Here is a 111,794-nt window from a genome sequence, read left to right on the forward strand (position 1 = left end):
GGCATGAGAGCCTCAGGAGCGGGCGTTCCGAAGGTCTGAGATGGGTCGAAAGCGGACGCCCCTCACCGCCGCGGAAACACCCGGATCATGATGCGCTCCCGCTCGCCTTCATGGCGTTCGACCAGCAGGCGCGCGACCTGGCTGTCATCGTGGAACAGGTAGCCCTTGATGGCGTCCAGCAGGGCTTTCGCCAGGTTGTCGAGGTCCATCCAGGGCGCGTCGCCGACGTGCTCCATGGTGATCTCGACGACGTAGTCGCCCCAGGCCGGGCGCGCGCTCCACTCCTTGCGGAAGAACTCATAGGCCAGCGGCTTGTAGTATTTGGCCTGGGTGGTCAGGCCGTCGATGGTGATTTCCACCGTGTCGCCGACCTCGCGTCCGCGCACCTTGCCTGTGCCGATCCAGCCTTCCACGCGCGCCTCGTTCTCTTAGCCAATGGTCGGGCCGCCTTGCCCCGTCGTGTCCGCGTGCTACACCGCCCGGCATCTTCCCGCCACGTCTGAGAACGAGCCCGCGATGAGCAACGTCCGCATTGAAACCGACACCTTCGGCCCCATCGAGGTCGCCGCTGATCGCTATTGGGGCGCACAGGCCCAGCGCTCGCTCGGCAACTTCAAGATCGGCTGGGAAAAGCAGCCCCTGCCCGTCGTGCGCGCCCTGGGCATCGTCAAGCGCGCCGCGGCCGAGACCAACCGCGACCTGGGCAAGCTGGACGCCAAGCTGGCCGACGCCATCATCGCCGCCGCCAATGAGGTGATCGAAGGCAAGCTGAACGACCACTTCCCGCTGGTCGTCTGGCAGACGGGTTCGGGCACCCAGTCGAACATGAACGCCAACGAGGTGATCTCGAACCGCGCCATCGAGATCCTGGGCGGCGAGATGGGCTCCAAGAAGCCGGTCCACCCCAACGACCACGTCAACATGAGCCAGTCGTCGAACGACACCTATCCGACGGCCATGCACGTCGCCTGCGCCGAGCAGGTGGTCAACGACCTGCTGCCCGCGCTCAAGCACCTGCACGCCGCCCTGGACGCCAAGTCCAAGGCCTGGGCCCACATCATCAAGATCGGCCGCACCCACACCCAGGACGCCACGCCCCTGACCCTGGGTCAGGAGTTCGGCGGCTATGCGCAACAGGTCGCCAACGGCATCGAGCGCATCGAGCAGACCCTGCCCAAGCTGATGGAACTGGCCCAGGGCGGCACCGCCGTCGGCACCGGCCTGAACGCCCCCATCGGCTTTGCTGAAAAGGTCGCCGAGAACATCGCCGGCATCACCGGCCTGGCCTTCACCACCGCCCCGAACAAGTTCGAGGCCCTGGCCGCTCACGACGCCATGGTCTTCAGCCACGGCGCGATCAACACGGTCGCCGCCTCGCTGTTCAAGATCGCCAACGACATCCGCTTCCTGGGCTCCGGCCCGCGTTCGGGTCTGGGCGAACTGGCCCTGCCGGAAAACGAGCCGGGCTCCTCGATCATGCCGGGCAAGGTCAACCCGACCCAGTGCGAAGCCCTGACCCAGGTCTGCGTCCAGGTGTTCGGCAACAACGCCGCGCTCACGTTCGCCGGCTCGCAAGGCCACTTCGAGCTGAACGTCTACAACCCGGTCATGGCCTACAACTTCCTGCAGTCGGTTCGCCTGGTCGCCGACGCGGCCATCAGCTTCACCGACAACTGCGTCGTCGGCATCGAGGCCCGCGAGGACAACATCGAGCGCGGCCTGAACAACTCGCTGATGCTGGTCACGGCCCTGAACGGCAAGCTGGGCTACGACACCTGCGCCAAGATCGCCAAGACCGCGCACAAGAACGGCACCACCCTGCGTCAGGAAACCGTCGGCGGCGGCTACCTGACCGACGCCGAGTTCGACGAAGCCGTCCGCCCCGAGAAGATGATCTCGCCGGGCTGATCGGCCGCTAGAGACTGAACAAAGACGGCGGCGAGAGCGATCTCGCCGCCGTTTCTGTTTGGCCTATCGGGTGCGGATCGTCCGCCCCACCGGCGCCAGCGACAGCTTGGCCAGTTCGACGTTCTTAAGCGCGAAGGGGATGCCGATCAGGCTGACGAACTGCGGCACGGCGATCAGCATATGGGCCAGGGCGATGTACCATCCAGCCAGCACCAGCCAGATCACGTTCAGCCCCACGCCCAGGCAGCCGACGCCCGGATCGACGGGGTTCGGCTCGCGCCAGACGATCTCTCGCCCGAACGGCCAGAAGGAATAGCTGGCGATCCGCCAGGCCGAGAACGCCCACGGCAGGCCTACCACCGTCAGGGCCAGCAACAGCCCGCCGAACAGCCAGGCCAGGCCCGAGGCGAAGCCGCCGAGGAAGAACCACAGCAGATTCAGGATCAGTCGGATCAAGGTCGTCTCCCCATGCGCGAAACAGCGCAACGTCCCTGATATGGCGAAAGGCCCCGCCTGTTACAGCGGGGCCTGGGTGAATTCGCGGTAAGGCGAGGCTAGTGCTTTTCCATCCAGCGCGCCTTGGCTTCGTCCCTGGTCATGGTCAGATGGACATGCTCGTCGACATGATCGACCCAACTGACCGGGATCATGTGGTGCTTCAGGCCTGACCCCATGTCGAACTTCGCCAATTCGATCTGATCGCCCATCACTTGGTCCACCCGACCGACGTGTCCGCCGTCCGAACCGACGACTTCAAGATGTTCCTTGATCATCGAGGCGTTTATCATGACCCTCTCCATGGCTGTTTGGGTGATGGTGAAACGGCCCGCGCCGCGAACGGGTCCATCACGATTGCCGCTCGAAGGAGTTCACGATGTCGCCAACCCTCCCGTTCGCGCCCCCGTCTGGTCGCGCCTGATGGGCGAGATCGTCAATCTGAACAAGGCGAGAAAGGCCCGCGACAAGGCTGAGGCCAAGCGCGCCACCGACGCCAACCGCCTGACCTTCGGCCGCACCAAGGCCGAGCGCCTGACGACGCAGAAAGACCGCGATCGCGACGCCGCCCGTCTGGACGGCCACAAGCTGGACGAGCCGGAGTAGCCGCCTCTTCCGTCATCCCGGCCGCAGCTAGCGGAGAGCCGGGACCGCCACAGACGCTGCCGTTTGATGCGGTCCCGGATAGCCCTACGGGCTTCCAGGATGACATGGGTGTTTATGCCGCCGACCGCTTCGGCGCGCGGATCAGGAACAACTGCCCCGCCAACACCATGCCCAGTCCGACGAAGGCGATCCAGCCGAACTTCGCGCCCTCGAACCGCACCGACACCAGCATGGCGATCGGCGGGGTCAGGGCTGAGATATAGCTGGCCAGTGCATAGCCTCGCGCCCGAGCGATGGTGAAGTAGAGGCCAAAGGCGATGACCGACCCGAACAGCGACAGATACAGCAGCGAAACGACATAGGCCGGGCTCCACGCCACAGACCAAGACACGCCGGTGATCAGGCCATAGAGCGCCAGCGCCCCCGTGCCATAGGCCATGGCCCAGGCCGTGCCAGGAAGGACCTGCGCCCCGGCCTGCTGCCCCTTCCAGGCGAACCAGTTGCCAAAGGCCGAGGCTGAGACCGCGATCACGGCGAAGGTCACGCCCTCGACCGCGTGCAGACCCAGCCCTGCCCCCATGACCTCGCCGCCTGACAGGACCGCCACCCCGATCACGCCCATGCCCGCGCCCAGCCACGCCGCCGGCGCCGCCTTTTGCTTCGAAGCCACGCGGAAAAGGATCAGGTTGAGGAAGGCCAGGGCCGCAAAGATCACCGCCACCACGGCCGAGGCGATCTTCTCTTCCGAGGCATAGACAAAGGCGTAGCTGATCGCGAAGGAGAAGAGCCCCTGCCCCATGGCCATCAGGTGCTGCGGCCGCGTCATGGTCAGTTTCCCGCCGGTCGCCTTGACCACCAGGGCCAGCACCGCCGCCGCGATGGCGAAACGCATCACCACCGACACCACCGGATCGACCGCGCCCAACTGGAAGGTGATGGCGTACCAGGTCGTGCCCCAGATCAGGGCGCAGACGCCGATGCCGCCGATCGCCAGCGAGGCCGGAGAAAGAGAGAGCTTTGCAGACTGGGTCACAGGCAGGGCCTCAAGGCGACTCAACGGAAACGAAACCGGAACCTCCGTTATCACCGGTTTTCCGACAGCGCCGCCATGATCTTGCAGCCTTATGCCTTCCTGGAGCGTTCTGCTAAGCTAACCCCCTCACAGGATACCCTGTCATGCGCTTCCTCCCGCTGATCGCCCCGCTCGCCCTCGTGGTCGCCGCCTGCTCCAGCATGCCGGGCGCCGAGAGCGCCACGACCCAGGTCGACGTCACCGCCGCCTACCGCGAGCGCATCATGCTAACGCCCGGCCATGTCCTGACGGTCAGGGTCGAGGACGTCAGCCTGATGGACGCCCCTGCCCGCGTCATGGCCGAAACCACGCAACCGCTGGATGGCCGTGGCCCGCCCTACACCGTCACCCTGTCGGTGCCGAACGCGCAGATCGACGCGCGCCACACCTATGCCGTTCGCGCCGAGATCCGCGATCCGGCCGGCGCCCTGCGCTTCACCACCGACACCCGCCATTCGGTCCTGACCAACGGCGCGCCGAACAAGGCCGACATCATGATGGTCGGCGTTCGCTAGACCGTGAGCAGCCTCGCCAAGCGTTCCGTTCTGCTGTCCGGCCACGCCACTTCGGTGGCGCTGGAGCCGGAGTTCTGGGCGGTTCTGGACGCCATCGGGGCTGAGTTGAACCTGGGCCGCGCCGCCCTGTTGATCCGCATCGACGCCTGGCGCGGCCGTCGCCCTCTCGCCTCGGCCTGCCGTGTTCTGGCCCTGCAATGGGCCGGCGGCGACCGCAGCTTCGCCGGAGAAGACGCATGACCACGGACAACCGCCTGATTCCCGCCGCCGTCATCGGCGGTCTGCTGGCCGTCGGCCTGATCGGCGGCGGCGCCCTGATCGGTCAGGGCGTGGTCAACGCCCGCGCCGGCGACCGCTCCGTCACCGTGCGCGGCCTCGCGGAAAAGGACGTGAAGGCTGATCTGGCCGTCCTGCCGATCCGCTTCACCGCCTCGGGCGAGGTCCTGTCCGAGGTGCAGGCCCGCATCGACGGCGACCTTGCCACCGTGCGCCAGTTCCTGAAGGCTCAGGGCTATCCCGACGCCTCGGTCGATCTGGGCCAACTCGGCGTCGCCGACACCCGTTCGCGCGAATACGCCAGTCAGACCGGCGCCCCCCGCTTCATCCTGACCCAGACGGTCGTCGTGCGGACCAATGACGTTGATCGGGTCCAGACTACGACCCGCAACCTGAACGACCTGGTGCGTCAGGGCGTGGTGCTGCAGGACTTTCAGGGGCCGTCCTACATCTTCACCAGGCTGAACGACGTGCGCCCCGCCATGATCGCCGAGGCCACCGCCGCCGCTCGCACCGGCGCCGTCCAGTTCGCCAAGGACTCAGGTACGCCCTTGGGTCCGATCAAGTCGGCGGGTCAGGGCTCGTTCGAAATCCTGCCCCGCGACGGCTTCGGCGACGAGGCGACCTCGCTGAACAAGAAGGTCCGCGTCGTCACCACCATCAGCTACCGGCTGAAATAGCCTCGACCATATAGTCGGCCAGCACCACCGCGTCGTTGTGCGCCTCATCCTTCGCGCCATAGACTAGAGTGGTCCTGCCCTTGCGGATCACATCCCTCAGTTGCTCGACCGCTTCGCCGTTGGCGTCCAGTTCGACGCGATAGCGTTGCCGAAACTCGTCCCACCGCTTGGGATCATGGCCGAACCATTGGCGCAGGGCCGTGCTGGGCGCGATCTCCTTCAGCCACAGGTCGATCGCCGCCTTCTCGTTGCTGACGCCGCGCGGCCACAGGCGATCGACCAGCACACGTCGCCCATCGTCTGGCGAGGCGGCTTCGTAGGCGCGCTTCAGGATGACCGGGCCGGCGGGCATGTCACCCCTGCGGTTCCGGGCTGCTCGGCGCGGTCACGGTCGGCGGCTCGGCTGGACGCGGCACATCCGGCAGACGCGGCGCTTCCGGCAGCTTTGGCGCCGGGACATTGATGTCCAGATTGACTTCAGGCGCTTCCGGCGCGGCGGGCGGTTTTCCGCCCGAGTAGAGGAACCAGCCGATCACGGCGACAGCCACAACCAGCCCCCCGAGAATGAAGGCCAGAAGCCCGCCGCCGCCCTTGCGCTCGGCGTCTGTGTTGATCGTCGTCTGGTGCACGACGCGTTCCGGCGGCGGGATATTGGGGTCCGTCATTCGCAGGCTCCTCATCGCTTCGCTAAGGCCGAAAGAACGGAGGTCAGGCTTGGCGGTTCCCATCCGCCAATTTCCAACGGGGCCTGACTTTGGCCGCTGTGCTGCTTATGTTCTCCTCCGAATCCGCCTTGCGTGAGCCGCTTATCCCGTGACCGACCTGCCTTCTCCCCGCATCTCCGACCTCGCGCGCGGCCACTCGCTGCCAGGCGCGGCCGACTACCTGTCCGGTCTGAACCCCGAACAGAGGCTGGCGGTCGAAACGACCGAGGGGCCGGTTCTGGTCCTGGCCGGCGCCGGCACCGGCAAGACGCGCGTCCTGACCACCCGTCTGGCGCACATCCTGGCCACCGGCCGGGCCAAGCCCTGGGAACTGCTGGTCGTCACCTTCACCAACAAGGCCGCGCGCGAGATGCGCGAGCGTATCGGCCATCTGATCGGCCCCTCCGCCGAGGGTCTGCGCTGGCTCGGCACCTTCCACTCGGTCGCGGCCCAGATCCTGCGCCGCCATTCGGAACTGGTCGGGCTGAAGTCCAGCTTCACCATCCTCGACACCGACGATCAGGAACGGCTGCTGAAACAGCTGCTCGAAGCGGCCAATATCGACACCAAGAAGCACACGCCCAAGTCGCTGGCCCACCAAATCGACCACTGGAAGAACCGCGGCTGGACGCCCGAGAAACTGCCGCCGGGCGAGGACTTCGCCAACGGCAAGGGTCACGCCCTCTACGCCGCCTATCAGAAGCGCCTGGCCACGCTGAACGCCTGCGACTTCGGCGACCTCTTGCTGCACAACCTCACCATCCTGTCGCAGCATGCTGATCTGGCTGAGGAATATCGCCGCCGCTTCCGCTACATCCTGGTGGACGAGTATCAGGACACCAACGTCGCCCAGTACCTGTGGCTGCGGCTGCTGACCTCCTCGACAGGCAATGTCTGCTGCGTCGGCGATGACGATCAGTCGATCTACGGCTGGCGCGGGGCCGAGGTGGACAACATCCTGCGCTTCGAGCGTGACTTCCCCGGCGCGAAGATCGTCAAGCTGGAGCGCAACTACCGCTCGACCAAGCATATTCTCGGCGCCGCCTCGGCCCTGATCGCGGCCAATCAGGACCGACTGGGCAAGACCCTGTGGACCGAGGACGACAGCGGCGACAAGGTGCGCGTGCGCGGCGTCTGGGACGGCGAGGCCGAGGCCCGCCTGATCGCCGACGAGATCGAAACCGCCCGCAAGCAGGGCATGAAGTACAAGGACATGGCCGTCCTGGTCCGCGCCTCCTTCCAGATGCGGGCGTTCGAAGAGCGCTTCCTGATGCTGGCCGTCCCGTATCAGGTCATCGGCGGCCCCCGCTTCTTCGAGCGCGCCGAGATCCGCGACGCCCACGCCTATCTGCGCCTGATCCAGTCCGAGGACGACGACCTGGCCTTCGAGCGCATCGTCAACACGCCCAAGCGCGGCATCGGCGACACCAGCGTCCAGAAAATCCTGCACATCGCCCGCGAGAACGGCGTCTCGGCCATGCAGGCGGTGCGCCACCTGCTGACCACGGACGAGCTTCAGGCCCGCACCCGCACGCCGCTGGCCAACTTCGTGCGCGACCTCGACCGCTGGCGCCTGCTGGCCGCCGACATGCCGCATTGGGAAGTGACCGAAACCCTGCTGGACGAGAGCGGCTACACCGCCATGCAGAAGGCCGACCGCACCAGCGGCCAGACGCGTCTGGACAACCTCAAGGAACTGACCCAGGCCATGCAGGCCTTCGACACCCTGCAGGCCTATCTGGAGCACGTCTCCCTGGTCATGGATCTGGAACGCAACGCCGGTCAGGATTCCGAGACAGGCTCGGTGCAGATCATGACCCTGCACGGGGCCAAGGGGCTGGAGTTCCCGCTGGTCTTCCTGCCCGGCTGGGAGGAAGGCGTCTTCCCCAGCCAGCGCAGCATCGACGAAAAGGGCATGAAGGGCCTCGAGGAGGAACGCCGCCTGGCCTACGTCGGCGTCACGCGCGCCAAGCGGGACGCGCGCATCAGCTTCGCCGCCAACCGCATGGTCTATGGCCGCTGGACCTCGCAACTGCCCAGCCGCTTCGTCGACGAACTGCCCCTCGCCCACGTCGATCCGCAATCGGACACCGGCTACTACAACGGCGGCGGCGCGCCCGGCATGCAGCAGCCCAAGAGCCGCTGGGACGATACGCCGTCGTTCGGCGCCGGCTATTCCAGCCCCGGCTGGAAGCGCGCCCAGAGCTTCACCTCGACCCCGCCTTCGCGCTCGAACTTGAGCTCGACGCCCGCTCGCAAGGCCGTCATCCAGGGCCAGGCTCGACCGATCGCCCCGCCGAAGCCCAGCGGCGACTGGTCGCGCGGCGATCGCGTCTTCCACCAGAAGTTCGGCTACGGCGCCGTCCGCGCCGTCGAGGGCAACAAGCTGGTCGTGGACTTCGACAAGGCGGGCGAGAAGAAGGTCATCGACACCTTCGTCGAAAAGGCCTCCTAGGCCTTCTTTCTCCTGCCCGCGACGGACTCCCAGATCGCCGTCAGCACCAGGATGGCTGACGAGATCATGGTCAGGGCCAGCGGCGACAGGCCTTGACCGAACAGCAGGGTCGCGCCCATCGCGGCCACCCCGACCACACGCGGCCAGGCCACCTTGCCCCAGATGCTGTAGATCGACAGGGCCGTCCCCAGCAGGAATAGCAGCGGCCCGCCAATCAGGACCGCCGCCTTCGCCACGCCCGCCATGCCCAGCGGGTGCGCTAGGGCCAGTTCATCGCCCACCGCCGTCACCACGATCCCCGCCACCACGATGATCGGGCAATAGGTATAGGTGCGCCGGGCTATGGCGCCGGGGTCTGCCGCGTGGCTGATGGTCTCCGATCCCGCCTCATGAGCCTCGCTGAAGAACAGCCACCACATGGTGATGGTGGTGATCAAGGCCGACGCGAAGACCGTCACGACCGTCGGCGTCCATGCCAGTTCGGCGAAGGTCGCCCCGGTGATGATGATCGACTCGCCCAGGCAGATGATGACGAACAGGCCGACCCGCTCGGCCAGGTGCGCGCCCTCGACGTCCCAGTCCATAGTGCTGGATCGCCCTAGCCCTGGCACGAAGAAGGCCAGCAGAGGCCCCGTGAACTCCAGTCCCAGGGCGATCAGCCAGATCAGCAGCCGCGTCTGACCCTCGGCCAGCCCACCGCTGATCCAGAAGACCGCACCCAACAGGGCCCAGCACGAAATCCTCTGGAAATTCGCCTTCTGCACCGGCGAGCCGCGCACGGCCCACAGGGTGAACAGGCTGCGGCCCACCTGAATGGCCGCAAAGGCGCAGGCGAAGACCAGCCCCTTGTCGCCGAACGCCTGCGGCAGCGACGTCGACATGACCAGCCCGGCGGCCATCAGCCCGAACAGCATCAGCCGCACCGGGCCGCGCTCGGGGTCCAGCCAGTTGGTGATCCAGCTCGTGTCGATCCACACCCACCACACCGCCGCCAGCAGGATCGCCGCCTCCAGCGCCCCAAGCGGCGTCAGGTGCGCCAGAAGCAGATGGCTGACCTGGGTTATGGCGAAGACGAAGACCAGGTCGAAAAACAGTTCGACAAAACCGACCCGGGCGTGTTCTCCCGGTTTCCGAACGCGCATCAGACTGGTCATGGCCTCCCCTTCTATCACCCTGTACAGCGACCGTGCTGGCGCACGCGCCGTCCGTCCAGAGCCCGCAGCAATCCTGCCGGGGCCGCCGGTGTGGGAGCAGATCGCCGCCGGCGTCGTGATCTCCATGCTGACCGGCGCCCTGATCGGCCCTGTCCTGGCGCCGGACCAGGCAGAGACGCCCATTCTTCGCCTTTTCTGGCTGCCCGCCTACGCCGCGACGGCAGGCCTGATTCTGCTGCGCATCAAGACGGTCGCAAAGGTCTGGCCCGCCTGGCTGGCCCTGATCGCGGTGGTCGTCCTAGCCTTCGCCTCGCAATACTGGTCGATCGACCCGGCCACAACCCAGCGTCGCGTGATCGCAATGACCATAAACGGCGCGTTCGCCATCTATCTGGGGGCTCGTTTTCAGGACGCACACCTGCCGCGCCTTCTGACCCGATGCGGTCTTGTCCTTGGTCTTCTAAGCCTGTTCATGGTCTTCGCCGTGCCGTCGATCGGCGTACATCATGACGTCAACGCCGGCCTGTGGCGGGGCGTCTGGTACGAAAAGAACCAGATGGGCATCGCCATGACCGCGGCGGCGATCGCCGCCGCATCCTGGCTCGCCGCCGAGGACCGGTTCAACTTCATTCCCTTCGCCACCTTGCTGCTATGCGTGGGCCTGGTTCTGGCGACCCAATCCAAGACATCCCTGCTTTGCGTCATGATCGGCACAGGCATCGTCGGAACCATGTGGGTGCTGAAACGGTCGCCGCCCGCCCTCATCATCTTCGCCATCTGGATCAGCGTGATCGGCTTCGCCGTCGCCTGGTGGCTCTGGAGCTTCGAATCCGGCGAGATTCTCAAGGCCCTCGGCAAGGACCCGACCCTGACCGGCCGCACTGACATCTGGGAGGCCCTGTTCCGAAAGGTCGATGAACGCCCCTGGACCGGCTATGGCTACAACGCCTTCTGGGGCCGTGACTCGGAGCCCGCCGCCTGGATCCGCCATCAGACCGGCTGGTCCGTGCCTTCGGCTCATAACGGCTGGATCGATCTGCTGATCCAGTTGGGGTGGCCCGGCGCCGTCCTGGTCGGAACCATCATCGCCTCGTCCTTGCTTTTGACCCTTTTCCGCCTGCCGTCCGCGGGACGCCGCGAGGGCTTCTGGGGCATCGCCTATCTCAGCGTCTATCTGCTGCTCACCCTGTCGGAGAGCGTCCTGGTCAGCGCACAGGGGATGCCCTGGGTTCTGTGTCTCGCCATCCTGGCGCGGGCCGTCTACCCAGAGCCCGTTCCAGAACGGGTCACGCTTGCACCCAATCTGCGCCCGGCCTACCAGACCGGTCCCCGAATCGCCTCAGACTGAACCGATGGCCGACCTGTTTTCTACCCTCGACGACGCTGAACCGACCCTGCCGGCGCCCAAGGCCGAAGCGCCCGCGCCTGCCCCTGCCCCTGCGGCGATCGCCGCGCCCGCTCCCGTGGCGCACGAGCCCAAGGTCGAGTTGGCTACGCACGCCAGCACGGCGACGGCGGCCGCCACCGGCTATTCCGCCTCCTCGATCGAGGTGCTGGAAGGGCTGGAGCCCGTTCGCAAGCGCCCCGGCATGTATATCGGCGGCACCGACGAGCGCGCCCTGCACCACCTGTTCGCCGAAGTCCTCGACAACGCGATGGACGAGGCCGTCGCCAAGCACGCCAAGCTGATCACCGTCGATCTGGACGCCGACGGCTTCCTGTCGGTCCGCGACGACGGCCGCGGCATCCCGGTCGACCCCCACCCCAAGCACCCCGGCAAGTCGGCGCTGGAAGTCGTCATGACCGTGCTGCACTCGGGCGGCAAGTTCTCGGGCAAGGCCTATGAAACCTCGGGCGGCCTGCACGGCGTCGGCGTCTCGGTGGTCAACGCCCTGGCCGAACAGCTAGACGTCACCGTCTGGCGCGACGGCTTCGAATGGCGTCAGTCCTTCAGCCGCGGCCACGTCCTCGGCCCCATCCAGCAGGTCGGTCCGTCGAAGAAGAAGGGCACCCTGATCCGCTTCAAGCCGGACGAGCAGATCTTCGGCGTCGGCGCGGCCTTCAAGCCCGCCCGCCTGTTCCGCATGGCCCGCGCCAAGGCCTATCTGTTCCGTGGCGTCGAGATCAAATGGACCTGCGCGGCGGACCGCATCACCGACGCCACGCCCGAACAGGCGCTGCTCCACTTCCCCGGCGGTCTGGCCGACGCCCTGGCCGAGCGCGTAGGCGAGCTGGAGACCGTCACCCCCGTCTTCGCCGGCCGCGCCGAGCGCAAGGGCGAGGCGGGCGCGCTGGAATGGGCCGTCACCTGGTCGCCCATCGGCTTCGGCGACGCCGACAGCTTCATCGGCTCCTACTGCAACACCGTCTCGACCCCCGACGGCGGCACGCACGAGGCGGGCTTCCGCGCCGCCCTGGTCAAGGGCCTCAAGGCCTACGGCGAGCTGATCAACGAGAAGCGCGCCGCCCAGATCACGGCCGAGGACGTCATCGCCAACGCCGGCGCCCTGATCTCCATCTTCATCCGCAACCCGGAATTCCAGGGCCAGACCAAGGACCGCCTGTCTTCGCCCGAAGGCCAGAAGCTGGCCGAACAACTGCTGCGCGACCCCTTCGACCACTGGCTGACCGAAAGCCCCAAGCAGGCGAACGCCCTGCTCGGCTTCGTCATCGACCGCGCCGAGGACCGCCTGCGCCGCCGCAAGGACAAGGAAGTCCAGCGGGCCGCCGCCACCCGCAAGCTGCGCCTGCCCGGCAAGCTGTCGGACTGCAGCCGCCAGGCCGCAGAGGGCACCGAACTCTTCATCGTCGAGGGCGACTCGGCTGGCGGCTCGGCCAAGCAGGCGCGCGACCGCACGACCCAGGCCATCCTGCCCCTGCGCGGCAAGATCCTGAACGTCGCCTCGGCCACCGCCGACAAGCTGCGCGCCAACGTCGAACTGTCGGACCTGGCCCTGGCTCTCGGCGTCCAGCCCGGCAGCCGCTTCAACATCGAAGACCTGCGCTATGAGCGCATCGTCATCATGACCGACGCTGACGTCGACGGCGCTCACATCGCGGCCCTGCTGATCACCTTCTTCTACCGCTCCATGCCCGAGACCATCCGTCAGGGTCGCCTCTTCATGGCCCTTCCGCCGCTCTATCGGATTTCGGCCGGCCCCCTGTCGGAATACGCCCGCGACGACGCCCACCGCGACGAGCTGCTGGCCACCGTCTTCAAGGGCAAGAAGGTCGAGATCGGCCGCTTCAAGGGCCTGGGCGAGATGATGGCCTCCCAGCTGAAAGAGACCACGATGGATCCGAAGAAGCGGACCCTGGCGCGCGTCTCCCTGCCCGACAGCGAGGAAGAAATCGAGGATCTGGTGGAACGCCTGATGGGCCGCAAGGCCGAGGCCCGCTACCAGTTCATCCAGGAAAACGCCCGCTTCGCCATGGCGGATCTGGACGTTTAAGACCGCACCTAGCCCGCTCATCCCCGCGGAGGCGGGGACCCAGTGCTTTGGCTGCAAGCGTTTCGCGGAAATCAGAGGGCGCTTGTCCAAACGCAGCGCGCGAGGCTCTTACTGGGTCCCCGCCTCCGCGGGGATGAGCGGTGTTGGTTAGATCTTCTTCAGCAGCCGATCCCGCGCGGCGTTGACGCGCGCGGCCAGCCCCTCGGTCCCGCCCTGATCAGGATGGGCCCGCGTCATCAGGCGACGCCAAGCCGCCTGCACGGCTTCGGGCGTCGCATCGGCTGACACGCCCAGAATAGCCCGCGCCTCTGCCTCAGACAGTCGTTCAGTCGCCGGCGCGCGCGACGGCACAGTCCGAACTCGCGACTGCACCGCCAGCCACAGCCCGACCCCCACCATGCCGGCGGCCGCCAGCCAGACCCCGCGTGAAGCGGCCAGAACCGCGCCCCCGAACAGAGCCGTGGCGAGGATGGTCGCCGAGATGCGCCAGTGGCCGCGGCGGGCGCGCTCGGTCTGGCGGCCCAGCCGGACCAGCGCCCAGACCGCCACGGCGGCCAGCGCCAGCCAGATCAGGCCCATGCGGAAATCAGGCCGCCGCCGCGTCCAGCGGAGCCATTGATCCGCCCGCCGCGTCATCCAGACCCATGGCCTGCATCAGATTGCGCATTTCCTGGCGCGCGGCGACATGAGCCAGCGACACCGACACCGGACGGATGTCGTTCGACAGGTCGGCCACCGTCAGGCCGAAGGGGAAGAGCTCGCGATAGATGACCCGGTCGCGCAGACCCGGCCCGACACGGAAGCCGACCCGCTTGGCCAGCTTCATCATCCGCTCTTCCAGACGACGGCGGTTACGGGCCTCGGCCACAGCCAGACGGTTGGTGACGACGATCCAGTCGATCGTCACCTGACGCCCCTCGGTGATGGCGCGGTGCTTGCGCGCCTCCCAGACGCTCTCGGAATAGATGGAGGGCTTCTTCAGCTCCAGAGTCACCGGATCGACCTCGCCCAGCAGGTCGAAGTCGACGAAGCTGTCGTTCATCGGGGTGACGATCTGGTCGGCGCGGCCGTGCGCGGCGCGCGACAGGGCGGTGTCGCCGCCGGGCGTGTCGATCAGGATGACGTCCGCGGCGGCCTGCGCCTCAGCATAGGCGGCGTCGAACTTGGCCAGTTGCTCGGCCTCATCGGCCTTGGCCAAAGCCTTGCCGTCGCCCATGTCCGGCACGATCGGCAGCGGCAGGTCGTGACCATTGGCCGCCGTCCAGGCGGCGCGGTTCGAGAAGAAGCGCTCCATCGACCGCTGGCGCAGGTCCAGATCAATAATGGCCACCTTCTTGCCCGCGTGCAGCAAGCCGGTGACGATATGAATGGCCAGGGTGGACTTGCCGGCCCCGCCCTTTTCATTGCCGATGACGATGACCTGAGGCTGCGCCATGTTGGACCCCGATGTTTCGACGGGCGCGACTCATGCGGTCGCGCGCCGTCCCAGACGCCCTAGATCGGGCCAAGGGCGTCAGTCGTCAACGAAACCTTAAGCCGCGCCTGTGGACGACGCCGCCTCTGCGGCCCGGACGCACCACGGATCGGACGCCGCCGCGCGCTCGCACAGCGCCTTGGCCTGGGCAGATCCGGCGCGAACCTTCAACCGAACCAGACGCCGACCATTGACCTCGACCGGCTCGAAGACCGGGTTCAGGCCATGGCTCCCCTGCCCCAACCGCTCCCACGCCGCCTGGGCCGAAGCCTGACTGGCGTAGGCGCCCAACTGGATCAAGACAGCCGGTGCAGCCGACGCGGCGACCGCCACGGGCTGCAACGGCTGCGCCTCTGCCCGTTGTGCAGCCTGCACCTCCGGCGGCGCCTCGGGATCATGGAATACAGCCGGCATGGCCGGCAGGACAGCCGCCGCCTTGGCGGTCAGCCCGTCGCGGGCGTCCCAAAGCTGATGCGGTGTCAGAAGCTCGACCTTCAGCGGCCTCAGCCCCGCCTCTTCGGCGTTGCGCGGTCCCGCGGGCTCTCGCGCGGGCGCCGGCTTGGCCGACAGAGGAATGGCGGCGATACGATCGGCCACGCCCTCGAAACGGTGAGGGTCCGCCTCCGCCATGCCGCAACCGGACAGCAGCGCCGCGAGGGCGCCGACCGATCCGAGCCGCAGGATGACGGAAGCGTTCATGCCGTCATGCTGAACGCAGTGTTTTGAGACAGGGTTGAGGAACAGACTTAACGCCCGTTCACGCTTTCAGTCAGCCGATGGCGCCGACGCAGCCTTCCACGTCGCCCGGCGCCACGTCGGCGTCGGTCAGGGCCAAGGTCCAGCCGTGGTTGGTGTTCAGGCCCCAGCGGCGCGCGCCCGAGCCGTCGCCGGCGTCGCCGCCGACCGTCACCACCACGCGGCGGCCCGTCGGCAGGGCCGGCGGATCGATCTTGCCCACGGCCAGCGAGGTCGGCGTCTCGCCGCCGTAACCGTCGAAGACGCTCAGCATCGACCATTCGCGACGCAGGCCCATCCACCAGGCGTCGTCGGTATTGATCGACAGCACCGCAACGCCATGACCTTCGGCGGCGTGGGCCAGGGCGGCCTGCGGGTCGCGGACCAGCTTGATGTCGGCGGCCGCGCCGAAACGCAGACGGGCGCCGTCCACGGCCTTGGCCGGGTCGATCGGGGCCCAGACGTGGACCTGAAGCCGGCCCTGACGGGCCAGACCCCAGCCGACGATCTCGCGCCACAGGTGCTCGACCGCCTCGCGGTTCTCGGGTTCGCACTGCTTCAGGACGCGGGCCTGAACGGCCTGTTCGCGGTCGGGACGCAGCTTGGTGTGCGGGCCGGTCGGCGCGTCCTTGGCCTTGCCCACCTGGGCGGCGACGGCGAGGCGGCGCTCGAACAGGTTCAGGATCTGGTCGTCCAGGCTGTCGATCTCGGCGCGCAGGGCGGCCAGCGCCTTCTGCTCGGGGCTCAGTTCGGCGGTTTCAGCGGGCCAGACTTGCTGGATGTTGGATTGCGGCATGGCATTGGGCTTTCGGCATAGAATTTCGATAGGGAGATCGCGCCCGCCGAAACATCAGGCAGGGACGCGTGCAGAGGCCGCTTGGGAGAAGCGGTCGCCAGCGAGACTGTCAGGGTTGGTTAGAAGCCCGACGCCTCAGCCGGCGTATCGAAAGCCGTAATAGCCGTAGCCAAAATAAAAGCCGGCCACCGCGCGCGTGGTGGTTTCAAGGGTCATTTGTGCGCGCAGCGAGGACATGAATCCGGTCCGGTTTCTGGATCAGGGTTGATCCGACCCGATCTTAAAGACGCAAACTTCGTGCGCGGTCAACCTTCAGAGCGAAATCGGTTCGAATGTTTTCCCATTCGAACCCAGATCTTCGCGCCAGAATTATCCGAAAGCCTGTTTCGCCAATCAGGCTTGAGGGGCCGTGAACAGGACAAATCGCGTCCGGTTGTCGCTGAAATCCTGCAGATCGTTGCGCAGGACCGACAAGCCGTAGACCTCGGCCGCGCGGGCCGGCGCCACGGCGGCGCGGGTCGGATCCTCGGCCTCGGCCACCGCAGCGGCGGCGCCGCCGGTGTCGAAGACCTCGACCGGCGCGATCTTCATCTCTCCCAGGGCCTTGGAGCACTGCTGCAAGGCGACCGGATGGCTCTCGGCCGTCCTGATGTCCGACAACCGGGCGTCGGGCAGTCCCAGCAGGGCCAGCCGGATCGGCCGCCAGGCCTCGCTGACCACTGTCAGCCCCGCCTCGCGGACCAGGGTGGCGGCGGGCTCGACCACGCCGATGGTCGAGTTCTCGACCGGGATCAGCGCCGACTGGCAGTCGCCGGACAGCAGGGCCTCGATGGCCCCCTGAAAGGTCTCATAGCCGACCGCCTCGTCCCACGGACGCAGGTCGAGGCAGGCTTCATGGCTGAAGGCGCCGGGCGCGCCCTGATAGGCGACGCGGCCCGGTCCCTCGTCTCCGGTCGGCGTGGTCACGCGGCCTCGGCGCGGGCCTGACGCCCGGCCTTGAGACGCTCGGCGACCAGGAAGGCCAGCTCCAGCGCCTGATCCGCGTTGAGGCGCGGGTCGCAGTGGGTGTGATAACGGCTCGACAGGTCGTCCTCCGTCACCGCCTGAGCGCCGCCCAGGCATTCGGTGACGTTCTGACCGGTCATCTCCAGGTGGACGCCGCCGGGGTGGACGCCCTCGGCCTCGGCCACATCGATGAAGGTGCGGACCTCGCCCATGACGCGGTCGAACGGCCGGGTCTTGTAACCGTTGGCGGCCTTCAGCGTATTGCCGTGCATCGGGTCGATCGACCAGATGACGCGCTTGCCCTCGGCCTTCACCGCCCGCATCAGGGCCGGCAGACGGTCGCCGACCTTGTCGTGGCCAAAGCGGCCGATCAGGGTCAGACGGCCCGGGATGTTGTTCGGGTTCAGGGCGTCGATCAGCGGCAGGATGTCTTCCGCCGTCATGGTCGGCCCGCACTTGACGCCGATGGGGTTGGAGATGCCGCGCATGAACTCGACGTGGGCGCCGTTCAGCTGACGGGTGCGCTCACCGATCCACAGCATATGGGCCGAGGTGTCGAACCATTCGCCCGACGAACCTTCCAGGCGCGTCAGGGCGCTTTCCACGTTCAGCAGCAGGGCTTCGTGGCTGGTGAAGACCTCGACGCGCGACAGGTCGGGATGGGTCTCAGGCGTGACGCCGACCGCCTCCATGAAGGCCAGGGCCTCGGTGATCTTGTCGGCCAGCTCGCGGTAGGCCGCGCCCGCTCCGTTGTCGGCGAAGCCCAGGGTCCAGCGATGGATATTGTAGAGGTCGGCATAGCCGCCGCCAGCGAAGGCGCGCAGCAGGTTCAGCGTCGAGGCCGACTGATTGTAGGCGCGGATCAGGCGCTGCGGATCAGGCAGACGCTCTTCGGGCGTGAAGCCCATGCCGTTGATGATGTCGCCGCGATAGGACGGCAGTTCGACGCCGCCGATCTCCTCCAGCGGCGACGAGCGCGGCTTGGCGAACTGACCGGCGATGCGGCCGACCTTCACCACCGGCTTGCGCCCGGCAAAGGTCAGGACCACCGCCATCTGCAGGATCAGGCGGAAGGTGTCGCGGATGTTGTCGGTCGAAAACTCCTTGAAGCTCTCGGCGCAGTCGCCGCCCTGAAGCAGGAAGGCGTTGCCCGCCTCCACCTGTGCGAGATGCTGGGTCAGTTTGCGGGCCTCGCCGGCAAACACCAGGGGCGGCATGGCCCGCAGCTCGTCTTCGACACGGGCCAGTTCGGCCATGTCAGGATAGTCCGTCGGCATATGCACGACGGGCTTGTTTCTCCAGGATTCAGGGGTCCAGCGCTTACTCATGCCGCCTAGATAGCCCTACAGGCGTCTCCAAACAACAAATGTTGCGCCGCAGCGACCGTTTCAGATCGGCGACCAGGCCTCGTCAGCAGGCAAAGGCGCGAACAGGGCGTCCAGCGTCGTCTCGCTGACGCCCGACAGGTCGGCGGGCGACCATTTGGGGGCATTGTCCTTGTCGACGATGACGGCGCGCACGCCTTCCTGGAAGTCGTGGGTCTGCACCACCCGACCGCCCAGCGCATATTCCATCGCCATGTTGTCGGCGAAGGTGGCCAGCGTCGCCCCAGTGCGGATCTGGCGCAGCGAAACCTTCAGCGACTGCGGCGACTTGGTCTTCAAGATGCCGAGCTGCTTCAGCGCCCAGTCCGAACCGTCGGCTTCCAACGCGGCGAAGATCTCTTCGACCGTGTCATAGGCGAACAGCCGGTCGACGGCCTCGCGGTGCGCGTCCAGCGGCGCGGGGCCCGCGTCGCTCGCCACGCGATCGGCCACGGCCTTGGGATCAGCGGCGAGCGCGGCCAGCAGTTCGGCCTTCAACGCCTCGACGCCCTCGCTCGCCACAAAATGCGTATGGATGCCCAAGGCCACCGTATCCGCCGCCTTCAGCCGCGCCCCCGTCAGCGCCAGCCAGACGCCCGTCTGGCCCGGCAGGCGCGGCAGGAACCAGCCGCCGCCCACATCAGGAAACAGGCCGATGCCCGTCTCGGGCATGGCGTAGGTGGTGCGCTCGGTGGCGATGCGCACGTCCGCCGGTTCGCTGATGCCCACGCCGCCGCCCATGACGATGCCGTCGACGATGGCCGTGATCGGCTTGGGATATTCGAACATCAGATGGTTCAGCTGATACTCGGTCCTGAAAAAGGCCTTGGCCTCCGACGCATCCCCTGCCCCGCTCTCGGCGATCATGCGGATGTCGCCCCCGGCGCAGAAACCGCGCTCGCCCGCATGGTCGATCAGCACCGACTTCACAGCCTCGTCGCCGCGCCAGGCCAGCAGCGCCTCGATCATCGCCTCGCACATGCCCCGGTTCAGGGCATGGATCGCCTTGGGCCGGTTCAGGGTGATGCGGCCGACGCCGTTCTCGACGCGGGTGAGGACTTCGGAATCGATGATCATGGGCGCTCTTTGGCGAAAGCCAGATAGATGGATGCAGCAAGGGCCATCGCCACGGCGACAGACGCTGGCTCAAGGTAGTTGGGCAGATAGGTCAGGCTTGACGCCTCAAAGGGGACGACACCCACCGTGGGCTGAACCAGCTCGTCGATCATAAAGTAGAGGTTTATCGCCAGAACCGGCAGCGACAAGATCGCCGCCACCAGGATGACGAACCAGCGACGTCGCAACTTTCCGAGGCGAACAACCCAGTAGGCGAGAATCAAGACCGGCAGGACAACCAAGCCGATTCCAAGCACGCCGTATAAAAGCGAGAGGACCGACATCTCCGCCCAAAGATGCACCATGTCGGCATCCAGACCGTATCTGAATTGATCGGTCACCCACATCAGCGGCACGAAAACTGCTCCTGCCGCAAGCGCGCCCAGACCCAGTCCTCGCCACGACCATGGGACAGCGCGCGGGCTCATCCCCGCGCCAACTCCCGCGCGATGATCACCCGCATGATCTCGTTGGTGCCTTCCAGGATGCGGTGCACCCGCAGGTCGCGCACGATCCGCTCCAGCGGATAGTCCTTCAGATAGCCGTAGCCGCCGTGCAGCTGCAGCGCCTCGTCAGCCAGCTGGAAGCAGGCGTCGGTGGCCAGCCGCTTGGCCATGGCGCACCACTTGGTCTTTTCCGGGTGGTCGTTGTCGATGGCCCAAGCCCCACGCTGCACCATCAGGCGCGCCGCCTCCAGGTCCGTCGCCATGTCGGCCAGACGGAACTGCAGGGCCTGAAACTGGCCGATGGCCTGCCCGAACTGCTTGCGCGTGGTCACGTATTCCTGCGCCGTCTCCAGCGCCAGCCGCGCCCCGCCCAGCGAGCAGGCGGCGATGTTCAGTCGTCCGCCGTCCAGACCGGCCATGGCGTATTTGAAGCCCGCGCCCTCCTCGCCCACCAGATTGGCGACCGGCACTCGGCAGTCGTCGAAGCTGACCACGGCGGTCGGCTGGGCGTTCCAGCCCATCTTCTTCTCATTGGCGCCGAACGACAGGCCCGGCGTGTCCTTCTCGACCACGATGGTCGAGACGCCCTTGGCGCCCTCGCCGCCCGTGCGGACCATGACGACATAGACGTCCGACACGCCGGCGCCGGAGATAAAGGCCTTGGAGCCGTTCAGCACATAGTGGTCGCCGTCGCGCACCGCCGTCGTCCGCAGCGCCGCCGCGTCCGACCCCGAGCCCGGCTCGGTCAGGCAATAGCTGGCCATCTTGTCCATGGTCACCAGCGACGGCACGAAGCGCGAGCGCAGTTCAGCGGAGCCGAACTTGTCGATCATCCACGTCGCCATGTTGTGGATCGAGATGAAGGCCGCCGTCGCCACGTCGCCGCGCGACAGCTCCTCGAAGATCACCGCCGCCTCGACCCGGCCCAAGGCCATGCCGCCGTGCTCTTCGCCGGTATAGATGCCGCAGAAGCCCATCTCGGCCGCCGACTTCATCACGTCGACCGGGAAGTGCTTGTCCTCGTCCCACTGGGCCGAGTGCGGCGCCAGCTCGGCGTTGGCGAAGGCCCGCGCTGCGTCCTGAATGGCGCGCTGGTCGTCGTTGAGGGCGAAGTCCATGATCTATACTCCCGACTCTGCCCTCTGACGGGGCGTTCATGCGGCTTTTATCCAAGCGCTTGGGATACGTCACCCCGCCAGCGCCCTGCGCCGCATCCTGTGTCCGCCAATGACGCAGTCACGCGCTAGTCTCTGCCTTTCGACGCCGCGATTTCAGACGATTCAGACGAATTGGACTCTGTTTTTTCTTCGCCGGGGTCCGATATGCGACCCCCAAGGCCGTTTCCCTGCCCCGCCTACCGGACTATGAGCCCTGCATGACCATGCCGTTTCAGCCCGCCGCCTTCCCCTACGCCCGCCCGCGTCGCCTGCGCTCGCAGCCCTGGGTGCGCCGTCTGGTCGCCGAGACGACCCTGACGCCCGCCGACCTGATCTGGCCGATCATCGTCCACGACGGCGCCGAGGATCGGCAGGCCGTGGCCTCCATGCCCGGCGTCTTCCGCCTGTCGCCGAAAGAAGCCGCCAAGGCCGCCGTCGAGGCGCGCGACCTGGGCATCCCCATGATCGCCCTCTTCCCCAATGTGGACGGCGCCATCAAGGACAGCGTCGGCACAGCCGCCAGCGACCCGGACGGCCTGATCCCCGACTGCATCAAGGCCATCAAGGACGCCGCGCCCGAGATCGGCGTCATGACCGACGTCGCACTGGACTGCTACACCGACCACGGTCACGACGGGGTTCTGGAGAACGGCCGCATCGTCAACGACCCCACGCTGGAACGCCTGGCCGAACAGGCCTTCATCCACGCCCACGCCGGCGCTGACGCCGTGGCTCCATCCGACATGATGGACGGCCGCGTCCAGGCCATCCGCGAAGCGCTGGAAGCCAACGGCCTGTCGGACACCCTGATCATCAGCTACGCCGCCAAGTACGCCTCGGCCTTCTACGGCCCCTATCGCGACGCCGTGGGCTCGTCCAAGTCGCTGACCGGCGACAAGAAGACCTATCAGATGGACTACGCCAACGCCGACGAGGCGCTGCGCGAGGTGGCGATGGACATTTCCGAAGGCGCCGACGCCCTGATCGTCAAGCCGGGCCTGCCCTATCTCGACATCGTCCGGCTGGTTTCCGAGACCTTCAAGATCCCGACCTTCGCCTATCAGGTGTCCGGCGAGTACGCGATGATGCAGGCCTCCATCGCCAACGGCTGGCTGGAGGAAGACCGCGCGATCCTGGAAACCCTGCACGCCTTCAAGCGCGCCGGCGCCTCGGGCGTCCTCAGCTACTTCGCGCCCAAGGCGGCCCGTCTGCTGGGGGCTTAACTTCTCCTCCCCATTCGTGGGGAGGTGGATCGGCGGCGCAGCCGACGAGACGGAGGGGCTCGGTGAAGCTTGGCGCAACGCCCCTCCACCACTTCGTGGTCCCCCTCCCCACGATGTGGGGAGGAAAACTCAGGCCTCACGCCGTCGGATCGACGGCCTGCCCATACTTGCCGCGAAAATAGGTCAGGGCGTCGCCGGGATGGGTCTCGAAGGCGGCGACCCGCCCGACGATGACCAGGTGATCCCCCATGACGATGCGGTCGTGGGTCGTGCAGTCCAGCCGCGTCACAGCGTTGCGCAGGCGCGGCGGGGCCGGGTCGCCGACCTCGAACTCATCGTCTGACAGGGTGCAGATGCCCCAGGCGAAGCGGTCCGACATGGCCTGATCCTCGACCGGCAGCATGTGCACGGCGAAGCGCTCGGCGCCGGCGAAGGCGTCATGCCGGTCCGACTTCACGTCCAGGCACCACAGCACCAACGGCGGGTCCAGCGAGACGGAGGTGAAGCTGTTGACGGTGATGCCCAGCGGCCCTTCGGCCGTATGGGCCGTCACCACGCAGACGCCGGTGGCGAAACCGCCCAGCGCCTTGCGATAGGCCTTGGCGTCGAAATCGGTGGAGAAGGAGGATGAGATCGCGGACACGAACCTGACCTAGGCCGTAGGGTCCCCTGCGGCAAGACCGCACGCCGGAAACGGCCGGACCGCAACCGCTTCTTAACGGCCGCATGGGATTCACAGCTAACGAACGACGTTAAGATTGGCCTGCCCATGTCCGTGAGCGATCGCCCGATCCTCATCAAAAAGGTGAAGAAGGTGGTCGCCGGCGGCCACCACGGCGGCGCGTGGAAGGTCGCCTACGCCGACTTCGTGACGGCCATGATGGCCTTCTTCCTGCTGATGTGGCTGATAAACACGACCGACCCGGAGCAGAAGCGCGGCATCGCCGAGTATTTCGCCCCAGCCAACGTCTCGGCCTCGACCTCCGGTTCCGGCGGCATCCTGGGCGGCACGGCCCTGGGCGACGACGGGGCCAAGAGCTCCGGCTCCATGGCCATGATCGAACAGCTGGCGCCCGAAGCGCCCGAGACGCCCGAAGAAGCCGGCCAGAGCACCAACCTGGCCGGGGCCAGCGAATCCGCCCTGCGCGCCGAGATCGCCCGGCGCGAGGCCGCCGACTTCGCCAGCGCCGCCGAGAGCCTGCGCCAGGCCATGCAGGCCATGCCGGAGCTGGCCGAACTGTCGAAACAGCTGATCATCGACCAGACACCCGAGGGCCTGCGCATCCAACTGGTCGATCAGGAAGGCCGCTCGATGTTCGAGAATGGCTCCTCGCGCCCCAACCCGCGCGCCCAGATGCTGCTGCGGGCCATCGCCAAGGTCATCAACCAACTGCCCAACCGCATCTCCATCACCGGCCACACCAGCGCCGTGGCCGGCTCCAGCCGCGCCAGCGGCGCGGGCGACTGGTCGCTGTCGTCCGCGCGCGCCGACGCCTCGCGCCTGACGCTGCAGGCTGCGGGCGTGAACGCCGACCGGGTCTATTCGGTGGCGGGTAAGGCCGGCTCCGACCCCCTCTATCCCGACGACCCTTCGCTGGCCGGAAACCGCCGCATCGCCATCGTCCTGCTGCGCGAGGCGCCGGTCCTGCCCACGGACACCAGCCTGTGACCGCGAGCGCCGCCCTCACGGCGCTTGCGAAATCCTCCGGTTGCGCGCCAAATCGAGACATGACGATCCGCGCGCAAAACCGCCGAAACGACCGGGACCGGACGTAAGGCCGTGACCCAGCATTTCCCGACCCGGCAGTTGCGGTTCTTCATGACCGCCAATGCGCCCTGCCCCTATCTGCCGGGCCAGTTCGAGCGCAAGGTCTTCGCCAACCTGCCTTTCAGCGACGGCGCAGACGTCAACGACGCCCTGACCCAGGCCGGCTTCCGCCGCAGCCAGAACATCGCCTATCGCCCCGCCTGCGAGGCCTGCGCCGCCTGCGTCTCGGTGCGCATCCCGGTGGCCGAGTTCGTCTTCTCCCGCTCCCAGCGCAAGATCCTGAACCGCAACGCCGACCTGTCGCGCGATCTGGTCGAGGCCGAGGCGACGATGGAGCAGTTCGACCTGCTGCGCCGCTACCTGTCCTCCCGTCACCCCGGCGGCGGCATGAGCGACATGGGCTGGTCCGACTATGTCTCCATGGTCGAGGACACCGCCGTCCGCACCCACCTGATCGAATATCGCCTGCCCGCAACCGACGGCGGCCCCGGCGACCTGGTTGGAGTCTGCCTGACCGACCTGCTGCATGACGGCCTGTCTATGGTCTACAGCTTCTTCGACCCCGATCTGGAGCGTCGCAGCCTGGGCCAGTTCGCCATCATGGACCACCTGCGCCAGGCGGCCATGGTCGGCCTGCCCTACGTCTATCTGGGCTACTGGGTCCAGGGCTCGCCCAAGATGGACTACAAGGCGAAGTTCAGGCCCATGGAAGCCCTGCGCCCGCTGGGCTGGGAACGGCTGGAATACTAGAGCCGCCCTTCTCCCTCCCCTTCATGGGGAGGGTGGCTGAAGCCAGAGACGGAAGTCAGGTGGGGGCGGCCAGGCTATTCAAGCGCGACACCCAGGATCACCTCGCCCTCCCTCCCCATGAAGGGGAGGGAAAAGCTGCGTTAGGTCGTCGGCACCGCTGTACTGGAACTCACGGGCGTCGGCCCCCACGGCCCTTCGTCCCGGCCGCCGGCGAACTTCACCAGGGCGGCGATCCGCTTCTCGATCGGCGGATGGGTGGCGAACAGGCCGGCGAAGCCCGCCTTGTCCGCCGTATTGTCCAGGAACATGCCGCGCACCTCGTCCGGCGCATTCAATTTCGACTGGCCCGACACCTTCCTAAGCGCCGAGATCATGGCGTCCGGGTTCTTGGTCAGCTCCACCGCCCCGGCGTCGGCCACATACTCCCGCGTCCGCGACAGGGTCATGCGGATGACCGTCGCCAGACCGAAGCCGATCACGCCGATGGCCAGACCGATCAAGATCAGCGGCATGGCGTTCTTGTTGTTCCCGCCGCGTCCCCCGCGCACATAGAAGAGGCTGCGGAACACCAGTTCGGCGATCACGCTGATGATGCCCGCGAAGATCGAAGCGATCACCATGGTCCGCACGTCCTTGTTGATGACGTGGGTCAGCTCGTGCGCCAGGACGCACTCCATCTCGTCGCGGCTCAGGGTCTGCATCAGGCCCCGTGTGACAGTGACGCTGTAGTTCCCCTCATGCAGGCCGGACGCATAGGCGTTCAGCGACGGACTCTCGATGATCCGCAGGGTCGGCGTCCGCAGACCGCGCGAGATCGCCAGGTTTTCCAGCAGATTGTAGAGCTCAGGCTCGACCCGACGTTCGACCTTGCGCGCGCCCGTCATGGCGTCGATCATGGCCTGATTGCCGAAATAGGCGATGACGAACCACAGAGCGGCCACGATCAGGGCGGTCGGCACGGTCCAGCCCAGCATGGAGACAGCCAGCGCCAGATCCTGCGACAGGTTGCCGCCCGAGTTCGGCAGCAGACCGAACCCCATCATCAGCACCTGTATGCCGAACAGGATCAGCACCAGCAGGACCGGGAACCCGGCCAGCAGGATCGCCGACCGGGTGTTGTTCTGCCAGATATGGGTCTTGAGGCCGACGGCCTGACCGAAAAGCGCCATCGAGGCTTAGAACTTCACCGTCGGCGGGGCGGCGTTCAGGGCGGCGCGTTCGCCCTCGCCCACGTCGAAGAAGGGCTTGTCCGCGCCAAAGCCGAACAGACCGGCGAACAGGACGGTCGGGAACTGACGGCGCACGGCGTTGAACTCACTGACCGCGTTGTTGAAGAAGCGGCGCGCGGCGGCCAACTTGTTCTCAATGTCCGACAGGTCCATCTGCAACTGCTGGAAGTTGGCGTTGGCCTTCAGGTCCGGGTAGGCCTCGGACACAGCGAACAGGCGCCCCAGGGCCCCGGTCAGCATGTTCTCGGCCTGCACCTTCTCATCGACCGTACGGGCCCCGGCGGCGGCGGCGCGGGCCTGGGTCACAGCGTCCAGGGTGCCGCGCTCGTGCGTGGCGTAGCCCTTCACCGTCTCGACCAGATTGGGGATCAGATCCTGACGCTGCTTCAACTGCACGTCGATATCGGCGAACGACTGATTGGCCGCCTGATCCAGCGCCACCAGCCTGTTGTAGGCCCCGACGACGACGAACAGCAGAACGACGACGATGACGCCGATGATGATCCAGGTGATCATTGAGCCTCCTCCAGCATTTCAGGAGGAATATGGGGGGCCGAAGGCTCAGCAACCAGTGAATTCGGCGTCACCTGCTCGCAAGGCAAAGCAGAGCCCCTTCCGTCATCCTCCGGGCCGCGCGCAGGAGCGACCGGGGGATGACGGCGCCATATCCACCTACCGGAACTTCCTCATCCCGCGCGGACCCTGACGTCCGGCCCCGGCGCGTTTGCCCAGCCAGTCCTTCCAGTCGGGCCAGTTGCGGCGACGACCGCCGCCGTCGGCCCACTCCGGCCCGGCCTCGGCGTTGAACACCGACACATCGACCAGACCGCCCTGCTTGTAGTTCTGCAGCTTCACGCCCTTGCCGCGACCCATTTCGGGCAGTTCGGCCAGGGGGAAGATCAGCGCCTTGATGTTCTCGCCGATGACCGCGACGTGGTCGCCCTGCGGGTTCGACGGGATACGCAGCATGGCCAGCATCTCGCCGTTCAGCACCTGCTTGCCGCCGCGCTTCTGGGCCAGCAGGTCGTTCTCGGGTGCGATGAAGCCGTAGCCGGCTTTCGACGCCACCAGAAGCTTCGCATTCGGTTCGTGCGCCACGACGTTGATAATCTCAGCCTTTTCGTCGAGATCGATCATCAGACGCAGCGGCTCGCCGTGGCCGCGCCCCGAGGCCAGCTTGTCGGCGCCGATGGTGAAGATGCGCCCGTCCGACGCCCCGACCAGCAGCTTGTCCGTCGTGAAGGCCGGCACCAGGAAGCCGAGGCTGTCGCCCTCCTTGAACTTCAGCTCCGACGGGTCCTCCACCTTGCCCTTGGCGGCGCGGATCCAGCCGCGCTCCGACAGGATGACGGTGATGGCTTCGCGCGGGATGAAGGCCTCGGGCGCCACGAAGGCCGAGCTGTCCACCGCCTCGCCGATGGTCGTGCGACGCGGCGAGATCAGGGCCTTGCGGACCGCCTCCAGCTCCTTTCCGATCGCCTTCCACTGCTTGGCTTCGGACGAGGTCAGCGCCTTCAACGCCGCCAGTTCCTCGGCCAGGGCGTTGTATTCCTTGTCGATCGCCATTTCCTCGATCCGCGCCAGTTGGCGCAGACGAGTGTCGAGGATGTAGTCGGCTTGCGGCTCGCTCAGGCCGAAGCGCGCGATCAGGACGGCCTTGGGCTGCTCTTCCTCGCGGACGATGCGGATCACCTCGTCGAGGTTCAGGAAGACGATGCGCAGGCCTTCCAGCAGATGCAGTCGCTTCTCGACCCGCTCGATCCGCCACTGGCTGCGACGGTTCAGCACCTCGCGGCGGTGATCCAGGAAGGCCTGCAGGCAGTCCTTCAGACCCATGACGCGCGGCGTGCCGCTGGCGTCCAGCACGTTCATGTTGATCGGGAAGCGAACCTCCAGATCGGACAGCTTGAACAGGCTCTCCATCAGCATCTCGGGCTCGATGGTGCGGTTCTTGGGCTCGAGGATCAGGCGGATGTCTTCCGCCGACTCGTCGCGCACGTCGCCCAGCAGCGGCGCCTTCTTGTTCTCGATCAGGTCGGCCAGCCCCTCGATCAGGCGGCTCTTCTGCACCTGATAGGGCATCTCGGTGACGATGATGCGCCAGACGCCGCGGCCCAGGTCTTCGGTCTCCCAGCGGGCGCGCAGACGCACGCCGCCACGACCCGTCTCATAGGCGTCCAGAATGGAGGCATGGCCTTCGACCGAGACGCCGCCGGTGGGGAAGTCCGGCCCCGGCACGATCTCGACCAGTTCCGCCGTCGTCGCCTCGGGGCGCTCCAGCAGCAGCTGACAGGCGTCGATCAGCTCGCCGACGTTGTGCGGCGGGATCGAGGTCGCCATGCCCACGGCGATGCCCGACGAGCCGTTGGCCAGCAGGTTGGGGAAGCCCGCCGGCAGGACCAGCGGCTCTTCGTCCTGATCGTCATAGGTGGGGCGAAAGTCGACCGCGTCCTGATCGATCCCGTCCAGCAGCAGGACCGCGGCGGGCGTCAACTTGCACTCGGTGTAGCGCATGGCCGCGGCGCTATCGCCGTCGATGTTGCCGAAGTTGCCCTGCCCGTCGACCAGCGGATAACGCTGGGCGAAGTCCTGGGCCAGACGCACCAGGGCCTCGTAAATCGAGGCGTCGCCGTGCGGGTGATAGCCGCCCATGACCTCGCCGACGACCTTGGCGCACTTGCGCGCCGCCGCCTGCGGGTTCAGCCGCATCTGGTGCATGGCGTACATGATGCGCCGGTGCACCGGCTTGAAGCCGTCGCGCACGTCGGGCAGGGCCCGGTTGGTGATCGTGGACAGGGCGTAGGCCAGATAGCGCTTCGACAGCGCATCGCCCATCGGCTCTTCAACGATGCGGCCGCCTTCAGGCGTCGGGGTGTGGATGGTCATGCGACTTCGAATCGGTGATCTGAACGACAAAGTCTAGCGTAGCGCGCGGCTGACGCGGGGACGATCCGCGCCTATCTGTGGAGCGCCGTCGTCGAAAAGGCAGGAACCGCGCATGAAGACCGCCCTCACCGACCGCCTCGGACTGGACCTGCCCATTATTCAGGCCCCCATGGCCGGGACCTCGACGCCCGAACTGGCGGCGGCCGTGTCGAACGCCGGGGCGCTGGGTTCCATCTCCATCGCCTCGGTCGATGCGGCCGAAGGGCGACGCCAGATTCAGGCGCTGAAAGCCCTGACCACCCGGCCGTTCAACATCAACGTCTTCTGCCATGCCCCGACGCCGCCTGATCCGGCGCGCGACCGCGTCTGGATCGACAGCCTGCGCCCGATCTTCGCCGAGTTCGGCGCCGCGCCGCCAGAGACCCTGAACGAAATCTACGAAAGCTTCCTGACCGACGACGCCAAACTTTCCCTCCTGCTGGAGGAAAGGCCCGCCGTGGTCAGCTTCCACTTCGGCCTGCCTCAGGCGGACAGGATCGCCGCCCTGAAGGCCGTCGGCTGCATCCTGATCGCCAGCGCCACCACGCCGGATGAAGGTCGACAAGCCCAGGCTGCGGGCATCGACATGGTGGTCGCGCAAGGGGTCGAGGCCGGCGGCCATCGCGGCGTCTTCGATCCAGCCGACGACCCGCGCTTCGCCACCCTGCCGCTGACGCGGCTGCTGGCGCACGAGTTGGACCTCCCCGTCATCGCGGCGGGCGGGATCATGGACGGCGCCGGGATCGCAGCGACCCTGGCGCTGGGCGCAGCGGGCGCGCAGCTGGGCACCGCCTTCGTCTCCTGCCCCGAGTCCGCCGCCAATCCCGCCTATCGCGCCGCTCTGGCCGGACCGCGCGCCGAGCGCACCCGCATCAGCCCCGTCATCTCGGGCCGTCCCGCGCGCGGGATCGAAAACGCCTTCATGCAGCGGGCCGACGAGGCCCTGACGGCCGGCTACCCCTATGCCTACGACCTCGGCAAGGCGTTGAACGCCGCCGCCAGCGCGCAGGGCGACGACGGCTACGCCCCGCAGTGGGCCGGTCAGGCAGCGCCCCTGTCGCGCGCCCTGCCCGCCGCAGAGCTGGTTGAAGCTCTCGGGCAGGAAGCCCGCGCCGCCATCCGCGACCTGCAACAGCGCCTGTAACCCGACGCCATCCGAAGCGTTCAACAAGGTCTGAGGCCAGAGGACGACGCGATGCTCCTGATCCTGCTGTCCTATCTGGCCGGGGCGCTGACCATCCTCAGCCCCTGCATCCTGCCGGTCCTGCCCTTTGTCTTCGTCCGCGCGGGTCAGCCCTTCATGAAGAGCGGCCTGCCCCTGCTGGTCGGCATGGCCCTGACCTTCACAGCGGTGGCGACGCTGGCGGCGGTTGGCGGCGGCTGGGCGGTGCAGGCCAATGAGGTCGGGCGCTGGATCGCCCTGGCGGTCATGGCGGTGCTGGGGCTGACGCTGGTGTTTCCGTCGCTGGCGGATCGGCTGACCCGGCCCTTGGTGGCGCTGGGCTCGCGCCTGACCGAAAAGGCCAGTGCGGAGCAGCAGTCCGGCGGCGGCGTCTGGCCCTCCTTCTTGCTGGGCGTGGCGACGGGCCTGTTGTGGGCGCCCTGCGCCGGGCCGATCCTCGGACTGATCCTCACCGGGGCAGCGCTGCAAGGGGCCAGCGTCGGCACGACCCTGCTGCTGGTCGCCTACGCCGCCGGGGCCGCGACATCCCTGGCTCTGGCCCTGCTGATCGGCGGCAAGGTGTTTCAGGCGATGAAGAAGTCGCTGGGCGTCGGCGAATGGGTGCGCCGGGGTCTGGGCGTTCTGGTCCTGATCGGGGTCGCCGCCATTGCTCTCGGTCTCGACACCGGCCTGCTGACGCGGCTGTCGACGGGCGGCACCAACCGCATCGAACAGAGCCTGCTCAACCGCTTCGGCGCCGCCCAGCCCATGGACACCGCCCGCGCCCCGCTGACCGCCCTGCCCGTCGAAGGCGCCATGCCGCCGCTGACCGGCGCGACCGAGTGGATCAACAGCCCGCCCCTGACCACCGAACAACTGCGCGGCAAGGTGGTGCTGGTCGATTTCTGGACCTATTCCTGCATCAACTGCGTGCGGACCATCCCCTATGTCCGCGCCTGGGCCGAGAAGTATCGCGATCAGGGTCTGGTGGTGATCGGGGTCCACACACCCGAGTTCGCCTTCGAGAAGTCGCCAGCCAATGTCCGCGACGCCGTGCGCCGGTTCGGCATCGCCTACCCCGTCGCCATGGACAACGACTTCGCCATCTGGCGGGCGTTCGACAACAAATACTGGCCGGCCCACTACTTCATCGATGCGAGGGGGAACATCCGCTACCACCATTTCGGCGAGGGCGACTACGAGCACTCCGAACGGGTCATCCAGCAACTGCTGAAGGATGCCGGAGCCGCCAACGACGATCAGGCCATGGTTCAGGTGCGCGGTCAGGGCGCCGAGGCCGCCGCCGACATGGCCGAGGTCGCCTCGCCTGAAACCTATGTCGGCTATGCCCGCGCCGAGCATTTCGTCTCGCCGGGCGGCTTCGGCTTCGACGTGCGCAAGACCTATGCGGCGGCTCCGCTGAAGCTGAACGACTGGAGCCTGAGCGGCGACTGGATCGTGCGCGCCGAACACGCCGACCTGCAGGCAGCGGGCGGACGTCTGGCCTTCCGCTTCAAGGCCCGCGACCTGCATCTGGTGATGGGACCGAGCAGTATGGGCCAGCCGGTCCGCTTCCGTATCCACATCGACGGTCAGGCGCCGGGCCTCGACGCGGGCGTGGACATCGACGCGCAGGGGACGGGCCGGATCGACAGCCAGCGCCTGTATCAACTGGTGCGCCAGTCCGGCGGCGCGCGTGAACGGACGTTCGAGATCGAGTTCCTCGACCCCGGCGTTCAGGTCTTCGCCTTCACCTTTGGCTAGAGCCGTCCGGCCTCGCCCAGCCGCTCGATCATCCAGACGCGCGCGGGCGGTAGCGGCTTGTTCAGGGCGTGAAAGACGAACTGCTCGAGGAAGTGCCCGGTCAGGTCCAGCCCCGCCCTCACGTCGCCTTCGCTCAAGCCCGCCTGCGCCCCCAGCATGAAGGGCGGCAGGTTCAGCAGTTTGTCCGCATAGGGTGCGCCCGCCTCGCGGCTGACGGCGCGGCCCGTGCGCGGGCTGACATAGACCAGATCGTCCATCGAACCCGTGGCGGCGCAGCGCGACAGGTCCAGACCAAAGCCCAGATCCTCCAGCAGCCCCGCCTCGAACCGCACGAAGATGGCGGGCCAGACCTCGGGCATGACGAAGGCCCCCATCAGGGCCTCGAAGGCGTAGAAGGCCCCCGGATGCGCCTCACGCTCGGGCAAGGCCCCTTGCGCCACCGCAGCGGCGGCATTCAGCCCCACCAGAGCCAGCGGATCGTCGAACAGCGCCGCCGGCCCCTCGCCCACCGGCTCCAGTCGCGCCGATCCCAGTTGATCCGAGGTCCTCGACCTCAGATCGGCCACCACCCGCGCGCCCGCCTGCAGGAAGGGTCGCATCTTGCGCGACGCCCCGCCCGCGACATAGGCGGCGCGGCGTCCATGCCGTTCGGTCAGCAGTTCGACCACCGCCCCCGTATCCCCATGCGCCCGCGCCGACAGGACGAAGGCGTCGTCCTGAACCTCCATCAGTCGGCCTTGATCACATCAACGACGGCGCGCGCCTTGTCGTTCGGCACGGCGAAGCTGAGCACATACTGCTCGATCTTCCAGCCCTCGTCGGTCAGCCGCAAAACGCCCGAACCCCGCGTGGTCCCATAGGCGTCGTTGTCCAGCACCTCGTCGAACCAGGCCACGCAGCGGCAGTCGATCGGCGCGATCGTCACAACCCGGGCCGACGGACGATAGGTCCAGCCCTTGCCCTGCGAGAAGTAGGGCATGGCGTAGGCGCGGAACTCCGGCAGGCTCCACCGCTCGGTCGCATCCGTGCCGATGAAGCGACCGTCCGGCGTGAAGGTCGCAAAATAGGCCTCGCCGTCGGCGCGCGACGCTGCCGCGTGCATGGCGTCCAGCACGCGATGCACGGGTGCGATCTCAGCGTCGGGCGCAGGCGCGGCCTGAACCGGGGCGACGGACAGTTGGAGCATCAAAGCGGCGGCGATCATGGCTTTGTTCTATTCCTGTTCCGGCGCCGACGAAAGCTTCTGCTTTGACGGAAAGATACGCGACGCCGCGCGTTCACACCTCCAACCCGACAACCTGGAGAGATCTCATGAAGATCGTCACCAGCCTCAGCTTTCAGGGCCAGTGCCGCGAGGCTTTGGAATTCTATGCCCGCGTGCTGGGCGGCAAGGTCACCGCCGCCTTTCCCTTCGGCGACGGCCCGCCCGACATGCCGGTCGATCCCAAGTACAGGGACTGGCTGATGCACGGCTGGCTGGAGGTCGGGGATCAGGCGATCATGGGGGCCGACATGCCGCCCGAGTTCGCGCCAAACATCGACAAGCCCAAGAACGGCTTCGACGTGTCCTACCACACCGACGATGTCGCCGAGGGACGCAGGGTGTTCGACGCCCTGTCCGACGGCGGCAAGGTGTCCATGCCCTTCGCCGAAACCTTCTGGTCGCCCGGTTTCGGCAGCTTCACCGACAGGTTCGGCATCCCGTGGATGGTCAACACCAACCCGACCGAGGAATGGAAACCGGGCGGCTAACGACCTTGTGATCACGGACTGTTACGACCAAAGCCGTATTGGAATCAGGGTGATGCGGCGCCTATGTCCGCCTCGTTCCCCGAGCCCTCCCCGGCTCCAGTCGTCAGGTTTGCGATGTCCCGCGTCCGTAACGCCGCCCTCAAGTCGAAGATCATGTCCGCCCAGGACGCCGCCGCCCTGATCCCGGCCAACTCGACCGTGGGCATGAGCGGCTTCACCGGCTCGGGCTACCCCAAGGTCGTGCCGATGGCCCTGGCCGAGCGGATCGAGGCCGAGCACGCGGCGGGCAATCCCTTCAAGCTGAAGGTCTGGACCGGCGCCTCGACCGGGCCGGAACTGGACGGCGCCCTGGCCAAGGCCGACGGCATCGAGTTCCGCCTGCCCTACAACTCCGACCCCATCGCCCGCGAGAAGATCAACAAGGGCGAGATGGAATACCTCGACATGCACCTGTCGCAGGTTGCGCCGGTGGCCTGGCAGGGCTTCCTCGGCCCGCTGGAGACGGCGGTGGTCGAAGTCTCGGGCATCCGTGAGGACGGAGCGCTGATCCCTTCGTCGTCCATCGGCAACAACAAGACCTGGCTGGACCGCGCCGACCAGATCATCCTCGAGGTCAACAGTTGGCAGAATGCGGCGCTGGAGGGGATGCACGACATCTATTATGGCACCGCCCTGCCGCCCGCGCGCGTGCCGATCCCGCTGACCAAGCCGACCGACCTGATCGGTGAGACAGTCTTCCGCGTCGATCCGTCGAAGATCGCCGCCATCGTCGAGACGGACAGCCCCGACCGCAACCTGCCCTTCGCCGCGCCCGACGCCAGCGCCACGGCCATCGCCGGTCACCTGATCGAGTTTCTGCAGCATGAGGTGAAGCTGGGCCGCCTGCCCGCCCATCTGCTGCCGCTGCAATCGGGCGTGGGCAATGTCGCCAACGCCGTGCTGGCCGGCCTTCAGGACAGCCCGTTCGAAAACCTGACCGCCTATACGGAGGTGCTTCAGGACGGGATGCTGGACCTGCTGGACAGTGGCAAGCTGACCGTCGCCTCGGCCACCGCCTTCTCGCTCAGCCCCGAAGCCGCCGCCGATCTGAACAGCCGGATGGAGCAGTTCCGCGGCAAGATCATCCTGCGCCCGCAGGAGATTTCGAACCACCCGGAGATCATCCGCCGCCTGGGCTGCATCGCCATGAACGGCCTGATCGAGGCCGACATCTACGGCAACGTCAACTCGACCCACGTCATGGGCTCGCGCATCCAGAACGGCATCGGCGGCTCGGGCGACTTTGCGCGTAACGCCTACATCTCCTGCTTCGTCACGCCGTCGACGGCCAAGGGCGGCAAGATCTCGGCCATCGTCCCCATGGCCAGCCACGTCGATCACATCACCCAGGACGTGCAGGTCATCGTCACCGAACAGGGCCTGGCCGACCTGCGCGGCCTGTCGCCCAAGCAACGCGCCCAGGTCATCATCGCCAACTGCGCCCACCCCGACTATCGCGACGCGCTGAAGGACTATTACGACCGCGCGCTGGAAGGGTCATACGGCCTGCAATCGCCGCACCTGCTGACCGAGGCCCTGTCCTGGCACCAGCGGTTCATCGAAACGGGATCGATGAAGCCGTAACTGGCGATCCTCCCCCGCTTGCGGGGGAGGGGGACCATGCACAGCATGGTGGAGGGGGCGGAAACGGGCGGGCGCTCGGACAATCAGAGGGCAGCGCTCTGTAGCTCGCCCCCTCCACCGCCTGACGGCGGTCCCCCTCCCCCGTCGCTGCGCGACAAGGGAGGATTAGCTGTCTTAGCGGTTCAGCCCAGTCGGGAAATCGCGCCCAAGCGCTTCGGCCATCGCCTGCTGACTCAGCATGAAGACCAGGTCGCGCTGGTGGTAGTTGTTGGACAGCACCACCACGGTCACGTCGGCGTCCGGCTGATAGAGGACCAGGTTGCGGAACCCGGCCCAGCTGCCCGTGTGATAGATCTGCTTGTCGTCAAAGGCCGGCGTCACCTGCTCGCCCAGGCTGTTGACGTAGATGCCGTAACCATAGGCTCGGTGCGCGCGGCCCCGCTCCTTCGGCGTGCCCTCGGGCGCATGGTCGGCGATCATCTGGGCGTAGGCCGCGTCGCTGAGGACATGGCCCTTATGCAGGGCCTGGTTCCACACCAGCATGTCGTCCAGCGTCGAATACAGGGCGCCGGCGCCATAGACGACGCTGACATTGGCGATCGGCTGGGCCGCCAGTCCGCCGGGGAAGTTGGCGTAGCCCATGGCCAGGCCTTGCGCGTCGGCATGGGCGTCGGAGCCCGTATCCTTCAGGCCCAGAGGCTTCAGGATGGCGTCGTTCAAATAGGTCTCGAACGGCTTGCCGCTGGCCTTGGCGACGATCTCGGCGGCCAGGTTATAGGCGGCGTTGTCGTAGCGGATCTTGGTGCCCGGCTCGAACTGCAGGCCGTAGCGGGCCGAGGTCTCGGTCAGTTCCTGCGGCGTGCGCGGGGTGACGCGAATGCGGCCCCACTCGGACTGGGCCATCAGGTCCGGGATGCCCGAGGTGTGCGACAGCAGGTGGTGAATGCGCAGCGGCTTCCACGCGTCCGGGCAGGCCTCAATCCACTGGCAAACGGGATCGTTGACCGTCAGCTTCCCCTCGTCCTGAAGTTTCAGGATCGCAGCCGCGGTGAACTGCTTGGACACCGAGGCCAAGCGGAAGCGGGTGTCCAGCTGCAGCGGCTGATCGTTCTCGTAGTTCGCCTTGCCATAGACCTGACGGAACAGGACCTGATCGCCCTTGGCCACCAGGATGGCGCCCATGAACTGCTTGCGCTCGCCCAGATAGTCCAACCGCGCCTTCAACTGCGGCAGGGCCTCGACCACCTCGACCGGCGGCCGCTTCGGCAGCCTCGGCTTCGCGACCGCCGCCTGGGTTTCAGGCGCAATGGCGTGGACGATCCAGGCGCCAGCGCCGGCGGAGGCAAGGGCGACCGCGGCCAGGGATCCGAGGAACCAGGGCCGCCCGCCTGCAGACTTGGGAACTACAAACACGATACTGAACTACGATCCTAGACGTCGAACTCCAGCCCGAACTGGGCGTAAAGGGCGCGGCTGTCCTGCCACTTCGGGTCGACCTTGACGGTCAGGAACAGGTGAACGGGACGGTCGAGCAACTCGATCAGTTCCTCGCGCGACTTCTGGCCGATCCACTTCAGGGTCTGGCCGCCCTTGCCCAGAACGATGGGGCGCTGGCTCTCGCGCTCGACATAGATGGTCTGTTCGATGCGCACCGAACCGTCGGGCTTCTCGTCAAACGCCGTGGTCTCGACCGCCGCCGAATAGGGCAGTTCCTCATGGACGCGCAGATAGACCTTCTCGCGGGTGATCTCGGCCGCCAGCACGCGCACCGGCACGTCCGCCGACTGGTCTTCCGGATAGAGCCACGGACCGGCGGGCATGGAGCGCGCCAGACGCTGCTTCAGGTCGTCCACGCCGTCGCCGCTGAGGGCCGAGATCATATAGACCTCTTCATAGACGCCGGTTTCGAACAGGCGGTGCGACAGGGCCAGCAGGGTGTCGCGACGCATCCCGTCGATCTTGTTCAGCACCAGGATGACCTTGGTGCCCGTCGCCTGCAGATTGGCGATGATGGTTTCCGTGTCCTCGGCGGACTTGCGGTCGGCGGCGGTGCCGTCGCGGCCTTCCGAGGCGATATGCGACGGCGCGTCGATCAGGTGGACCACCACGTCGGCGTCCTCGGCGCCGCCCCAGGCCGAGGCGACCATGGCGCGGTCCAGACGACGGCGCGGGGTGAAGATGCCGGGCGTGTCCACCAGGACGATCTGGGCATCGCCCTCGATGGCGATGCCGCGCACGGGAAAGCGCGTGGTCTGGACCTTCTGGGTCACGATCGAGACCTTGGATCCCGTCAGCCGGTTCACCAGCGTCGACTTGCCGGCGTTGGGCGCGCCGATGATGGCGGCGAAGCCCGCGCGCTGGTTCGGGTTGAGGGTCTCGGTCAAATTACGCCTTCTCGTTTCAACAGCGCCGTGGCGGCGGCTTTTTCCGCCTCCTGACGCGAGCGTCCTGTTTGTTGCACGGGGTCGAAGCCGACCACCGTCGCTTCGACCACGAAGGTCGGAGCATGATCTGATCCGGTGCGTTCCACCACCCGATAGGTCGGCAGCGGACGCCCTTGAGCTTGCGCCCACTCCTGCAGAGCGGACTTGGGATTGGTCACGGCGGGCGCCGGGGGCGACGCGAACTCCTCGGCCCAGGCGATGTCGAACATAGCCTTGGCCGCCGTCAGGCCGCCGTCGCGATAGACGGCCGCCAGAATAGCCTCGACAGCATCGGCGATGACTCCGGCCTTTCTGCGGCCGCCCGTCTTGGTCTCACCCGGCGACAGGCGCAGCGCCGCGCCGACACCCAGCCGCTCGCCCACGCGGGCGCAGGCGGCCTTGTCCACCAGGGCGTGCAGACGGCCAGACAACTGGCCTTCGTCGGCAGAGGGAAAGTCGCGGATCAGCCGGTCGGCGACCAGCAGGCCCAGCACCCGGTCACCCAGGAACTCCAGCCGTTCGTTGTCGGCGATGGGGCGCCCCTCAAGCTGACCCGCGCCCTCGCCCACGCTGGCGTGGGTCAGGGCGCGTTCCAGCAAGGTCGGATCAGCAAAGTCATGGCCCAGCCGGCGCCGGAGCGCGGCGACGGCCTCGGCCCGAACGTTCGCCATCAGTCCAGGATCTTGAAGAACCGGCTGGGACGCAGGTTGGCGAACCAGCTGACCGGGTTGAACAGCGAGGCGCCAGGCGACCACGAGAACATGATGATCTCGGCCTTGCCGACCAGGTTCTCGGCCGGAACCATGCCCACGCCGGCCGACATCTCGACGCGGCTGTCGATCGAGTTGTCGCGGTTGTCGCCCATCATGAAGAAGTGGCCGGCCGGCACCTCATAGACCGGAGTGTCGTCCAGATCGCCGCCAGGGCCATAGTCCTGGGTCATGAAGCTCTTGCCGTTAGGCAGGGTCTCGCGGACCTGGGTCACCGGACGCGGACCGAACATGTCAGCCAGTTCGGCGCGGCTGACGACGACGTCCTTCACCGGAGCGCCGTTGATGTAGAGCTTGTTGGCGATCATCTGCACCTGGTCGCCCGGCAGGCCGATCACGCGCTTGATGTAGTCGGTCTTGTTGTCACGCGGCAGCTTGAACACGACGATGTCGCCACGCGTCGGGTCCTTGCCCAGGATGCGGCCGTCGAACAGCGGCGGGCTCCACGGGATCGAGTGCTTGGAATAGCCATAGGACCACTTCGACACGACGATGTAGTCGCCCTCATAGAGGTTGGGCTCCATCGAGGCCGAGGGGATGGTGAAGGGCTGGAACAACAGCACCCGCAGCACGAAGGCGATCAGCAGGGCGAAGACGACGGTCTTGATGATCTCGACCGTCTCGTTGCTCGCGGACTTCTCTTTTTTCACACGTTTGGCTTTCTTGGGACGCGGCGTGGCGTAGATCGGCTTGTCGCTGTCGAGGGCTTCGGGATCGTCGCCCATGTCGAAGGGGGCGTCGCCGTCGTCGCTCCAGATCGGTCGTTGCTCGGTGGGGTCGATGGCAGGATTGCCGGCGCCGCCGTTCGCCTTGTGGTCGTCGCTCATGGTCTGCTCGAATCCCCCGCAGAACGCGGGGTTGGAAGCCTGAGGCGTAAAGGCTGATTACGCCACGGGCAAGGCTTCGATGACCACGAAAGCGAGAGCATAAGGGTGTTCGTCGCTAAGGGTCAGGTGGATGCGCGGCTCATGCCCCGGCGGGGTCAGGCGCGCCAGATGCTCCGCGGCGTGCCCGGTCAGGGCCAGGGTCGGCTGGCCCGACTTCAGGTTCACCACCCCCATGTCACGCCAATAGACGTCGGACCGCATCCCGGTGCCCAGGGCCTTGGCGCAGGCCTCCTTGGCCGCGAACCGCTTGGCGTAGCTCCAGGCCGGGTCCGGCTTGCGGTCCGAACGGGTGCGTTCCAACTGGGTGAAGCAGCGCTCCTTGAAGCGGTCACCGAAGCGATCCAGCGACTTCTGGATACGGCGAATGTCCGACAGGTCAGCGCCGATCCCGATAATCACCGCCCCGCTCCGCTTACGGCTTCGTCCATCGCCGTCCGCATCCGGCGGATGGCGGCGTCCAGGCCGACGAAGACCGCCTCTCCAATCAGGAAGTGGCCGATGTTCAGTTCCTTGATCTCGGGAATGGCCAGAACCACGCTGGCGGTGGCGTAGTCCAGACCGTGGCCCGCATGGACCTCCAGCCCCAGAATGTCGGCCTGGGCGGCGGCTGCGGCCAGACGGTCCAGCTCGAAGGCGCGTTCAGCCGGATCGGTCAGGTGGCAGTAGCGGCCGGTGTGGAACTCAACCACCTGTGCCCCCACGGCGGCGGCGGCCTCGACCTGGGCCTCGGACGGCTCGATGAACAGGCTGACGCGGATGCCGGCGTCCGACAGGGCCTTCACCACGGGGGCGATGCGCGCCTCATGATCGGCGACGGCCAGCCCGCCCTCGGTCGTGACCTCCTCGCGTCGTTCCGGCACCAGACAGGCGGCGTGCGGACGGTGACGCAGGGCGATGGCCAGCATCTCGTCGGTCACGGCCATCTCGAAGTTCAGCGGCTTGCCCGCGCGACGACACAAGGCCGTTAGCACATCGATGTCGGCGTCGGTGATGTGACGGCGATCCTCGCGCAGGTGGGCGGTGATCCCGTCCGCCCCCGCCGCCAGCGCCGCCTCGGCCGCACGGGCCGGATCGGGATGAGCGCCGCCGCGCGCGTTACGAACCGTGGCGACGTGGTCGATGTTGACGCCCAGACGTACCCGCTCGCGCTTCATCCCGCTCTCTCTTCTACTACTTGGACAGCCGGCGGCTGCCCGGGTCCTCGACCGGCAGGGCGGCCAGTTCAGGCGGCAGGGCGTCGGCCGGATAGGCCGGGACGTCCAGCGTCGCCAGGGCGATCAGCGGCACGCCCACGTCGGCGCGACCGCCCGACCGGTCTACGATGCAAGCGGCGGCGACGACTTCGCCCCCGGCCTTCTGGATGGCGGCGATGCATTCGCGCGACGACAGACCCGTCGTGACGATGTCCTCGACCATGACGACCTTCTCGCCCGGCTCGACGGTGAAGCCGCGGCGCAGCTTGAACTCGCCGCCCTCGCGCTCGACGTAGAGCGAGCGCACGTTCAGATGCTTGGCCGTCTCATAGCCGGGGATGATGCCGCCGACGGCGGGCGAGATCGCCACGTCGACCGGGCCGACTGTGGCGACGATCTTGTCCGCCAGGGCCTTGCAAAGGCGCTCGCAGCGGCGACCGTCCATGAAGACCAGGTTCTTCTGCAGGAAGACCGGGCTGTGCAGGCCGGACGACAGGACGAAATGGCCTTCGCGCAGGGCGCCGGCGTCGCGGAATTCGTTGAGGACGTCTTCAGTGTTCATGAGAGCGTCCCTTAGACCCTGCGCCTCTCGCCCTCAAGCGACCGATCTAGGTCAGATCGCAGTTAGGCTTGACGCCGCCTTCCAGCAGCCGGGTCCAGACGGTCTCGGCGTCGTCCGCGAACGAGAACAGCGCCATGTCCGAGGCCTTGACCATGCCGTGCTCGATCAGGGTGTCGAAATTGATGACCGAGCGCCAATAGGCCTCGTCGAACAGGACGATGGGGATCGGCGGCGCCTTGTCGGTCTGACGCAAAGTCAGGATCTCGAACAGTTCGTCCAGGGTGCCGAAGCCGCCAGGGAAGACCACCAGGCCATTGGCCCGCATGGCCAGATGCATCTTGCGCATGGCGAAGTAATGGAACTGGAAGGTCAGTTCCGGCGTCGACCAGGGGTTGGGCACCTGCTCATGCGGCAGGGTGACGTTGAAGCCGATCGACGGTGCGCCGGCTTCATGCGCGCCCTGGTTGGCGGCCTGCATGATGCCCGGGCCGCCGCCAGTGGCGATGACGTTGTCGCGCACCTCGCCCGGCGAGCCGCGGAAGGCCCCGCCCCGCTCCGAGGCGATGCGGCCGAACAAACGCGCCTGCTCGTACCAATAGCTGTGACGGCCCCCGCCATTGGCGCCGACGCGGGCGCTGCCGAACACCACCAGGGTCGAACGCACGCCCCAGGCCTTCAGCGCCTCCTCGGCCTTTTCGTACTCCATCAGGAAGCGCACGCCGCGCATCGACTCGCCCAGCAGGAAGTCCTGATCCAGAGCCGCCAGACGATAGGAGGGGGACGCCAGTTGAGCGGCGTTGGCGAGTGCTTGTTGTTCGGGAGACATTTCGGCCTTCAGTCAGACGCGCAGGCGATCAGCCGCGCGCGCGGTCCACGGTGTCGACGGACGGATTGGCGCGCAGCGCCGCGATGATCATGGTGGCGTGACGGGCGTCCTCGACCTCCACGTCGATGTCGACGTCGAAGAAATCCTGCTGACGATGCGCCATCGACAGGTTCAGGATGTTGCCGCCAGCCTCGCCAATGATGGTCGCCACCTGCCCAAGCACGCCCGGCGCATTGCGGATGGTGGCGCGCAGACGAGCCGAGGCCACCGCGTCCTGCTCCGCCTGCGGCGTCCACTGCAGATCCTGCCAGACGCTGTCGTCGTCGGCGAAGTCGGCCAGGGTCTGGCAGTCGATGGTGTGGACCGCCAGCCCCTTGTCGGGCTCCAGGATGCCGACGATGCGGTCGCCCGGCACCGGCGAGCAACAGGCGCCGAAGTGGATGCTGACGCCGGGCGTCAGGCCGCTGCCGCGCACGAACAGGCGCGCCTGGTCATTGCCGATCCGCTTGCGCTCGGGTCCAGCCTTCAGTTGCCCCTTCAGCGCCGGGAACATGGTCTCGGCGATCTTGGTCGCGGCCAGACGCCCCCGTCCGATGGCGTCGAACATGTCCTCTTCGGAGGCTATGGCGTGGGTTTCCAGAACCGGCTTCAGCGAGACGTCAGCCAGCGACTTGCCCGCCCGTTCCAGCGTCTGCTCCAGCGTCGCCTTGCCCAGACGCACGAACTCGTCGCGTTCCGAGGTGCGGATGTGGCGGCGGATGGCGGAGCGCGCCCTACCGGTGACCGTCAGGCTGCGCCAGTCGGTAGGCACCTCGCGCTTGGTCCCACGAATGATCTCGACCACGTCGCCGTTCTGCAGCGCCGTGCGCATGGGTTTCAGTTCGCCGTTGATCTTGACGCCGACTGCCGTGTCGCCGACCTCAGTATGGACGGCATAGGCGAAGTCCAGCGCCATGCCGCCGCGCGGCAGGGTGATCAGCGCCCCCTTGGGCGTGAAGACGAAGACCTGATCCAGGTACATTTCGAGCTTGGCGTGCTCGACCCAGTCCTCGCCGCCCTCGCCGTGCTCGATGACCTGGACCAGATGGCGCAGGTTCAGCAGCGGGTCACGGCCCCCGTCGGCCTCCATCGCCTCGCGGTCAAAGCCGTAGGAGTGGTTCTTGTAGGCCCAGTGCGCGGCCACGCCGTCCTCGGCCACACGGTCCATGATCTCGGTGCGGATCTGCATCTCGATCCGCAGGCCGCCGGGGCCGACGACCGTGGTGTGCAGCGAGCGGTAGTTGTTCGACTTGGGCGTCGAGATGAAGTCCTTGAACCGCTCCGGCACCATGGGCCAGGCCCGGTGGATGACGCCAAGCGCGCGATAGCAGTCGTCTTCGGCCTCAACGATCACCCGGAAGCCGTAGATGTCCGACAGAGACGAGAAGCCGACCGACTTCCTCTGCAACTTGCGCCAGATCGAATAGGGCGTCTTCTCGCGGCCCTTCACATGGGCGGTGATGCCGGCCTCGCTCAGGACCGTTTCGATCTCACGCGACACGCCCTCGATGGCGCGGCCATGCTCCAGCTTCAGCGCCTCCAGACGGCGCTGGATGGCGACGCGGGCCGTGGCGTTCAGATGCTCGAACGCCAGCTCCTCCAGTTCGGAGGCGATGGAGTGGATGCCGATGGAGCGGCCCAGCGGCGCATAGACTTCCAGCGTCTCGCGGCTGATGCGCTCACGCTTCTCCGGCTTGACGAAGTGGAGGGTCCGCATGTTGTGGAGGCGGTCGGCCAGTTTGACCAACAGGACCCGCACGTCCTTGGAGATGGCCAGGATGAACTTGCGCAGGTTCTCGGCCTGACGCGTGTGTTCGGCCTGAAGCTCCAGCCGCGACAGCTTGGTCACACCCTCGACAAGGACGGCGATCTCTTCGCCGAACATGGCGGCGATGTCGTCACGGGTGGCCGAGGTGTCCTCGACCACGTCGTGCAGCAGGGCCGTGACGATGGTGGCGGTGTCCAGCTTGTAATCGGTCAGGATGCCCGCGACCTGGATCGGATGGGCGAAATAGGGATCGCCCGAGGCCCGCAGCTGCGAGCCATGCATCTTCATCGCATAGACGTAGGCGCGGTTCAGCAGGGCTTCGTCGGCGGTGGGGTCATAGGCCTTGACCGCCTCGATCAGTTCGAACTGGCGCATGATCGGGGCGCGCTTGGTTTCAGGCACTTGGGACACGGACGGGGGGGACTCGGAGACTTCAGACGACAACGGCGTCGCCCCGGGAAGGAGCGACGCCGTCTGGTCTATCTGATTCGCGACTTTGTCCGGCGACGGGTCCGCGGGGGACCGCGCCGGGAGGATGGTTACGCCGTTGACAGGCTCAGCCGTCAGTAGCGTTCCTCCTGGCCGCCGTCCCGGTCGCTTTGCAGCGCGCGGATCAGTTCGGCCTCGGCCATGTTCATGTGTTGCGGCTCGGCCAGCAGGGCCACGACTTCAGCCTCATCCTCGGCCTCGGTGCGTTCATCGACGCGCTGCAGCGTGGTGATGATGTTTTCGCGCAGTTCGTCCGGCACAACCGTGTCGTCGGCGATTTCGCGCAAGGCCACGACAGGGTTCTTGTCGTTGTCGCGGTCCAGCGTCAGAGGCGCGCCGTTGGCGATGTTGCGGGCGCGGTGACCGGCCAGCAGAACCAGACCAAAGCGGTTCGGAACCTTCTCGATGCAGTCTTCGACAGTGACGCGGGCCATGAAATTCCTCTGGCGGCAGGGAGAACCGCACAAAATATAGGGTTAGGCGTGATTGTGCAACGCCGCGAAGGCCGGAATGCGGCGCAAAACGCCTCAGTTCTTCCTTTGGGCCAGCGGATAGCTGATGATCAGCACCAGGTCCACCTCCCCGGTCTGACGGATACCGACAACATTGCCGTCGAACAGATAGGCGGCGTCGCCCGCGCGCATCCGCGTCGTCACCCCGTCCGACGTCACCTCGCCTTCACCGCTGACGACATAATAGACCTCATCGTGGGCGATCGGGTGCAGGCCGATGGCGGCGCCGGGATGCATGACACGCTTGCGGAACTCCATCGCCCGGTTCGGCACGCCGTCGGAAATGCGATAGGCCGTGCTCATGCCCTCCCCGTTATGCGGCGGGACCTGGCGGACCATGGTGTCGGCTTCGCGGATCACCACGCCGATCCCCGCCGGCGGCGAGGCAGGTGCGGCCTGGATGGCGGCGATCAGGCCGAGCGCTGATAGAAGCATAGAATGTCTCCCGGTGTCATTTTTGGCGAAACTATCCAGCTTGGGGATCGGGTCAACGGCTCAAAGGTCGTGCATCAACGCCGACGCTCGCCTGCTCGGCCAGAGTCGCGGCATCGCCCTCGACCGTCGGGTGTCGCCACTGAGGCGCGATCTCGGCCAGAGGCCCCATGACGAACAAACGCTCAGCCGCGCGCGGATGCGGCAGGATCAGCCCATCCAGATCACCACTCAGACGACCGTAGGCGATCAGGTCCAGGTCCAGGGTCCGCGGCGCATTGCGAACACTGCGCCGACGGTCGAACACGTCCTCCATCCGTGACAGCTTGCTCATCAAAACGCCGGGATCATGCTCCGTCCGCACGATCACCACCCCGTTCAGGAAGGGCGGATCGCTCGGGTCAGGCCAAGCCTTCGACGACCACCAGGACGAACGGGCCAGAATGTCTATGCCCTCGGCCCGGAAGCGCGCCAGCGCCGCCTCCAGCGACTCCTCGCATGACGCCCAGACGCCCTTGTCATTGCAGCCCAGGGCGACGATGACTGCACCGTCCAGATCGAGGTCGCCCTCGGGGATTTCGGTCGGGGCGCTCATATTCTCGACCATTTCCACGGACTCATATTCATGACCGGCCATAGGGGCGACCGCATCGCCTTGTTCATCGACGGCGCCAACCTCTATTCCTCGGCCCGCGCGCTCAACGTCGATCTCGACTTCAGAAAGCTGTCCGACTGGTTCGGCCAGAAGGGCCAGCTGGTGCGCGCCTATTATTACACGGCGGTGGTCGAGGGCGAAGAGTTCTCGCCGGTCCGCCCGCTGGTCGACTGGCTCGACTACAACGGCTTCACCGTTGTGACGAAGCCGGTGAAACGCTTCACCGACGCCCAGGGCCAAAGCCGCATCAAGGGCAACATGGACATCGAGATCGCGGTGGACATGCTGGAGCTGGCCCCGCGGCTGGATCACATGATCCTGTTCTCGGGCGACGGCGATTTCCGCCGACTGGTCGAGGCGATCCAGACCAAGGGGGTTCGGGTCACCGTGGTCTCGACCACACGCTGCCAGCCGCCCCAGATCGCAGACGAATTGCGGCGTCAGGCCGACGCCTTCATCGACCTGGCCGACGTCATGATCCATTTCAGCAAGCCCAAGACCGCCATGAATCAAGGCGTCGCCCGCACCCTGGACCGGAGCGACCGGACGTGAACAGCGCCCTGAACCCGGAACCGGCGCGCGATTGCCCCCTGTGCCCGCGTCTCGTCGCCTATCGTCAGGAGAACATCCGCCAGAACCCGGACTGGTGGAATGGTCCCGCCCCCTCCTTCGGGGATCCGAACGCACGACTGCTAGTGGCAGGCCTTGCGCCGGGCCGCATGGGCGCGAACCGCACCGGCCGCCCCTTCACCGGCGACCATGCGGGTTGGCTGCTGTTCGACACCCTGAGGAAAGCCGGGTTCGCACAGGGAACCTACGACCCCGACGGAAACGACGACCTGACGCTGGTCGACTGCATGATCACCAACGCCGTGCGCTGCGCCCCGCCGCAGAACAAGCCGACGGGCGATGAGGAAAACACCTGCCGCCCCTTCCTGATCGATCGGCTGGCCGCCCTGCCCCGGCTCAAGGTCATCGTGACACTGGGCGACGTGTCGCGGCGCAGCATCCTGCGGACGCTCGGCTACCCCGGCACGGCCATCCCCGCCGGGCACGGCGTCGAGGGCAAGGTCGGCGGCTACACCATCATCAACAGCTATCACTGCTCGCGCCTGAACACGAACACGGGTCGCCTGACGCCGGAAATGTTCGAAGAAATCTTCCACCGCGCCAGGCTGGCGCTGGACGACTAGGTCAGCCGCCGCCGGCGACCTCGCCGGCCACCATCACCGGCGCCGAGGGTTCGCGGAAGTAGCGGTCGATGCCCTCGGCGACCGAACGCATCAGGCGGCGACGCGCACGCTCGTCGGTCAAAACGCGCTCGTCCTCCGGGTTGGTGATGAAGCCCATCTCCAGCAGGATGGCCGGAACGTCCGGGGCCAGCAGGACCGCCAGACCGGCGTCGCGATGGCTGCGGCGCAGCAGCGGATGGCTGTCGCCCTCCAGATGGGTCAGCAGGACCCGCGCGAACTGGGCCGAGCGGTTCTGGGTGGCGCGCTGGGTCATGTCCAGCAGGATGCGGTCGACCGAGGGGTCGCGCCCCGGCAGACGCAGATCACGCTGCCAGTCGTCGCCACGCGTATACTCGCGCACCGCGCGTCCCGCGCCCTGTTCCGACAGGGTATAGACGCTGGCCCCGCGCAGGGCCGGATCGGTCCCGGCGTCGGCGTGCAGGGATATGAACAGGTCGGCCCCCGCGTCGCGGGCGATCTGCACCCGACGACCGTGAATGACATAGACGTCGCTGTCGCGGGTCAGGCGCACGCGATAGCGGCCGGTGCGCTCGATCGCAGCCTTCAGTTCACGCGCGGCGGCCAGGGTGACGGCCTTCTCCTGGGCGTGGACGCCCTGAGCGCCCGGATCGCGGCCTCCGTGACCGGCGTCGATGACGATCAGCGGCTTTTCCTTGCGCGCCTGTTCGCGGCGCGGCGGCGGTGCGCCGGCGACGGCGGCCGCCGCGCCCGTAGCTTTCAGGTCGATGACATAACGATAGTGCGAAACGCCATCGCCCGGCGGCAGCAGGAATCGGCGCTCGATCTCGGCGCCACGCGCCAGGTCCAGGCGAATGCGCGAAGATGTGCCCGCCGAGCTGACGTCATAGCCGCGCACCAGGCCCGAACCATTGCCGTCCAGACCCCTGCCCGGCGCCACATCCGACAGGGCGACGACGACGCGGCCGGTCGTGCCGTCCTCGATCACCTGGCCACGCGTGGTCTTGCCCAGATCCAGCACGACGCGCGTGCGCTGGCCGTCGCCGCCGAAGCGAATGCCGGAAATCTGCCCGTCCGGCCCAAAGGCCAGGCCGCGGCCGGCCGCCAGCACGACGGCGCAAATCACGACGAAGGCCAGGCCCGTCATCGCCCATTCACGCACGCCCCAACGGGCCAGATTGTCACGCCACCGGCCATACATAGACGGACTTCACCCTTCTGGTTCAGACGACAGGATGGGCCGCGCGACTAAGGATTTCGTTAATACCTGTAACGGTCGTGGTTCTTTTATTTTCCGCTACATATGCCTATGATCTGGTCCGCAAGCGAATGATCGCGCCCCCTGTGGTTTCGTCAGGGTTCGGGCGCGCCCTCCTCGCGGCGCTGACTTTCACCTCATTCCGAGGATCGCCCGGCCTGGCCGACGATCCGAAGAACGGGTCCGGGACGCGGCCTTGAACGGCGCGTTCGGATCCAGGACCGACAGAACCTCATGGGCCGACCCGCCTGCGCTCCCGACCGGCAATTTGATGCCGCTCTCGCCATCCGCGAGGGGATGACGCGCGCCCTGGCCCCCATTTCCATTCGGCGAGCCGCCCCCTTGTCCGCGGATGTATCCGCAGGGCCCGGCCTGGCGCGCCAGAGAGAGACTTTTAATGTCAAAGACAATGCTGATCGATGCGGCGCACGCGGAAGAAACCCGCGTCGCCATCGTGGACGGACGCCAGGTTGAGGAATTCGATTTCGAATCCACGGCCCGCCGCCAGCTTCGCGGCAACATTTATCTCGCCAAGGTCACCCGCGTAGAGCCCAGCCTCCAGGCGGCCTTTATCGAGTACGGCGGCAATCGTCATGGCTTCCTGGCCTTCAACGAAATCCACCCCGACTACTATCAGATCCCGGTCGCCGATCGCGAAGCCATCATGGCCGAAGCGAACTCGGACGACGACGATCACGATGATCTGGGCCGTGAAGGCGATGACGAGTCCGAAGGCGGCCTGGCCGACGAGGAACGCCTGAAGCGCCGTCTGATGCGCCGCTACAAGATCCAGGACGTCATCAAGCGCCGCCAGATCCTGCTGGTGCAGGTCGTCAAGGACGAGCGCGGTGCCAAGGGCGCGGCCCTGACCACCTGGCTGTCGCTGGCCGGCCGCTACTGCGTCCTGATGCCGAACACCGGCAAGGGCGGCGGCATTTCGCGCAAGATCACCAACACCTCGGACCGTCGCCGCCTGAAAGCCGCCGCCTCGGCGCTGAAGGTGCCGAAAGGCATGGGCCTGATCATCCGCACGGCCGGCGCCAAGCGCACCCGCGCCGAGATCAAGCGGGACTACGAGTACCTGCTGCGCCTGTGGGAGACGATCCGCGAGACGACTCTGAAGTCGAACGCTCCGGCCGTCATCTACGAAGAAGAAAACCTGGTCCGTCGCGCCGTACGCGACATGTACGACAAGGACTTCGACGGCATTCAGGTCGAAGGCCTGGAAGGCTTCAAGGAAGCCCGTGACTTCATGCGCGTGCTGATGCCGTCGCAGGCCAAGAAGATCCACCTCTATCAGGGCTCCAAGCCCCTGTTCGCCGCCAACGGCATCGAAGAGGTGTTGACCCAGATTCACCAGCCGGTCGTGCCGCTGAAGTCAGGCGGCTATCTGGTCATCAACCAGACCGAGGCCCTGGTCGCCATCGACGTGAACTCGGGCCGCTCCACCAAGGAGCGCAATGTCGAGGCCACCGCCACCAAGACCAACCTGGAAGCCGCCGTCGAGGCCGCTCGCCAGCTGCGTCTGCGCGACCTGGCCGGCCTGATCGTCATCGACTTCATCGACATGGATGAAGGCAAGAACAACCGCGCCGTCGAGAAGGCGCTGAAGGACGCTCTGGCCAAGGATCGCGCCCGCATCCAGATGGGCCGCATCTCGGGCTTTGGCCTGATGGAGATCAGCCGCCAGCGCCGCCGCCTGGGCGTGATCGAAGGCGCCACCGAGGTCTGCGCCTGCTGCCAGGGCGCCGGCCGCATCCGCTCGGCGGAAAGCGCCGCCCTGACCACCTTGCGCGCCGTGGACATCGAGGCCGGCCGCAACGGCGCAGGCGCGATCAACCTGCGCGTCTCGACCGCCGTCGCCCTCTACATCCTGAACCACAAGCGCAGCTACCTGCAGCGCCTGCTGGAGCAACGCGGCCTGAACGTCGTCATCCAGATCGACGACAGCCTGGCCCAGGGCGAGCACGCCATCGAGCGCACCTCGACCAACGAGGACTTCGTGCCGGTCGTGACCCACATCTCGGCCGCCGAGTTGGACGACGGCTATGACGACCACGCCTTCGACCACGAGGACGAAGACGAGGACGACGAGGTCGTCGAAGGCGATGACGAGGACGACGCCGACCTGGATCGCGAAGACGAGGACGACGACGAAGCGCGCGAACGCGCCGAGCAGCACGACGGTGAAGGCCGCGGCCGTGGCCGCCGTCGCCGCCGTCGCGGCGGCCGTCGTGACGAGGAAGGCTCGGACGAGGGTTCGGTCGACACGGTTTCCGCCGACAGCGAGGACGAAGACGGAGACGCGGGTCGTCGCCGCCGTCGCGGTCGTCGTGGCGGTCGTCGCATGCGTGAAGACGGCGAACGCGACGCCTTCACCTGGGTGCGCGGCCGCACGCCGTCGCTGGACGATCCCTACGTCTGGTTCGACCCTATCAACCCCGCCCCGCGCGCCGAGCGCGCACCGGTCGAAGCCTCGGAAGCTCGTGACGTCGAAGCCGTCGCCAGCGAACGTCCGGAAGGCGAACGCGCCGAACGTGAAGGCGGCCGCTCGCGTCGTCGCCGTGGTCGCGGTCGCGGCCGGGACCGTGGCGGCCTGCCGCACGAAGCCAAGGTCGAGGACCGCGCGGTCAACGAAGGCCTGCCCCCGGTTGGCTCGCCGGACACGCCGATCGCTACGGTCATCCCGACCGAAGAGATCGTCTCCGATGCGCCTGAGGCCGTGGCCGAAGCCGCCGAGGCGCCCAAGCGTCGCCGCGTCCGTCGCAAGGTCAGCGCCGATGTCGCCGCCGAAGCCGTGATCGAAGCCCCTGCCGAGGCAGAGGCTGAAGTCGCAGCCGAAGCCGCGCCGGTCGTCGTGCCCGCTCAACTGGACGTGGAACCGGTCGTCGCCGCCAAGGTCGAGGCCGCCATCGAGCAGGCCCTGAGTCCTGAACCCGCGCCCCAGCCGGCCGCTGAACCGACGCCTGCGCCGGTCACGGTCGTTGAGCCGACGGCCGCGCCGACGCCGGAAGTCGACGTGGCGGCCATGATCGCCGAAGACCCCAATCAGATCGTTGCTCCGCCCGAGAAGCCGAAGCGCGGCTGGTGGCGCCGTTGATCGGACACGATTAGGCTTGAAGACACGGGGGAGACTGTCGCTCTGGAGTACGTCATGACCAGGCTTCCCCGTGTCGCATCCCGCATCCTTGCTACCGCCACAGCCATCGTGGCGGTGCTGGGTGCGGCTGGATCAGCCTCGGCCCAGAGTCTGATCCGCGACACCGAGATCGAAGGGATCATCCATGACTGGTCCGAACCGGTCTTCGTCGCCATGGGGTTGGACCCGACCGAGGTCGAGATCCTGCTGGTCAACGACAACGAACTGAACGCCTTCGCCACGCGCGGGCGGATCATGGGCCTGAACACCGGGTTGATCCTCCAGACCAAGACCCCCAATCAGCTTCTGGGCGTGATCGCCCACGAGGCTGGCCACATCAAGAACCGTCACACCCTGCGCGACGGCGCCCAGAACGCCGGCATGCAGCCGATGATCATGACCATGGCCCTGGGCGCCCTGGCCGCGATCGCCGGCGCGCCTGACGCGGGCGCGGCCCTGCTGGCCTCCAGCCAGTATTTCGGCACCCTTGGCGCCCTGCGCTACATGCAGAGCCAGGAAGGCGAGGCCGACATCACCGGCGCCCGCGCTCTGGAACGCGCCGGCGAGTCCGGCAAGGGCATGGTCGAGTTCTTCGAGAACTTCCGCTCGCAGGAAGTCTTCTCGGACCAGCGTCGCTACCCCTATTTCCGCAGCCACCCCCTGTCGTCGCAGCGCATCGAATCCCTGCGTCGCCCGGTCGAAGCGGCCGCCCATTACAATCACCAGGACAGCCCCGAGCGGATGGCCCAGCACGCCCTGGTCGTCGCCAAGATCCGCTCCTTCATGGACACGCCGAACGCGACCCTGCGCGACTATCCGTCGTCCAACACCTCCCTGCCCGCTCGCTATGCTCGCGCCATCGCCTGGTATCGCGACGGCCAGACAGACAAGGCCCTCGGCGCCGTTGACGACCTGCTGACCGAGCAGCCCGCCAATCCCTACTTCTGGGAACTGAAGGGCCAGATCCTGTTCGAGGAAGGCCGCCCGGCCGAGGCCATCGGCGCCCATCAGAAGGCGGTCGAGTTGAAACCCGACGCCCCCCTGCTGAAGATCAACCTGGCCCACGCCCTGATCGAGACCAATGACGCCGCCAATCTGGACGCCGCCGTCGATCAGCTGAAGCGCGCCGTCGCGCTGGAGAGGGACAATACCCTGGCCTGGCGCCTTCTGGGCCAAGCCTACGCCAGCCAGGGCAAGGAGGGCGAAGCGCGCCTCGCCTCGGCCGAATACTGGTTCGCCCTGGGCCGCACCGAACAGGCCAACCAGTTCGCCATGCGTGCCCGCGACATGCTGGATCGCAACTCCATTGAATGGCGCCGCGCCACCGACATCGTGCTTTCTTCCGGCGCCTCGGAGAGAGACATCACCGACGCAGAGCGCCGCAATGAGCAGCGCAACAGTCGCGGCGTCATCCTGCCAAACGGCTGACGCCCTTACCTTCCCGATACCGAGACCTGCATGACCGACGACGCACGCCCCGACGCCCAAGCCCCGACGCCCGACCCGAAAGGCAGCGCCCTGTCGCACCTGTCCGGCAAGACCCTAGCCGGCGCGGCTCTGGCTGTCTCGGTCGTGGCTCTGGGGCTATCTGTTGCGCCCTATCTGACCGGCGGCGATTTCGGCGGACGGGTGCGCGCCTATCTGATCGAAAACCCGCAGGTGCTGGACGAGGTCCTGGCCGCGCGTCAGGCGCATGAAGAGCAGTCCCGCGTCCAGACCATCAACGCCGCCGTCAAGGCCAATCCCGCCCTGCTGGCCCCGGACGCCCGCGACCCCAGCTTCGGCCCCGCCGACGCCAAGGTGACGGTGATCGAGTTCTTCGACTTCCGCTGCCCCGGCTGCAAGGCCGTGGCCCACGACTATCGCGCCCTGATGGCCGCCCATCCGGAAGTTCGTTTCGTCTTCAAGGACTGGCCGATCCTGGACCGGGGCGACGACGTAACCTCACAGTACGCCGCCCGCGCCGCCCTCGCCGCGCATCAGCAGGGCAAGTATCTGGAGGTCTATGACGCCCTGATGACCGAGCGCGCCCTGGACCGCGCCGCCATCGACGGCATCCTGGCCGCGCACGGCGTCGACATGGCCAAGGCCCAGGCGGCCATCGCCTCGCCCGAGATGACCCGCCACGTCACCGACATCCACACGACCGCCGCGACCCTGGGCCTGCAAGGCACGCCGACCTTCTTCATCAACGGCAAGGCCAGCGCCAGCATCGAGCCCGCCGCCGTCGCCAAGCTGATCGAAGACGCCAAGCGCTAGGCTGCGGCCAGGCTCCGATCGCCGCCGATCCACTCGACGTTCGACCGTCGGGTCGCTTCGGCGGCGGCGTCGGCGTTCCCCAGCTTCCGCTCGGCCTCAGCCAGGACGAAATAGCTGTAGGGATCGCTGGGCCAGTCCTTCAGCAGTTCCTCGATCTTGGCCTTGGCCCCGGCGGCGTCGCCGCTGGCCAGCAGGGCCGCCGCCAGGCTGCGGCGCGTCGGATACCAGATGATCGGCGGATCCCCGCCCTCGTCGTCCATGGCCTGAATCTGCGCCGCGCGGGTGAAGGCGGCGACGGCGGCGGCCGCATTGCCCTCGATCATGGCCGCCCGGCCCTCAAGGATACGCTGGGACAGTTCGGTGAAGACCGCGCGCTGCTCGGCCATCGGCCCGGTGAAGGGCGTGGCTTCGCGCAGGGCCTTGATGGCGTCCGCCTCTGCACGCACAGCGGCGGCGTCGCCCGCCCTCGCGGCCGCCTCGCCGCGCGCATAGCGCCAGCTGATGAGTAGCAACGGGTGGGTCTCCGGCGGCTCTTTCAGCGCCGCCACCTGCTCCGGCGTGCCGAACCGGCCATAGAGGGCGTAGGCGTTGTTGGCGACGATCTGGCGCCAGTATTCCTGGGCGCCGATGTCGGGATAGGTGGCCAGGAACCAGTCGGCGAGCTTCAGCCCCTCCTCGCCGCCCCCGGCCATCAGGGCGCCGCCCATGCCGAAGTGGATGTTGTGGGCGTGCAGCCGCATCGCCGGAACGCCGCCCGGCGGCTTGGCCATGGCGTCATAGCGCCGATCCAGCGCCACAGCGTTGACGTTGCTTTCCATCGCATCGCGATAGCGGCCAACGCGGTAATAGGTGTGCGACGGCATATGCACCAGATGGCTGGCCGCCGGGGCCAACAGGGCCAGTTTCTCGCCGTAGGGAATGGCCTTGTGCGGGTCGTCCGACCACTCGGTCAGATGGATATAGAGGTGGATCGCCCCCGGATCGTTCGGGTCTTTTGCCAAGGCGTGTTCCAGCAGGCCCATGGCGCGCGGAATGGCCGGATCAGCCGCCTTGCCGTCGTCGTCCCACCATTCGTCGGCGGCCAGCAGCCAGGCGTCGGCGGTGATGTTGGCGATGGCGACATCGTCGGGGTTCTGGCGAGCGATGCGGTCCATGCGCTGGGCGAAGCGGTCGGCGCGGCTCTTTTCCGAGCCGGAATAGCGCTGGATCAGGGCGTCGATCATCTGGCGCTGCACCGGGGTGGCGTCGCGGGCCAGACGGCGGGCGTCGCGGGCGGCCGTGCGGGCGGTGTCGATGGAGGCCTTGTCCTGACCGCCGCCGTTCAGGTTGGGACCGATGGCCCAGGCTTCGCCCCAGGCGCACATGCCGCAAGACGGGTCCAGCGCCCGCGCCTTGCGGAAGGCCCGCACCGATTCGGTGTGCTCGAAGGCCCAGCGCAGCCGCACACCGTGATCGAACCAGGCCTGGGCCTCGGGATTGGCGGTGTCGATCTTGAACCCGCCGGTCCCAAAGCCCTCGACCATGACGATGTCATTGGCCGGGATCGCCTCGATGGCCGAGCCGGCGGGGCCGCAGACCTGGGGCCGTTCCAGCAGGTCGCGCACCGCCTTGTCCGCCGTGGCGTCCGCCACCGCCATCGGCCCGATCATGCAGGCCGCCACGGCCGTGCAGGCCATCAATCCAAAACGCATAGAACCCTCTCCCACAGTCGCCGGGAGAGTGCGCGCCAGAGCCTGAGGTCGCAAGCGCCCCCAGCGTCGCGGTTTAGATCAGGCCCGCTAGCGGCGAGGACGGATCGGCATAGAGGCGCTTCTTCATGCGTCCAGCCAGATAGGATTCGCGCCCGGCGATGACCGCGTGCTTCATGGCGCTGGCCATCAGCAGCGGATCGCGCGCCTCGGCGATGGCGGTGTTCATCAGCACCCCGTCGCAGCCCAGTTCCATAGCGATGGCGGCGTCCGAGGCTGTGCCTACGCCCGCGTCGACCAGGACCGGCACCTTGGACTGCTCGACGATCAGGCGGATGTTGATGGGGTTCTGCACGCCCAGGCCCGAGCCGATCGGCGCGCCCAGCGGCATGATGGCCACGGCGCCCGCGTCTTCCAGCTTGCGCGCATAGACGGGATCGTCGGTGCAATAGACCATGACCTCGAAGCCCTCGGCGGTCAGCAGCTTCAACGACCGCAGCGTTTCTTCCATATCCGGGAACAGGGTCTTCGGGTCCGCCAGAACCTCCAGCTTGACCAGTGTCCAGCCGCCCGCCTCGCGCGCCAGACGCAGGGTCCGCACCGCGTCCTCGCCGGTGAAGCAGCCCGCCGTATTGGGCAGATAGGTGTATTTCTTGGGATCGATGAAGTCCGTCAGCACCGGCTGGTTCGGATCGGTCAGGTTCACCCGGCGCACGGCCACGGTGACCATCTCGGCGCCCGAGGCCTCGGCCGCCGCCGCGTTCTGGGCGTAGTCCCGGTACTTGCCGGTGCCCACGATCAGGCGCGAGTTGAAGGTGCGGCCGGCGACGGTCCAGCTGTCGGTGCGGGGGGCTGTATCGGTCATGCTCCTGACCTAGCGCCGCCCGCCGCCGGGGGGAAGCGGCGTTGCCGGATTTGATCGATCAGCCGCCGCCGACGAACTGCACCAGCTCGATCTTGTCGCCCTCGACCAACGCCGTCTCGCCGTGCAGCGAGCGCGGCACGATCTCCAGATTGCGCTCGACCGCCACCTTCTTGGGGTCCAGCGACAACTCCTGAACCAGACCAAGAATGGTCGTGGCGGCGGTATCCCGCGCCTCGCCGTTGACTTCGATACGCAAACTGTTCGCTCCAAGGGTGCGCGCGGAGGCAGAGCCTCTCTCAAGTGACGCAGATAATGAGGGTTCACGCGCCGGACTTCAAATCCCGGACCTTATGACCGCAATCGACAGATTGCGGAGATCCACTCAGATAAAGCATCATTGGCGGATGTCAGCGTCGGATTACAACGACCCCAGCTCCAAACTTAAGCTGCGCTTTCGACCGCTGCGCGGCTCAAGCACGCTTGTCTTGCTGGCTGCCGGACTGTCCATGTTTGCTACGATCATCTGCTTAATCGCATTCCTGGCCACGTTTCTTCCCGGTGCCGAAGTTAGCGGAAGTTCGTTCTTGTTCCTCGCCGGAGCGGCAGTCTTTGTCCTCGGCGCCGGAGTCTTTTATGCGGCTCACAGATTCTTGCGGCGCTTCCGCTGAACGGCAGCTTCCCGCCCTTAGCCCAGCTTCAAACGATCAGCCTTCGGGGCCCCTATAGTCAATTCGAAGCCCCCGCCTGCCCCTACGTCATCCTTTTCAACCACCCGCTTTGCGCCGCGCGCCACCTGAGCTACAACGCGCGCTCGATTCCGCGCGGACACGGCGCGCCTGTTTTGCGAGCGAATGCCCGAAACCCTCACCCTCTATGTCCTGAACGGGCCCAACCTGAACCTTCTCGGGGTTCGGGAGCCGGACATCTATGGCCACGAGACCCTGGCCGACGTTCAAGCCATGTGCGAGGCGGCGGCCGAGGGCGCGCGGGTCGTGTTCCGCCAATCGAACCATGAAGGCCAACTGGTCGACTGGATCCAGGAAGCCAGGGCCGATGCCAGCGCCCTGGTCATCAATCCGGCGGCCTTCACCCACACCTCGGTGGCCCTGCTGGACGCGCTGAAGACGCTGAGCATCCCCGTGGTCGAATGCCATCTGTCGAACCCCGCCGCCCGCGAGGCGTTCCGGCATCACTCCTATGTTTCCCTGGCCGCGACCGGCGTCATCGCCGGCTTCGGCCCTCGCAGCTACGAACTGGCCGTCCGGGCCGCTCTGGATCTGGCGCGCCGCGCCGGAGCCCAGGGCTGACCCCCTCGCGCCGCACAAAGATCAAGTAGAAGAGACCCAAATGTCCGACGACAAGCACAAGAACGACGCCATCGACGCCGGCCTGATCCGCAGCCTGGCCGACATCCTGAACGACACCGGCCTGACCGAGATCGAGGTCGAGCGCGGCGAACTGCGCATCCGCGTCGCCCGCGAAGTCACGGTCGCCGCCGCCCCGGTCCAGTACGCCGCCGCCCCGGCCCCGGTCGCCCATGCCGCGCCGGCCGCCGCTGCCCCGGCTTCCATGCCGTCGGACCCGGCCACGATCGTCTCGCGCAAGGGCGAAGAGGTGAAGTCGCCGATGGTCGGCACCGCCTACCTGCAACCCTCGCCGGAAGCCCCGCAGTTCGTGAAGCCGGGCGACAAGGTCAAGAAGGGCCAGACCCTGCTGATCGTCGAGGCCATGAAGACCATGAACCCGATCCAGGCCCCGCGTGACGGCGTCGTGTCGGAAATCCTGGTCGGCGACGCCCAGCCGGTCGAGTTCGGCGAAGCCCTGGTCCTGCTGGAAGCCTGAGACCGGATATGTTCACCAAGGTCCTGATCGCCAACCGCGGCGAAATCGCCCTGCGCATCCACCGGGCGTGCAAGGAGATGGGCATCTCCACCGTCGCCGTGCACTCCGAAGCCGACCGCGGCGCCATGTGGGTGCGGCTGGCCGACGAAAGCGTCTGCATCGGCCCGGCCCCGGCGGCCAAGTCCTATCTGAACATCCCGCAGATCATTGCGGCGGCCGAAATCACCGGCGCCCAGGCGATCCACCCGGGCTATGGCTTCCTGTCGGAAAACGCCCGCTTCGCCGAGATCATCGAGGCCCACGGCCTGACCTTCATCGGTCCCAAGCCCGACCACATCCGCGTGATGGGCGACAAGATCACCGCCAAGCAGACCGTCAAGGACGCGGGCATCCCCGTCGTCCCCGGGTCTGACGGCGAAGTCGAAACCGTCGAGGCCGCCATCGAGGCGTCCAAGACCATCGGCTTCCCGCTGATCGTTAAGGCCGCCGCCGGCGGCGGCGGTCGCGGCATGAAGGTGGCCATGACGCCCGACGATCTGGTCGAGGCCGTCCAGACCGCCCAGACCGAGGCCAAGGCCGCCTTCGGCAACGGCGCCGTCTACATGGAGCGCTACCTCCAGAAGCCGCGCCACATTGAGATCCAGGTCATCGCCGACAGCCACGGCAACGTCGTCCACCTGGGCGAGCGCGACTGCTCGCTTCAACGACGCCACCAGAAGGTGCTGGAAGAGGCCCCCTCGCCCGCCCTGTCGGCCGAGGGTCGCAAGAAGATCGGTGAAACGGTCAACAAGGCCATCGCCGCCATCGGCTATCTGGGCGCCGGCACCATCGAGTTCCTGTGGGAAGACGGCGAGTTCTTCTTCATCGAGATGAACACCCGCCTGCAGGTCGAACACCCGGTGACGGAAATGATCACGGGCGTCGACCTGGTCCGCGAACAGATCCGCATCGCCGCCGGCTTGCCGCTGTCCTTCAGCCAGGAAGACATCCACTTCGAGGGCCACGCCATCGAGGTGCGGGTGAACGCCGAGAACTCGGAAACCTTCACCCCGTCGCCGGGCACGATCACCGACTTCCACGCCCCTGGCGGCCTGGGCGTGCGTCTGGATAGCGCCATCTACGCCGGCTACTCGATCCCGCCCTACTACGACAGCCTGATCGGCAAGCTGATCGTCCACGGCCGCGACCGCGAGGAGGCCCTGGCCCGCCTCAAGCGCAGCCTGAACGAAATGGTCATTGGCGGCGTCGACACCACCATCCCCCTGTTCCAGAAGCTGTTGGCCGAGCCGGACATCCTGTCGGGCGACTACGACATCCACTGGCTGGAAAAATGGGCCGCCGCCCAGAAGGCCAAGGCCTAACCCCTCTTGGACGAACCCGAGTTCAGCGCCAGCAGCCCCTCCAGCGTCTTCGGACCCGAGGAGCTGCTGGCCTGCTACGCTCGCGGCGTCTTTCCGATGGCCGAGGCGCGCGACGACCCGCGCGTCTTTCTGGTTGAGCCGGACCAGCGGGGGGTCATCCCGCTCAATCGCTTTCACATTCCCAGCCGTCTGCGCCGCACCATTCGGGGCGAGCCGTTTCAGGTGCGCGTCGACACGGCGTTCGACGCCGTACTGAGCGCCTGCGCCGCGTCCGCCGAGGGCCGCGAGGACACCTGGATCAATGACCCGATCCGCTCACTCTATCTGCAGCTTCACCTGCGCGGCTGCGCCCACAGCATCGAATGCTGGCGGGACGAGGTTCTGGTCGGCGGCCTCTATGGCGTGACGCTGGGGGGCGCCTTCTTCGGCGAGAGCATGTTCAGCCGGGCGCGCGATGCCTCCAAGGTCGCCCTGGTGCATCTGGTGGCGCGACTGCGTAAAGGCGGTTGGAGCCTGCTGGACGCCCAGTTCCTGACCGAGCATCTGAGCCAGTTCGGTGCGATGGAGACGCCCCAGGCGGCCTATTTGCGGCTGCTGAAGCTCGCGCTGCGCCTGACGCCGGACAAGTCAGCCCTGACCGCGCCCATGACAGGCGCGGAGGCTGTGACCTACGCCTTACAGCCGACCACCCAAGCATCGTAGATCGGGTGCTGCAGGCCGCTGACGCCCGGCGATGAGGCAAACATCCAGCCCTTGAAGATCTGGCGCGCCTCGGTCGGCACGATGACGCCGCGCGGCTGAACCCCGACTTCCAGATAGGCGATGGCGTCCTCGGTCTGTTCGTCCGAGGCCGAGACCTCGCATGCGCGGGCGCTGAAGATCAGGGTCTTGTTGAAGCGCACCGGACGACCGCCGACCTCGACCTCGAACAGCATCGATTCAGCGGTGACCTTGTCGATGGCATGGATAATGGCCACCGGACGACGTTGACGGCGACCAGGCGTGGCGACGGGCTCAGCCGCCGGTTTTGGCGCTTCGGCCTCGACCTCGGGGGGAACATCTTCCTGCACAGCCGCAATCTCAACCTCGGGCGTCGAGACCACTACAGGCGTGCCGGGCGCGGCTGTCGGAGCCGTTGCGGGCGCAGGGCCTTGAGCCGGGGCTGCCGGGGCCGACCCCTGCGGGTTCTGCAAGGGCGTACGATTGGTGTCGCGCAGAAGATCGCCAACCGGGTCCTGAACCGGAACCGCGTCCTGCGGCAGGTCCATCAGGGCGCTGGTCATGCCGGCGCCCGCGACCGCCAGTCCCGCTACGGCCACGCCGACAAGCAGGAGGCGGCGTGCGGTCATTCGGGGCTCCAGGCCTGATAGTCGCCGGTGGCGGCGGGGCGCTTGCCTTCGTTGGCCAGCGAGCCCTGCGGACGCCACGCCATCGGCGTGCCGGTCAGGTTCGGCAGATGATCCTTCTCCCAGGCGCGGCGCGGCAGCGGCTTCTCGACCGGGGTCTCGTCATAGGTGTAGCGCAGCCAGCCCTGCCATTCCGGCGGAACCTTCGACGCCTCGGCATAGCCGTCATAGATGACCCAGCGGCGCTGGCGGCCGTCGTAGCTGACCTTGTCGCGCGACTGATAGTAGCGGTTGCCGAACTCATCCGTGCCGACCAGTTGGCCGCGTTTGCCAACGGTGAACAGGGTTCCGATGGTGGCGCCGTTCCACCAGGTGAAGATCTTGCTCAGCACGTCGTCGAACCTACTCGAATCCCGTCGCCCAGGGAGGTCCGGCGACGCCACGCGATCATAGAAACCGCAGCCGCCCGCGTCCAGCCCGAGACCGGCATAGAGCGCCGCAGCCAAACATCAACATCTTGGGGGTAACCCTACCAAATGACCCAAGATTTATTGAAACCCCGTGCGCAGCGTCGTTAATGTCACGATCAGGACACGCGCGGAGACGTTGTGATGCGCATCAAGCCCCGATTTTTCGACCTCGCCGCCGTCGTCGCGCTGGACCCGCGCGCCATTGAGCGCCCTGGCGTGGTGGCGCCGACCCTGGCCCCAGTCGACTGGACTGATGTCCGCGTCGAAGCCTGGTTGGACTGGGCGGAAAGCCTGCCGACCGACCTGCCCCGCGACGGGGCGCCGCTGGACGACGACCACGACGCCTGGCTGGGCGGGGCCACCGACCGCTGGGCCCATCGTCTGGCCGCCTGGGGCCGCATCCAGAGTCTGTTCACAACTGCCGAGGACGCCGTCGCCTTCGCCGACGAACTGTCAGCCTCGCTGCGGCTCGGCGTCGCTGCGCCCGCCGCGACCAATGAGCCCGCAGCGGCAGCCCCATTCATCGCTCTGAGCGAACCCGGCGCCGCTCGGCGACTGGGCGACCTGACCGCCGCCCGGCGAGGCGAGCGCCTGTCCAGACACGCCGCGGAGGCCCTGTCCGACGCCCTGCGCGCCGTCGCCGACGCGGTCGATCGCTGCGATGGTCCGCGCAACGCCTGCATCGATCCGTTCCGCAATCCTGCCCTTGCCCGCGCTGCATTGACCGCTCGCCGTTGCGGCGCGACCGATGCGGACGTCATCCGAGCCGCCGAGGGCGAAAGCCCGGCCATCGTCTTGCCTGAACTCGCCGCGCGCGCCGTCCAGCCCGTCCTGGCTCAACGCGACGCCATAGCCTCGGGCGGTCCTGAAGCCCTCACCGTGGCTGAGGCTGCGCTTGAGGACGACCTGGCCCTGACCTTTACGCCGCGCGACGCCGAGGCCCTAGCCGACGTCGGGCTGGAGGCCCGCGCCGCGATTCACCTGCCGACTCTGGCCGCGCTCTACGGCGACAGTTTCGACGAAGCGCTGGACGACTTGACCCGGCTGTGGGTCTTCGCCCTGGAAATCGAGACCGCTTTGCGCTCGGCCGACCGTCGCCGTGAAGCAGCCCGCCCCATCGCCCTGGGCCTGTCCGGTCTGGCCGACTGGGCCGTGGCGAAGGACGCCGAGAACGCCGCCGACCTCGCTGCCTCTGTCGGCGCCCGCGTCTCCGCCGCCGCCAACGCCGCATCCAGCGAGATCGCCGCCAGCCTTGGTCCGTGCGTCGAATGGGCCGCCGCCAGGGACGAAGCCTTGGACCTCGCCATCCAACGTGGTCAGGACGCCTCGCCCCTCACGCGCCATGGGCGCCGACACGCCGTCATCAGCCTGTTCGTCAGCGACCCGGAACTGGACCTGCGCCTCGGCGCCTCGCCGTTTTCCGCCACCGACCTGTTCCAGACCGAGGACGGCGAGACCGAACGGCGACTGCGCCCCGCGCTGGCCCGCGCCATCGCCCGCGCGGGCGGCGACGTCGAGGACGCCGAGCGCCGGCTGTTTGGCCGTCGCACCCTGATGGGGACGCCCGGAATCAATCACTCCGCCTTGCGTGACCTGGGCTTCACCGATGTCGAACTGGAGGCCGTCGAACTGGCCCTGGGCCAGACCGACCAACTGGCCGCCGCCTTTGCCCCGCCCGTGCTGGATGCGGGCTTTGTCGGCGATGTCCTGGGTCTGTCGGTCGTGGACGGCGCTGACCTGCTCCCTCGCCTGGGCTTTGATCAGTCCGCCATCGAGGCGGCCCGCGCCGCGGCCTTCGGCCATGCCGACCTGTCCGACTGGGCCGGGGCACCCGAAGCCCTGCGCCCCCTGTTGGCCGCCGATCCCGCCGCTTTCGAGGCTGAACTGCGCCGCGCGATCGAACCCTTCAGCGACACGCCTGACGCGACGCCGGACCTGATCGACTGGCGCGCCGGGCCGCTTCAGGCCGCCCGCACCCTGGGTCAGGGCGCCCGCGAGGGGCGTCGGGCCGTGGCCCTGCGCCGCGCCGCGCCGCCCGCCGACTTCCATCTGGATCTGCCCGAACCCGACGCCCCGCTTCAGCGCCGCGCCGAGCCCGAGGCCAGGACCGTCGAACGGGTCGTCGAGAAGGTCATCGAGCGCGACCGCACCCGCCGCAAGCTGCCCGACCGCCGCAAGGGCTACATCCAGAAGGCGGCTGTCGGCGGCCACAAGGTCTATATCCACACCGGCGAGTACGAAGACGGCGAGCTGGGAGAGATCTTCATCGACATGCACAAGGAAGGCGCCGCCTTCCGCAGCCTGATGAATAACTTCGCCATCGCCATCTCGATCGGCCTGCAATACGGCGTGCCGCTGGACGAGTTCGTCGACGCCTTCGTCTTCACCCGGTTTGAACCGGCGGGGCGCGTCACCGGCAACGACTCGATCCGTTCGGCGACCTCGATCCTCGACTACATCTTCCGCGAGTTGGGCGTCTCCTATTTGGGGCGGCAGGAACTGGCCAACGCCGAGCCCGAAGGGCTGAACCCCGACGGTCTGGGCGCGGTCGCGAACAACGACGCCGAGCCGGTGCCCGCGGCACGGTTCATCTCCAAGGGCTTTGCGCGCGGCGCGGCGCCCGACAACCTCGTCGTCGTCCCATTTGGACGCAAGGCCGAGGCGCCGCGTGACGCCGCTCCGACCGAAGCCGTCGCCTGTCCCGCCTGCGGCGATTTCAGCCTGCAGAATCGCGGCGGAGGCTGGATTTGCGACACCTGCGGAGCCGCTCCGCAGATGCAAGGCGGCTAGACATGGCGTCCGGCCCGCTTCTTGCTTGAGAAACGTCAAAGCTCGGAGCCTTCGCATGAACCGTCTCGCTATCGCACTCGTCGCCTCGTTGCTCGCCGCCACGGCCCTTCCCGCCGTCGCCCAGAACGCCTCGCAGATCAGCCGCGTGCGCGGCGGCGCCAGCTGCCCTGGCTGCAATCTGTTCCAGGGCGACTTCTCGGGCATGGAGGTGCGCGGTCTCAACCTGGCCGGCGCCCGCCTGCGTCAGGCCGACCTCAGCCTGACCGTCATGAACCGGACCCGCTTCTCGCGCACCGATATGCGCGACGTCGAAGCCTACGGCGGCGTCTTCTCGGGCTCGAACTTCGCCGGGGCCGACCTGACCAACGCCAGCTTCGTCGGGGCCTATCTGGACGGCTCCACGATGTCGGGCGCCAAGCTCAGCGGAACCAACCTGTCAGGCGCTCAGTTGGCCCGCGCGGTCGGCCTGACCCAGAGCCAGCTCAATCAGGCCTGCGGCGACGACGCCACCGTCCTGCCCCGCGGCCTGCGCATTCCGGCCTGCTGAGCGTCGCCTTCGTTACCGCGATTTAAGTAGGGTTATTCGGACGATGAGCGCATTTAGGTAGCGTGATGAAACGCCCGTTTGCCCTCCTCCGTCGCCTGGCCCCCGCAGCCGCAGCCCTCACCGGCGTGCTGGTGGCGGCCCCCGCCTTCGCCGGCGTGGTGAACCTGTCTCAGATGCAGGACCGCGACGTCGCCCGCATGGTTTCCCTGGGCGGCAGCTGCAACCGCTGCGAGCTGTCCGGCCGCGACCTCTCGGGCGCCACCTTCACCGGCGCCAGCTTCACCAACGCCACCCTGGTCGGCGCCACCTTGCGCGGGGCCGAACTTCTGGGCTCAAACTTCGCCGGCAGCGACTTCAGCCGCGCCGACATGCGCGGCGTCGAGATGATGGGCGCCAACTTCACCAGCGCCGTCTTCGCCAGCGCCAATCTGACCGGCGCCGAGGCCACAGGCGCCAATCTGATCGGAACGAACTTTCAGGACGCCAACCTGTCCTCGGCCGAGTTGAACGGCGCCAACTTCAACCGCGCCGTCCTGACCCGCACCCGCTTCAACAGCAGTGAGATGTTCGGTTCGACCCTGGCCAATGTCCGCGCGACCGGGGCTGATTTCTCCAGCGCCGAGATCAACGCCTCCAACCTGAGCAATGGTGTGTTCGACGGGGCCAAGTTCAACAACGCCTCGCTGGACAGCGCCCGTCTGACCGGCGCCAGCTTCGACCGCGCCAACTTCTCTGGCGCCTCGATGAACCGCACGGACATTCGCGGCGCCGACCTGTCCGGCGCGCGCGGCCTGACCCAGGACCAGATCCACGATGCCTGCGGCGACGGCGCGACCCGCCTGCCCAATGGCCTGACGGTACGGTCGTGCGGCGGCGTCGGCGGCATCCGCGTCATTCGCAAGCCGCCTGCGCCTCCGACCCCGCCCGCGCCGCCGATCCCGCCGCGTCAGCGCAATCTGGTCATCGCCTCAGGCCACTAAGGCCCCACAGATCATCCAAACAAAAAGGGCGGCCCGCGAAGGCCGCCCTTTCCAATTCACCTGACGGCCGCCGCTTACTTGAGCGGCAGGGCCGTGCGGATCGACAGTTCCTTCAGCTGCTTGTCGGCGGCCTCGGCGGGCGCGCTCATCAGCAGGTCCTGGCCCTGCTGGTTCAGCGGGAAGGCGATGACTTCGCGGATAGCCGTCTGGTTGGCCAGCAGCATGACGATGCGGTCGATGCCCGGGGCCAGACCGCCGTGCGGCGGAGCGCCGAAGCGGAAGGCGTTCAGCATGCCGCCGAACTGCTCCTCGACCACCGAGGCGTCGTAGCCGGCGATCTCGAAGGCCTTCAGCATGATCTCGGCCTTGTGGTTCCGGATCGCGCCCGAGCACAGCTCATAGCCGTTGCAGACGATGTCGTACTGATAGGCGCGGATGGTCAGCGGGTCCTGCGTCTCCAGGGCCTCCAGACCGCCCTGCGGCATCGAGAACGGGTTGTGCGAGAAGTCGACCTTCTTCTCTTCTTCCGACCATTCGAACATCGGGAAGTCGACGATCCAGCAGAACTTGAACTGCTCCTCGTCGACCAGCTTCAGCTCCGTGCCGACGCGGGTGCGGGCCAGACCGGCGAACTTGGCGAAGACGGCGGGGTCGCCGGCGGTGAAGAAGGCGGCGTCGCCCTTGCCCAGGCCCAGCGAGGCCATCAGGGCCTCGGTCGGCTCCTGCCCCAGGTTCTTGGCGATGGGACCGCCCCAGGCCTGCTGGTCGTCGGACCAGAAGATATAGCCCAGGCCCGGCTGGCCTTCGCCTTGAGCCCAGGAGTTCATGCGGTCGCAGAAGGCGCGCGAGCCGCCGGTCGGCGCCGGGATGGCCCAGACGGCGTTCTTTTCGTCCGCGCCGAGGATCTTGGCGAAGAGACCGAACCCGCCGTCGCGGAAATGGTCCGACACGTCCTGCATCTTGATCGGGTTGCGCAAATCCGGCTTGTCCGAGCCGTACCACTTCATCGACTGGGCATAGGTCAGACGCTCAAAGCCCTTGTGCTCGAAAGTCTGGCCGAAGTCGTTGGTGAAGGTGTGGGTCCCGTCGATCGGCGACACCGGCTTGCCCTCGCCGAACTCGTTGAACACGCCGTTCATCAGCGGCTCGATAGCGGCGAAGACGTCTTCCTGCGTGACGAAGCTCATCTCGACGTCGAGCTGGTAGAATTCCAGCGAACGGTCGGCGCGCAGGTCTTCGTCGCGGAAGCAGGGCGCGATCTGGAAGTAGCGGTCGAAGCCCGAGACCATCAGCAGCTGCTTGAACTGCTGCGGGGCTTGCGGCAGGGCGTAGAACTTGCCCGGGTGCATGCGCGACGGCACCAGGAAGTCGCGCGCGCCTTCCGGCGACGAGGCCGTCAGGATCGGGGTCTGATACTCAAGGAAGCCCTGCTCGACCATGCGCTGGCGGATCGAGTGGATCACCTTGGAGCGCAAGACGATGTTCTTGTGCAGGGTCTCGCGACGCAGGTCGAGGAAGCGGTTCTTGAGGCGAATCTCTTCCGGGTATTCCGGCTCGCCGAAGACCGGCAGCGGCAGCTCGGCGGCTTCGGACAGGACCTCGACCGAAAGGACTCGCACCTCGATCTCGCCGGTGGGCAGGTTGGCGTTGGTGGTTTCGGCCGAGCGGCTGACCACTTCGCCGTCGATCTTGATGACGCTCTCGGCGCGCAGGCGCTCGACGGCTTCAAAGCCCGGCGTCTCCGGGTGCAGCACCAGCTGGGTCAGGCCGTAGTGGTCGCGCAGGTCGATGAACAGCAGGCCGCCGTGGTCGCGCTTGCGGTGAACCCAGCCCGACAGACGAACATTCGCGCCCGCATCCGTCGAACGGAGGGCGCCGCAGGTATGGGTGCGATAGGCGTGCATGATCGGATATCGTCTGAAAACGGCTGTAGAACAGCGTGAATTAGGAGGGGCGAAAGGCCCATCATCGCCCCGGAAAGTCAAGGCTGGCGGCTAAATCCACAGCGCCGCGCGGTTGTCCACCGTCGCCGAAAACCTGCCCACAGCACGCTGGACGGCCTCTGCTATGGTTTCCACATGACGGCTCTCGGTTCCGACACCCAGCAACTGCGCCTGCCTCTGAGGCAGGAAGCGTCGCAACGCGCGGCTGATTTCGTGGTGTCCGAATCCAATGCGACCGCGACCTCGGTGCTGGCGACCTGGCCCGAAATGGCCGGTTCGGTCCTGTCGATCTTTGGTCCGCCCGGCAGCGGCAAGAGCCACCTGGCCGCTGCATGGGTCGAGCGCACGGGCGCGGTCGCCCTGCACGGGGCCGAGGCGGCCCTGGTCGATCCCATCGAGCTGGAAGGCCAGTTCGTGCTTCTGGACCGCGCCCAGGACGCCGACGACGAGAGCCTGTTCCACCTGATCAACCTGACCCAGTCCGGCGGCGGCGCCCTGCTGCTGGTGTCGCGTGATCCGCCGTCGGCCTGGCTCTGCGACCTGCCCGATCTGCGCTCGCGCCTGAACGCCATCCGCACCGTGGGCATCGAAGCGCCCGACGACGTCGTCCTGGGGGCCATGCTCAAGCGCGCCTTCGCCACCCGCAACATCACGCCGGGCGAGGAAGTCATCGACTATCTGGCCCGCCGCATTGACCGCTCGGCCGACGCGGTCGAACGCATCGTCGACCAGTTGGACGCCTATCACCGCCCGGTCACCCGTGTTCTGGCCCGCCAGGTTCTGGGCGACAGCGACGAGATGTCTGACTGATTACGCCACATCGCGGTTGCAGCCGTCACAGGCCCGCGCGACAACACTCAAATGACTGAAATCGCGCCCATCGCCGTCGACACCACCGGTGAGGAAGTCCCCTCCTCGCGCGCCCCGCAGCTGGAGCTGTCCGAGGCGCTGATCACCTCGCCCGAGCGCTTCATCAACCGCGAACTGTCGTGGCTGGCCTTTAACGGACGCGTGCTGGAAGAAGCCGCCAACGAGGGGCATCCGCTGCTGGAGCGGGTTCGTTTCCTGTCCATCTCGGCCAACAACCTGGATGAGTTCTTCATGACCCGCGTGGCGGGCCTGAAGGGGCAGGTGCGCGAGCGGGTCCGCGTGGTCTCACCTGATGGTCTGACCCCCGCCGAACAGCTGGAACAGGTCAACGCCGCAGCCGGGGGCCTGATGGCCGAGCAGCAGCGCCGCTGGCGGGTCCTGCGCAAGGAAATGGCCGCCGCCGGTATCGAGGTGGTCGAAGCCGCCAAGATCACTCGCACCGAGCGAGAACGCCTGGAACCCGAGTTCCTCAGCCAGTTGTTCGCCGTGCTGACGCCTATGGCGATCGACCCGGCCCACCCCTTCCCCTTCCTGCCCAACCTGGGCTTCTCGCTGGCGCTGAAGCTGCGCCGCAACAGCGACAACCGCGTCCTCTACGCTCTGGTGCCGGTGCCGACCCAGGTGCGTCGCTTCTGGGCCCTGGCGACGGACGGGCGCTCGGCGCCGGGCCGCAAGCGCTTCGTCTCGCTGGAAAACCTGCTGCTGCTCTTCATCGACCACCTCTTCCCGGGGTGCGAAATCCTGGAAAAGGGCCTGTTCCGCCTGATCCGCGACTCGGACATCGAGATCGAGGAAGAGGCCGAAGACCTGGTCATGGAGTTCGAGGAGGCGTTGAAACAGCGCCGCATGGGCTCGGTCGTCCGCATCAAGATCCAGGCCTCCATGCCCGAGGACCTGCGCGACTTCATCATCGCCGAACTGCACGCCCAGCCCCAGGACGTGGTTCTGGTCGAGGGGATGTTGGGTCTGGCGCAGCTGGCCGAACTGATCCCCGGCGGCCACCCGGACCTGAAGTTCAAGGGCTATGAGCCGCGCTATCCCGAGCGCGTCCGCGACAACGGCGGGGACATCTTCGCGGCGGTTCGTGAAAAGGACATGCTGATCCACCACCCGTTCGAGAGCTTCGACGTGGTGGTGCAGTTCCTGCGCCAGGCGGCGCGCGATCCCAACGTCATCGCCATCAAGCAGACCCTGTACCGCACCTCCAAGGACAGCCCCATCGTCGCCGCCCTGATCGAGGCGGCCGAAAACGGCAAGAACGTCACCGCCCTGATCGAGCTGAAGGCGCGCTTCGACGAGGAAGCCAACCTGCGCTGGGCGCGGCAGATGGAACGGGCCGGCGTCCACGTCGTCTTCGGCTTCGTGGAATACAAGACCCACGCCAAGCTGAGCGTGGTGGTGCGGCGCGAGGGCGACGCCTTACGCACCTACTGCCACTTCGGCACCGGCAACTATCACCCGACGACGGCCAAGATCTACACCGACCTCAGCCTGTTCACCTGCAACCCGGTCCTGGGCCAGGATGCGACGCGGGTGTTCAACTACATCACCGGCTATGCCGAGCCGGATGAGCTGGAAGCCCTGGTCGTTTCGCCGCTGAACATGAAGACCTCCCTGCTCGAGATGATCGGCAAGGAGATGTCGGCCGCCGCCAAGGGCAAGCCCGCCGCCATCTGGGCCAAGATGAACGCCCTGGTCGATCCCGAGATCATTGACGCCCTGTATCGCGCCAGTCAGTGGGGCGTGCGCATCGAACTGGTCATTCGCGGCATCTGCTGCCTGCGTCCCGGCGTGCCGGGCCTGTCGGAGAACATCCGGGTCAAGTCGATCGTCGGCCGCTTCCTGGAGCACAGCCGTATCATCGCCTTCGCCAACGGCCACGACCTGCCCAGCAACAAGGCGCGCCTCTACATCTCGTCCGCCGACTGGATGCCGCGCAATCTGGATCGCCGGGTCGAGCTGATGACGCCAATCCTGAACGCCACGGTCCACGATCAGGTGCTGGATCAGATCATGGTCGCCAACCTGAAGGACGATGCCCAGAGCTGGACCCTGGCCGCCGACGGAACCTATCACCGCGTCACGCCCTCCGGTCCTGAACGTCCCTTCTCGGCCCACAAGTATTTCATGACCAATCCCAGCCTGTCCGGTCGCGGTCGCAAGGTGAAGACCCTGCCCGGCGCACTGTCCTATTCGGGTCTCAAAGCCCGGAAGCGCCGCTGATGGGCGTCGAGGCCGAATATCCGTCGCGTCAGATCGCCGTCATCGACATCGGCTCCAACTCGGTGCGCCTGGTGCTGTACCGGCTGGAAGGCCGCGCGGTCTGGACCATGTTCAACGAAAAGGTCCTGGCCGGTCTGGGCCGCGATCTGGCGGCGACTAGGCGCCTGTCCGTGCCCGGCGTCGTCTTGGCCATGACAGCCCTGCGCCGCTTCGCCGCTGTCATCGAGGGTGTGCAGCCGGACCAGACCATCATCGCCGCCACCGCCGCCGTGCGTGAGGCCGAAGACGGCGCCGACTTCTGCGCCCGCGTGGCCGCCGAGACGGGCCTCCAGGTCCGCGTCCTCAGCGGCGAGGAGGAAGCCCGCTATTCGGCGCTTGGCGTCCTGGCCGGCGCGCCGGGATCACACGGCGTGGCCGCCGACATGGGCGGCGCCAGTCTGGAGCTGACCCGGATCGGCGCCGGCGGACGCAATCGCCCGCTGGACAAGGGTGTAACCCTGCCGCTGGGCCCCTTCGCCCTGACCGATCCCAAGGGGTTCGACGTCGACCGTCTGCGCTCGCGCATCGCCAAACGGCTGGCTCCTGTGGCCGAGACCTACGCCACGACCGATCTGCACGCGGTCGGCGGGGCCTGGCGCAGTCTGGCCCAGATGCACATGGCCCAGACAGACCATCCCCTGCGGATCGTCCACGAATACGCCATGACCGCCGCCGATGCGCGCGACCTGGCCCGTCTGGTGGCGCGCCAGTCCAAGGCCTCGCTGGAAAAGCTGCCGGGCGTGTCCAAGCGCCGCGCCGAGACCCTGCCCTACGCCGCCCTGGTGCTGGACGGCCTGATCGAGGCCCTCGGCCTGAAAACCGTGACCTTCTCCGCCTGGGGCGTGCGCGAGGGTCTGCTCTACGCCGGCCTGTCGCCCGAGATGGCGGCGGTCGATCCCCTGCTGGCGGGCTGTTCGGCCTGGGGCGGCCGCCAGGGCGTGGACCCGGCCTTGCCGCGCGCGCTGGACGGCTGGCTGCAGCCCGTGGTCTCGGCCATGCCCGAGGCCTTTGGCGAGGAGCGCGACGCCCTGCTGACCGCCTCGGTCTGCCGACTGGCGGACCTGGGCGCCCGCCTGCACCCGGACCACCGGGTCGATCTGGTCTTCGATCAGGTGTTGCGCTCGCCCATTCCGGGTCAGACCCACGCCGAACGCGCCTTCCTGGCCGTGGCCATGAACGCTCGCTATGGCGGCGAGGCCAAGACCCCCGCCCCCGAGACCGTGAACCGTCTGCTGCCCGCAGCCGGCCAGAAGCGCGCCCGCGCCCTGGGCCTGGCCATGCGACTGGCCTGCGACCTGTCAGGCCGCTCACCGCAACTGCTGGCCAACGCCGCCGCCACCGTCGAGAAGGGCGCGCTGCGCATCACCGCAGCTGAAGGCTACGCCGACATGCTGCTGGGCGAACAGACGCGCCGCCGCGCCAAGGCCCTGGCCGAAGCCATGAACCTGACTCTGAAAATCTAGAGGGACGATCCCATGCCCGTGACCGGAATCGGCGGCTTCTTCTTCCGCTCAAAGGACACAAAGGCCCTGGCCGACTGGTATCTGACCCACCTCGGCGTCGGGGCGCCGGAAAATGTCTGGATCTGGAACCAGCAGGCGGGGCCGACCGTCTTCGCCCCGTTCAAGGAAGACAGCGACTATTTCGCCGCCGACCACCGCTGGATGCTGAACCTGCGGGTCGAGGGGCTGGACGACCTGATCGCCTCGCTGAAGGCCGCGGGGATCGAGGTCATCACCAAGCCGGAATGGGACGCGACCCCCGAGATCGGACGCTTTGCGCGCATCCACGATCCCGAGGGCAATCCGATCGAGCTGTGGGAGCCGGCGTCGCCGCCAGCCTCCTAGGCCCTAGCCTTCGATTTCGACCACTTCGACACGCGAACCATTCAGCACCAGGGCGATCTCGCCCTTCTTGAGCTTCAGCGCGTCGTCGCCGAACAGCTGACGGCGCCAGCCCTTCATGGCCTCGACGTCGGCGTTGTCGTCGTTGGCGATCTTTTCCAGATCGGCGACGTTGGCGATCAGCTTGGTGGCCACGCCCGCGTTGTCGCTCTTGGCCTTCAGCAGCACCTTCAGCAGTTCGACCACCGAGGGCGGCGCCGGCTGGCTGTGCGCCGGGCGCTCCAGCTTGGGCGCGTGGGCTTCAGGGTCGGCCAGAACGCGCTTCAGCTCAGCGGCCAGTTCCAGACCCAGGCGCGAACCGCCAAAGCCCTTGGGCACGGAACGCAAACGGTTGAAGGCCTCGGGATCGGTCGGCGCCTGAACGGCGATTTCGTCGATGCCTTCGTCCTTCAGGATACGGCCGCGCGGCTGGTCGCGTTCCTGGGCCGCGCGCTCGCGCCAGACGGCGACGGCGACGAAGGCGGCCAGATACTTGGCGCTGAACTTCTTAGGCTTCAGCCGCTTCCACGCATTCTCGGGCGTGGTGTCATAGAGGGCCGGATCGGTCAGGGCGCCCATTTCGGACATGACCCAGTCCAGACGACCTTCCTTCTGCAGCCGATCGCGCAGCTTGGGATAGAGGGCGGCCAGATGGGTCACGTCGCCTAGGGCGTAGGTCAGTTGCGCATCCGACAGCGGGCGACGCGCCCAGTCGGTGAATCGGCTGCCCTTGTCCAGTTCCTGACGCAGCATCTGGCGGACCAGCTGCTCATAGCTGACCTGATCACCGAAACCGGCGGCCATGGCGGCGACCTGAGTGTCGAACATCGGCTTGGGCATGGCGCCCAGGCGGTTGAAGATTTCGACGTCCTGACGCGCGGCGTGGAAGACCTTGATGATCGATTCGTCGCGCAGCAGGGCGAGGAAGGGCTCAAGGTCCAGATCCTCGGCCATCGGGTCGATGATCGCAGCATCCGTGGGCGAAGCGGCCTGGATCAGGCACAGCTTGGGCCAGTAGGTCGTCTCGCGCATGAATTCGGTGTCGACCGTGATGAACGGGGCCTTGGCCAGGCGTTCGCAGAAGTCGATTAGCGCGTCATTGGTGGTGATTGGCGTCATTCCGATGCTATAGCCCCGCGCGACGCCGTCGTGGCAAGAGCGCTTCGACAGATTTTCGCCCCCGATTTCGAGCCGTGACCGATGAGCGACACCCCTGAAACCCTGAAAAACGGCCTTACCTACGCCGATGCGGGCGTGGATATCGACGCCGGAGAAATGTTGGTCGACGCGATCAAGCCCCTGGCCAAGTCGACTCGCCGCCCCGGCGCCGAGGCTTCGCTGGGCGGATTCGGCGCCCTGTTCGACCTGAAGGCCGCCGGTTTTGAAGACCCGCTGATCGTCACCACGACGGACGGCGTCGGCACCAAGCTGAAGATCGCCATCGAAACCGGCCGTCACGACGGCGTGGGCGTCGATCTGGTCGCCATGTGCGTCAACGACCTGCTGGCGCAGGGCGCCGAGCCGCTGATGTTCCTGGACTACTACGCCACCGGCAAGCTGGACGTGGACGCCGCGCGTCGCGTCGTCGCCGGCATCGCCGAGGGCTGCCGCCAGTCGGGCAGCGCCCTGGTCGGCGGCGAAACGGCCGAAATGCCCGGCATGTATTCGGGCGGCGACTATGATCTGGCCGGCTTCTCGGTCGGCGCGGTCGAGCGCGGTCAGGTTCTGCCCTATCTGGACCAGCAGAAGGTCGGCGACATCATCATCGGTCTGGCCTCCTCGGGTCCGCACTCCAACGGCTACTCGCTGATCCGCAAGGTGGTCGAAAAGTCCGGCCTGGCCTGGGGCGACGACGCTCCCTTCGCCAAGGACAAGACCCTGGCCCAGGCCCTGATGGAGCCGACCCGCATCTATGTGAAGCCGGTCCTGCCGCTGATGAAGGCCGGTCTGATCAAGGGCGCGGCCCACATCACGGGCGGCGGCCTGATCGAAAACCCGCCGCGCTGCATCGCCGAGGGCCTGCAGGCCGCTTTCGACTGGAACGCCTGGGCATTGCCCCCCGTCTTCGAATGGCTGGGTCAGGTCGGCGGCATTTCCGACCATGAACTGCGCCGCACCTTCAACTGCGGCGTCGGCTTCATCCTGATCGTCTCGCCGGAAAACGCCGAGCCGGTCCTGGCCGCCCTGCTGAACGCCGGCGAGGAAGCCTTCATCTGCGGACAACTGGAAGCCGCCTGAGCTTCCACCGCCTGAAACGACAAAGGCCCCGGTCGCGAGACCGGGGCCTTTTTCTTTGGTCCGCTCACCCCGACCGAAGCCGGAGTGAGCAAAATCGGATCAGCGCACGCCGCCGTTCTCGGTCTCGTCGTAGAACTTGGCCAGATCGACGTGCAGTTCCTCGAGCGCCTTGCGGCTCGTGTACATCATGTGCCCGCCCTCATAGTAGGTGAACTCCAGGTTCTGACGCAGCTTGGGTTCCAGCATCATCTGGGCCAGGTCGAACTCGGTCGAGAAGAAGGGCGTGGCTGCGTCATAGTAGCCGTTCAGCGCCAGCACCTTCAGATGCGGATTGCGCCGCATGGTCGTGGCCAGATCGATCGCCGTGTTCGGCGTGGTCTGCATCCCGCCCACAGGCGGACGGTGACTCCAGTTCCAGTTGAATCCCGGCAAGCCGCGCGCCGACTGGCGATAGTCCATGTCGGTGCGGAAATTCAGCGTATTGGCGATGTAGTCGTTGAAGACGCCGAAATAGGCCCCGGTGATGGCGCTGCTCGACGGGTCTTCCTCCGGCTCGCCGCCCACGGCGTCGGCGTCCATGCCCAGATAGCGGGTGTCCAAACGGCCGATGGTCTCGCGACGATCCCGCAGCAGCTCCTTGCGGAACGGCGACAGCTCGACCCTCAGGTTGGCGTTGTCGATGAAGGTCGGCGAGACGCCGATCAGGTCGCTCATTTGCTGGGCGATGCTGGCGCGTTCGGCGTCCGAGATCATGTGCCCCTTGGCCAGAGCGGCCGCATAGGGCCCCATGGCGAAGTCACGCGCCCTCTGGACGTGGGCTTCAACCGTGGCGGGACGGTTCGGCACCTTGTTGTGATACCAGGCCGTCGCCGCATAGGTCGGCAGCAAGGTGATGAAGTTCTGCGCATAGCCCGGCTGGCGCACGCCGTAGTTCATGATCGACGACAGCAGGATGACGCCGTTCAGCGACATGCCGCGGCTTTCCAGCTGATGCGCCACGGCGCCCGTTCGCAGGGTGCCGTAGCTTTCGCCCAAGACGTATTTCGGGCTGGACCAGCGGTTGAACTTGCTCGTGTAGCGCATGATGGCGCGGGTGAAGGCGTCGGCGTCCTGATCCACGCCCCAGAAGGTCGAACCCGGCGTCTCGGCCAGCGGGCGCGAATACCCGGCGCCGACCATGTCGATGAAGACCAGATCGGTCTTGTCCAGCAGGGTCATGTCGTTGGGGCCGACGTTGAAGGGCGCCGGGCGCTCGACCACCGGATCATCCGTCAGCACCCGGACCGGCCCGAAGGCGCCCATGTGCAGCCAGACCGTCGGCGAGCCCGGCCCGCCGTTGTAGAGGTAGGTCACCGGCCGACGCCCGACCGGCTGGCCGTCCAGGGTATAGGCGACGTAGAACAGGCTGGCCGTCGGCATGCCCGCGTCGTCGCGAATGGTCAGGGTGCCGGCCGTGGCCTTGTAGCGCATGGCGCGGCCGTGGGCGGTGATCGAATGGCTGGTCGTCACCTCCTTCTCTTCCGGCGTGGCGCGGGCCCAGTTGCGCTCTACCTGCTCGGCGTTGGCGTTGCGCAGACGGTCCGAGGCCGAACGGACCGGGCCCGAGCCGCCGCCGGACGCTTCCTGAGCCGTGGAAACCATCGGCACAGCCAGGATCACCGCCGCACAGGCAGCAGTCAGCAGATGACGCATTATGAAACTCCCCCTCACGCGCCGGACATCCCGGCGCCGGGACGCTAACGCCAAGCGGGGCCGTCCGGCAACGGACTTTATAACGCCCAGATCAGCGGCATGGGCTTGCCAAGAGGCGACGACGGTCGCATCCCTCCCGCCTCCCCGATCTGTCGCCCGAGCCGCTCCATGACTGAAACCCACAAGCCCAAGACGCGCGTGGCGGTGCTGATCTCCGGCTCCGGCTCGAACATGGCCTCGCTGATCGCCGCCAGCCAGGCGGAGGACGCGCCCTATGAGGTGGTGGTCGTCGTTTCCAACATCGCCGACGTGGCGGGTCTGGATAAGGCTCGCGCCGCCGGGGTGGAGGCCCTGACGGTCGAGCACAAGGCGTTCGGCAAGGACCGCGAGGCGCATGAACGCGCCATCGACGCCCTACTGGTTGAACGCGACGTCGAGGTCATCGCCCTGGCCGGCTACATGCGCCTGCTGACGCCGTGGCTGGTGCAGAAATGGGCGGGGCGGATGCTGAACATCCACCCGTCGCTGCTGCCTCTCTATCCCGGTCTGAACACCCACGCCCGCGCCATCGAGGCCGGCGACGCCGAGGCAGGCTGCACCGTCCACGTGGTTACCGAAGGCGTCGACGAAGGCCCCGTCCTGGGACAGGCGCGCGTGCCGATCCTGCCCGACGATGACGCCGACACCCTGGCCGAGCGGGTCAAGACGGCGGAGCACAGCCTGTATCCGCAGACCCTGGCGGCCTTCGTCGCGCGCTGAAGCCCAGCCCAACCTTAACGATTTTTAATGCGACAGGCGGTCGCAGGGGGGAGCAGTTTCCCCGCGAACGATCGGACCAGTTCTGCTGGCGACCGCTCGCTGTTTCCACATGGGAAGACCCGATGTCCAAGACCCGCCTGATGGGCGCCGCCGGCCTGGCGCTCGCCCTCGCGCTCTCCGCCCAAGCCGCCTCGGCCCAGAACGCCCACGCCGGTCACGCCGGTCACGCCGCTTCTGCTTCGACTGACGCCCCGCAGATCCACCCCTGGGGCTTCGACCTGAACGGTCGCGATCTGGCGGTGAAGCCGGGCGACGACTTCAACGAATACGCCAACGGGACCTATCTCAAGAACACCGAGATTCCCTCGGACAAGGCCCGTTTCGGCCCGTTCGACGTCCTGTATGAAAACGCCCAGAGCCAGCTGAAGTCGATCATCGAGGCCAGCGCCGCCAACCCGACCAACGCCAATGCGCAGAAGGTCGGCGCCCTCTACGCCAGCTTCATGGACGAGGCCCGCGTCAACCAGCTGGGCGCCCAGCCGCTCGCCGCTGATTTGGCGGCCGTGCGCGCCGTGACGGACCACAGCGGCATGGCCCGCCTGATGGGCGAGAGCCACGCCGGCTTCGGCGGCTCGCTGTTCGGCGTCGACGTGTTCGAGGACCTGCAGAACCCCAACCTCAACTCGGCCTACATGGGCCAGGGCGGCCTCGGCCTGCCCGACCGCGACTACTATCTGAAGGCCGATTTCGCGCCTCAGCGTGAAGCCTATGTCGCCTATGTCACCCGCGCTCTGACGGCCGCAGGCTGGGCCAACCCGGCCCAGGCCGCCGCCGACATCCTGGCCTTCGAGACCAAGGTCGCCGAGAAACACTGGACCACGGTCGAGCGTCGCCAGATCGACAAGATCTACAACCCGGCCGCGACCGCCGACCTGGCCAAGCTGGCCCCCGGCTTTGACTGGACCGCCTTCCTGCAAGGCGCCCAGATCAGCAACGTGCCGAACATTGTCCTGATGGAAAACACGGCGATTCCGGGCATCGCCCAGGTCTTCGCCGAGACCTCGCTGGACACGCTGAAGGCCTGGGAAGCTTTCCAGATCGTCGATCAGGCCGGCCCCTACCTGTCCGACGCCTTCGTCAACTCGCGCTTTGAATTCCGCGGCAAGACCCTGCGCGGGCAGCCCGAGAACCGTCCGCGCTGGAACCGCGGCGTCGCCCTGGTCGACGGCCAGCTAGGCGAGGTGCTGGGTCAGGAGTACGTCCGACTGCACTTCCCGGCCTCATCCAAGACCCAGATGGAAGCCCTGGTCGCCAACCTCAGCGCCGCCATGACCGAACGCCTGAAAAATCTGGATTGGATGAGCGAGCCGACGCGCGAGCAGGCCCTGTTGAAGATGTCCAAGTTCGGCGTGAAGATCGGCTATGCGGACAAGTGGCGCAGCTATGACGGCCTGGAACTGTCGGCCGGCGACCTCTACGGCAACGTCGAACGCGCCTCGGCCTTCGACTGGGCCTGGAAGCGCGGCAAGATCGGCCAGCCGGTTGATCCGTTGGAATGGGGCATGACGCCCCAGACGGTGAACGCCTATTACAACCCGCCGCGCAACGAGATCGTCTTCCCGGCCGCCATCCTGCAGCCGCCCTTCTTCGACCCGAACGCTGACCCTGCGGTCAACTACGGCGGCATCGGGGCCGTCATCGGCCACGAGATCACCCATGGCTTCGACGATCAGGGCCGCAAGTCTGACGCCAACGGCGTGCTGCGCGACTGGTGGACGCCCGAAGACGCCGCCCGCTTCGAGGAGCGCGCCAAGGTTCTGGGGGCCCTCTACGATGCTCAGGAGCCTGTTCCCGGCGCCCACATCAACGGCGCGCTGACGATGGGCGAGAACATCGCCGACCTGGGCGGTCTGCTGATGGCGCTGGACGCCTATCACCGCAGCCTGAACGGCCAGCCGGCCCCGGTCATCGATGGTCTGACCGGCGATCAGCGCGTCTTCCTCGGCTGGGCTCAGGTCTGGCGCGAGAAGTCGCGCGAGGCGGCTCTGAAGGAGCAACTGACCACCGACCCGCATTCGCCGGGCGCCGCCCGCGCCGCCACGCCGCCGCGCAACATCGACGCCTGGTACGCCGCCTTCGGCGTCACGCCGGGTCAGGCGGAGTACATCGCCCCTGAAAGCCGCGCGCGCATCTGGTAAGCGGCGCGTCCGATAGCGGGCACGAAAACGGCGTCAGCTTCGCAACTGACGCCGTTCTTGTATCCAGAAGGCCCGGGCGAAATCAGTTCGGCTTCTTGGGGGTCGTCACGGCGCCTGCAACCGCACCGATCGCGGCGCCGGCGACGGTCGCGCCCGTATTGCCGCCGATGGCCTGACCGGCGACAGCGCCGCCGAGAGCGCCCGAGGCCGCACGTTGTTCCGTAGTGGTGCCGCAGGCGGCCAGCAGGCCCACGACGCCGATAACCGGAGCCAGTTTGAGGATCGTCTTCATGGCGGTCTTCCTTGATGGCTGAACAGGTAACAGGACCGTGAAAACGAAACGGCCCGCCCCCGGTTCCGGAGGCGGGCCGTCTTTATGCTCTCGCCAGGCTGCGTCGGGTCGAAAAGGCGGAGCCTTTTGACCGCAGCCCAACAAGAAAGCCCTTAGCCAACGATGTCAGCTTCGGTGAAGAACTGAGCGATTTCGATGCCGGCGTTTTCCAGCGAGTCCGAACCGTGGACCGAGTTTTCGCCGATCGACAGGGCGAACAGCTTGCGGATCGTGCCTTCAGCGGCGTCGTTCGGGTTGGTGGCGCCCATGACTTCGCGGTACTTGGCGACGGCGCCTTCGGCTTCCAGCACCTGGACGACGACCGGCTCAGCGATCATCTGGCCAACCAGTTCGCCGTAGAAGGGACGCTCGGCGTGCACTTCGTAGAACTTCTTGGCCTGGGCTTCGGTCAGCTTGATGCGGCGCTGAGCGACGATGCGCAGGCCAGCGCCTTCGATGACGGCGTTGATCGCGCCGGTCAGGTTGCGGCGCGTGGCGTCGGGCTTGATGATCGAGAAAGTGCGTTCGGTCATGGGAAGACTCTTTGCGGTTTGGTAGTTTGAGGGTCGCGGGCTTATAGCGGCGCCCTCCCCGCTTTCCAACCGCCACCTCAACGTCAGTCGTTTTCCATGCTCCAGATCGCCAACCTGACGTTCAACGCCTGGGGCCGCCAGTTCCTCGACGACGCCTCCGTCAGCCTGCCGCCGGGCTCGAAAGTCGGCCTGGTGGGCCGCAACGGCATCGGCAAGTCGACCCTGTTCAAGCTGATTCTGGGCGAACTGGCCGCCAACGGCGACGAGGTCAGCCTGCCCAAGACCGCCCGCGTCGGTTCGGTGGATCAGGAACACCCGGCAACGCCCGACAGCGTGCTGGACACCATTCTGGAAGCCGACGTCGAACGTCACGAACTGATGAATCGGCTGGAAACCGCCCAGCCCGAGGAGATGGGCGAGATCTGGGCCCGTCTGATCGACATCGACGCCGACTCGGCCCCGGCCCGCGCCGGTGAAATCCTGGCCGGCCTGGGCTTCAGCCAGGAAGATCAGCAGCGTCCCATGTCCGAGTTCTCAGGCGGCTGGCGGATGCGCGTGGCCCTGGCCGCGGCCCTGTTCGCCGAGCCCGACATGCTGCTGCTCGACGAACCGACCAACTATCTCGACCTGGAAGGCGCCCTGTGGCTGGAAAGCCGGCTGCAGAAATACCCGCACACGGCCCTGATCATCAGCCACGACCGTGAACTGCTGAACAACAGCTGCACCCACATCCTGCACCTGGCGAACCGCAAGCTGGAACTCTACACCGGCGGCTACGACATGTTCGAGAAGGCGCGCGCCGAGAAGGCCCGCCTGCAGCTGTCGGCCAAGGCCAAGCAGGACGCCGAGCGCGCTCACCTTCAGGCCTTCGTTGACCGCTTCAAGGCCAAGGCGTCCAAGGCCGCCCAGGCCCAGTCACGGATGAAACGTCTGGCCAAGATGGAGCCGGTCTCGACCACGATCGAGGAGCGCGTCGCACCCTTCACCCTGCCATCGCCGCCGCGCCCCCTGGCGCCGCCGCTGATCCGTCTGGAACGCGCCAACGTCGGCTATGAGGCCGGCAAGTCGATCCTGCGCAACCTGAACCTGCGCATGGACCTGGACGACCGCATCGGCCTGCTGGGCGTCAACGGCGCCGGCAAGTCGACCTTCGCCAAGATGATCGCCGGCGCGCTGAACGTCTCCGAGGGCGAACTGCACCGCGACAAGAAGATGCGCGTGGGCTGGTTCCACCAGCATCAGATCGAAGCCATGGACCCGACCGACACCCCGCTGGAGATCATCCGCCGGGCCATGCCGGACGCCAGCGAAAGCAGCCGTCGCTCCAAGCTGGCGCAGTTCGGTCTGGGCTACGAAAAGCAGGAAACCACGGTCGAGAGCCTGTCGGGCGGCGAACGCGCCCGCCTGCTGCTGAACATGGTGGCCATGGAGGCGCCCCACGTCCTCATCCTCGACGAACCGACCAACCATCTGGACATCGACAGCCGCCGCGCCCTGCTGGACGCCCTGAATGAGTACAGCGGCGCCGTCATCCTGATCACCCACGACCGCTCGCTGATGGAGCTGGTGGCCGACCGCCTATGGCTGGCCGCAGACGGCACGGTGAAGCCCTATGACGGCGACATGGACGACTATCAGAAGTTCGTCCTGGATCGCGCCAAGGCCGCCGCCGTCAAGCCGAGCCAGATCAAGCAGGAGGCCGCAGCCGCCGCCCCCTCGCAAGGCGGCAAGAAGAAGAACGACAAGAAGTCCGGCCCCTCGCCCTCGACCCTGCGTCATGCGGTGAAGAAGGCCGAGGAGCGCATGTCGGCGCTGGCCGCCGAGGTCGCCCGCATCGACGACGACCTGGCCAACGCCGCCGTGTCAAACCCCAAGGCGCTGGAAGGCCTGACGCGCGCCCGCGCCAAGACCCAGACCGAACTGGAAGCCGCCGAGGCCGCCTGGATGGAGGCCGAGGAAGCCCTGGCGGCGGTATCCTGATGGCCAAGCCGATCCAGTTCACCAAGGACGAGCGCGTCGCCATCGGCGGCCGCATCCGCGACTTCTTCGCCAAGGAACTGGATCAGGACATCAGCCAGCTTCAAGCCGAAATGGTGCTGGAGTTCTTCGGCAATCAGATCGGCGGCTGGTTCTACAATCGCGGTCTGGCCGACGCCCAGGCCGTGGTCACCGCCAAGGCCGAGGACATCGCCGACGCCATCTACGCCTTGCAGCGGAACGAGCTGCCGCTTCGATAGATCGGCGTTCTTCAAGACTTGAGAATCATGCGACAGCTTCGAACATCAGACCCTCGGAGCCGCCATGATCAGAACCTTCGTCGCCCTCGCCCTGACCGCGTCCCTGCTCTCGCCCGCCGCCGCACTGGCGCAGGACGCGACCCCGCAGCGCTACGCGGTCGAGCTTCAGCTGATGGAAGGCGGCAAGGACGTGGTTCTGGCCAGCACCTTTGTCGCGGTCGGCGGCACTGCGACCCTGACGTTGAACGCCGACAAGGACACCTTCGACTTCTCGACAAACCTTTACGCGCAGCAAGGCGACGGTGCCGACGACATGCTGGTCACCGAGGTCAATCTGGTCCGCAACGGTGAAGAAATCGCCGCCCCGCGGATGATGATGCGGCGCGGCGGCGCCGCCCGCTATGAAGTCGGGACCGAGGGGGCTGACGTGGTTCGCGTCACGATCAAGCCCGCCCCCTGATCCGCGTCAGCCGCAGCTGACGCGCGTCACGACATTGGTCTTGTCGTCGTAGGTGAAGTTCACGCGGTTATCGCGGTAATCCATCGTGGCCGCGCAACTGCTGCACATGACGCGGAAAATGCGCCCGCGCGGGGCGTCGGCTGGAATGGTCGAACGGTTGCGGCCGACATATTCCTGATAGTCCCCAGCCTTGCAGGCCACGGGGGTCGGCTCGGCGCCCGGTGCGCTGTCCTGGGTCGGGGCGCAGGCCGAAAGCGCCACGGAGCCCGCGAAGGCCGTCAGCATCAGAATGGTCTTCATGGCGTCTCTCCGTTTCAGCCTAGCCGCAGCTCACGCGCTCGATCAGGCCGGATTGCTGATTATAGAAAATATTCAAACGGTAAGGCGAATAATCTTCGGTGACGGGACAGGTGGTGCAGGCCACGCGACGGTTCACCACATCCACCGGAACGGGAATCTCGGTCCGCGGTTTCCCGACCAGCCATTGAAGCTCGCCGGCCTTGCACATGTCAGCATCAGCGGTGCGCACGCCCGGTTCTGACAGATAGGGCCGTTCGGTGGGAGAAACGCGTGGCGCGCTCCCCGGCTGGGCAGGTCGCGTCGGCGGCGGAGAGGCGCAGGCCGAAAGGACGATCAGGCCTGCAGTCGCAAGGATCAGGCCGCCTTTTCCCAGCGCCCTTCGTCCGTCTGTTTCCAGTAGGCCAGGTTGGCGTCGGCCGCCTTCAGCGTGCGCCAGCGCTCGCGCGCCTGCTGCAGCGCCTGTTCGTTGCGTCCGTCGAAAATGATGAAGCACCGCTCGTACCCTTCCGTGGCCCCCAGCTCTGCCTCATCGACGATGAACAGCGCCTGAGCACCATTCAGGTTCTCGCCTGATTCGGACAGGAGGATGGGCTGACGAGCGGCATGGTCCTGCGACGCCAGGCCGTGCGGCAGGAAGCTGTCGTCGCGATAGGTCCAAAGGTGTTCGTCGATGTCGTCGAGGCGGTGCGAAACCGCCCCCCGCACCAGGGCGCGCCAGCCCCGCTGGAGGGTTTTCTCCAGCAGGCCCGGCAGCACCTGATCGAGCGTCGAACGCTCCAGGTGATAGAACCAGATTTCCGGCTTTGCGTCAGACACCCGGCCCTACCTTCCTGAACAGGGATCAGCCTTCGTAGTGATCGGCGACCATGCGGTCGAGCAGACGCACGCCATAGCCCACGGCGCCGTCCGGCACGGTCGGGTTCTTGGAGTCCTTCACCCAGGCGGTCGAGGCGATGTCGATGTGCGCCCACGGCGTGCCGTTGGTGAAGCGTTGCAGGAACAAGGCGGCGGTGATCGAGCCGCCAGCGCGGCCGTTGCCCATGTTCTTCACATCGGCGATCGGGCTGTCGATGTGGCGGTCGTACTCAGCCGGGATCGGCATGCGCCAGGACTTCTCGCCCACCTTCGGGCCGGCGTCGGCGATGTTGGCGGCCAGTTCGTCGCTGTTGGTGAAGACGCCCGCGTATTCCAGGCCCAGCGAGATGATGATGGCGCCTGTCAGGGTGGCCAGGTCGATCATGAATTTCGGCTTGAAGCGATCCTGCGTGTACCAGAGGGCATCGGCCAGGACGAGGCGGCCTTCGGCGTCGGTGTTCAGCACTTCGATGGTCTGGCCCGACATGGAGGTCACCACGTCGCCCGGACGCTGGGCGTTTCCGTCCGGCATGTTCTCGACCAGGCCCAGGACGCCGACGACGTTGACCTTGGCCTTGCGGCCGGCCAGGGCGTGCATCAGGCCGGCCACGGCGGCGGCGCCGCCCATGTCCCACTTCATCTCTTCCATGCCGTCGGCGGGCTTCAGGCTGATGCCGCCGGTGTCGAAGCAGACGCCCTTGCCGACGAAGGCGATGGGGGCTTCGCCCGCCTTGCCGCCGTTCCACTGGATGACGGCCAGCTGGCTTTCACGCACCGAGCCCTGGCCGACGCCGAGCAGCGAGCCCATGCCCAGCTTCTCCATCTCGGCCTCGCCCAGGATCTCGACCTTGGCGCCGAGGGCCTCCAGCTCCTTCACGCGGCGCGCGAACTCGGCCGGGTACAGGATGTTGGCGGGCTCCGACACGAGGTCGCGCGAGAACAGCACGGCGTCGGCCACGGCCGACAGCGGCGCGAAAGCGGCCTCGGCGGCCTTCGCGTCCGAGGTCACGACGCGCACCGTCGTCACCGACGGGATCTTCTCGGCCTTCTGCTTGGTCAGGTATTTGGCGAAGCGGTAGGCGGCCAGACGCACGGCGAAACCGGCGCGCGCGGCCTGTTCGGCCGACAGGTGGGCGGCGTCGATGGTCAGGACTTCCGCGCCCGACAGCTTGGCGGCGTGATAGGCGGCGGCGGCGGCGGTCTCGATGGCCAGGTCATCGAACTTGTCGGCCGCGCCCGCGCCAACCAGCAGCACGGAATTAGCGTCCACGCCGGCCGGAGCCGCAACGGTCAGGTGGCTGTTGGCGCCGCCATTGAAGCGGCTGTTGGCCATAGCCTTAGTCAGGGCGCCCGAGGCGGCGGCGTCCAGGGCCGAGCCCGTTCCAGCCAGCGCGCGTCCCTCATGAACAAGGACGGCAAGGATCTGAGCGGCGCTGGGGGAAGCGACGAACTCGATTTTCATGAAACCTACTCCAGGCCAGGGTTCCATGCCCCGGTCGTGCTTGAATCAGACATAACGCAGCGGCTGTTTCACCGTCGCGTTGGGATGTGTATTACATGGCCCGCATCGCTCGCGGCTGCAACTCGCTCGCCCCCGAAACACTTTCTTTCCCGACCATGACGCTGATTCAGGGCTATCTTTTCCGCCAGATCGGCCTGCCCGTCGTGGCGGCGTGCGCGGCCCTGGCCGGAATCGGCCTGTTGAGCCAGAGCCTCGATCAGCTCGAGGTCATCGTCGAGCGCGGTCAGAGCGTCTGGGTCATGGCCAAGCTGACCCTGCTGGCCCTGCCCCAGCTGATCGCCGTCATCTTGCCCATCGGCCTGTTCGTCGGCGCCCTGATCGCCCTGACACGATTGCAACGCGAGCAGGAACTGACCGCCGCCTACGCCGCCGGCGTCAGCCGCTGGTCCCTGATCCGCCCCGCCATCCAGATCGCCGTCATCGTCGCCGTGATCGCCCTGATCACCAATGTCTTCGTCCAGCCCTGGGCCCAGCGCGAGGCGCGTCGTCAGGCCTTCGCCATCCGCACCGACCTGGCCGCCCTGCTGGTCGAGGAAGGTCGGTTCGTTCAAGGCCCCGGCGGCCTGACCGTCTATGTGCAGCAGATCGAGCAGAACGGCCTGCTGAAGAACCTCTTCGTCTATCTGGACAACGGCAAGACGGTGACGACCTGGGACGCCGAATCGGCTCGTTTCGGCCGCGTCGACGGCCTGCCGGTCCTGACCATGCAGAACGGCTCGATGCAGCGGTATTCATCGCGCGCCGTTCTGAACCAGCTGTCCTTCGACCAGCAGGTGTTCGACCTGTCGCCCTATACCAAGACGACCGAGCGCATCCGTTTCAAGCCGTCGGACCTGTGGCTGACGGAACTGTTCGACCCCACGCCCGCCCAACTGGAAAGCGCCGGGACGCGTGGCGAACTGCTGGCCGAAGCCCATTCCCGACTCGCCTCGCCCCTCTACGCCCTGGCAGCGATGGCGCTGGCCCTGACGGCCATCCTCGGCGGATCGTTCAGCCGCACCGGCTACAGCGGTCGGATCGCCAAGGCGGCGGGCGTCTTTCTGATCGTGCGCGTCATCGGCTACGGCCTGGTCGCCGCCAGCGCCTGGAATGGCGCACTGAATCTGCTTCAGTATCTGCTGCCCCTGGGAGTCAGCTTCGTGGCCCTGCGCCTGCTGTTCCGGGCGCTCAAGCCGCATCGGCGGCGCGTCTGGGCCCCCTATGAGCGTTTCAAGGCAAGGTTCGCATGAGGATCCGTCTCGGTCGCATCGAACGTTATGTTCTGACACAACAACTGCGCGCGCTCGCCGTCGCCCTGGCCATCATCACCGCCCTGGTGATGCTGATCGACTTCGTCGAGGTGTCGCGCGGATTGAACTCGTCCGGCGAGTTGTCCAGCGCTCGCATCTTCGGGCTGGTGCTGCTGAAGTCCCCGACTGTGGTGGTCCAGCTTCTGCCCTTCGTCTTCCTGTTCGGCACCTTGGCGGCCTTCGTGGGCCTGAACCGGCGCAGCGAACTGATCGCCATGCGCGCAGCGGGTGTTTCGGCCTGGCGTTTCGTACTGCCGGCCGCAGGCTGCGCCCTGGTCCTGGGCATCCTCACGGTCACTGTATTCGGCCCCATGGCCGCGTCGGGCGACGGGATGTGGCAGAGGGAACGGGGGCGCATCTCCGGCACCTCGCCGGGCGCCGAGACCCAACAGGCCGTATGGCTGCGTGAAGGCGACGCCGCACGTCAGATGATCATTCGCGGCGCACGCCAGGACCCGGCCAGCGGCCGCCTGCTGGACGCCAGCTTCTTCATCTACACGACCACCACCAGCGGCCGGCGCGCCTTCACCGAGCGGATCGATGCGGCCACGGCGACGCTGAACGCCGGGCGCTGGCGCCTGACCGACGCTACGGGCGCCCAGACAGGTCAGCGCGCGGTGCGTTACGCCACCCTCGATCTGCCATCGAACCTCGCGGACAAAGAAGCCTTCCAGCGCTTTGCGCGTCCCCAATCGACGCCCTTCTGGTCGCTGCCGAACCAGATCCAGAGAATTGAGGACGCCGGCTTCGCCTCCACGGCCTATCGACTGCGTCTGCAGCAGTTGTTGGCCACGCCTCTGATGTTCGCCGCCATGTCGATCCTGGCGGCGGCCTTCTCATTGCGGCTGATGCGTTTGGGCGATCTTGCCAAGATGACCGTGGCGGCCGTCGTGCTGGGTTTCGCTTTCTTCTTCGTGAACCAGTTTTCGTCGGCCATGGGCTCAGCCGAGGTCGTCCCTCCCTTCCTGGCCGCCTGGTTGCCGCCCGTGTTGACGGCGCTCGCCGCCTTTACCTTGCTGTTTTATACCGAAGACGGCTAATCGGACCGTCCCGGTCGCCCGGCAAAGAGTGGATTTCGCATGAGTGATCGCCGCACAACCCGAGAGGGAGCCCTGCGCGCCCGCCTCCTGGCCGGTGCGGCCGTTCTCGCCTGCCTTCCGGCCCTGCCCGCGATGGCTCAGAACGCCGCATCGCCCCAGCCCGCGCCGCAAACGCCCGCACAAAATGCGCCGGCCGCAGACGGTCTGGAGCCCGGCAGCCTCTATGTGAACGCCGACGCAGCTGAGCGCGCGGGCGATGTCGTGACCGCCCGAGGGACGCCTGAGGACCGAGTTTACGCTCGTGCGCGCGACCACAGCATCCGTGCGGAAGCCGTCACCTACGACCTGAAGACCGGCGTGGCCACCGCGGCCGGCCATGCAGAGCTTTCCGCACCCGACGGCACGGTCGTCCATGCCAGCCGCATCGAGTTGGACAGTGATCTCAAGGCGGGCGTCGCCACTGATCTGGCCATGCGACTGGCCAATGGCGCCAGCCTCATGGCGGCCACGGCGGTTCGGCGTTCCGAAAACGTCAGCGAACTGAACCGCGTCATCTTCACGCCCTGCCCGATCTGCGATGTGAACGGACCCAAGCAGCCCAGTATCTCCATCCAGGCTGACAAGGCCGTGCAGGATCAAGACCTTCGCGCCATCCTGTATCGCAATGTCGTCTTCCGCGTCGGTGGGGTGCCGTTCTTCTACCTCCCGGCCTTTGCTCACCCCGATCCCAGCGTCGAGCGCGCATCGGGCTTCCTGATCCCCTTCCCTGACTATGACGAAGGCCGCGGCGTCTCTCTGGAGCTGCCCTACCTCCACGTCGTCTCCCCATCGGAAGACTGGCTCATCAGCCCCCAGATCAATTCCGATGTGGCGCCCTTCTTGAACCTGCAATGGCGCCGACGCTTCGACAGCGGCTCCCTGGTGGTTCGTGGCGGCTATACCTACGAGCGCAATTTCGGCGACTACGACACGAACGGCGACGGCGTCATTGAAAACAATGTCCGGTTCGGCGACCGCACCAATCTCAGCTACCTGCTGGCGCACGGCGCATTCGACCTGCAAGGCCCCTGGCGTTGGGGATTCACGGCCGAGCGCACCTCCGACAAGACCCTGTTCGACCGCTACAACGTCCGCGACACCTATCAGGACAACGGCCTCTACTATGGCGACCGCCGCCGTCTGATCAGCCAGATCTACGCCGAACGGCAGACCGATCGCTCCTACCTCTCCGTTGCGGCCTTCTCGATGCAAAGCCTGCGCGTCTCTCGGTTCGATCCGGTGACGCCGGCGCTGAACGTGTTCGAAGACGACAAGACCCTGCCGCTGGTGGCGCCCTTGATCGACGCCCGCTGGGAACCTGAGTCGCCTGTCTTCGGTGGTCGTCTGCGTCTGCGGGGCTCGGCCGTGGCCCTGTTCCGAGACGCCTTTGTCGGATCACCCGCCCTGCCGCCGGAACTGATCCCTGCTGGCCCGACCGATGGTCTGCCTGGCGTAGATAGTCGTCGCGTCTCAGGACAGGTCGACTGGCGTCGCACCTTCATCTCGCCGCTGGGCGTGCGCTGGGAACCCTTCGTGGACGCCCGTCTGGACCTCTATTCCGTCAGTGACCTGCCGCCGATGATGGGGGTGGAATCGGACACCTTCACCCGTGGCCGGGCCAGCGCGGGCGTGGATGTCAGCTACCCGCTCTATCGCCGGCTTTCGACCGACGCCGACCTGATTCTGGAGCCGATGGCCCAGATGTCGGCGTCGAGCAACGCCGATCTGGACCCGCGCATTCCCAATGAAGACAGCCAGACGCTGGAATTGGACCACACATCCCTGTTCCGCATGGACCGCTTCCCCGGCCATGACTTGATGGAGGGCGGGCTGCGCTTCACGGCGGGCGCCCGCGCCACCCTGCGCTGGGACAACCGGCGATCGGCCAGCCTGTTCGTCGGTCGCAGCATCCGGGCCGACGACCAGCCCGAGTTCCTCACCCCGACCCCGGACGATCCCACGCGGCTATACGACCCCTCGGGCTTGACGGACCGGACGTCGGACTGGGTCGTCCAGGCCACCTTCTCGCCGTCCGATCGCATTCGCGGCTGGGCGCACGCCACCATCGATCCCAATGGCGATGTTCGTCGCGGCGAAACCACCGTGGACGGCCGATGGGGGCGCCGCAACCAGGCTAGCCTCAGCTACATCATCGACCGCTCCAACCCGGTGTCGGGGCCACTGAACCGCAACTACGAATTCGTCCAGTTGTCGGGGCATCAATTCGTCTACGGCAACTGGGGCGTGGCGGTGAACGGCATCGCCGACCTGGAACGCGACATCATCACCCGTTCGGAAGTCGGCCTGCTGTTTGACGACGACTGCTTCCGCATCGAACTGGGCTGGCGACGCGACAATACCCGCGTCCGTCCCTCCGGTCCGTCGGAAGGCGTCTATGTTCGACTTAACCTCGCCACTTTTGGCGGTTCAGGCTATTAGCGTAATGATATGCGCTAAGCATGGCGTACAGGGGCGCGCCCTCCAGCTTCAGGACCGTCGATGACGGTGCTGAGCCGGAGCAGAGACGGCTTTAGGGAATCAGGACTGACGATGCGTTTGAAGCGTTACACGACGGGCGTGGCCATGGCCGCCCTCATGGCCGGTACGGCCGTCGGTCAGTCGGCGGCCCAGACGCCTCCGGCTCAACCGACGACGGCGGCCGGAACGCTCAACCCCGCCGCGGAAGAAGCGCCCCAACGAACCTCGGCCGCGCCCCAGTTCCGCATGTCGGACGGCATCATCGCCACCGTCAATGACCGGATCATCACCGGCTACGACCTGCGTCAACGGATGCTGGTCGTCATGGCCATGGCGCAGGTCCAGCCCACTGAGGAAAACATCGGGGCTATTCAGCAGCAGGCGCTCAACGACCTCATCGAACAACATCTGCAAGCTGCAGAGATCGCCAAGTTCGAGCAGCTGAAGATCACCGATCAGGAAGTCGACGAGGAAATCGCCGGCATGGCGCGCGAGGCCGGAACCACGCCCGCCAACTACATGGCCTTCCTGGAGCAGGGCGGCATTCGCCCTCAACCCTTCCGCGAGCAGCTGCGCACCGAGATCGGCTGGCGCGATCTGGTCGGCGGACGTTTCCGCGACCGGGCCAAGGTCAGCCGCACCCAGGTCGAACAGGCGATGCGTCAGCTGACCGAGGCAGCCACCAAGCCTCAGTATCTGGTTGGCGAAATCTACCTTGAAGCCAGCCGCGTCGGCGGCATGCAGGAAGCCATGAACGGCGCCCGCCAGCTGGTCCAGCAAATGGTTCAAGGCGCGCCCTTCATGGCCGTGGCCCGTCAGTTTTCGGCTGCGCCTTCGGCGGCGCGCGGCGGCGACGCCGGCTGGGTGGTCAAGGGCACGGTTCAGCCCGCCCTGGAGCAGGCGATGGAGACCCTGGCCGTCGGCCAGCTGTCCAACCCCATTCCGGTCGATGGCGGCGTCTACATCCTCTACATGCGCGACAAGCGCTCGGGCGCTGCGACCAGCCTGGTTCAGATGAAGCAGATCATGATCGAACTGCCTGAAACCGCCAACGAAGCCGATGTCGCCGCCGCGACCCAGCGACTGGAGGCCATCCGCAGCGGAACCACCTGCGAGAACATCCTGCAACGCGCCCGTGCCGAGCAAGGCATGCTGGGCGCCGACCTGGGTGAAAGCGACGTGGCCAACCTGCTGCCGCAGTTCCAGCAGGTCGCCCGTTCCGCAGATGTCGGCACGGTCAGCAGCGTCGTGCGCACCCAGCTGGGCGTGCACATCCTGGCCGTCTGCGGTCGTCGCCTCGGCGGCCCAGAGGCTCCGTCGGCCCAACAGGTCGAATCGCGCCTGCAGAACCAGAACTATGCCATGCTGGGCCGCCGCTATCTGCGCGACCTGCGGGCCGACGCTCTGATCGAGATCAAGCAGTAATGACGATGCGGCCGCTCATCGTCACGATGGGCGACCCCGCCGGCGTGGGGCCGGAAATCATCGCGCGCGCCTGGCCCGTTCTGGCCACGCAGCCCGGCCCGCTAGCCCCCGTCGTCCCCTTCGCCGTCATCGGCGACGCTGACGTCCTGGCGGCGCAAGGCGCCAAGGTCGAGCAGATCTTCAACCCGTCCGAGGCCGCCGCCGTCTTCGGCCGCGCCATCCCCGTTCTGCACCACCCGGCCCCCGCGCCGGTCACGCCGGGCCAGCCCGATCCCCGCAACGCCGTCGCCGTGGCCGACTGGATCGAGCGCGCGGTCGACCTGACGATCTCGGGCGAGGCCTGCGGGATCGTGACGGCCCCCATCGCCAAGGCGCCCATGTACGCCTCGGGCTTCCGCTTCCCGGGCCACACCGAGTTCATCGCCGAACTGACCGCCGATATGCCGTTTTCCGGCACGCGCGGTCCGGTCATGATGCTGACGGCCAAGGACCTGCGCGCCTGCCTGGTGACCATCCACGTCGCCATCGACCAGCTGCCCGAACTGGTCACGGCGGACCGCGTCATGCGCGTCGCCCGCGTCGTCCACGAATCCATGAAGCGCGATTTCGGCATCAAGGCTCCGCGCCTGGCCATGGCCGCGCTGAACCCCCACGCGGGCGAAGGCGGTTCGATCGGCCTGCAGGAAGTCGAAGTCCTGCGCCCCGCCGCCGCCGCCCTGCGCGCCGAGGGGCTGAACATCACCGATCCCCTTCCTGCCGACACCCTGTTCCACGACGAGGCGCGCGCCCGCTATGACGCGACCGTCTGCCTCTATCACGATCAGGCCCTGATCCCGGTCAAGACGCTGGACTTCTGGGGCGGGGTCAACGCCACCCTGGGCCTGCCCATCATCCGCACCTCGCCCGATCACGGCACCGGTTTCGACATCGCCGGAAAGGGGATCGCCCGCGCCGACAGCTTCATCGCCGCCGTGCGACTGGCTTCAGAGATGGCGGCGGCGCGCGCCACGCGCTAAGGCGTCCGTATGACGGACCTGCCCTCCCTTCGCGAAACGCTCGACGCGCACGGCCTGCTGGCCAAAAAGAGCTTCGGCCAGCACTTCCTGCTGGACCTGAACGTGACACGCAAGATCGTCCGCTACGCCGGCCCGTTCGAAGGCCGCGCGGTGATCGAGGTCGGCCCCGGCCCCGGCGGCCTGACGCGCGCCATTCTGGAAAGCGACGCCGGCAAGGTGGTGCTGGTCGAGAAGGACCCGCGCTTCATCCCCCTGCTCAGCGAACTGGACGACGGCTCGGGCCGCCTGACCATCGTCGAAGGCGACGCCCTGAACGTGCGCGAGGCGCAACTGACCGAGGGCCCGACCCATCTGGTGTCGAACCTACCCTACAACGTCGGCACGCCCCTGCTGATCAAGTGGCTGACCGGCCCCTGGCAACCCTGCGCCCTGACCCTGATGTTCCAGAAGGAGGTGGCCGAGCGTGTTGTGGCCGCCCCAGGCGACGACGCCTATGGCCGCCTGGCCGTCATCACCCAGGCCGTGGCCGAGGCCCGCATCGTCATGCACCTGCCCGCCGCCGCCTTCACCCCGCCGCCCAAGGTGGCCTCGGCGGTCGTCCATGTGGTCCCGCGCGCCGAACGCCCCTCGCCCGAGCGCCTGAAGAAACTGGAGCGCGTCACCGCCGCCGCCTTCGGCCAGCGCCGCAAGATGCTGCGCTCCAGCCTGAAACAGCTCGGCGGCGCCGCCCTGTGCGAGGCCGCCGGCATCGAACCCGACGCCCGCGCTGAAGTCATCGACATCGCGGGATTCCTGCGCCTCGCCGACGCCCTGAAGTAGCTCGCCATGACCGTTGAAATCGAACCATTCCGCGCCATCAGCGTCAGCCGCCTGGCCCATGAACTGAAGGCCCAGGGCCGCTCCATCATCCACATGGAGTTCGGCCAGCCCTCGACCGGTGCGCCCACCGCCGCCATCGCCCAGGCCCACCGCATTCTGGACAGCGAGCCCGGCGGCTACTGGGAAAGCCCGGCTCTGCGCGCTCGCATCGCCAAGCTCTATGACGACCGCTACGGCGTAAGCGTCGATCCCGAGCGGGTGATCATGACGGCTGGCGCCTCGCCCGCCCTGGTGCTGGCCCTCATGATGCGCTTCCAGCCCGGCGACCGGGTGGCAATCGCCCGCCCCGGCTACGTCGCCTATCGCAACACGCTGAAGGCCCTGCACATGGAGCCGGTCGAGATCGACTGCGGCCCTGATGTGCGCTTCCAACTGACCGCCGAGGCCCTGCGCGCGCTGGACCCGGCCCCCGCCGGCGTCATCATCGCCAGCCCCGCCAACCCGACCGGCACCATCATCCCCGAAGCCGAGCTGAAGGCCATCGCCGAGGTCTGCCGCCAGCGGAACATCTCGGTCATCTCGGACGAGATCTACCACGGCCTGTCCTATGTCGGCCCGACGCCGTCGATGCTGCAGTTCGAACCGAACTCATTGATCGTCAACAGTTTCTCCAAATACTGGAGCATGGCGGGCTGGCGTCTGGGCTGGCTGATCCTGCCCGAGGCCGAAGTGCCCCAGGCCCGCGCCCGAGTCGGCAACATGTTCCTGACGCCCGCCACCCTCAGCCAGCACGCCGGCCTTATCGCCATGGACGAGGAGGAGGAGCTGGAGGCCAACATCGACGTCTATCGCGCCAACCGCACCCTGATGCTCGGAGCCCTTCCTGCCATGGGCCTGCGCTCCATCGCCCCGCCGGACGGCGCCTTCTACATCTACGCCGACATCGGCCACCTGACCGACGACAGCATCGGCTTCTGCGAGGCCCTGTTGCGCGAAACCGGCGTGGCGACGGCGCCCGGCGTCGACTTCGACCCGGTCAACGGCCACCGCTTCATCCGCTTCAGCTTCGCCGTCTCGACGGCGCAGGTTGAGGACGCCCTGGCCCGCATCAAGCCCTTCTTCGCGGCCCGAACAGCGGCTGCCGAGGAACGCCTCACAGCCTAGGGACGTTCGACAAGCCCCGAAACCTTCGGAGCTTTCATGCTGAAATCGCGTCTCGCTGCATCCGCCGCCCTGCCCCTCGCCCTGGCCGCCCTGACCGCCTGCGGATCACCTGTCGAGACGCCACAGTCCGAACAGCCACCTGCTGTCTCGACGCCGCCCGCCCTGACGCGCGAGGCTGTCGAGACGGCGGTGTTCGAGGCCGCCCCGCCGCCCGCAGCGAACGGCGCCGCCACGCCTGCCACGCCCGACCCGGCCGTCGCCCGCGCGCAAATCCTGCTCGACCGGGCCAACTTCTCGCCCGGTGTGATTGACGGCCTGGGCGGCGACAACACCCGTCAGGCCATCGCCGCCTTCGAAAAGGCCATCGGCCTGCCCGAGGACGGCGTTCTGGACGCCGAGGTCTTCCGCCGCCTGACCGCAGGCGACAACGGCAAGGTGCTGGCCAACTACGTCATCACCGCCGCCGATCTGGCCGGCCCCTTCATTGGTCAGGTCCCGTCCGACCTTCAGGCCATGTCGAAGTTGGGGACCGTGGGCTACGCCACGCCGCTGGAAGCCTTCGCCGAGAAGTTCCACATGACCGAGAGCCTGCTGCGCGCCCTCAACCCCGGCGTCGATTTCGGCAAGGCGGGCCAGAGCATCTTCGTCGCCGCCGTCGCCCAGACGGACCTGACCGCCGAGGTCGCGCGCATCGTGGTGGACAAGACCGAACGCTCGGTCCGCGCCTATGACGCCGACGACCGGCTGCTGGCCTTCTATCCGGCCACGATCGGCAGTTCGGCGCGCCCTGCGCCTTCGGGCGACCTGAGCGTGGTCGGCGTCGCGCCCGAGCCCAACTACACCTACGACCCCGACCGGGTCAGCTATGATCGGGGCGACCGCAAGGTCATCGTGCCGCCGGGGCCGAACAATCCGGTCGGTTCAGTGTGGATCGACCTGTCGCGCGACACCTATGGCATCCACGGCACGCCGGACCCGTCCAAAGTGGGCAAGACCTCTTCCAGCGGCTGCGTGCGCCTGACCAACTGGGACGCCGAACAACTGGCGTCACGGGTCAAGCGGGGCGTGCGCGTGGTCTTCCGCTAGACCCCGTAGAGGTCCGCCGCTGTCCACCGCGGCACGTCCAGTTGCGTCAGGGGCAGCGGCGGCGGATCCAGCGTCACGCCCAGCGTCTGATAGGCCGCCGTGCTGGCGAAACCATAGGGCTCGGCGTCGGCGTTGCTGAAGGCGTAATAGACGGCGCTGACACGCGCCATCACCGCCGCCGCCAGACACATGGGACAAGGATGACCACTGGCGTAGAGGACGCTGCCCGACAGATCGACCGTGCCCAGCGCCGGCCCTGCCTGACGCAGGGCCTCCATCTCGGCGTGCGAACTGGGGTCGCCGGTCGCCATCATCCGGTTGACGCCCGTGCCCACGACGGCGCCGTCCCTGACCAGAACTGCGCCGAACGGCCGCCCGCCCGCGCGGACGTTCTCAAGCGCCAGATCAACCGCCTGGGCCAGCCAGAGGCGGTGTTCGGCGTCGCTCATGGTCGTCAGACCACTTCCTTCATCAGCGCGCTCTTGTAGGCGTCGACCCACAGGTTGCGGTGACGGCGGCTACGCTCGGCGTGATAGATGTGGGCCAGTTCGGCGTAGGAACGGTCGAAGTCCTCGTTGACTAGGACGTAGTCGAACTCGTCGCAGTGCTCGATCTCGCCCTTGGCGTTGGCCACGCGGCGCTCGATCACGTCCTCGGCGTCCTGCGAACGCGTCACCAGACGGCGGCGCAGTTCTTCCAGGCTGGGCGGCAGGACGAATACGCGGGCGGCGTCGCCGGGGCATTTCTCGGCCACGTCCCGGGCGCCCTGCCAGTCGATGTCGAACAGGACGTCGCGGCCCTCGGCCAGGGCGCGGTCCACCGGCGCGCGCGGCGAGCCGTAACGGTTGCCGTGGACGTCAGCCCATTCCAGGAAGGCGTCGGCGTCGATCAGACGCTGGAATTCCTCATGCGTGACGAAGTGATAGTCGCGGCCGTCGACCTCGCCCGGACGGATGCCGCGCGTGGTCATGGAGACCGACAGCTCCAGCCCCTTGTGGTCGGCCATCAGGCGACGGCACAGCGACGTCTTCCCGGCCCCCGACGGACTGGCCACGATCAGCAGGACGCCACGGCGGGGGGTGCGGTTATTCGACATTCTGAACTTGTTCTCGAAGCTGCTCGATGACGGCCTTCAGTTCGAGGCCGATTCCGGTGAGCGGCGTGGTAGCGGATTTCGAGCAGAGCGTGTTCGCTTCGCGCATGAATTCCTGCATCAGGAAGTCGAGTTTTCGCCCGGCGGGGGGTTGCTGCAACAGTGTCCGGGCCGAATCCACGTGGGCCGTCAGGCGATCCAGCTCTTCGCGTACGTCCGCCTTGGTCGCCAGGGCGGCGGCTTCGAGGAAGATTCGCTCGTCCAGACCCGGCGCGTCGGGGGCCAGTTCGCTGATCCGGCGAGTGAACCGCTCGCGGATCGCCTCGGTCTGGCTGGAAGCCTCCAGCGCGGCGCGCGCCGTCAGGGCCTCGATGGTCCCGACGAAGTCGTGGATGACCGGGGTCAGTTGCTCTCCCTCGCGCTGACGCGACAGTTTCAGGGCGTCCAGCGCCTGTTCAATCGTGGCGGCGATGGCGGCCTCGACAGCAGCGTGGGCCTCGGGGTCCTCGACCTCTTCAGCCACCTCGATGACGCCGCGCAGGGCCAGAAGACCGTCGGCCGAGGGCGGGGTCGCCCCCTCCTCCGCCAACTGGTTCGCCAGCTTCAGATAGGTGGCCAGCACGGTCTCGTTGACGCGCGGCGCGGGCTCGCTGCCCTCGGCCCGCTTGGCCTGAACGCCCAGCGTCACCTGACCCCGGTTCAGGCGCGCCTGCGCCGCCGCTTTCGTCAGTCGTTCAAGGTTCTCGAAACTGCCGGGTCCGCGATAGCGAACCTCTAGCGAGCGCCCGTTGACCGAGCGCGCCTCGACTGTCCAGGTCCAACCGTCCAGCGCGCCATCGGCCCGACCAAAGCCGGTCATGCCTGAAATGGAGCCGGAGACGCCGCTCACGGCGCGACCGCCGTCGGCACGGAGATGACCTTGGCGCCCGGCGGAATGACCACGGGTGCGGCCTCGCCCATCGGCGTCGGCGCCGCGCCGGGCACGGAAGCGGCCTGGCCGGGCGGCAGACCCGCCTTGCGGCGCTCGATCTCGCGCCAGCGCGCGACGTTCAGCAGGTGCTCGGGATAGGTCCGAGCGAAGACGTGGCCGCCGGTGCCGTCGGCGACGAAGAAGACATATTCTGAGCGCGGCGGGTTCAGCACGGCCTTCAGCGCCTCTTCGCCGGGGTTGGCGATGGGCGTCGGCGGCAGGCCGTCGATCAGATAGGTGTTCCACGGCGTCTGGGCGCGCAGTTCCGAGGCGCGGATGCCGCGTCCCAGCGGACGGCCCTTGGTCACGCCGTAAACAATGGTCGGATCGCTCTCCAGCCGCATCCCCAGCCGCAGACGGTTGGTGAAGACCGCCGCCACCTCGGGCCGTTCCGAAGCCAGGCCCGTCTCCTTCTCGACGATAGAGGCAAGGACCAGGGCCTCCTCCGGCGTGGTGACGATGGTGTTGGGCGAGCGCGCGGCCCACAGGGCGGCCAGCTTGGTCTTGGCGGCGCGCTGCATGCGAGCAACGACCGAGGCGCGGGTCTCGCCACGCGACACCTCATAGGTGTCGGGCCACAGGCTGCCCTCAAGCGGAACCTCGACCTCGCCGGTCAGGACCGGCTGCTTCATCAGGATGTCGACCGCCTGGGCCGAGGACCAGCCCTCCGGCAGGGTCACGTAGTGGCGCACCGCCTTGCCGTCGACCAGCAGGCCGACCACGGTGGCCAGAGAGGCGCCGGACGGGACTTCGTACTCGCCCGCACGGATCTTGCGGTCAGCGCCGCTCAGGCTGACGGCGACGCGGAACAGGTCGGTCGAGCGGATCACGCCCGAGGATTTCAGATTGGCCGCGATGGCCGACACGCCCGCGCCCGACGGCAGGGTGACGACGGTGGCGTCGCCCTCGGCCGCCTTCGGACCCGGTCCCCAATAGACGATCCACAGGCCGATGAGAGCGGCCAGCACGAAGACGCCCAGCGTCCCGGCGGCGGTGATCAGGCCGACGCCGAGGCCGGATTTGGCGGCTCCGCCGCCCCGCTTCGGCACGCGGTTCTTAGGGATGCGAACCTTGGGCGTGGAACGACGCGACGGAGCCTTGGCCAAATCAGTCGACCTTCTTGAAGATCACGGCCGCATTGGTGCCGCCAAAGCCGAAGCTGTTGGACATGGCGACGTCGATCTTCATCGGCTTGCCCTTGTGCGGGACCAGGTCGATCGGCGTCTCCATCTCCGGGTCGTCCAGATTGATGGTCGGCGGGGCGATCTGATCGCGGATGGCCAGGACCGAGAAGATGCTCTCGATGGCGCCGGCGGCGCCCAGCAAGTGGCCCGTCATCGACTTGGTCGAGGAGACGGCGACGTCCTTGGCGTGATCGCCGACCAGACGCTCGATGGCCTTCAGCTCGATCCAGTCAGCCATGGTCGAGGTGCCGTGGGCGTTAACGTAGTCCAGGTCCGAGGGCTGCAGCCCCGCGCGCTTCAGCGCCGCCTTCATGGCCCGCAGGCCGCCGTCGCCGTCCTCGGACGGGGCGGTGATGTGATAGGCGTCGCCGCTCATGCCATAGCCGACGACCTCGGCGTAGATCTTGGCGCCGCGCGCCTTGGCGTGCTCGTACTCTTCCAGCACCATGATGCCGGCGCCCTCGCCCATGATGAAGCCCGCGTGGCCGCGGTCATAGGGGCGCGACGCCTTCTCGGGGGTGTCGTTGTAGGCGGTGCACAGGGCCTTGCAGGCCAGGAAGCCGGCGATGCCGATCGGCACGACCGAGCTTTCGGCGCCGCCCGCCACCATGACCTCGGCGTCGCCCAGGGCGATCATGCGGGCCGCGTCGCCGATGGCGTGCGCGCCGGTGGCGCAGGCAGTCACCACCGAGTGGTTCGGGCCCTTCAGGCCATGGCGGATCGAGATCTGGCCCGAGGCCAGGTTGATCAGGGCCGAGGGGATGAAGAAGGGGCTGACCCGTCGGACGCCCTGTTCCTTCAGGATGATAGCGGTGTCCGCAATGGGACCCAGGCCGCCGATGCCGGAGCCGACCATGACGCCGGTGGCTTCCTTGTCGTCCTCGGATTCGGGCTTCCACTTCGCGTCGGCCAGGGCCTCGTCGGCGGCGGCGATGGCGTACAGGATGAAGTCGTCGACGCGCTTGCGGTCCTTGGCCGACATCACCTGATCGGGATCGAAGACGCCCGGCTGGTCCGGCGCGCCGCGACCACGGCCGTCCACCGACGGCACTTCGCCGGCGATGGTGCAGCCATAGCCCTCGGTGTCGAAGGCAGTGATCGGACCGATGCCCGAGCGGCCCTCGACGATGCCCTGCCAGACATGTTCCACGCCCGAACCGAGCGGAGTGACAAGGCCGAGGCCCGTGATGACGACGCGGCGCATGGTTCGCGCTCCTTGGACTATAAGAATCGTGACCGAAAACAATAATGGCCGCCGGACGGTCCCGCTAGGGGCCCGCCACGGCGGCCATCACTCAGGAAGTGCGACGGATCGCAGCTGGATTAACCAGCCAGCTTCTCGTCGATGAACTTCACAGCGTCGCCGACGGTCTGGATGTGCTCGGCGGCGTCATCCGGGATCTCGACGTCGAATTCTTCTTCGAAGGCCATGACCAGTTCGACGTTGTCGAGCGAGTCGGCGCCCAGGTCGTCGATGAAGGAAGCCTTTTCCGTGACCTTGTCCGGATCGGCGTCCAGGTGGTCGATAACGATCTTGCGGACGCGTTCGAGGGTGTCGGACATGAGTGTCTCTCTGCCTGTTTGTTTGTCGCCGTGAAGGCGGGGTCTCAATGTTCGCCGTGTCACGGCAGCCTGTAGGAAGCAAGCCTCCGAAGAGACTCACAACCGCGAAGCGTTCCCGCCCTTTAGCACAGCCATCGGGGCGGGAAATAGATTGTTGCGCGTCGTGATCGCGACACGCAACGCCTTAAATCATCGCCATGCCGCCGTTCACGTGCAGGGTCTGGCCCGTCACATAGGCGGCTTCGTCCGACGACAGATAGACGGCGGCGGCGGCGATTTCCTCGCCCGTGCCCAGACGGCCCGACGGAATCTTGGTCAGGATCGCCTCGCGCTGCTGGTCGTTCAGCACGTCGGTCATCGGCGAGGCGATGAAGCCCGGCGCGATGCAATTGACCGTGATCCCGCGCGAACCGACTTCCTGAGCCAGCGACTTTGAGAAGCCGATCATGCCGGCCTTGGACGCCGAATAATTGGTCTGGCCGGGGTTGCCGGTCACGCCGACCACCGAGGTCACGCCGATGATGCGGCCCGAACGGCGCTTCATCATCCCCTTCACCGCGGCGCGGGTCAGGCGGAAATAGCTCTCCAGGTTGATCTGGATGACGGACTGGAAGTCCTCGTCCTTCATCCGCATCAGCAGGCCGTCCTTGGTGATGCCGGCGTTGGCGACCAGGATGTCCAGCGGACCGTCGGCGGCTTCCTCGGCGCGCGCGACCAGGCCGTCGACCGATTCCGGGTCCGACAGGTTGGCGGCGGCGAAGAAGGCGCGCTCGCCCAGTTCCTTGGCCAGATCCGCCAGAACCGCTTCACGCGTGCCCGACAGCACCACGGTCGCACCCTGGGCGTGCAGCGAACGCGCAATGGCCCCGCCGATGCCGCCGGTCGCGCCGGTCACCAGGGCGATCTTTCCCGAAAGGTTGAACATTGTTTCTATCCCTATGAAATCAGAGCGACTTCGCGAACGCTTCGAGGTCTTCCGGCGTATTCAGCGCCAGGCTCTCGGCGTCCGGCGCGATGCGCTTGGCCATGCCGGTCAGGACCTTGCCCGAGCCGATCTCGACGAAGCGGGTCACGCCGCCTTCGCCGGCCATCCACTCCATGCTCTCGCGCCAACGCACGCGCCCCGTGACCTGCTCGACCAGCAGGCGACGGATCACTTCGGCGTCCGTTTCCGGGCGGGCGGTGACGTTGGCGACCACCGGCACGGCCGGAGCGACGATCTTGGCGTCGGCCAGGGCGGCGGCCATTTCGTCAGCGGCGGGCTGCATCAGCGGGCAGTGGAAGGGGGCCGATACGTTCAGCGGGATGGCGCGCGCGCCCAGTTCCTTGGCCTTTTCGATGGCGCGGTCCACGGCGGCCTTGTCGCCCGAAATGACGACGTTGCCGTTGTTGTTGTCGTTGGCGACGACACAGACGCCGACTTCCGAACCGGCCTTGGCCGCTTCTTCCGCCAGGGCCAGGTCGGTCTTGGGACCGATCAGCGAGGCCATCGCGCCCTTGCCCACCGGCACCGCGCGCTGCATGGCCTGGCCGCGCAGCTTCAGCAGGCGCGCCGTGTCCGACAGGCTGATCGCCCCGACCGCCGCCAGAGCCGAATATTCGCCCAGCGAGTGACCGGCGACGAAGCCGGCCTTGGTCACGTCCACGCCGAACTCGACCTTCAGCACTCGCGCCGCTGCGGCGGAGACCGCCATAAGGGCCGGCTGGGCGTTCTCGGTCAGGGTCAACTGATCTTCCGGCCCTTCGCGCATCAGGTCGAACAGCTTCTGGTTCAGCGCGTCATCGACCTCGGCGAAGACGTCGCGTGCGCTGGCGAAGGCCTCGGCGAGAGCTGCGCCCATGCCGACGCTCTGGCTGCCTTGTCCAGGAAACAGAAGGGCGAGTGTCATCTTTTCTCGTCGCGAGCCGTTGATTCAGGGCCGGAAGGAGTAGGCTTATAGGCTGCACCGGGCAAGCCGCTCATCCTCGCGACTGAGGCTGCTTGGATTCGACCTCATCATCCGGCGGCGCGCGCAGCAAATCCTCGGCCGCGTCGTTCCGGCTTTCAACCTCGACTTGCGGCGCAATATCCTTGGTCGGTTGCGGCGGCGCCAGATCGAGCGCTTCGAAGGCCTGATCGCCTTCGCGGCCGAACAGGCTGCGGACACGTACGTCGGTTTGTGGAAACGGCACCTCGATCCCCGCCGCTTCCAACGCGTCTGCGATCAGCCACGTATAGGCCGCCATCATCGACGCCGGTCGCTTGACCGCCTCGGGCGTCGGCCAGACCAAGAGCTCGAAATTCAGCGCGGAATCGCCAAACCCGACCAGCCAGACCTGACTCCTTCGCAACTCCGTCTCGGGCAGCGTGAACGGACTGGCTCGCGCCGCAGCCAGCACGGCGCCGCGGACGCGCCCCCGATCCGATCCATAGGCCACCCCGAAAGGCACGTGGATGCGCCGCGTATCCCCCTTCATCGTCCAGTTCGTGAGCGGCCGATCTATCAGCAAGGAGTTGGGGACCAGGATGTTGACGTTGTCGTTGGTGCGAATAGGCGTCGCCCGAGGGCCGATCTCCATCACGCCGCCACGGATGCCGCCTTCCAGTTCGACGTAGTCGCCTACGCTGACCATTCGGTCGAAGATCAGGAACAGACCCGAGACGAACTGCTTGACCACCCCCTGCAGGCCGAGGCCGATGCCGATGCCTACCGCGCCCGCCAGCAGGGCAAAGGACGACAGATTGAGCCCCGCCGCCGAAAGGGCCATCAGAACGCCCGCGACGACAATCGCGTAGCTGACTATCTTCTCGAGAACATACAGCGACGCCCCGCTTCGCACCGAACGCTCGCGAATCCTCTGCAAGGCCCTGGCAGCCGCCCCGGACAGGGTCATGGCGACAAGCAGGATGACCCCAGCGGTCACCAGCCCCCCGACCGTTACCGTCGCCCCGCCAAGCCGGAACAGCGCCGTCTCGTCGATCTCGTTCAGTCTTTCCATCAAGAGAGGCGAGCGTTCCAGCGCCGCATGGGTTCCCTGGCAGACGCCATACGCTTGCTCATGCGACCCTTTTCCCCTATACGCGCCGCCTTTCCAGGGTTTCGGTCCTGTTGCGGAACGCCAAAGGGTTCGGGAGTTCGTCCCAGCCGCCGCTTCAGGAGCCATCGTGGTTCGAACTACCCGGTTCGTCCTGCGCCGATGCCCACAAGGGAGATACCGCATGGCTCTTTACGAGCACACGGTCATGACGCGCCAGGACATCTCGGCGCAACAGGCCGAAGCGCTGAACGACACCATCAAGGCTCTGATCGAAGAAGGCGGCGGCAGCGTCGCCAAGATCGAGTACTGGGGTCTGCGCAACCTGACCTACCGGGTCAAGAAGAACCGCAAGGCTCACTATTCCCTGCTCGCCATCGACGCTCCGGCCGCCGCCGTGGCCGAAGTCGAGCGTCAGCTGTCGCTGAACGAAGACGTCCTGCGTTGGCTGACCGTCCGCGTCGAGGAACTCGACCTGGAACTGTCGCCCCTGCTGGCTCGTCGTGAACGCGAGCGTGACCGCGATCGCGGCCCGCGCGCCGACGAAGCTGCGGCCTCGGAATAAGGAACCGGATCATGACCGACACCACCGCTCCCATCCCGGGCGCCCCGGCCGGCTCCGGCTCGGCCGGCCGTCGCCCCTTCTATCGTCGCCGCAAGGTTTGCCCGTTCTCGGGCGCCAACGCGCCGAAGATCGACTACAAGGACGTGAAGCTGCTGCAGCGTTACGTCTCCGAACGCGGCAAGATCGTGCCCTCGCGCATCACCGCCGTTTCCGCCAAGAAGCAACGCGAGCTGGCCAAGGCCATCAAGCGCGCCCGCTACCTGGCCCTCCTGCCGTACGTGGTGAAGTAAGATGAAGGTCGTTCTGCTGGAACGCGTCGAGAACCTCGGCGCCATCGGCGACGTCGTCACCGTCAAGGACGGCTTCGCTCGTAACTACCTGCTGCCGCGCGACAAGGCTCGCCGCGCGACCTCGGCCAACCTCAAGGCGTTCGAACTCGACCGCGCGGCTATCGAAGCCCGCAACGAGAAGAACAAGGCCGAAGCTCAGAAGGTCGCCGACAAGATCGACGGCCAGACCTACGTCATGATCCGTCAGGCCGGTGAAACCGGTCACCTGTACGGTTCGGTCGCCGGTCGCGACGTGGCTGAAGTCATTCAGTCCGAAGGCGGCAAGGTCGAGCGTTCGCAGGTCGTGCTGAACGTCGCGATCAAGGCCCTGGGCGTCCACGAAGTGCCGGTTCGCCTGCACCCGGAAGTCCGCGCCACGGTCAAGATCAACATCGCCCGTTCGGCCGAAGAAGCCGAGCGTCAAGCCAAGGGCGAGGATGTCATCCGCGCCCAGTTCGACGACGAGCGTAACGCCGCCGAACAAGCCGCCCAAGAACTGATCGAAGGCGGCGCCGGTCAACAAGAAGGCTTCGGCGACGAAGCCTGATCTGTCGACTGACGGTATCGATCAAGGGGCGCGTCCTTCCGGACGCGCCCCTTTTTCTTGGCCTATGTATTTAGCTTTTCTAACCATTCGGCGACATATTCTCGATATTCCACGCCGCTTTCGCACCGCAATATCGCCATGGCTCATCCTCCCCGATGGGCAGGAGACGATGATGCGAATGCGCCTGTACGCCACAACACACCGCCCGGTCCTTCGACCGGCGCGATGTCCAGCCCGCCGCTGATCGCCCTTCGGCCGGTCCGCCGCCGGCCCTGACCACCCAGACAATCGACGCCGCTTCACGACGCCGCTCAACGGCGCCGCCCGCCGCCTTGCGTCCAATCAGAAAAGCTGACCTCTCGAGATGACCTTCGCCTATCGTTCCAGTCTGTTCCTCGCGGCATCCGGCGCCGCCCTGCTGATCGCGGGCGCCGCCTCTGCTCAGGAAGCCCCCGACGACGCCACCTCGGTCGACGACATCGTCGTCACCGGCAGCCGCGTGCCCAGCCGCTCGCGCCTCGACACCCTGGCCCCCGTCGACGTCGTGACCGCCGAGACCCTGTCCAACCGCGGCACCACCGAGTTCGCCGCCGCCCTGGCCCAGACCGTCCCCTCGCTGTCCTTCGCCCGCCCTTCGGCCAACGACGGCTCCGACTCCATCCGCCCCGCCACCCTGCGCGGCCTGTCGCCGGACCAGACCCTGGTGCTGCTGAACGGCACGCGCCGCCACGCCTCGGCCCTGGTCAACGTCAACGGCACGGTCGGTCGCGGCTCGGCTGCCGTCGACCTGAACGCCATCCCGACCGGCGCCCTGGACCGGGTCGAGGTGCTGCGCGACGGGGCCTCGGCCCAATACGGCTCGGACGCCATCGCCGGGGTCATCAACCTGCGCCTCAAGGAAGCCCGCGAGGGCGGCGGCGCCAGCGTCACCTACGGCCAGTATTTCACCACGGTCGAGACCGCGCGCGGCGAGCGCGACGAAACCGACGGCCGCACCGTCACCGCCTCGGCCTGGCAGGGCTTCGGTCTCGGCTCCGACGGCTTCCTGACCCTGTCCGCGGAATATCTGAACCGCGAGCCGACGAACCGTTCGGACCTGGACCCGCGCGTCACCCCCAACGCCGTCACTGCGCGTCTGGGCGACCCCGAGGTCGAGCAATGGACCGTCTTCGCCAATGCCGGCAAGCCTCTGGCCGCGGGCTGGGACGCCTATGGCTGGGCCGGTTATCAGGACCGCGACAGCGAAGGCGCCGCCTTCCCTCGCCTGGCCAACAACGCCAACAACGTGCCGACCATTTACCCCAACGGCTTCCTGCCCAAGATCGCCATCAACTCGAAAGACCTGTCGCTGGCGGGCGGGGTGAAGGGCGAGATCGCCGGATGGAACGCCGACTTCAGCCTGGTCTATGGCCGCAACGCCCTGGACTTCCGCACCGAGGACTCGCTGAACGCCACCTATGGCGCAGCCTCGCCGACCAGCTTCGATTCCGGCAGCCTGATCTATGACCAGCTGGTCTTCGGCGCCGACTTCACCCGTCAGTTCGAGGTCGGCCTCAGCGGCCCGCTGAACTTCGCCTGGGGTCTGGAAGCCCGCCGCGAAGGCTACAAGATCGAGGCCGGTCAGCCGGAATCCTGGAACCGCGGACCTCTCGGATCCAACACCGCCCTGGCGGGCGGCGCCCAGGGCTTCGTCGGCTTCCAGCCGTCCAACGAGGTGGACGAGGACCGCGACGCCGTCGCCCTCTACGCCGACGTCGAAATCCCCCTGACCGACAAGTTCACGGTCGAAGGCGCCCTGCGCGTCGAGGACTATTCCGACTTCGGCGACGCCCAGACCGGCAAACTGGCGGCGCGCTACGACTTCAGCCCCAACTTCGCCCTGCGCGGCTCGGTCTCGACCGGCTTCCGCGCCCCGTCGCTGCAGCAGAGCTTCTTCACCTCGACCTCCTCGGTGATCCAGAACGGCGCCGTGGTCGAGACCGGCACCTTCCCGGCCACCAGCGCCGTCGCCACGGCCCTGGGCGCCAAGGCGCTGAAGCCTGAGACCTCGACCAATTATTCGCTGGGCGCGGTGGTCCGGCTGGGCGACTTCGATCTGACGGTGGACGCCTACAAGATCACGATCGAAGACCAGATCGTCCTGTCCGAGCTGATCAACCGCAGCTTCTCGCCCCAGGTCGCGGGCCTGCTGGACCCGCTAGGGGTCCAGGCGGCCCGCTTCTTCCTTAACGGCGTGACGACCGAGACCGAGGGTGTCGATATCGTCGGTCGCTATCGCCTGCGCACCGAAAGCGTCGGCGACTGGGATTTCACCGTCGCGGCCAACGTCAACGACGTCAGCGTGACCAGGCTGCCGACCTCCTCGTCGGTGCTGAACCCGGTTCCGACCCTGTTTGCCCGCAGCCGCATCCTGACCATCGAGGAAGGCACGCCGGATACGAAGATCTCAGGCTCGGCGGACTGGAAGTTCGGCCGCTGGGGCGCGACGGCGCGGGCGACCTACTACGCCGACGTGCTGCAGGCTGGCTCGACCCCGGCCAACGACTATTCGACCGGGGCCAAGACCACGGTCGATCTGGAAGGCCGCTTCCAGGTCACGGATCGGATCGGCGTCGCCATCGGAGTGGACAACGTCTTCGACGAATACCCCGACTTCGTTCCTGCCAGCCTGAACAGCAACGGCGTCCTGGGCTTCCCCTACTACTCGCCGTTCGGCTTCAACGGCCGCTACGGCTACGCCCGTTTGAGCGTGAAGTGGTGACGGCGGCGGGACCCGAGCGCGAGGGAGCTCTCCCCTCCGTCTCGCGCAGGGCCCTGCTGGTTGGGGGCGGCGCAGCGGCTGCGGCGGCGACCGCCGCGGCCGCTGCGTCCCGTCCCGCCGAAGCGGCGGTTCAGGTGGGCGACGAGAGCACCCTCAGCCCCTGGGGCGCCCGCCCCAAGGGCCCGCCCGAGCCCCTGCCGCGCGGTGTCGATCTGCCGACCGCGCCGCGCGCCTACACCGAGATCAGCAGCTACCACGCCCACATCTACTTCAACGAGGACACGGCCTATCGCGCGGCCCAACTGCGCGACTGGGTCATCCATCGCTTCAAGGTCGAACTCGGCGAATGGAACGAGGGACCGCGCGGCCCCCACACCACGCCCTCCTTCTACTTCGGCTTCGCCAATGAACAGGTTCCGACCGTCATCCCCTGGCTGATGCTGAACCATCTGGGGCTGAAGATCCTGATCCACCCGAACACCGACGATCCCTACGCCGACCACCTGATCAACGCCCTGTGGATCGGCGAGACCCAGCCGGTGAACGCCTTCCGCATGGCGCGCTCGGCCAAGGCGACGGGCGGCGACATCGAGCGGATCTATCCCAACACCCTGCCGACGCTGCCGCTGGAGACCTGACAGCGTTCATCGAGCATTCATCGCAAGGACGAGAAGCTGGGCCGTTCCAATCGGAGGGGTCCGCATGAAGAAGGCCACGCTCGTCCTCGCTCTCGCCGCCAGCCTGTGGGCCGGCAGCGCCAGCGCCATGACGGTTCAGGAGTTCCTGACATCCGCCAACCGAATCCCGCGCAATCCGACCGCCCTGCTGCGGTCGGACACGCGTCGCCTGATGAACGAGGTCAAACAGGCCTTCACCGCTGTGCGTGGCGAACAGGACGCCGCGCGGACCGCAGGTCGCCGTCCGGCCACCTGCATGCCCGACAAGGTCAGCCTGTCCGCCGACGCCTTGCTGGCCCGCTTCAACGCCATCCCCCAGGCGCGCCGCAACATCAGCGTGACCCAGGCCGTGCAGGAATGGATGGCGGCGGAGCATCCCTGCCCGGTCTGACGCTGCGGCCTCGCTTGCGATACGGAGCCTCGGTCCGCATCTAGGCTTCATGCCTCGCGTATCCGCATCCTTCGCCGTCGTCTTCGGCGCTCTGGCTCTGCTCGCCCCGCCTCGTCAGGTCTTGGCCTCGGACATGACGGTGCAGCAGTTCCTGAGCCTGGGCGCTGACGTGCCTCGCAATCGCGTCGCCGCCATGCTGCGCCCCCAGACGCGCCGCCTGATCCGGGAAGTCACCGAGGCCGTCAGCATCGTGAAGGCCGAACAGGCCGCGGCTATCTCCGCCGGGCGTTCGCCCGCCCACTGCATCCCGCCTTCCGGCACTGGCATTACGCCGGAAAGCCTTGTGGTGCGTTTCGAGACCTTGCCCCAGGCGCAAAGGAGCAGAACAGTCACCCAGGCCGTCCGCGACTGGATGATCGAACGCTACCCCTGCCGGAACTGACCCGACCGTCACTGATCAGACAGGGCTTTTCGGGACGGTCCACAGGCGCCGCCGGATGTCCACGACCAAGGCGATGCCCGCGTCTGACGCAATGGCCGCATAAGGCTATGCGTATTTCAATGAACGCCTTCGCTCCCATGCCCTACGGAAACGCCGATCAGGTCTCCGTCTCGTCCATGCCCCACAACCTGGAGGCGGAGCAGGCGCTGCTGGGCTCGCTGATGTTCGACAACGCCGTGTTCGAGCGGCTGAGCGACCGCCTGCGCGGCACGCATATGTACGAGCCCTTCCACCAGCGGCTCTTCGAAGCGATCGAGGACCACATCCGTCAGGGCCTGCTGGCCGAGCCGACTATCCTGATGGAGCGCTTCAAGCAGGACCCGGCCTTCCACGAGTTCGGCGGCCTGCGCTACCTCGCCGATCTGGTCGACCGCGCCCCGCCGGCGGCCAACGCGCCCGACTACGCTCGCGTCATCTACGACCTGGCGCTGCGCCGCGACCTGATCCGCATCGGCGGCGAGATGATCAAGGAGGCGCCCAACCCGGACACGCCCGCCGACGAACAGATCGAACAGGCCGAACAGACCCTCTATTCGCTGGCCGAGACGGGCAAGCCGTCGTCGGGCTTCGTCAACTTCTCGACCGCCCTGGCCGGCGCCGTCGAAATGGCGGGCGAGGCCTATCAGCGCGAGGGCAAACTGGCCGGTCTGGCCACCGGCCTGGTCGACCTGGACCGCAAGCTGGGCGGCCTGCACCCGTCCGACCTTCTAATCCTCGCCGGTCGTCCGTCGATGGGTAAGACGGCGCTGGCCACCAACATGGCCTTCAACGTGGCCCGCGCCTATCAGTGGGAGCCGACGCCGGAAGGCCGCAAAACGGTCAACGGCGGCGTCGTGGCCTTCTACTCGCTGGAAATGAGCGCCGAGCAGCTGGCCATGCGTATTCTGGCCGACGCCTCCGGCGTGTCCTCGGACAAGCTGCGCAAGGGCGAGATCGACGCCTCGGACTTCGGCAAGCTGCGCGACGCGGCGGTCGAGATCGGCGAGAGCCCCCTCTACATCGACGCCACCGGCGGCATCTCCATCTCCAAGCTGGCGGCCCGCGCGCGACGCCTGAAGCGGATGGAACACGGCCTCGACCTGATCATCGTCGACTACCTGCAACTGGTCACGACGGGCGAAGGCGGCGGACAGAAGAACCGCGTGCAGGAGGTGTCCGAGATCACCGGCGGTCTGAAGGCGCTGGCCAAGGAACTGGGCGTGCCGATCATCGCCCTGTCGCAGCTGTCGCGTCAGGTCGAGCAGCGCGAGGACAAGCGCCCGCAACTGTCCGACCTGCGTGAATCCGGCTCGATCGAGCAGGACGCCGACTGCGTCATGTTCGTCTATCGCGAAAGCTACTACCTGGGCCGGGCCGAACCGCGCGAGGGCACCGAAGAACACCTGCAATGGCAGCAGGACATGGACCGCCTGCAAGGCCAGGCCGAGGTGGTCATCGGCAAGCAGCGTCACGGCCCCATCGGCATCGTCAAGCTGGCCTTTGACGCGGACACCGTCCGCTTCGGCAACCTGGCCCACGACGACCGCTACGGCACCTATGCGGATATTCCCGAGTAATTCGACCCAAGGGTCATGGCGCCGCACAAATCTTGCGGCATAAGGGCTCCATGTCCCTCCCCGCCTCCCTCACCGTCGATCTCGGCGCCCTTGCGCGCAATTTCCACACCCTGCAGGGCCTGACCGGCGTGCCGGTCAATCCGGTCGTGAAAGCCGACGGCTACGGCCTTGGCGCCGCAGCCGTGGCCAGGCGGCTGATGGCCGAGGGCGCGCGGACCTTCTTCGTGGCGCGGGCGGCCGAGGGCGTGGCTTTGCGCGAAGCCCTCGGGGCCGAGCCGGTCATC

The 111,794-nt window shown here is 67.1% G+C and carries 112 protein-coding genes (1 of these 112 running past the window's edge); 54 read left to right on the forward strand and 58 right to left on the reverse strand.

Going from position 1 to position 111,794, the window contains the following annotated elements; translation table 11 throughout:
- Positions 1-62: 62 nt before the first annotated feature.
- Positions 63-413 (reverse strand): RusA family crossover junction endodeoxyribonuclease, encoded by a 351-nt coding sequence (locus RTY13_RS12420; protein ID WP_312064324.1) that lies wholly within the window; start codon positions 411-413, stop codon positions 63-65.
- 103 nt (positions 414-516) lie between these two features.
- Between RTY13_RS12420 and fumC the strand changes: the two genes are divergently transcribed.
- Entirely contained in the window at positions 517-1,908 is a 1,392-nt protein-coding gene (gene fumC, locus RTY13_RS12425; RefSeq protein WP_312783815.1) for a class II fumarate hydratase, read from the forward strand.
- Between the two features lie 63 nt (positions 1,909-1,971).
- Here the strand turns inward: fumC and RTY13_RS12430 are convergent, their stop codons facing one another.
- A complete protein-coding gene (locus RTY13_RS12430) occupies positions 1,972-2,364 on the reverse strand; it encodes a YccF domain-containing protein (protein ID WP_312783817.1) in 393 nt (130 codons plus the stop codon).
- A gap of 98 nt (positions 2,365-2,462) precedes the next feature.
- Positions 2,463-2,696 (reverse strand): DUF2171 domain-containing protein, encoded by a 234-nt coding sequence (locus RTY13_RS12435; RefSeq protein WP_312783818.1) that lies wholly within the window; start codon positions 2,694-2,696, stop codon positions 2,463-2,465.
- Between the two features lie 10 nt (positions 2,697-2,706).
- On the opposite strand from RTY13_RS12435, the gene RTY13_RS12440 reads away from it, so the two are divergent.
- A complete protein-coding gene (locus RTY13_RS12440) occupies positions 2,707-3,009 on the forward strand; it encodes a DUF4169 family protein (RefSeq protein WP_312783819.1) in 303 nt (100 codons plus the stop codon).
- Between the two features lie 112 nt (positions 3,010-3,121).
- Here RTY13_RS12440 and RTY13_RS12445 read toward each other — a convergent pair whose 3' ends face one another.
- Positions 3,122-4,042: an EamA family transporter gene (locus RTY13_RS12445; protein ID WP_312783821.1), complete on the reverse strand. Its 921-nt coding sequence runs from the start codon at positions 4,040-4,042 to the stop codon at positions 3,122-3,124.
- A gap of 143 nt (positions 4,043-4,185) precedes the next feature.
- Between RTY13_RS12445 and RTY13_RS12450 the strand changes: the two genes are divergently transcribed.
- The 3 genes from RTY13_RS12450 to RTY13_RS12460 are packed head-to-tail and all read left to right on the forward strand — an operon-like array spanning position 4,186 to position 5,552.
- Positions 4,186-4,596, forward strand: coding sequence for a YbaY family lipoprotein (locus tag RTY13_RS12450; protein WP_312783823.1), 411 nt, complete (start codon positions 4,186-4,188; stop codon positions 4,594-4,596).
- 3 nt (positions 4,597-4,599) lie between these two features.
- On the forward strand, positions 4,600-4,836 hold the full coding sequence (locus tag RTY13_RS12455; RefSeq protein WP_105563465.1) for a ribbon-helix-helix domain-containing protein: 237 nt from the start codon (positions 4,600-4,602) through the stop codon (positions 4,834-4,836).
- The gene (locus RTY13_RS12460) at positions 4,833-5,552 is read left to right on the forward strand and encodes an SIMPL domain-containing protein (protein ID WP_312783826.1); all 720 of its coding nucleotides are present in this window, start codon (positions 4,833-4,835) and stop codon (positions 5,550-5,552) included. Before RTY13_RS12455 ends, RTY13_RS12460 begins: the two co-directional genes overlap by 4 nt.
- Here the strand turns inward: RTY13_RS12460 and RTY13_RS12465 are convergent.
- Together RTY13_RS12465 and RTY13_RS12470 are read right to left on the reverse strand one after the other, a co-directional pair.
- Positions 5,533-5,904, reverse strand: coding sequence for a DUF488 domain-containing protein (locus tag RTY13_RS12465; RefSeq protein ID WP_312783828.1), 372 nt, complete (start codon positions 5,902-5,904; stop codon positions 5,533-5,535). The genes RTY13_RS12460 and RTY13_RS12465 overlap by 20 nt on opposite strands.
- 1 nt (position 5,905) lies before the next feature.
- Positions 5,906-6,217 carry a hypothetical protein gene (locus RTY13_RS12470; protein ID WP_312783830.1) on the reverse strand — a complete coding sequence of 104 codons (312 nt, stop codon included), beginning with the start codon at positions 6,215-6,217 and terminating at the stop codon, positions 5,906-5,908.
- A gap of 148 nt (positions 6,218-6,365) precedes the next feature.
- On the opposite strand from RTY13_RS12470, the gene RTY13_RS12475 reads away from it, so the two are divergent.
- On the forward strand, positions 6,366-8,711 hold the full coding sequence (locus tag RTY13_RS12475; protein ID WP_312783832.1) for an ATP-dependent helicase: 2,346 nt from the start codon (positions 6,366-6,368) through the stop codon (positions 8,709-8,711).
- Here the strand turns inward: RTY13_RS12475 and RTY13_RS12480 are convergent.
- Complete coding sequence (locus RTY13_RS12480; protein ID WP_312783834.1) at positions 8,708-9,865, reverse strand: low temperature requirement protein A; 1,158 nt, start codon at positions 9,863-9,865, stop codon at positions 8,708-8,710. The two genes, RTY13_RS12475 and RTY13_RS12480, sit on opposite strands and share 4 nt — an antisense overlap.
- On the opposite strand from RTY13_RS12480, the gene RTY13_RS12485 reads away from it, so the two are divergent.
- Together RTY13_RS12485 and parE are read left to right on the forward strand one after the other, a co-directional pair.
- Complete coding sequence (locus RTY13_RS12485; protein ID WP_312783836.1) at positions 9,864-11,213, forward strand: O-antigen ligase; 1,350 nt, start codon at positions 9,864-9,866, stop codon at positions 11,211-11,213. The genes RTY13_RS12480 and RTY13_RS12485 overlap by 2 nt on opposite strands.
- A gap of 4 nt (positions 11,214-11,217) precedes the next feature.
- On the forward strand, positions 11,218-13,317 hold the full coding sequence (gene parE, locus RTY13_RS12490) for a DNA topoisomerase IV subunit B (RefSeq protein ID WP_312783838.1): 2,100 nt from the start codon (positions 11,218-11,220) through the stop codon (positions 13,315-13,317).
- 147 nt (positions 13,318-13,464) lie between these two features.
- On the opposite strand, the gene RTY13_RS12495 is transcribed toward parE, so the two are convergent.
- From RTY13_RS12495 to RTY13_RS12535, 9 genes are all read right to left on the reverse strand, one after another.
- The gene (locus tag RTY13_RS12495) at positions 13,465-13,896 is read right to left on the reverse strand and encodes a molecular chaperone DnaJ (protein ID WP_312783839.1); all 432 of its coding nucleotides are present in this window, start codon (positions 13,894-13,896) and stop codon (positions 13,465-13,467) included.
- Positions 13,897-13,903: 7 nt separating this feature from the next.
- Entirely contained in the window at positions 13,904-14,752 is an 849-nt protein-coding gene (locus RTY13_RS12500) for a division plane positioning ATPase MipZ (protein WP_312783840.1), read from the reverse strand.
- Positions 14,753-14,848: 96 nt separating this feature from the next.
- Entirely contained in the window at positions 14,849-15,490 is a 642-nt protein-coding gene (locus tag RTY13_RS12505; protein WP_312783841.1) for an SPOR domain-containing protein, read from the reverse strand.
- Positions 15,491-15,560: 70 nt separating this feature from the next.
- On the reverse strand, positions 15,561-16,322 hold the full coding sequence (locus RTY13_RS12510) for a chorismate mutase (RefSeq protein ID WP_312783842.1): 762 nt from the start codon (positions 16,320-16,322) through the stop codon (positions 15,561-15,563).
- Positions 16,323-16,715: 393 nt separating this feature from the next.
- Complete coding sequence (locus RTY13_RS12515) at positions 16,716-17,288, reverse strand: prephenate dehydratase domain-containing protein (protein ID WP_312783844.1); 573 nt, start codon at positions 17,286-17,288, stop codon at positions 16,716-16,718.
- Positions 17,285-18,655, reverse strand: coding sequence for a class II 3-deoxy-7-phosphoheptulonate synthase (locus tag RTY13_RS12520; RefSeq protein WP_312783845.1), 1,371 nt, complete (start codon positions 18,653-18,655; stop codon positions 17,285-17,287). Before RTY13_RS12520 ends, RTY13_RS12515 begins: the two co-directional genes overlap by 4 nt.
- A gap of 60 nt (positions 18,656-18,715) precedes the next feature.
- Positions 18,716-19,768, reverse strand: coding sequence for an enoyl-CoA hydratase/isomerase family protein (locus RTY13_RS12525; protein ID WP_312783846.1), 1,053 nt, complete (start codon positions 19,766-19,768; stop codon positions 18,716-18,718).
- Positions 19,765-20,163: a hypothetical protein gene (locus RTY13_RS12530; RefSeq protein ID WP_312783847.1), complete on the reverse strand. Its 399-nt coding sequence runs from the start codon at positions 20,161-20,163 to the stop codon at positions 19,765-19,767. The genes RTY13_RS12525 and RTY13_RS12530 overlap by 4 nt, the downstream gene beginning before the upstream one ends.
- A gap of 68 nt (positions 20,164-20,231) precedes the next feature.
- A complete protein-coding gene (locus RTY13_RS12535) occupies positions 20,232-21,371 on the reverse strand; it encodes an isobutyryl-CoA dehydrogenase (protein WP_312783849.1) in 1,140 nt (379 codons plus the stop codon).
- Positions 21,372-21,628: 257 nt separating this feature from the next.
- Between RTY13_RS12535 and hemB the strand changes: the two genes are divergently transcribed.
- Entirely contained in the window at positions 21,629-22,633 is a 1,005-nt protein-coding gene (gene hemB, locus RTY13_RS12540) for a porphobilinogen synthase (protein ID WP_312783851.1), read from the forward strand.
- A 136-nt stretch (positions 22,634-22,769) separates the two neighbouring features.
- Here hemB and RTY13_RS12545 read toward each other — a convergent pair whose 3' ends face one another.
- A complete protein-coding gene (locus RTY13_RS12545; RefSeq protein ID WP_312783853.1) occupies positions 22,770-23,276 on the reverse strand; it encodes a flavin reductase family protein in 507 nt (168 codons plus the stop codon).
- Positions 23,277-23,402: 126 nt separating this feature from the next.
- Here RTY13_RS12545 and RTY13_RS12550 point away from each other — a divergent pair, with 126 nt between their 5' ends.
- Positions 23,403-24,302 carry a flagellar motor protein MotB gene (locus RTY13_RS12550; RefSeq protein WP_312783855.1) on the forward strand — a complete coding sequence of 300 codons (900 nt, stop codon included), beginning with the start codon at positions 23,403-23,405 and terminating at the stop codon, positions 24,300-24,302.
- Positions 24,303-24,413: 111 nt separating this feature from the next.
- Positions 24,414-25,151, forward strand: a complete 738-nt coding sequence (locus RTY13_RS12555; protein WP_312783857.1) for an arginyltransferase — start codon at positions 24,414-24,416, stop codon at positions 25,149-25,151.
- A 140-nt stretch (positions 25,152-25,291) separates the two neighbouring features.
- Here RTY13_RS12555 and RTY13_RS12560 read toward each other — a convergent pair whose 3' ends face one another.
- The 3 genes from RTY13_RS12560 to parC form a co-directional block, all read right to left on the reverse strand.
- Complete coding sequence (locus tag RTY13_RS12560; RefSeq protein WP_312783859.1) at positions 25,292-26,320, reverse strand: M48 family metallopeptidase; 1,029 nt, start codon at positions 26,318-26,320, stop codon at positions 25,292-25,294.
- A 6-nt stretch (positions 26,321-26,326) separates the two neighbouring features.
- The gene (locus RTY13_RS12565; RefSeq protein ID WP_312783861.1) at positions 26,327-26,896 is read right to left on the reverse strand and encodes a LemA family protein; all 570 of its coding nucleotides are present in this window, start codon (positions 26,894-26,896) and stop codon (positions 26,327-26,329) included.
- A 156-nt stretch (positions 26,897-27,052) separates the two neighbouring features.
- The gene (parC, locus tag RTY13_RS12570; protein WP_312783864.1) at positions 27,053-29,266 is read right to left on the reverse strand and encodes a DNA topoisomerase IV subunit A; all 2,214 of its coding nucleotides are present in this window, start codon (positions 29,264-29,266) and stop codon (positions 27,053-27,055) included.
- A 112-nt stretch (positions 29,267-29,378) separates the two neighbouring features.
- Here parC and RTY13_RS12575 point away from each other — a divergent pair, with 112 nt between their 5' ends.
- Positions 29,379-30,449 (forward strand): nitronate monooxygenase, encoded by a 1,071-nt coding sequence (locus tag RTY13_RS12575; protein WP_312783865.1) that lies wholly within the window; start codon positions 29,379-29,381, stop codon positions 30,447-30,449.
- A 51-nt stretch (positions 30,450-30,500) separates the two neighbouring features.
- Positions 30,501-32,231: a cytochrome c biogenesis protein DipZ gene (locus tag RTY13_RS12580; protein WP_312783866.1), complete on the forward strand. Its 1,731-nt coding sequence runs from the start codon at positions 30,501-30,503 to the stop codon at positions 32,229-32,231.
- On the opposite strand, the gene recO is transcribed toward RTY13_RS12580, so the two are convergent.
- The gene (gene recO, locus RTY13_RS12585) at positions 32,228-32,959 is read right to left on the reverse strand and encodes a DNA repair protein RecO (RefSeq protein ID WP_312783868.1); all 732 of its coding nucleotides are present in this window, start codon (positions 32,957-32,959) and stop codon (positions 32,228-32,230) included. The genes RTY13_RS12580 and recO overlap by 4 nt on opposite strands.
- Entirely contained in the window at positions 32,959-33,435 is a 477-nt protein-coding gene (locus RTY13_RS12590; RefSeq protein ID WP_312783870.1) for a nuclear transport factor 2 family protein, read from the reverse strand. Before RTY13_RS12590 ends, recO begins: the two co-directional genes overlap by 1 nt.
- A 107-nt stretch (positions 33,436-33,542) precedes the next feature.
- Between RTY13_RS12590 and RTY13_RS12595 the strand changes: the two genes are divergently transcribed.
- Entirely contained in the window at positions 33,543-33,983 is a 441-nt protein-coding gene (locus RTY13_RS12595) for a VOC family protein (protein WP_312783872.1), read from the forward strand.
- Positions 33,984-34,097: 114 nt separating this feature from the next.
- Positions 34,098-35,606: an acetyl-CoA hydrolase/transferase family protein gene (locus RTY13_RS12600; protein WP_409450310.1), complete on the forward strand. Its 1,509-nt coding sequence runs from the start codon at positions 34,098-34,100 to the stop codon at positions 35,604-35,606.
- 174 nt (positions 35,607-35,780) lie between these two features.
- Here RTY13_RS12600 and RTY13_RS12605 read toward each other — a convergent pair whose 3' ends face one another.
- The 12 genes from RTY13_RS12605 to folK all read right to left on the reverse strand — a co-directional run bounded on the left by RTY13_RS12605 (position 35,781) and on the right by folK (position 46,102).
- The gene (locus RTY13_RS12605) at positions 35,781-37,019 is read right to left on the reverse strand and encodes a serine hydrolase domain-containing protein (protein WP_312783875.1); all 1,239 of its coding nucleotides are present in this window, start codon (positions 37,017-37,019) and stop codon (positions 35,781-35,783) included.
- Between the two features lie 17 nt (positions 37,020-37,036).
- The gene (gene era / locus RTY13_RS12610; RefSeq protein WP_312783877.1) at positions 37,037-37,990 is read right to left on the reverse strand and encodes a GTPase Era; all 954 of its coding nucleotides are present in this window, start codon (positions 37,988-37,990) and stop codon (positions 37,037-37,039) included.
- On the reverse strand, positions 37,987-38,700 hold the full coding sequence (gene rnc, locus RTY13_RS12615; protein WP_312783879.1) for a ribonuclease III: 714 nt from the start codon (positions 38,698-38,700) through the stop codon (positions 37,987-37,989). Before rnc ends, era begins: the two co-directional genes overlap by 4 nt.
- A complete protein-coding gene (lepB, locus tag RTY13_RS12620; RefSeq protein ID WP_312783881.1) occupies positions 38,700-39,626 on the reverse strand; it encodes a signal peptidase I in 927 nt (308 codons plus the stop codon). The genes rnc and lepB overlap by 1 nt, the downstream gene beginning before the upstream one ends.
- 57 nt (positions 39,627-39,683) lie before the next feature.
- Positions 39,684-40,085, reverse strand: coding sequence for a holo-ACP synthase (acpS, locus tag RTY13_RS12625; RefSeq protein WP_312783883.1), 402 nt, complete (start codon positions 40,083-40,085; stop codon positions 39,684-39,686).
- On the reverse strand, positions 40,082-40,840 hold the full coding sequence (locus RTY13_RS12630) for a pyridoxine 5'-phosphate synthase (RefSeq protein WP_312783885.1): 759 nt from the start codon (positions 40,838-40,840) through the stop codon (positions 40,082-40,084). Before RTY13_RS12630 ends, acpS begins: the two co-directional genes overlap by 4 nt.
- Positions 40,841-40,856: 16 nt before the next feature.
- Complete coding sequence (gene pyrE, locus RTY13_RS12635) at positions 40,857-41,441, reverse strand: orotate phosphoribosyltransferase (protein WP_312783887.1); 585 nt, start codon at positions 41,439-41,441, stop codon at positions 40,857-40,859.
- A gap of 46 nt (positions 41,442-41,487) precedes the next feature.
- Positions 41,488-42,267 carry a TIGR00730 family Rossman fold protein gene (locus tag RTY13_RS12640; RefSeq protein ID WP_312783889.1) on the reverse strand — a complete coding sequence of 260 codons (780 nt, stop codon included), beginning with the start codon at positions 42,265-42,267 and terminating at the stop codon, positions 41,488-41,490.
- A 28-nt stretch (positions 42,268-42,295) separates the two neighbouring features.
- Positions 42,296-44,449 carry a bifunctional (p)ppGpp synthetase/guanosine-3',5'-bis(diphosphate) 3'-pyrophosphohydrolase gene (locus RTY13_RS12645; protein WP_312784154.1) on the reverse strand — a complete coding sequence of 718 codons (2,154 nt, stop codon included), beginning with the start codon at positions 44,447-44,449 and terminating at the stop codon, positions 42,296-42,298.
- Positions 44,450-44,637: 188 nt separating this feature from the next.
- Positions 44,638-44,997, reverse strand: coding sequence for a DNA-directed RNA polymerase subunit omega (rpoZ, locus tag RTY13_RS12650; RefSeq protein ID WP_207826781.1), 360 nt, complete (start codon positions 44,995-44,997; stop codon positions 44,638-44,640).
- A 93-nt stretch (positions 44,998-45,090) separates the two neighbouring features.
- Positions 45,091-45,510 carry a cupin domain-containing protein gene (locus RTY13_RS12655; protein ID WP_312783892.1) on the reverse strand — a complete coding sequence of 140 codons (420 nt, stop codon included), beginning with the start codon at positions 45,508-45,510 and terminating at the stop codon, positions 45,091-45,093.
- Between the two features lie 52 nt (positions 45,511-45,562).
- Positions 45,563-46,102, reverse strand: a complete 540-nt coding sequence (folK, locus tag RTY13_RS12660) for a 2-amino-4-hydroxy-6-hydroxymethyldihydropteridine diphosphokinase (protein ID WP_312783894.1) — start codon at positions 46,100-46,102, stop codon at positions 45,563-45,565.
- Positions 46,103-46,132: 30 nt separating this feature from the next.
- On the opposite strand from folK, the gene RTY13_RS12665 reads away from it, so the two are divergent.
- The gene (locus RTY13_RS12665) at positions 46,133-46,714 is read left to right on the forward strand and encodes an NYN domain-containing protein (protein WP_312783896.1); all 582 of its coding nucleotides are present in this window, start codon (positions 46,133-46,135) and stop codon (positions 46,712-46,714) included.
- Positions 46,711-47,355: a uracil-DNA glycosylase gene (locus tag RTY13_RS12670; RefSeq protein ID WP_312783898.1), complete on the forward strand. Its 645-nt coding sequence runs from the start codon at positions 46,711-46,713 to the stop codon at positions 47,353-47,355. Before RTY13_RS12665 ends, RTY13_RS12670 begins: the two co-directional genes overlap by 4 nt.
- 1 nt (position 47,356) lies before the next feature.
- On the opposite strand, the gene RTY13_RS12675 is transcribed toward RTY13_RS12670, so the two are convergent.
- On the reverse strand, positions 47,357-48,574 hold the full coding sequence (locus tag RTY13_RS12675; RefSeq protein ID WP_312783900.1) for an N-acetylmuramoyl-L-alanine amidase: 1,218 nt from the start codon (positions 48,572-48,574) through the stop codon (positions 47,357-47,359).
- A 454-nt stretch (positions 48,575-49,028) separates the two neighbouring features.
- Here RTY13_RS12675 and RTY13_RS12680 point away from each other — a divergent pair, with 454 nt between their 5' ends.
- From RTY13_RS12680 to RTY13_RS12690, 3 genes are read left to right on the forward strand one after another with little or no spacing between them, the layout of a single operon-like run.
- Complete coding sequence (locus tag RTY13_RS12680; RefSeq protein ID WP_312783902.1) at positions 49,029-51,731, forward strand: Rne/Rng family ribonuclease; 2,703 nt, start codon at positions 49,029-49,031, stop codon at positions 51,729-51,731.
- A 54-nt stretch (positions 51,732-51,785) separates the two neighbouring features.
- Positions 51,786-53,198, forward strand: a complete 1,413-nt coding sequence (locus RTY13_RS12685) for a M48 family metalloprotease (RefSeq protein ID WP_312783904.1) — start codon at positions 51,786-51,788, stop codon at positions 53,196-53,198.
- 30 nt (positions 53,199-53,228) lie between these two features.
- Entirely contained in the window at positions 53,229-54,029 is an 801-nt protein-coding gene (locus tag RTY13_RS12690; RefSeq protein ID WP_312783906.1) for a thioredoxin domain-containing protein, read from the forward strand.
- On the opposite strand, the gene RTY13_RS12695 is transcribed toward RTY13_RS12690, so the two are convergent.
- From RTY13_RS12695 to thiS, 3 genes are all read right to left on the reverse strand, one after another.
- A complete protein-coding gene (locus RTY13_RS12695; protein ID WP_312783908.1) occupies positions 54,026-55,720 on the reverse strand; it encodes a hypothetical protein in 1,695 nt (564 codons plus the stop codon). The genes RTY13_RS12690 and RTY13_RS12695 overlap by 4 nt on opposite strands.
- Positions 55,721-55,793: 73 nt before the next feature.
- Entirely contained in the window at positions 55,794-56,582 is a 789-nt protein-coding gene (locus RTY13_RS12700) for a thiazole synthase (RefSeq protein WP_312783910.1), read from the reverse strand.
- 58 nt (positions 56,583-56,640) lie between these two features.
- Entirely contained in the window at positions 56,641-56,838 is a 198-nt protein-coding gene (thiS, locus tag RTY13_RS12705) for a sulfur carrier protein ThiS (RefSeq protein WP_312783912.1), read from the reverse strand.
- A 595-nt stretch (positions 56,839-57,433) separates the two neighbouring features.
- On the opposite strand from thiS, the gene aroQ reads away from it, so the two are divergent.
- The 4 genes from aroQ to aat are packed head-to-tail and all read left to right on the forward strand — an operon-like array spanning position 57,434 to position 60,487.
- A complete protein-coding gene (gene aroQ / locus RTY13_RS12710) occupies positions 57,434-57,889 on the forward strand; it encodes a type II 3-dehydroquinate dehydratase (protein ID WP_312783913.1) in 456 nt (151 codons plus the stop codon).
- A 40-nt stretch (positions 57,890-57,929) separates the two neighbouring features.
- Positions 57,930-58,424 carry an acetyl-CoA carboxylase biotin carboxyl carrier protein gene (gene accB, locus RTY13_RS12715; protein ID WP_312783915.1) on the forward strand — a complete coding sequence of 165 codons (495 nt, stop codon included), beginning with the start codon at positions 57,930-57,932 and terminating at the stop codon, positions 58,422-58,424.
- Positions 58,425-58,432: 8 nt separating this feature from the next.
- Positions 58,433-59,785: an acetyl-CoA carboxylase biotin carboxylase subunit gene (accC, locus tag RTY13_RS12720; RefSeq protein ID WP_312783917.1), complete on the forward strand. Its 1,353-nt coding sequence runs from the start codon at positions 58,433-58,435 to the stop codon at positions 59,783-59,785.
- 6 nt (positions 59,786-59,791) lie between these two features.
- The gene (aat, locus tag RTY13_RS12725) at positions 59,792-60,487 is read left to right on the forward strand and encodes a leucyl/phenylalanyl-tRNA--protein transferase (RefSeq protein WP_312783919.1); all 696 of its coding nucleotides are present in this window, start codon (positions 59,792-59,794) and stop codon (positions 60,485-60,487) included.
- Here aat and RTY13_RS12730 read toward each other — a convergent pair.
- Complete coding sequence (locus tag RTY13_RS12730) at positions 60,454-61,134, reverse strand: DUF2155 domain-containing protein (RefSeq protein ID WP_312783921.1); 681 nt, start codon at positions 61,132-61,134, stop codon at positions 60,454-60,456. The genes aat and RTY13_RS12730 overlap by 34 nt on opposite strands.
- Positions 61,131-61,523 (reverse strand): NADH:ubiquinone oxidoreductase subunit NDUFA12, encoded by a 393-nt coding sequence (locus RTY13_RS12735; RefSeq protein WP_312784156.1) that lies wholly within the window; start codon positions 61,521-61,523, stop codon positions 61,131-61,133. Before RTY13_RS12735 ends, RTY13_RS12730 begins: the two co-directional genes overlap by 4 nt.
- Before the next feature lie 219 nt (positions 61,524-61,742).
- Between RTY13_RS12735 and RTY13_RS12740 the strand changes: the two genes are divergently transcribed.
- The 3 genes from RTY13_RS12740 to RTY13_RS12750 all read left to right on the forward strand — a co-directional run bounded on the left by RTY13_RS12740 (position 61,743) and on the right by RTY13_RS12750 (position 65,918).
- Positions 61,743-64,391, forward strand: coding sequence for a TSCPD domain-containing protein (locus RTY13_RS12740; RefSeq protein ID WP_312783923.1), 2,649 nt, complete (start codon positions 61,743-61,745; stop codon positions 64,389-64,391).
- 55 nt (positions 64,392-64,446) lie between these two features.
- The gene (locus tag RTY13_RS12745) at positions 64,447-64,938 is read left to right on the forward strand and encodes a pentapeptide repeat-containing protein (protein ID WP_312783925.1); all 492 of its coding nucleotides are present in this window, start codon (positions 64,447-64,449) and stop codon (positions 64,936-64,938) included.
- Positions 64,939-65,003: 65 nt separating this feature from the next.
- Positions 65,004-65,918: a pentapeptide repeat-containing protein gene (locus tag RTY13_RS12750; RefSeq protein ID WP_312783927.1), complete on the forward strand. Its 915-nt coding sequence runs from the start codon at positions 65,004-65,006 to the stop codon at positions 65,916-65,918.
- 74 nt (positions 65,919-65,992) lie between these two features.
- Here RTY13_RS12750 and aspS read toward each other — a convergent pair whose 3' ends face one another.
- Positions 65,993-67,822 (reverse strand): aspartate--tRNA ligase, encoded by a 1,830-nt coding sequence (aspS, locus tag RTY13_RS12755; RefSeq protein WP_312783929.1) that lies wholly within the window; start codon positions 67,820-67,822, stop codon positions 65,993-65,995.
- A 174-nt stretch (positions 67,823-67,996) separates the two neighbouring features.
- Here aspS and RTY13_RS12760 point away from each other — a divergent pair, with 174 nt between their 5' ends.
- The 4 genes from RTY13_RS12760 to RTY13_RS12775 are packed head-to-tail and all read left to right on the forward strand — an operon-like array spanning position 67,997 to position 72,840.
- Positions 67,997-68,671 (forward strand): DnaA ATPase domain-containing protein, encoded by a 675-nt coding sequence (locus RTY13_RS12760; protein WP_312783931.1) that lies wholly within the window; start codon positions 67,997-67,999, stop codon positions 68,669-68,671.
- 51 nt (positions 68,672-68,722) lie between these two features.
- Positions 68,723-70,954 (forward strand): RNA degradosome polyphosphate kinase, encoded by a 2,232-nt coding sequence (locus RTY13_RS12765; RefSeq protein WP_312783933.1) that lies wholly within the window; start codon positions 68,723-68,725, stop codon positions 70,952-70,954.
- A complete protein-coding gene (locus RTY13_RS12770; RefSeq protein WP_312783935.1) occupies positions 70,954-72,456 on the forward strand; it encodes a Ppx/GppA phosphatase family protein in 1,503 nt (500 codons plus the stop codon). The genes RTY13_RS12765 and RTY13_RS12770 overlap by 1 nt, the downstream gene beginning before the upstream one ends.
- Before the next feature lie 12 nt (positions 72,457-72,468).
- On the forward strand, positions 72,469-72,840 hold the full coding sequence (locus RTY13_RS12775) for a VOC family protein (protein ID WP_312783937.1): 372 nt from the start codon (positions 72,469-72,471) through the stop codon (positions 72,838-72,840).
- Between the two features lie 3 nt (positions 72,841-72,843).
- Here RTY13_RS12775 and rnd read toward each other — a convergent pair whose 3' ends face one another.
- On the reverse strand, positions 72,844-73,995 hold the full coding sequence (gene rnd, locus RTY13_RS12780; protein WP_312783939.1) for a ribonuclease D: 1,152 nt from the start codon (positions 73,993-73,995) through the stop codon (positions 72,844-72,846).
- Positions 73,996-74,076: 81 nt separating this feature from the next.
- On the opposite strand from rnd, the gene purM reads away from it, so the two are divergent.
- A complete protein-coding gene (purM, locus tag RTY13_RS12785; RefSeq protein ID WP_312783941.1) occupies positions 74,077-75,114 on the forward strand; it encodes a phosphoribosylformylglycinamidine cyclo-ligase in 1,038 nt (345 codons plus the stop codon).
- A gap of 99 nt (positions 75,115-75,213) precedes the next feature.
- On the opposite strand, the gene RTY13_RS12790 is transcribed toward purM, so the two are convergent.
- Entirely contained in the window at positions 75,214-76,806 is a 1,593-nt protein-coding gene (locus tag RTY13_RS12790; RefSeq protein WP_312783943.1) for a S10 family serine carboxypeptidase-like protein, read from the reverse strand.
- Between the two features lie 168 nt (positions 76,807-76,974).
- On the opposite strand from RTY13_RS12790, the gene purN reads away from it, so the two are divergent.
- Together purN and RTY13_RS12800 are read left to right on the forward strand one after the other, a co-directional pair.
- A complete protein-coding gene (gene purN / locus RTY13_RS12795; RefSeq protein ID WP_312783944.1) occupies positions 76,975-77,565 on the forward strand; it encodes a phosphoribosylglycinamide formyltransferase in 591 nt (196 codons plus the stop codon).
- A 122-nt stretch (positions 77,566-77,687) separates the two neighbouring features.
- The gene (locus tag RTY13_RS12800; protein ID WP_312783946.1) at positions 77,688-79,763 is read left to right on the forward strand and encodes a M13-type metalloendopeptidase; all 2,076 of its coding nucleotides are present in this window, start codon (positions 77,688-77,690) and stop codon (positions 79,761-79,763) included.
- 82 nt (positions 79,764-79,845) lie between these two features.
- Here RTY13_RS12800 and RTY13_RS12805 read toward each other — a convergent pair whose 3' ends face one another.
- Together RTY13_RS12805 and ndk are read right to left on the reverse strand one after the other, a co-directional pair.
- A complete protein-coding gene (locus RTY13_RS12805; protein ID WP_312783948.1) occupies positions 79,846-80,055 on the reverse strand; it encodes a glycine zipper 2TM domain-containing protein in 210 nt (69 codons plus the stop codon).
- A gap of 152 nt (positions 80,056-80,207) precedes the next feature.
- Entirely contained in the window at positions 80,208-80,627 is a 420-nt protein-coding gene (gene ndk / locus RTY13_RS12810) for a nucleoside-diphosphate kinase (protein ID WP_312783949.1), read from the reverse strand.
- A 96-nt stretch (positions 80,628-80,723) separates the two neighbouring features.
- Between ndk and RTY13_RS12815 the strand changes: the two genes are divergently transcribed.
- The 3 genes from RTY13_RS12815 to RTY13_RS12825 all read left to right on the forward strand — a co-directional run bounded on the left by RTY13_RS12815 (position 80,724) and on the right by RTY13_RS12825 (position 83,324).
- The gene (locus RTY13_RS12815; RefSeq protein ID WP_312783951.1) at positions 80,724-82,607 is read left to right on the forward strand and encodes an ABC-F family ATP-binding cassette domain-containing protein; all 1,884 of its coding nucleotides are present in this window, start codon (positions 80,724-80,726) and stop codon (positions 82,605-82,607) included.
- Positions 82,607-82,864: a DUF2164 domain-containing protein gene (locus RTY13_RS12820; protein WP_312783952.1), complete on the forward strand. Its 258-nt coding sequence runs from the start codon at positions 82,607-82,609 to the stop codon at positions 82,862-82,864. The genes RTY13_RS12815 and RTY13_RS12820 overlap by 1 nt, the downstream gene beginning before the upstream one ends.
- Before the next feature lie 64 nt (positions 82,865-82,928).
- Positions 82,929-83,324 (forward strand): hypothetical protein, encoded by a 396-nt coding sequence (locus tag RTY13_RS12825; protein ID WP_312783953.1) that lies wholly within the window; start codon positions 82,929-82,931, stop codon positions 83,322-83,324.
- Positions 83,325-83,330: 6 nt separating this feature from the next.
- Here the strand turns inward: RTY13_RS12825 and RTY13_RS12830 are convergent, their stop codons facing one another.
- From RTY13_RS12830 to RTY13_RS12845, 4 genes are all read right to left on the reverse strand, one after another.
- Positions 83,331-83,624, reverse strand: a complete 294-nt coding sequence (locus RTY13_RS12830; protein ID WP_312783954.1) for a hemolysin — start codon at positions 83,622-83,624, stop codon at positions 83,331-83,333.
- A gap of 19 nt (positions 83,625-83,643) precedes the next feature.
- Positions 83,644-83,853 (reverse strand): hypothetical protein, encoded by a 210-nt coding sequence (locus RTY13_RS12835; protein WP_312783955.1) that lies wholly within the window; start codon positions 83,851-83,853, stop codon positions 83,644-83,646.
- Between the two features lie 125 nt (positions 83,854-83,978).
- Positions 83,979-84,440, reverse strand: a complete 462-nt coding sequence (locus tag RTY13_RS12840) for a DNA polymerase III subunit chi (RefSeq protein WP_312783956.1) — start codon at positions 84,438-84,440, stop codon at positions 83,979-83,981.
- 25 nt (positions 84,441-84,465) lie between these two features.
- Entirely contained in the window at positions 84,466-85,941 is a 1,476-nt protein-coding gene (locus tag RTY13_RS12845) for a leucyl aminopeptidase (RefSeq protein ID WP_312783957.1), read from the reverse strand.
- A gap of 95 nt (positions 85,942-86,036) precedes the next feature.
- Between RTY13_RS12845 and RTY13_RS12850 the strand changes: the two genes are divergently transcribed.
- From RTY13_RS12850 to RTY13_RS12885, 8 genes are all read left to right on the forward strand, one after another.
- A complete protein-coding gene (locus RTY13_RS12850; protein WP_312783958.1) occupies positions 86,037-87,230 on the forward strand; it encodes an LptF/LptG family permease in 1,194 nt (397 codons plus the stop codon).
- The gene (gene lptG / locus RTY13_RS12855) at positions 87,227-88,330 is read left to right on the forward strand and encodes an LPS export ABC transporter permease LptG (RefSeq protein ID WP_312783959.1); all 1,104 of its coding nucleotides are present in this window, start codon (positions 87,227-87,229) and stop codon (positions 88,328-88,330) included. The genes RTY13_RS12850 and lptG overlap by 4 nt, the downstream gene beginning before the upstream one ends.
- A 39-nt stretch (positions 88,331-88,369) precedes the next feature.
- A complete protein-coding gene (locus tag RTY13_RS12860; RefSeq protein ID WP_312783960.1) occupies positions 88,370-90,808 on the forward strand; it encodes an LPS assembly protein LptD in 2,439 nt (812 codons plus the stop codon).
- A 111-nt stretch (positions 90,809-90,919) separates the two neighbouring features.
- Complete coding sequence (locus tag RTY13_RS12865) at positions 90,920-92,272, forward strand: peptidylprolyl isomerase (protein WP_312783961.1); 1,353 nt, start codon at positions 90,920-90,922, stop codon at positions 92,270-92,272.
- Positions 92,272-93,288, forward strand: a complete 1,017-nt coding sequence (gene pdxA / locus RTY13_RS12870) for a 4-hydroxythreonine-4-phosphate dehydrogenase PdxA (RefSeq protein WP_312783962.1) — start codon at positions 92,272-92,274, stop codon at positions 93,286-93,288. Before RTY13_RS12865 ends, pdxA begins: the two co-directional genes overlap by 1 nt.
- A gap of 9 nt (positions 93,289-93,297) precedes the next feature.
- Positions 93,298-94,107, forward strand: a complete 810-nt coding sequence (rsmA, locus tag RTY13_RS12875) for a 16S rRNA (adenine(1518)-N(6)/adenine(1519)-N(6))-dimethyltransferase RsmA (RefSeq protein WP_312783964.1) — start codon at positions 93,298-93,300, stop codon at positions 94,105-94,107.
- A 6-nt stretch (positions 94,108-94,113) separates the two neighbouring features.
- Positions 94,114-95,271, forward strand: coding sequence for an aminotransferase class I/II-fold pyridoxal phosphate-dependent enzyme (locus tag RTY13_RS12880; protein ID WP_312783966.1), 1,158 nt, complete (start codon positions 94,114-94,116; stop codon positions 95,269-95,271).
- 36 nt (positions 95,272-95,307) lie between these two features.
- The gene (locus tag RTY13_RS12885; RefSeq protein WP_312783968.1) at positions 95,308-96,357 is read left to right on the forward strand and encodes a L,D-transpeptidase; all 1,050 of its coding nucleotides are present in this window, start codon (positions 95,308-95,310) and stop codon (positions 96,355-96,357) included.
- Here RTY13_RS12885 and RTY13_RS12890 read toward each other — a convergent pair.
- The 9 genes from RTY13_RS12890 to RTY13_RS12930 form a co-directional block, all read right to left on the reverse strand.
- A complete protein-coding gene (locus RTY13_RS12890; RefSeq protein ID WP_312783969.1) occupies positions 96,354-96,806 on the reverse strand; it encodes a nucleoside deaminase in 453 nt (150 codons plus the stop codon). The genes RTY13_RS12885 and RTY13_RS12890 overlap by 4 nt on opposite strands.
- Before the next feature lie 5 nt (positions 96,807-96,811).
- Positions 96,812-97,453, reverse strand: coding sequence for a guanylate kinase (gene gmk / locus RTY13_RS12895; protein WP_312783971.1), 642 nt, complete (start codon positions 97,451-97,453; stop codon positions 96,812-96,814).
- Positions 97,443-98,309: a YicC/YloC family endoribonuclease gene (locus RTY13_RS12900; RefSeq protein WP_312784158.1), complete on the reverse strand. Its 867-nt coding sequence runs from the start codon at positions 98,307-98,309 to the stop codon at positions 97,443-97,445. Before RTY13_RS12900 ends, gmk begins: the two co-directional genes overlap by 11 nt.
- Positions 98,310-98,335: 26 nt before the next feature.
- On the reverse strand, positions 98,336-99,526 hold the full coding sequence (gene mltG, locus RTY13_RS12905; RefSeq protein WP_312783972.1) for an endolytic transglycosylase MltG: 1,191 nt from the start codon (positions 99,524-99,526) through the stop codon (positions 98,336-98,338).
- Between the two features lies 1 nt (position 99,527).
- Positions 99,528-100,808, reverse strand: a complete 1,281-nt coding sequence (fabF, locus tag RTY13_RS12910) for a beta-ketoacyl-ACP synthase II (RefSeq protein WP_312783973.1) — start codon at positions 100,806-100,808, stop codon at positions 99,528-99,530.
- Positions 100,809-100,927: 119 nt separating this feature from the next.
- Positions 100,928-101,167, reverse strand: coding sequence for an acyl carrier protein (locus tag RTY13_RS12915; protein WP_105564338.1), 240 nt, complete (start codon positions 101,165-101,167; stop codon positions 100,928-100,930).
- Between the two features lie 184 nt (positions 101,168-101,351).
- A complete protein-coding gene (gene fabG, locus RTY13_RS12920) occupies positions 101,352-102,092 on the reverse strand; it encodes a 3-oxoacyl-[acyl-carrier-protein] reductase (protein WP_312783975.1) in 741 nt (246 codons plus the stop codon).
- A gap of 19 nt (positions 102,093-102,111) precedes the next feature.
- Positions 102,112-103,056: an ACP S-malonyltransferase gene (gene fabD, locus RTY13_RS12925; RefSeq protein ID WP_312783977.1), complete on the reverse strand. Its 945-nt coding sequence runs from the start codon at positions 103,054-103,056 to the stop codon at positions 102,112-102,114.
- Positions 103,057-103,126: 70 nt separating this feature from the next.
- On the reverse strand, positions 103,127-104,146 hold the full coding sequence (locus RTY13_RS12930; RefSeq protein WP_312783979.1) for a mechanosensitive ion channel domain-containing protein: 1,020 nt from the start codon (positions 104,144-104,146) through the stop codon (positions 103,127-103,129).
- A gap of 220 nt (positions 104,147-104,366) precedes the next feature.
- Between RTY13_RS12930 and rpsF the strand changes: the two genes are divergently transcribed.
- The 9 genes from rpsF to alr form a co-directional block, all read left to right on the forward strand.
- Positions 104,367-104,747 (forward strand): 30S ribosomal protein S6, encoded by a 381-nt coding sequence (gene rpsF / locus RTY13_RS12935; RefSeq protein WP_296176949.1) that lies wholly within the window; start codon positions 104,367-104,369, stop codon positions 104,745-104,747.
- A gap of 11 nt (positions 104,748-104,758) precedes the next feature.
- Positions 104,759-105,037, forward strand: a complete 279-nt coding sequence (gene rpsR / locus RTY13_RS12940) for a 30S ribosomal protein S18 (RefSeq protein WP_105564333.1) — start codon at positions 104,759-104,761, stop codon at positions 105,035-105,037.
- A 1-nt stretch (position 105,038) separates the two neighbouring features.
- The gene (gene rplI, locus RTY13_RS12945; RefSeq protein ID WP_292082520.1) at positions 105,039-105,623 is read left to right on the forward strand and encodes a 50S ribosomal protein L9; all 585 of its coding nucleotides are present in this window, start codon (positions 105,039-105,041) and stop codon (positions 105,621-105,623) included.
- 364 nt (positions 105,624-105,987) lie between these two features.
- On the forward strand, positions 105,988-108,384 hold the full coding sequence (locus RTY13_RS12950; protein ID WP_312783981.1) for a TonB-dependent receptor: 2,397 nt from the start codon (positions 105,988-105,990) through the stop codon (positions 108,382-108,384).
- Positions 108,381-109,022: a DOPA 4,5-dioxygenase family protein gene (locus tag RTY13_RS12955; protein ID WP_312783983.1), complete on the forward strand. Its 642-nt coding sequence runs from the start codon at positions 108,381-108,383 to the stop codon at positions 109,020-109,022. Before RTY13_RS12950 ends, RTY13_RS12955 begins: the two co-directional genes overlap by 4 nt.
- Positions 109,023-109,086: 64 nt before the next feature.
- On the forward strand, positions 109,087-109,452 hold the full coding sequence (locus RTY13_RS12960; RefSeq protein WP_312783985.1) for a hypothetical protein: 366 nt from the start codon (positions 109,087-109,089) through the stop codon (positions 109,450-109,452).
- 49 nt (positions 109,453-109,501) lie between these two features.
- Positions 109,502-109,894, forward strand: a complete 393-nt coding sequence (locus RTY13_RS12965; protein WP_312783986.1) for a hypothetical protein — start codon at positions 109,502-109,504, stop codon at positions 109,892-109,894.
- Between the two features lie 119 nt (positions 109,895-110,013).
- Positions 110,014-111,510 (forward strand): replicative DNA helicase, encoded by a 1,497-nt coding sequence (locus RTY13_RS12970; RefSeq protein WP_312783987.1) that lies wholly within the window; start codon positions 110,014-110,016, stop codon positions 111,508-111,510.
- A gap of 50 nt (positions 111,511-111,560) precedes the next feature.
- A protein-coding gene (alr, locus tag RTY13_RS12975) for an alanine racemase (protein WP_312783988.1) crosses the window boundary here: on the forward strand, positions 111,561-111,794 show its beginning. Its footprint extends 804 nt past the window's final position; 234 of the gene's 1,038 nt are visible here — the first part of the coding sequence; its start codon is at positions 111,561-111,563; the stop codon falls past the right edge of the window.

This window comes from Brevundimonas sp. (assembly GCF_032055285.1).
GTDB lineage: Bacteria > Pseudomonadota > Alphaproteobacteria > Caulobacterales > Caulobacteraceae > Brevundimonas.

What these genes read in the sequence shown, in the direction of transcription:
- RTY13_RS12655 (WP_312783892.1), bottom strand. Translation starts at nt 45,510, where the DNA reads ATGCTTCTATCAGCGCTCGGCCTGATCGCCGCCATCCAGGCCGCACCT.
- RTY13_RS12860 (WP_312783960.1), top strand. Translation starts at nt 88,370, where the DNA reads ATGAGTGATCGCCGCACAACCCGAGAGGGAGCCCTGCGCGCCCGCCTC.
- RTY13_RS12495 (WP_312783839.1), bottom strand. Translation starts at nt 13,896, where the DNA reads ATGGGCCTGATCTGGCTGGCGCTGGCCGCCGTGGCGGTCTGGGCGCTG.
- rpoZ (WP_207826781.1), bottom strand. Translation starts at nt 44,997, where the DNA reads ATGGCCCGCGTCACTGTCGAAGACTGCATCGAGAAGGTTCCGAACCGC.
- RTY13_RS12815 (WP_312783951.1), top strand. Translation starts at nt 80,724, where the DNA reads ATGCTCCAGATCGCCAACCTGACGTTCAACGCCTGGGGCCGCCAGTTC.
- RTY13_RS12630 (WP_312783885.1), bottom strand. Translation starts at nt 40,840, where the DNA reads ATGAAGCGCGAGCGGGTACGTCTGGGCGTCAACATCGACCACGTCGCC.
- gmk (WP_312783971.1), bottom strand. Translation starts at nt 97,453, where the DNA reads ATGTCGAATAACCGCACCCCCCGCCGTGGCGTCCTGCTGATCGTGGCC.
- rpsR (WP_105564333.1), top strand. Translation starts at nt 104,759, where the DNA reads ATGACCGACACCACCGCTCCCATCCCGGGCGCCCCGGCCGGCTCCGGC.
- recO (WP_312783868.1), bottom strand. Translation starts at nt 32,959, where the DNA reads ATGGAGGTTCAGGACGACGCCTTCGTCCTGTCGGCGCGGGCGCATGGG.
- purN (WP_312783944.1), top strand. Translation starts at nt 76,975, where the DNA reads ATGACTGAAACCCACAAGCCCAAGACGCGCGTGGCGGTGCTGATCTCC.
- RTY13_RS12590 (WP_312783870.1), bottom strand. Translation starts at nt 33,435, where the DNA reads ATGATCGCCGCCGCTTTGATGCTCCAACTGTCCGTCGCCCCGGTTCAG.
- RTY13_RS12525 (WP_312783846.1), bottom strand. Translation starts at nt 19,768, where the DNA reads ATGATCATCGATTCCGAAGTCCTCACCCGCGTCGAGAACGGCGTCGGC.
- RTY13_RS12675 (WP_312783900.1), bottom strand. Translation starts at nt 48,574, where the DNA reads ATGTATGGCCGGTGGCGTGACAATCTGGCCCGTTGGGGCGTGCGTGAA.
- pdxA (WP_312783962.1), top strand. Translation starts at nt 92,272, where the DNA reads ATGACGATGCGGCCGCTCATCGTCACGATGGGCGACCCCGCCGGCGTG.
- lepB (WP_312783881.1), bottom strand. Translation starts at nt 39,626, where the DNA reads ATGAGCGACGACCACAAGGCGAACGGCGGCGCCGGCAATCCTGCCATC.
- RTY13_RS12790 (WP_312783943.1), bottom strand. Translation starts at nt 76,806, where the DNA reads ATGCGTCATCTGCTGACTGCTGCCTGTGCGGCGGTGATCCTGGCTGTG.
- rnc (WP_312783879.1), bottom strand. Translation starts at nt 38,700, where the DNA reads ATGGCGAACGTTCGGGCCGAGGCCGTCGCCGCGCTCCGGCGCCGGCTG.
- RTY13_RS12485 (WP_312783836.1), top strand. Translation starts at nt 9,864, where the DNA reads ATGGCCTCCCCTTCTATCACCCTGTACAGCGACCGTGCTGGCGCACGC.
- RTY13_RS12505 (WP_312783841.1), bottom strand. Translation starts at nt 15,490, where the DNA reads ATGAACGCTTCCGTCATCCTGCGGCTCGGATCGGTCGGCGCCCTCGCG.
- RTY13_RS12640 (WP_312783889.1), bottom strand. Translation starts at nt 42,267, where the DNA reads ATGTCTCCCGAACAACAAGCACTCGCCAACGCCGCTCAACTGGCGTCC.
- RTY13_RS12470 (WP_312783830.1), bottom strand. Translation starts at nt 6,217, where the DNA reads ATGACGGACCCCAATATCCCGCCGCCGGAACGCGTCGTGCACCAGACG.
- aspS (WP_312783929.1), bottom strand. Translation starts at nt 67,822, where the DNA reads ATGCACGCCTATCGCACCCATACCTGCGGCGCCCTCCGTTCGACGGAT.
- RTY13_RS12665 (WP_312783896.1), top strand. Translation starts at nt 46,133, where the DNA reads ATGACCGGCCATAGGGGCGACCGCATCGCCTTGTTCATCGACGGCGCC.
- RTY13_RS12685 (WP_312783904.1), top strand. Translation starts at nt 51,786, where the DNA reads ATGACCAGGCTTCCCCGTGTCGCATCCCGCATCCTTGCTACCGCCACA.
- rnd (WP_312783939.1), bottom strand. Translation starts at nt 73,995, where the DNA reads ATGACGCCAATCACCACCAATGACGCGCTAATCGACTTCTGCGAACGC.
- rsmA (WP_312783964.1), top strand. Translation starts at nt 93,298, where the DNA reads ATGACGGACCTGCCCTCCCTTCGCGAAACGCTCGACGCGCACGGCCTG.
- RTY13_RS12450 (WP_312783823.1), top strand. Translation starts at nt 4,186, where the DNA reads ATGCGCTTCCTCCCGCTGATCGCCCCGCTCGCCCTCGTGGTCGCCGCC.
- accC (WP_312783917.1), top strand. Translation starts at nt 58,433, where the DNA reads ATGTTCACCAAGGTCCTGATCGCCAACCGCGGCGAAATCGCCCTGCGC.
- RTY13_RS12520 (WP_312783845.1), bottom strand. Translation starts at nt 18,655, where the DNA reads ATGAGTAAGCGCTGGACCCCTGAATCCTGGAGAAACAAGCCCGTCGTG.
- parC (WP_312783864.1), bottom strand. Translation starts at nt 29,266, where the DNA reads ATGACCATCCACACCCCGACGCCTGAAGGCGGCCGCATCGTTGAAGAG.
- RTY13_RS12595 (WP_312783872.1), top strand. Translation starts at nt 33,543, where the DNA reads ATGAAGATCGTCACCAGCCTCAGCTTTCAGGGCCAGTGCCGCGAGGCT.
- rplI (WP_292082520.1), top strand. Translation starts at nt 105,039, where the DNA reads ATGAAGGTCGTTCTGCTGGAACGCGTCGAGAACCTCGGCGCCATCGGC.
- fabF (WP_312783973.1), bottom strand. Translation starts at nt 100,808, where the DNA reads ATGCGCCGCGTCGTCATCACGGGCCTCGGCCTTGTCACTCCGCTCGGT.
- RTY13_RS12950 (WP_312783981.1), top strand. Translation starts at nt 105,988, where the DNA reads ATGACCTTCGCCTATCGTTCCAGTCTGTTCCTCGCGGCATCCGGCGCC.
- RTY13_RS12770 (WP_312783935.1), top strand. Translation starts at nt 70,954, where the DNA reads ATGGGCGTCGAGGCCGAATATCCGTCGCGTCAGATCGCCGTCATCGAC.
- folK (WP_312783894.1), bottom strand. Translation starts at nt 46,102, where the DNA reads ATGAGCGCCCCGACCGAAATCCCCGAGGGCGACCTCGATCTGGACGGT.
- RTY13_RS12645 (WP_312784154.1), bottom strand. Translation starts at nt 44,449, where the DNA reads ATGCGCCAGTTCGAACTGATCGAGGCGGTCAAGGCCTATGACCCCACC.
- RTY13_RS12690 (WP_312783906.1), top strand. Translation starts at nt 53,229, where the DNA reads ATGACCGACGACGCACGCCCCGACGCCCAAGCCCCGACGCCCGACCCG.
- fumC (WP_312783815.1), top strand. Translation starts at nt 517, where the DNA reads ATGAGCAACGTCCGCATTGAAACCGACACCTTCGGCCCCATCGAGGTC.
- RTY13_RS12435 (WP_312783818.1), bottom strand. Translation starts at nt 2,696, where the DNA reads ATGATAAACGCCTCGATGATCAAGGAACATCTTGAAGTCGTCGGTTCG.
- RTY13_RS12890 (WP_312783969.1), bottom strand. Translation starts at nt 96,806, where the DNA reads ATGAGCGACGCCGAACACCGCCTCTGGCTGGCCCAGGCGGTTGATCTG.
- RTY13_RS12800 (WP_312783946.1), top strand. Translation starts at nt 77,688, where the DNA reads ATGTCCAAGACCCGCCTGATGGGCGCCGCCGGCCTGGCGCTCGCCCTC.
- RTY13_RS12760 (WP_312783931.1), top strand. Translation starts at nt 67,997, where the DNA reads ATGACGGCTCTCGGTTCCGACACCCAGCAACTGCGCCTGCCTCTGAGG.
- lptG (WP_312783959.1), top strand. Translation starts at nt 87,227, where the DNA reads ATGAGGATCCGTCTCGGTCGCATCGAACGTTATGTTCTGACACAACAA.
- RTY13_RS12845 (WP_312783957.1), bottom strand. Translation starts at nt 85,941, where the DNA reads ATGAAAATCGAGTTCGTCGCTTCCCCCAGCGCCGCTCAGATCCTTGCC.
- RTY13_RS12580 (WP_312783866.1), top strand. Translation starts at nt 30,501, where the DNA reads ATGCTCCTGATCCTGCTGTCCTATCTGGCCGGGGCGCTGACCATCCTC.
- RTY13_RS12915 (WP_105564338.1), bottom strand. Translation starts at nt 101,167, where the DNA reads ATGTCCGACACCCTCGAACGCGTCCGCAAGATCGTTATCGACCACCTG.
- RTY13_RS12550 (WP_312783855.1), top strand. Translation starts at nt 23,403, where the DNA reads ATGTCCGTGAGCGATCGCCCGATCCTCATCAAAAAGGTGAAGAAGGTG.
- RTY13_RS12500 (WP_312783840.1), bottom strand. Translation starts at nt 14,752, where the DNA reads ATGGCGCAGCCTCAGGTCATCGTCATCGGCAATGAAAAGGGCGGGGCC.
- RTY13_RS12830 (WP_312783954.1), bottom strand. Translation starts at nt 83,624, where the DNA reads ATGAAGACCATTCTGATGCTGACGGCCTTCGCGGGCTCCGTGGCGCTT.
- fabD (WP_312783977.1), bottom strand. Translation starts at nt 103,056, where the DNA reads ATGACACTCGCCCTTCTGTTTCCTGGACAAGGCAGCCAGAGCGTCGGC.
- RTY13_RS12850 (WP_312783958.1), top strand. Translation starts at nt 86,037, where the DNA reads ATGGCCCGCATCGCTCGCGGCTGCAACTCGCTCGCCCCCGAAACACTT.
- hemB (WP_312783851.1), top strand. Translation starts at nt 21,629, where the DNA reads ATGACCATGCCGTTTCAGCCCGCCGCCTTCCCCTACGCCCGCCCGCGT.
- RTY13_RS12730 (WP_312783921.1), bottom strand. Translation starts at nt 61,134, where the DNA reads ATGACCGCACGCCGCCTCCTGCTTGTCGGCGTGGCCGTAGCGGGACTG.
- RTY13_RS12460 (WP_312783826.1), top strand. Translation starts at nt 4,833, where the DNA reads ATGACCACGGACAACCGCCTGATTCCCGCCGCCGTCATCGGCGGTCTG.
- RTY13_RS12965 (WP_312783986.1), top strand. Translation starts at nt 109,502, where the DNA reads ATGCCTCGCGTATCCGCATCCTTCGCCGTCGTCTTCGGCGCTCTGGCT.
- RTY13_RS12535 (WP_312783849.1), bottom strand. Translation starts at nt 21,371, where the DNA reads ATGGACTTCGCCCTCAACGACGACCAGCGCGCCATTCAGGACGCAGCG.
- RTY13_RS12440 (WP_312783819.1), top strand. Translation starts at nt 2,707, where the DNA reads ATGGCTGTTTGGGTGATGGTGAAACGGCCCGCGCCGCGAACGGGTCCA.
- RTY13_RS12865 (WP_312783961.1), top strand. Translation starts at nt 90,920, where the DNA reads ATGCGTTTGAAGCGTTACACGACGGGCGTGGCCATGGCCGCCCTCATG.
- RTY13_RS12820 (WP_312783952.1), top strand. Translation starts at nt 82,607, where the DNA reads ATGGCCAAGCCGATCCAGTTCACCAAGGACGAGCGCGTCGCCATCGGC.
- RTY13_RS12510 (WP_312783842.1), bottom strand. Translation starts at nt 16,322, where the DNA reads ATGCCGCAATCCAACATCCAGCAAGTCTGGCCCGCTGAAACCGCCGAA.
- RTY13_RS12560 (WP_312783859.1), bottom strand. Translation starts at nt 26,320, where the DNA reads ATGGCGCTTTTCGGTCAGGCCGTCGGCCTCAAGACCCATATCTGGCAG.
- RTY13_RS12775 (WP_312783937.1), top strand. Translation starts at nt 72,469, where the DNA reads ATGCCCGTGACCGGAATCGGCGGCTTCTTCTTCCGCTCAAAGGACACA.
- RTY13_RS12750 (WP_312783927.1), top strand. Translation starts at nt 65,004, where the DNA reads ATGAAACGCCCGTTTGCCCTCCTCCGTCGCCTGGCCCCCGCAGCCGCA.
- RTY13_RS12970 (WP_312783987.1), top strand. Translation starts at nt 110,014, where the DNA reads ATGAACGCCTTCGCTCCCATGCCCTACGGAAACGCCGATCAGGTCTCC.
- purM (WP_312783941.1), top strand. Translation starts at nt 74,077, where the DNA reads ATGAGCGACACCCCTGAAACCCTGAAAAACGGCCTTACCTACGCCGAT.
- RTY13_RS12880 (WP_312783966.1), top strand. Translation starts at nt 94,114, where the DNA reads ATGACCGTTGAAATCGAACCATTCCGCGCCATCAGCGTCAGCCGCCTG.
- RTY13_RS12900 (WP_312784158.1), bottom strand. Translation starts at nt 98,309, where the DNA reads ATGACCGGCTTTGGTCGGGCCGATGGCGCGCTGGACGGTTGGACCTGG.
- RTY13_RS12695 (WP_312783908.1), bottom strand. Translation starts at nt 55,720, where the DNA reads ATGCGTTTTGGATTGATGGCCTGCACGGCCGTGGCGGCCTGCATGATC.
- RTY13_RS12465 (WP_312783828.1), bottom strand. Translation starts at nt 5,904, where the DNA reads ATGCCCGCCGGCCCGGTCATCCTGAAGCGCGCCTACGAAGCCGCCTCG.
- RTY13_RS12745 (WP_312783925.1), top strand. Translation starts at nt 64,447, where the DNA reads ATGAACCGTCTCGCTATCGCACTCGTCGCCTCGTTGCTCGCCGCCACG.
- aroQ (WP_312783913.1), top strand. Translation starts at nt 57,434, where the DNA reads ATGCCCGAAACCCTCACCCTCTATGTCCTGAACGGGCCCAACCTGAAC.
- RTY13_RS12575 (WP_312783865.1), top strand. Translation starts at nt 29,379, where the DNA reads ATGAAGACCGCCCTCACCGACCGCCTCGGACTGGACCTGCCCATTATT.
- RTY13_RS12565 (WP_312783861.1), bottom strand. Translation starts at nt 26,896, where the DNA reads ATGATCACCTGGATCATCATCGGCGTCATCGTCGTCGTTCTGCTGTTC.
- RTY13_RS12960 (WP_312783985.1), top strand. Translation starts at nt 109,087, where the DNA reads ATGAAGAAGGCCACGCTCGTCCTCGCTCTCGCCGCCAGCCTGTGGGCC.
- RTY13_RS12765 (WP_312783933.1), top strand. Translation starts at nt 68,723, where the DNA reads ATGACTGAAATCGCGCCCATCGCCGTCGACACCACCGGTGAGGAAGTC.
- RTY13_RS12885 (WP_312783968.1), top strand. Translation starts at nt 95,308, where the DNA reads ATGCTGAAATCGCGTCTCGCTGCATCCGCCGCCCTGCCCCTCGCCCTG.
- rpsF (WP_296176949.1), top strand. Translation starts at nt 104,367, where the DNA reads ATGGCTCTTTACGAGCACACGGTCATGACGCGCCAGGACATCTCGGCG.
- RTY13_RS12480 (WP_312783834.1), bottom strand. Translation starts at nt 9,865, where the DNA reads ATGACCAGTCTGATGCGCGTTCGGAAACCGGGAGAACACGCCCGGGTC.
- RTY13_RS12600 (WP_409450310.1), top strand. Translation starts at nt 34,098, where the DNA reads ATGTCCCGCGTCCGTAACGCCGCCCTCAAGTCGAAGATCATGTCCGCC.
- RTY13_RS12700 (WP_312783910.1), bottom strand. Translation starts at nt 56,582, where the DNA reads ATGACCGATACAGCCCCCCGCACCGACAGCTGGACCGTCGCCGGCCGC.
- RTY13_RS12740 (WP_312783923.1), top strand. Translation starts at nt 61,743, where the DNA reads ATGCGCATCAAGCCCCGATTTTTCGACCTCGCCGCCGTCGTCGCGCTG.
- parE (WP_312783838.1), top strand. Translation starts at nt 11,218, where the DNA reads ATGGCCGACCTGTTTTCTACCCTCGACGACGCTGAACCGACCCTGCCG.
- RTY13_RS12825 (WP_312783953.1), top strand. Translation starts at nt 82,929, where the DNA reads ATGATCAGAACCTTCGTCGCCCTCGCCCTGACCGCGTCCCTGCTCTCG.
- RTY13_RS12930 (WP_312783979.1), bottom strand. Translation starts at nt 104,146, where the DNA reads ATGGAAAGACTGAACGAGATCGACGAGACGGCGCTGTTCCGGCTTGGC.
- accB (WP_312783915.1), top strand. Translation starts at nt 57,930, where the DNA reads ATGTCCGACGACAAGCACAAGAACGACGCCATCGACGCCGGCCTGATC.
- RTY13_RS12805 (WP_312783948.1), bottom strand. Translation starts at nt 80,055, where the DNA reads ATGAAGACGATCCTCAAACTGGCTCCGGTTATCGGCGTCGTGGGCCTG.
- ndk (WP_312783949.1), bottom strand. Translation starts at nt 80,627, where the DNA reads ATGACCGAACGCACTTTCTCGATCATCAAGCCCGACGCCACGCGCCGC.
- RTY13_RS12680 (WP_312783902.1), top strand. Translation starts at nt 49,029, where the DNA reads ATGTCAAAGACAATGCTGATCGATGCGGCGCACGCGGAAGAAACCCGC.
- fabG (WP_312783975.1), bottom strand. Translation starts at nt 102,092, where the DNA reads ATGTTCAACCTTTCGGGAAAGATCGCCCTGGTGACCGGCGCGACCGGC.
- pyrE (WP_312783887.1), bottom strand. Translation starts at nt 41,441, where the DNA reads ATGAACACTGAAGACGTCCTCAACGAATTCCGCGACGCCGGCGCCCTG.